Source organism: Clostridium sp. NkU-1, assembly GCA_001312405.1.
The window spans coordinates 1-114,267 of the sequence record BBDR01000012.1; the positions used below are offsets into that span (position 1 = coordinate 1).

Below are 114,267 nucleotides of genomic sequence, written 5' to 3' on the forward strand. Positions count from 1 at the left end.
TTTCCTTTAATTCTTTAAAATATTCCTCTACTCCGGTCAGGTCATCATTGTGAGCCAGAATATTGGCCGTGATATAGACCTTTACCCCTTTTTCGTGGGCAAAGGCAATTCCTTCCCGGATCTCTTCTATTGAAAAATTCTTTGCCTTGGCACGGAGGCCAAAAGCTTCTCCTCCGATGTAGACAGCGTCTGCACCGTAAACTACCGCAGTTTTAAGTACATCCAGGCTGCCTGCCGGAATTAAAAGTTCGGTCTTTCTCATAAAAATCCTTTCTTGTGTCTATATTATGAAAACAAAAAATGTTTTCATAATCGGATGAACGGGCTAAAAAGCAGCCCTTTTATCTTCGCATACATTGCAAGTGAAGATAAGCTATATTAGAATGCTGACGGTTATGCCATCACCAATGGGTATAATGGTCGTTGTAAGCCGCTCAGAGTGCTTCAGCTCATATAAGTATTCCCGCATCCGTCCGTGAATGGTCCGGTTCCGGCGTTCCACCGCATAGCGGGATTCTATGATATCCCCATCCTGAAGGACATTGTCGGAAATCAGCATCCCCCGGGGGCCATAAGCTCTAAAATCCTCGGCAGCCACAAAAGATACTGTCCCTTGGCCGCATCCATGAAAACAAGGTCAAAGGGGCCGGTAAGCCCCTTTAATATCTCCTGCGCATCTCCCTCAAGGAGGGTGATCCGCTCCATCTCCCCGGCCTCTTTAAAATTTTCTTTGGCCTCTGGGATCCTTTTTTCATATTTTTCTATGGTGGTGATATGGCAGTCATGAGGCATGGCCTCTGCCATTAAAAGGGTGGAATAACCGACCGCAGTTCCCACCTCTAAAATAGCCTTTGGCCTCATGGCAGCTATCATAGTCTGAAGGAAGGCAGCGGTCTCTTCCCTGATAACCGGGACGCCTTCCTGCCTTGCCTTTTTTTCCGATTTTTGAAAGGAGCGGGCTTCTGTCTGTTTCCAGAGATTTGATATAATCCGTTATCCTGTCATTTACAATCATTTTTTCTCTTCCTTTTCCCCTGTATTCTCATTCATCATCTGAAGGATTTCCTTGGAGGTCATGGAAGTGTTAAAGGTATATCCTCCCGGATTTACCTTATAATCAAAAAAATTCCGCCTGTATGATAAAGGAATATTCATTGGATATTAAACCATTGTCCTTTAGAAGCTTCGCCGTCTGGACCACAGAAGTTCCTTTGCTGATTGTTATTTCCTTATCCCGTCCCGGCTCTGTATCCACCGCAGAGGCGTAGAAAATATCATGGCCAAACTCATATCCTCTGGTGACTCCCTCATAAAGCAGAAGGATCACCAGGGCAAAGATAATAAGCCTGCTTGAAATCGCGATGACTGCTCCTGTAATTTTATTAATCTCTTTCGTTGCACGGCTCATATCCTGCTTCCTTTCCTTTTTACTGTCCGTTTCACAGGACATAAAGGTATACCCGTAGGGTGTTTCCTTATTATCGCCCGCTTCTCAGGGCATAAAGGTATGCCCGCAAGGTGTCTCGCCTTAAAGGTAGGGTTATCTTCCCCTGTGCTATACTTCCATAATGATCGGCAGAATCATAGGATTCCGTTTCATCCGCTTCCATAAAAAGTCGCTTAAGCTGTCACGTATAACGTTCTTAATTTTCCCCCAGTCATTGACATGGCGTCGAGACAGTCAGAAACAGCTTCATTGACAATGTTTCTGGCTTCCTCCATTAAATCCTCAGACTCACGCACATAAACAAATCCTCTGGACACAATATCCGGCCCAGCCAAAAGCTGATTGGAATATTTCTCCAGGGTCAGAACCACCACGATAATTCCGTTCTGGGCCAGGTTCTGCCTGTCTCTTAAAACAATATTTCCCACATCTCCGACACCAAGGCCGTCTACCAGGATTCCTCCTGCCTGGACATGGTCCACGATCTTCCAGGATTCCTGTCCCAGCTCAACCACATCACCGGAGGACATGACGATCACATTCTCCTTGGGGGTTCCCATCGCCTGAACCAGATTTTTCTGGGCCATGATATGACGGTATTCGCCGTGAACCGGAATGGCGTATTTGGGACGGACCAGGGCATACATCAGCTTAATTTCCTCCTGGCATGCATGTCCGGATACATGGGTATCATCGCTGATTACCTCTGCGCCCTTCATGGAAAGCTCGTTAATGACCTTGGAAACAGCCTTTTCATTGCCAGGAATCGGATGAGAGCTTAAAATAATTACATCACTTGGCTTAATGGAAATCTTCTTATGAGTGCTGCTTGCCATTCGGGAAAGGGCTGCCATGGATTCTCCCTGGCTTCCGGTGGTGATGAGAACGGTCTGCTCATCGGGATAATTTTTTAACTGATCGATTTCAATCAGGGTTCCATCAGGAATATTTATATAGCCAAGCTCACTGGCCGTGCCGATCACATTGACCATGCTGCGGCCCTCTACCACTACCTTGCGTCCATACTTGGCAGCAGAATTGATGACCTGCTGCACCCGGTCCACGTTTGAGGCAAAGGTGGCAACAATGATGCGGTTATTCTTATGGTCTGCAAAAATGTTATCAAAGGTTTTTCCCACGGTCTTTTCCGAGGGAGTGAACCCTGCTCTCGTAGCATTGGTGCTGTCACACATCAGGCCAGAACGCCCTTCTTGCCCAGCTCGGCAAACCGCTCCAAATCAGCCGGTTCCCCGAATACCGGAGTATAATCAATCTTAAAATCGCCTGTATGCAAAATCACGCCGGCCGGAGAAAAAATGGCAAGGGCGGAGGCATCGGCGATGCTGTGGTTTGTCTTAATAAATTCAATACGGAAACATCCTAAGTTTACGGACTGTCCGTGCTTGATCACCTTTCTCTTGGTGTTTTTCAGTAAATTATGTTCTTTCAGTTTGTTCTCGATCAGGGCAATGGTAAGCTTTGTTCCGTATACCGGTACATTAATATCCCTTAAGATATAAGGAAGGGCGCCTATATGGTCCTCGTGGCCATGGGTGATTAAAAATCCCTTTACCTTATCGATGTTCTGTTTCAGATAAGAGACATCCGGTATCACCAGATCGATTCCAAGCATATCATCCGTGGGGAATGCCAGTCCGCAGTCCACTATGATGATGCTGTCTTCACATTCAAAAGCAGTGATATTCATACCGATCTGCTCCATTCCGCCTAAAGGATGATTTTAACTTTCGCGTTGCTGTCTTGTTTTTTTTCAATATTTTACCTCCATCTTATGATTTTCCGTCCTGTTCTTCTTCCATTGCCTCCCGGCATTCCCTGCAATACCCGTGCAGCTTCACTTCATGATCGGTAACAAGAAAACCTGTCCTGTCAAGAAGGGCCTGCTCCAGCGTATCCAGTAAATCGCCTTGAAAGGAAAATACGTTTCCGCATCGGTTGCAAATCGCGTGGTGATGGTGATGTCTGGACTCACGATCCAAGCCCCCTAATTCGTAGCGGGCGAATCCATCGTCAAAACTGACCTTGTCAATTACTGATAAATCCACCAGTACCTGCACGGTCCTGTAAATCGTGGCAAGCCCAATCTCCGGGCACTTCTGCCTGGCCAGATCATAGATCTCTTCCGCAGTCAGATGCTGCCCGGGGCGCTCTGCCATGAGCTCCAGTACCAGCATGCGCTGGTTGGTCACCTTGAGTCCTTTCTCTCGGAGCATATTTTTAAATATTTCCTGTTTCATGCAACAGTCCCTCAATTACTCACCATTAGATTTCAATATCCACATCTGCTCCGTCAAGCAGTTCGGAAAATATCTTAAATAAATAATCTATCTCGTTATCATCCTCTACAAACTCATACAAAGCCTGGATGTCTTCCTGCTTTGACAAATCCTTTAAGATGTAACATTCGCCTTCGTCATCCTCATCTGCCGCATCAGTTACCAGCAGATAATTCATCCCATTAATTCTGGTTTCTTCCAGAACGTAAAACTCCACGGTTTCCCCTGAATCTGTTGTCAGGGTAATTTTCTTTTCTTCACTGTTCATTTCCTGTCTCCTGCCTTAAGCTGTCCAGATAGCCCTGCAGGATCAGTCCTGCCGCCACCTTATCAATGACTGCCTTGCGGTGTTCCCGTCTTACACCGCTTTCCTGTAATATTCTTTCCGACGCCACGGTTGTAAGCCTCTCATCCCAGAGGATGACGGTAAGTCCGGTACGCCTCATGAGCATCTCTTTAAACTGCTCTGTTTTCTCGGCCCGGTCACCGACCGAATTATTCATATTTTTAGGATAACCGAGGACAATGGCTTCAATCTCATATTCCCGGATCAGTTCCTCAATCCGGGCACAGGTCTTTCTCAGTTTATTCTCGTCTTCTCTCGTAATTGTCTCCACTCCCTGGGCTGTTATACCAAGTAAGTCGGAAACTGCAACTCCTACAGTTTTAGAACCGTAATCAAGCCCCATAATCCTCATATTTTCCTCCAAGCTGCTCCTCTTCCAATCTTTATGCAACAAAAGAAAGCTGGTCTAAAGCCAACCGTATAAAAACAAACTGTCAGACTCCGCCTTCGTTCACTTCATCTGACAGCTAGACTTATGATTATTCACAGCCTTATTTCAACATCGTATTAATATATACCCTCATAAGCTCTTCCAAAATCTCATCCCGCTCCACTTTCATGATAAGACTTCTGGCGTTCTTATGGCTGGTAATATAAGTAGGATCTCCTGACATAATATAGCCTACGATCTGGTTGATAGGATTATAGCCCTTCTCAGTAAGGGCTATATAAACCTGCTCCAGTACCTGGCTTACATTTAGTTTATTTTCCTGCACTGCCTTGAAAAATTGCGTATTATGAATATCGCCCATGTTTCTCACGTCCTTTAACTGTTCTACTATATTCTAAACCAAAATATTGGATTCGGCAAGCCAAAAATAAAATTTGTCTCTTAATGCTTTAAAAATGCCACTTCATCATTCATCATTTCTGTTAGAGTTCCCTCTATTATCACGCCCTTTAAGCCCTCTTCAAAGGGAACCACGGCCTTCACATATTCTCTGGTATGGCCGATCATATAACGGACGTCATTTAACCAGTATTCCTCTTCCATGAGCACCTCTGTCCTGGAACCCAGACATGACTTCCGGTACTCAAGGGACATTTCCCTTTCCAGGCAGAGAAGCTCATTGCTGCGTTCCGCCTTTATGGATTCCGGTACCTGATCCGGCATCACCGCTGCCCTTGTACCGTTTCTTTTGGAATATTTAAAAACATGCATCTCATAGAACCGGACATTTTTTTAAATATTCCCTTGTCATCCGGAATTCCTCTTCTGTTTCTCCCGGAAACCCTACGATCACATCAGTGGTAATGGCAGGATTTTTAAATGCCTTCCGCAAAATCCGGCAGCGGTTCAAATAATCCTCTGTGGTATAGTGGCGGTTCATCCTCTTTAAAGTATCATCGCATCCGCTTTGAAGGGATAAATGGAAATGGGGACATATTTTATCAAGTCCTGCAAGCGCCGACGCAAACTCTTCGGTCACAATCCTTGGTTCCAGAGAACCAAGACGGATCCGTTCTAAGCCTTCCACTTCGTGGATGCTCCGGATCAGATCCAGAAGGGTAAGACGCTCTTCCTCTGGAAAATCCTTTCCATAAGAGCTTAAATGGATTCCTGTAAGCACAATCTCCTGGTATCCGGAAGTGGTCAGACGTTTGACCTCTTCTACCACCTCAGCAGGCTTCCGGCTTCTCACCCGTCCTCTGGTATAAGGTATGATGCAATAGCTGCAAAACTGGTTGCAGCCATCCTGAACCTTAATAAATGCCCTGGTATGGTCTGAAATCCTGTCAATGGACAGATTCTCGTATTCCCTGGTATCATTGATGTCAATAATATTTTCCACCCCTTTATCAGGTGTATAAGTATGCTTATCGGGTGCTTCTTCTTCCTCCGTCTTCTTCCTTTGGGCAAAGTAGTCATCCAGAATGGAAACCAGCTCAGTCTTTTTGTTGTTGCCTACGACCAGATCCACCGCTTCATCCTTTTTAAGCTCTTCTCCTGCTGCCTGAACGTAGCATCCGGCCGCCACGACCACTGCCTCCGGATTCATTTTCTTTGCTCTGTGAAGCATCTGTCTGGACTTGCGGTCCGCGATATTTGTTACGGAACACGTATTAATGATATAAACATCGGCCCCTTCCGCAAAGGGAACGATCTCATATCCGGCGCTTTCAAGAAGCTGCTGCATGGCCTCTGTTTCATAGGAATTAACCTTGCATCCAAGATTATGCAGGGCTGCCTTTTTCATCTTGTTTTCTCCTATCTAAATAATCAGTTTATTTTCCGTATTTTCATGTAAAATTACCATTGACTTTTATACAATATATCAGTAGTATTGAAGAGAAAAAGGGGCGGTCCCTCATTTTAATTTAAATAAAAAAGCTCACTTAAGGAGGTTTTTCACATGAAAACAGTTCGTATATCTTTAAATTCCATCGATAAAGTAAAATCTTTTGTAAATGATTTGACAAAATTTGACACTGACTTTGATCTTGTTTCCGGCAGATACGTAATTGACGCAAAATCTATTATGGGCATCTTCAGCCTGGATCTTTCCAAACCCATCGATTTAAATATCCACTCTGAAAATAATGCCGATGAAATCTTAAACGTTTTATCTCCATATATTGTAGATTAATAAGTCACGCATTACGTTTTAAAACGGGGTCCGGCCTTTTCCAGAAGAGAGCCGGACCCCAATTTTATTTTTCCTTTAACACCAAACCTTTTCTACCGTGCTTATGGCCGTTTCTACCAGTTCTTCAATCTTTTCTTCTAACTTTTCCTCTGACCGCTCAATCATCTTCAAACTCGGCTTCGTCACCGGATGCTTTGCTACAAAAATGGTGCAGCAATCCTCAAAAGGAAGCACAGAAGTCTCATAAGTACCGATCTTTTCCGATACATCCACGATTTCCTGTTTATCAAAGCCGATGACAGGGCGGAATACCGGCATGGTGGTGGCTGCATCCGTAGCTGCCAGTGACTGCATGGTCTGGGAAGCCACCTGTCCAATGCTCTCTCCTGTAATAAGGGCCATGGCACCGCTATCTCCTGCCAGCCGCTCTGCAATCCGCATCATATAACGCCTCATGATGATGGTAAGCTCCTCATGGGGGCATTTATCATAAATATACAGCTGGATGTCCGTAAAATTCACAATATGAAGATGTATCGGCCCGGAATATTTAGAAACCAGCTTGGCCAAATCGATGACTTTCTGCTTGGCCCGCTCGCTGGTATATGGCGGCGCATGGAAGTAAACGGCATCGATCTTAACTCCGCGCTTTGCGATCATGTAGCCTGCTACCGGGCTGTCGATACCGCCGGACAAAAGAAGCATGGCTTTTCCATTGGTTCCTACCGGCATGCCGCCCGGACCTGGGATGGTATGGGAGTAAATATTGATCTTATTCCGGACTTCCACACGAAGCATCACCTCCGGCTTATGGACATCAACCTTTGTCTCAGGAAATGCATGAAGTACCAATTCCCCAAGATCCCGGTTGATCTGCTCCGAATTTACCGGATACTTTTTGTTTCCTCTGCGGGCATTGACCTTAAAGGTGAAATTCTTATCTTCATAGAATTCATCCACATAGGACAGCACCTGCTTCTTTAAATCTTCATATCCATTGTCCTCCACCTGGACCATGGGACAGATGGCGGCAATGCCGAAAATGCATTTAAAAGCTTCTATAACCTCATCAAAATCATAGTCCGACTCTGCTGTTACATAGATACGTCCTGATTCCTTGGAAACCACAAAATCACCGTCTACTCTCTTTAAAGAATGGCGGATCTGAGCCACCAGGGCATCCTCAAACAGATAACGGTTTTTTCCTTTTACTCCGATCTCTGCATATTTAATTAAAAATGATTGATATTGCATCTGTTATCCTTTCCTCTTTCCTGCCATGGTTACCCGGCAGGCTTTTTCCTAGCCTCTCTGATACCGCCTTAAAACAGGCATAAGTTCCTTAAGCACATCAATACAGTAATCTATTTCCTCTTTGGTGTTATAAACCCCGAAGCTGAAACGCAGCGTGGAATCCAGAAGCTCAGGCTTTACGCCGATTCCTTTTAGCGTCCCGCTGACAGCCGGATGGTTGGAAGAGCAGGCAGACCCGGAGGACACATAAATGTCCCTTTCTTCCAGGGCATGCAAAAGCACTTCGCTTCGGATACCCAAAAAGCTTGCGCTGACGATTTGAGGCGCCGACAAATCACCGGGAAGGCTGTTTACGGTGACCCCGTCGATTTCTGAAAACCTGTCTATCATGTAATCCTTAAGGGCGATCATGGACTTCATCTTCTCTCCGTGATCCGTATACATGATTTTGGCCGCCACGCCCATGCCTGCGACTCCCGGAACGTTTTCCGTACCGGAACGCATGCCTCTCTGCTGGCCGCTCCATAAATCAGAGGTCTTATTTTCACTCTCTGGTCAATGTATAAAAATCCCACTCCCTTTGGTCCATGTATCTTATGGGCACTGACGGATAAAAGGTCAATTCCCTGGCGCTTTGGCCGGATGACAAATTTTCCGTAAGCCTGAATGGCGTCCACATGAAACAGGATGGAGGGATTCTTCTTTTTTTTATGGCCTTTGAAATGGCTTCAATCGGTTCCACTGCGCCGATTTCATTATTCACATACATAATGGATACCAGAATGGTTTCCGGGCGGATAGCTGCCTCCAGTTCTTCCAGGCGGATATGCCCATGGGCATCCACAGGAAGATAGGTTACGGAAAAGCCCTGTTCCTCTAAAAATGCCAGGGAATTATATACAGAGGCATGTTCAATGCCGGTACTGATGATGTGGTTTCCCGCTCTTTTATTGGCCATGGCAGTCTCGATCAGGGCCATATTGTTGGATTCTGAGCCGCCGGAGGTAAAAACAATCTCCTTTGGCGCGACTTTTAACGTCCCGGCTATGATCTCCGCAGCTTCCTTAATATATCGTTCCGCTTCCATTCCCTTCTTATGCTTGGCGGAAGGATTTCCATAGTCTTCCGTCATGATCTTTACAACAATATCTTTTACCGGCTCCAACACTCTGGTTGTGGCCGAATTATCAAAATAGGCTTCCATATATGGCCCTTCCTTTCCTCTTGCAGCCCCTGTTTCCAGGCAGAGCCCGCCCCGCTTTACAGCATGCCCCGCACCACCGGGCATTAAGGGATACCCCAGGGTGTTTCCCTGGATCCTGTCAGCTTTCCAGCTGGAAGGCCAGCACGGATACAATGGCAAGGCCGGCGGTTTCCGTCCTCAGAATCCGTTTTCCCAGGGTAATGGGTTTTGCTCCAAAACTCTCTGCAAGTTCCATTTCAGAATCTTCAAAGCCGCCCTCCGGTCCGATAAATATCCCTGCGCTCATTCCCGGTTTAATACCGGACAGGATTTCTTTTGTCTCTGCCATATCCTTTGCATGTTCAAATGGAATGACTGTTATATCAAGCTCCTTTGCAAAGGCCAGAGCTTCCTGAAACGTCATGACACCGGACACCTCCGGTATAATAAGCCGCTTAGACTGCTTGGCAGCGCTTTCTGATACTGCCCTCCAACGGCGAAGCTTTGATTCTTCCTTCTTTTTATCCAGCCGCACCACGGCCCGTCTGGTCTCCACCGGGATGATCTGGTATACTCCAAGCTCTGCGGCCTTCTGTATGATCAACTCCATCTTGTCGCCCTTTGGCAGTCCCTGAAACAGATAGAGCCTTGCAGGAAGCTCGGCACCTCCCTCATCTACAGACAGGATTTTAGCCGTCACTTCTAAAGAAGCCACGCAGGTAATCTCACACAGGTAATCTTTATCTACCCCATTGCTGATTAAAATCTGTTCCCCGGCGCCCATGCGCAGGACATTTTTAATATGATTCACATCCGGCCCCATGATCCGGATTACTGAATCTCCGATCTGATCGGGATTAACAAAAAAGTGATACATTCTGTTTCCTCTTTCTTGTCCATGTTCTTTGGACAGTGCCCACCCCGCTTTACCGGGTGTAAAGGTATGCCTGGAAGGCGCCCTCTTCCTATTTCTTTCTGACCGTTATTGAGACCCATTCACCCTGATAAGTGGTTTCCACAAGCTCAAAGGCATCATTTTCCTCAAATGCTTTTTTTCACCGCTTCTTCCTTCATGTTAATGATGCCGGAAGTAATGAAAACAGCGTCTTTTTTCATATGGACAGAAATTTCCTTCTGAAGCAGGATAATGATGTCTGCCAGGATATTGGCTACTACCACATCATATTTTTCAAAGCCTGCCTTCTCCTGTATAGCCCTGTCATCAATAATATTGCCCTGTAATACCTGAAACTTACCCACAGGAATATCATTGGCTTCCATATTCTCCTTAACAGCAACAATGGCATTTTCATCAAGGTCGGTTCCAAATACCTCTTTTGCACCCAGTTTTAAGGCAGTGATCCCAAGAATTCCGCTTCCGGTTCCCACGTCAAGAAGGGTTGTCCCCGGTGTCACGTATTTTTGCAGCTGACGGATACAAAGCTGGGTCGTTTCATGCTGTCCGGTTCCAAAGGCAGTTCCCGGATCGATCTCAATTAAAAGCTTGTCCCCCAGTCCCTCCGGGATTTCTTCCCAGGTAGGTTTGATCAGGATATTATCCACGGTAAATGGCTTAAAATACTGTTTCCAGTTATTGATCCAGTCCTTATCCTCTGTCTCACCGGACTCTATGGTACATTCCCCTAAATCCGTAAACATGGAAAGCTCGGAAAGACCTTCTTCCACACGCTTTAACATGCCCTCGATATCAGAATCCGGCTCCAGATAGAAGCTGACCTTTGCAACGCCCTCATCCGGCGGAAGCTCCGGCAGAATGTCGATAAACATGCCTTTTGTCTCTGCTTCTGTAAGAGGGATATTATCCTCGATTTCAATTCCTTCTATTCCGATTTCATCAAACATGCTGCTGACTAAATCCACAGCCTCTGTCGTGGTGGTCAGCGTAAATTTTTTCCATTTCATAGCAATTCCCTATCCTTTTATAATTTTCACAAATAAACACAAAAGCACCACTAAAACCACCGGGCGCACAATCTTTAATCCATTTTTCACTACAAGTCCTGATCCGATATAATGGCCTGCAATGCAGAAAAGCCCTGACGCCAGTCCTAAGGGAATCAAAACCTTTCCATTTATTAAAAAAAGTTGCCAATGCTGCAATGTTGGAGGATAAGTTGATCACTTTCGTGGTGCCTGATGCACTCCTGACATCCATTTTGGCTAATCCGGTCAGAATAAGCAGTAAGAAGGTTCCCGTCCCTGGTCCGTAAAATCCGTCATAGCCTCCAATGACCAGCGCTGCACATATGCTGATCAAAAACATCTTTTTTTTCAGGCAGGCTGCCTTCCTCCTGATCTCCCAGGTTTTTATTCCTGAGAACATAAAAGGCAACAACCGGAAGCACCACCAGCATCATGCCCTTTAATACCCGCTCACTGGCAAGCATGGATAAGTGCGCTCCGATTACAGAACCGACCACAGCAAAAAGTGCGGCAGCCAAAGACAGCTTTGCTTTAATATAGCCGCTCTTCGCATACCTGGCCGTAGAGATCGCGGTTCCCATGGTGGAACCCAGTTTATTGGTCCCAATGGCCAAATGAGGAGGCACCCCTGCTGCCAGATATGCGGGAAGGGATATAAGTCCTCCGCCTCCTGCTATGGAATCCACAAATCCTGCCAGAAAAACAAGAGGGCATACGATCAAGTATTGGTACATAGGCTGTTTCCTTTCTTTGGCATCCGGCAACCGAATTTTCTCATTATAGTATAGGAACGAATTTCTCTCAGCTTTAAACCACAAGATATCATAACATACAATGAAATCCCTTGCAAGCGTCTAACATCAACGAAATTTGAAGGGTTATTTCATCTTTTACAAAAAAATATTTTTTTAAAAAGAATGCAATAAAAACTGTAGCTGATGCATTAACTAATTGAACGGATGAGAATAACTTTTGTTTCGTTCCGATCGCAAGGGCAAAAAAATATCAAGTAAACGAAATTCCTTGATGCATTACACCCCATCACACCCGCCTGAGCGATTGGAATTGGAACAGGAACTATTTTCACAAATTACAAAGCAAAAAAACATTTGTAATGAAAAACAGGGGACGCACCTCATGGCCGAAGCATTTCAGCCGTCTGGTGCGTCTCCTGTTTTTATGATAAAAGCTTTCTGTTTCACCTTTTATGGTTTTCCATATAATGATCAACAGCTCTTTTTGTCTCTAAAACTGCTTCCTTTCCCACAGCAGAACTCCCTCCATTATTAAATTACGGGAAAACTGGTCCTTCCCAGCCTTCCAGCCGTCTCCATAGACAAACTTTAATTCCACGTCCGGCAGGTTCCAATCCTCCGGCATTGCATGAATCCGCATACTGCATCCAATATCAGCCGTAAATTTCTCGCTGCACTGCACCAAAAGGTCCACATCACTGTCGAATCTTTGATTCCCTCTCCCACAGCTTCCATAAAGATAAACCGCTTCTATATAAGGGCTGTAGGCTTCACTGCAAAGTACCTCTAAAGCACCTTTTATTGACTGCATATGCCGCTCCATAAGACCCCTCCGTTCAACAACTCATCTGATAATTTCTTTGGCGTAATTTACTTAATGAAGGCAAATAAAACACAGTCTGAATTCTGCCATAGAGCACTTAGTAAATTAACCGTTCGATGAGCCTCCAGGCGAACCCAACTTACTTTCCATACTTATTATACAAGAAAACCAAATGAAAGAAAAGGTACAGCAGAAAATTTCCGCCATACCTTTTAAAAACATTCAATCAAGTCTACTGAATCCATGCGCCGTCAGCTCCCACCTTATATCCGTCAGGAGTGGTCGTATTGATAAGCAGCCTTCCCAGACAGCCATCGGACATGGTATTAAAGTAATAAGCTTTTCCGCCAATAATCTGCCAGCCTATCCTCATAGCGCCCATTGTACCGTCATCCACCGGGTTTAAGTAATACTTAAGACCTCCCTCATCTGCATACCAGCCGGTCAGCATATGGCCCTCCCAATTAAACCGGTACCATCTGCCATCAATATACTTCCAGCAGTTAGATGGCCAGCTTCCGTCGCTGTATTGAAACCACCAGCCGGAAGGACTGTAGCGCCAGCCTCTCTGGCAGCTATAGCTGCCTGGCCCGTCGTCGTCATCCCATAAGTCAAAGGATTCACTTCCCTCAATAGGACCTTTGATTTTTGTACCTGAACCGTTCCAGCCGGGAAATTCCCGGACAGTCTGCCCGTCTGCTGCCATGACGGCAGCGGGAAACAGAACTGCCAGCCATATAACAGCAGCTGTCAGGGCCAGATTTTTTGCAAGCCTTCCCATACCTTCCCCTCCATTTAAAGCCATGTATCTTTCGGAATCCCTATTTAAAGATTCCCTTCTTTTTATGTTTGTCGCCTTCTCCTGTGCCGTTCATGGCTTCGTCAAACTTGCGAAGTGCATCTTTTTGAGCTTCTGTCATGCGCTCCGGCACTGAAACCACCAAAGTGACAAAATGGTCCCCGCGAATGGCCCGGTTGCGCAAGGAAGGAACACCCTTTCCTTTTAAGCGTACCTTGGTATCAGTCTGGGTTCCCGCCTTCACTTCGTATTCTACTTCCCCATCCACAGTCTTGATCCGGATGGTTCCGCCTAAGGCAGCTTTGGCAAAGGAAACGGGTACTGTTGAGAAAATGCTGGTATCCTGGCGTTTGAAAATCGGATGGTTGGATACCACAGCCTCTACCAGCAGATCGCCTCTCTCTCCGCCATTGGTTCCCGGCTCTCCTGCACCTGCAAGACGCACGGACTGTCCGTTGTCAATTCCTGCCGGAATGGTGACTTTAAATTTCTTTCTTCTTGTATTGTATCCGCTGCCATAGCAATCCGGGCATTTTTCCTTAATGATTTTCCCGCTGCCTCCGCAGTCCGGACAAGTCTGAACATTCTGTATCTGGCCGAAGAAGGATTGCTGGGTATACATGATCTTTCCTTTTCCATTACATTTTGGACATGTAACCGGTGAGGTTCCCGCTTTTGCGCCGCTTCCATGGCAGGAGGAACACTCTTCCTTAAAATTGATCTCAATATCCTTCTCGCAGCCGAAAATCGCATCCTCAAAGGTGATGCGGATGCTGGTTCTGACATTGGCTCCCCTAGATGGCCCATTGTACTGGGCGCTGCTTCTTCGTCCTCCGCCAAAGATATCTCCAAAAATATCCCCGAAAATATCTCCCATGTCTGCTCCGCTGAAATCGAAGCCGCCAAAGCCGCCTGCTCCTCCGCTTCCGTCAAAGGCAGCAGAACCGAACTGGTCATACTGGCGTCTCTTATCAGGATCGCTAAGGACACTGTAGGCCTCGGAAGCCTGCTTGAACTTCTCAGCAGCAGCTGCATCTCCGGGATTTGTGTCAGGATGGTATTTCTTAGCTAATGCCCTGTAAGCCTTCTTAATGGCTGCATCATCCGCATCCTTTGGAATGCCCAGGGTTTCATAATAATCTTTTTTTACTCTCTGCCATCTTAGGTCTACCTTTCATAGATTAAAGCAACTGGGAAAAAGTGCTGTATCGCTACAACACTTTTCCCAAAGTCCTGTCTACTGACCAGACTAGTTTACACCTCTTTGTAATCTCCGTCAACTACATCGCTGTCCTGATAAGAAGCATTTTCTGCTCCCATGTCAGGGCCTGCGCCCTGGGCTCCGGCTCCGGCCTGGGCCTGCTCATAAACCTTTGCAAATAAAGCCTGTGCACTGTTCATCAGTTTTTCTTTGCCAGCCTTGATGTCTTCGATCTGAGCATCAGTCATATCATCAATCGGAGCTCTGCCTATAGCTTCTTTCAATGCATTTAAGTCCGCTTCCACAGATGCCTTATCATTTGCATCGATCTTATCTCCCACTTCCTGGAGAGCCTTCTCTGTCTGGAATACCATGGAGTCTGCATCGTTTCTTGCGTCAATGCCTTCCTTGCGCTTCTTATCCTGAGCCTCATATTCAGCCGCTTCCTTGACTGCCTTATCAATATCAGAATCAGACATGTTGGAGCCGGAAGTAATGGTAATGTGCTGTTCCTTGCCTGTTCCTAAGTCCTTAGCAGAAACATTTACAATACCGTTGGCATCGATATCAAAGGTAACCTCGATCTGAGGAACGCCTCTTCTTGCAGGCGGAATTCCATCCAGACGGAATTGACCTAAGGTCTTGTTATCTCTTGCAAACTGCCTCTCACCCTGTACCACGTGGATGTCAACCGCTGTCTGGTTGTCAGCCGCTGTGGAGAAGATCTGGCTCTTCTTTGTGGGGATCGTCGTATTTCTTTCAATTAATCTGGTAGCAACGCCGCCCATGGTCTCAATGGATAAGGAAAGGGGAGTTACGTCCAGAAGCAGGATATCGCCTGCACCTGCATCACCTGCAAGCTTTCCGCCCTGGATGCTGGCGCCGATGGCAACACATTCATCCGGGTTCAAGGATTTAGAAGGCTCCTTGCCTGTCAGCTGTTTTACTTTTTCCTGTGCAGCAAGCATACGGGTAGATCCGCCTACTAACAATACTTTTCCTAACTCAGCGGCAGTAATGCCGGCATCTTTTAATGCATTCTGTACCGGGATTGCTGTGCGCTCGATCAGATCTGCTGTCAGCTCATCAAACTTTGCTCTGGTCAGGTTCATATCCAGATGCTTTGGACCTTCAGAGGTAGCAGTGATAAACGGAAGGTTGATGTTGGTTGTGGTAGCGGAGGATAATTCCTTCTTTGCCTTTTCAGCTGCTTCCCTTAATCTCTGCATTGCCATCTTGTCGCCGGATAAATCAACGCCCTCTGCCTTTTTAAATTCATCTACCATCCACTGGGTCACGCGGTTATCAAAATCATCACCGCCCAGACGGGTATCGCCGTTGGTGGAAAGAACTTCGATGACGCCGTCGCCGATTTCAATGATGGAAACATCAAAGGTACCGCCGCCTAAGTCATATACCATGATCTTCTGCTCTTTTTCATTATCAAGTCCATAAGCCAGAGCTGCTGCTGTCGGCTCGTTGATAATACGCTTTACGTCAAGGCCTGCGATCTTACCGGCATCCTTGGTTGCCTGACGCTGTGCGTCGTTAAAATATGCCGGTACGGTAATAACCGCTTCGGTTACTTTTTCTCCTAAATAAGCCTCTGCATCTGCCTTTAATTTCTGAAGAATCATGGCAGAAATTTCCTGAGGACTGTAATTCTTTCCGTCAATGGCCACCTTGTAGTCCGTGCCTATATGTCTTTTGATGGAAGAGATGGTGCGGTCAGAGTTTGTTACTGCCTGGCGCTTTGCAGGCTCACCTACAAGCCTTTCTCCGTTTTTAGTAAATGCAACAACGGACGGTGTGGTTCTTACGCCTTCGCTGTTGGGAATTACAACTGGTTTACCGCCTTCCATAACGGCTACACAGCTATTTGTTGTACCTAAGTCAATACCAATGATCTTGCCCATAGTTTTTTTCCTCCTATTTAATAAACAAAAATAAATGATTACCAATTGTATGTTTCCTGATGCCATATAACTAATTAGCCACCTGCACCATGGAATGCCTTACCACGGTGTCGCGGTAGGTATAACCCTTCTGGAGCTCCTGGGAGACTATATTCTCACCCAGTGATTCATCTTCAATATGCATTACCGCATTATGGAAATCAGGATCAAACGGCTTTCCAACTGCTTCAATCGGCTTTACGCCGGCATCTTCCAGGGTTTTCATAAGCTGTTTGTATATCATTACCATTCCATCAGCAAAAGGAGCTTTTCTTTCCTCCTCAGAAATGGCTGCAAGGCCTCTTTCAAAATTATCAACTACCGGAAGGATCCGCTCAACGATATCCTTTGCTCCGATTTCAAACATGGCTGACTTTTCCTTTTCTGTTCTCTTGCGGTAATTATCAAATTCAGCCATGGACCTCTGCAGACGGTCTGTCAGTTCCTCTATTTTTTCATCCCTTGGATCTTTTTTTCTCTTTCTTTTTTCCGAAAAGGCCCTTTTTCCCGGATTCTTCTTTGGAATCCTCTTCAGCCGTTTCTTCCTCCGGAACATTTTCCTGGGTTCCATCGTCCCCGCAGGCTTCTGCGCCTTCTATTTCTTTTTCAGCGGAAACGGCATCCTCTGTATAAACAGTTTCGTCTGCCAGATTCTCATCTGTTTTCACATCTTCCATGCTCAATGCTCTACCCTTTACCTTTCATCTTTTTTTCAAAATGGTATCCAGCTGCGTCATGAGATTGCGCAATGTGCTGAGTACCTTTTCATAATCCATCCGTTTTGGACCAATGATTCCAATGGTACCTCTTAAGCCTTCGCCCAGTTCATAGTTGGCGGTTACAATGCTGCAGTCCTTCATTGTCTTAACAGGAGCTTCATCGCCAATATATACCTGGATTCCGGATCCGCTCTCCGAGCTGTTCACATCATCGATCAACCCCTGTAAAAGATCCTTTTGTTCCAGCGTACCGATAAGCTTACTGGCCCTTTCTCCATCACTTAACTCCGGATACTTGAAAATGTTCGTAGCACCGCTGGTATAAATCTGAAGGTCTTCATCATCACCCCGGATGGCTGCGGCTACCTCGGTGAGAACCCGGTCCACCACATCGCAGTGGGGCCCTGCCTGAACCTTCATCCTGCTGATCACTTCAAGATTGATCTCCTCTATGGTCAGCCCGTTAAGGCATTGTTAAGAAGAATGTTAAGATTCAGAAGTCCTTCGTCATCTAATTCCGTATGAATAGGTATCATGGTATTCTTAATAATATTGCCTTCCACCACGATTACCACAAGAAGCTTTTCATCATCAACCTTGGAAAGCTGAATAAACTTCAGTTTGTTCTGGTGGTACTGGGGTGCGCTGATCATTGCCGCGTAATTGGTGTTCTGTGCAAGAAGCTTTGCCATCTGCTTTAATAATAGCTCTACCCGATCCACCCGCTTTAATATCATATCCTTGATTTCAGTGACTTCTTCTTCTTTTTCCTGCATGATCTGGTCCACATAAAAGCGGTATCCCCTGTCAGAAGGAATCCTTCCGGCGGAGGTGTGGGGCTGCATAATATATCCCAGCTCCTCCAGATCAGACATCTCATTCCGGATGGTAGCAGAACTTAAGTGCAAATCCGTATACTTTGATATAGTACGGGAACCTACCGGCTCTCCGGTCTCCAGATAAGTTTTGATGATGGCTTTTAATATAGTTACTTTCCGCTCATCCAACTGATCCCTGTCACTCAAACTGCCCCACTTCCTTTCTGAGTCTTTTTTTGTTAGCACTCAACGTTTGGGAGTGCTAACATCTTCTTTTCATAATATATTCTTTTTTTTCTACTTTTGTCAATACATTCCTGTAAAATTTTTTTGGTGAAGTTTTTGCGACCTGCTTGTACATTTTTCCTCAATTATCTATTAAATATTACAAAGCTGTTGACATTTTTTTCTTGACATTTAACACTTTTGTAATATAATGGTAAATAAGACACCATAACAACACGATTAAGAGGCCGGTTGAAAGAAAAACATCTTACAACCTTAAGCTTGTGAACCGTATGCCCCCCTTTACCGGGCATCAGATATGCAGGCATATCCCCTTGATCCATTTGGAGGTAAATTATGAATAGTTTTTCAGGGAAAAAGAGTATCACCGGATTCCTGACACTTCTTTGTATCCTGCTGTTGTCTACAACTGCACTTGCAGCTGAGACTACGGGTAAAGACCAAACTGTGAATCAAGTACAGTCCGAAAGCGCTGGAACGGATCATCAAACCATACAAACCGAAACGGAAAGCCAGACGCCATCTGCCGGTACCGGGACACCTTCTGAGGAAATCGGACCTGGTATTAAGAAAAAAGCTCCTGAACCAGTAAAACCGGAAGAGCCGGCAAAGCCGGTTTATGAAAAAGGAGAATCCCTGGGGCTCTTCTCCGCCACTGCGTATTGTCCGGGCAGCGAAAACTCCGGCAAACAGTGCCGGACCTATTCCGGAACAGTTCCGCAGCCGCAGCATACCATATCCGCAGATATCACGATCCTTCCTCTTGGAACAAAGGTCATGATTGACGGCATCGTCTATACCGTTGAGGACATCGGAAGCAGCGTGAAAGGAAACAAAGTAGATATTTTCTTCGCAACCCGTGCAGAAGCACTGGATTTTGGGAGACAAACGAAAGAATTATTTGCAGTCATTGAACGGTAGGAAATGCCATATAGCACCGCAGAACAGCGAATCACTTCACTGTTCTGCGGCTTTTTTTCGTCTTAACCTTGACAAATTTGGAAAAATGTGTAAAATGATTACTTGTACCTCATTTATTACAAATCTGTTACATATAATTATAAATATATGTAAAATATGTTACAGTTTGTAAGAAAGAAAGGAAGTATTTGTAATATGCAAAGATCAAACCGAATTCACTGGTTCTTCGGAACCTTACTAATGATGGCATTTTTCCTGATAAGTGCATGGAATACCCTGGCAGCCCAGACAGCAGGTATTATTGACAATGCGGACGAAAGCAGCATCAGAGGCTGGGCCATTAACAGCTCTGATCCCAGCTCTGCGGCAGAAGTAAAGATTGTCATTACCAACCAGTCAAACGGGCAGGTCGTGGAGGAGCTTACCACTGCTGCCTCCAAGTACCGGGAGGATCTGGTATCCAACGGGACCGGAAATTATGGTTTTGAAATACAGGTTCCCTGGAATTCCTATGGAGACGGCACTTACCTGGTAGAGGCCTATACGGCCAGCCAGAAGCTCTCCGGCACCAGAGTTCATGGAGTCGGCGCCGCTGCTGCTGCCAGCCTTCAAAACAGCAGCTCTAATCTCCGTTCCCTGGGCGCATTTAAAACAACGGCCTACTGTCCCTGCAGGAAGTGCTCCGGAGGCTGGGGAGGACGTACCAGCACAGGAACCATTGCAGCCGCAAACCATACCATTTCTGTTGATCCAAGGGTCATTCCCTATGGCAGCCGCATCATGATAAACGGAGTGGTCTATACGGCAGAGGATTGCGGAGGCGGGGTCAAGGGAAACCACATTGATATTTTCTTCAACACCCATGGAGAAACCCGTGCCTATGGCACCAGAAGTGTGGAAGCATATCTCGTGCAATAGCACTGAATCCCAGAAGGAAAGGGGTAAACTGTACTCTAATAGTTAAGCACAGCTTCTTTTTCTGTGTCTTACCATTAGAATACAGTTTACCCCTTTCCTTTCCGCTTACGTTAAGAACCGGCTCATGACATAGTTACTGATGTCGATCCCCCTGGACGTCAGGCGGTAATATCCGTTTTTAAACTCCATAAGGCCGTCTTCTTCCATCGCATCCAGTACCATACCGTAAACATTCCGGATATTGTGGCCAAAGCTGCTGACAAATCCCTGGGCCGAGACACCTTTCGTCAGACGCAGTCCCAGAAACATGTACTCTTCCATCTTTTCCTCTATTGTCAGCTGTTCAAACTCCTGTCTAAGCACTTTCTGAAATTCTTCCTCCTGGTCCAGGCGGGCACTGCAATACTCATTGAAATCAGGAGTATTGTGAAAACGGCATCCATTCATATAGGAAGCAGACCCCAGACCTAAGCCCAGATACTCCACACCTGTCCAATAGCCGATGTTGTGCCTGCACTCGCAGCCCTTTTTGGAGTAATTGGATATCTCATACCGTTCATATCCCTGATCAGCCAGAAATTCCCTGGTCAGGTAATACATTTCACGCTCTGTATCCTCATCCGGCAAATCCGGCAGAGACTTAAGGCAAGAGGCTTCTTCCAGTGTCAGAGAGCTGTTTTCCGTCTTACCATCTTCCTTATACCGGACATAATAAGGGGTTCCATGCTCCACGATCAGGCTATAGGCAGATATATGCTCCGGCTTCAGCATGGTCACCTTTTTTTAAGGTGTTCTTCCATGATTCCAATGTCTGCCCGGGAATTGCTGAGATTAAATCCACATTCACATTGTCAAAGCCGGCCATACGGACTCTCTGATAGCTTTTCAGGAATTCATCATAAGTATGGATTCTGCCCAAATAGCGCAGCTCTTTGTCATCTGCAGACTGAAGTCCCATGCTGATCCGGTTTACTCCTGCTTCTCTGTAGCAGAAAAGGGACTCAGCCGTAACCGTACCAGGATTTACCTCCATGGTGATCTCTGCATCAGCCAGGATATCAAATTCCTCCCTGAGAGAATGAAGAACTGCTGTCATGTCCTCTATGCTTAATATAGAAGGAGTGCCTCCCCCTATGAATACGCTGATTACCTGGTATTCTTTGACTTTGGCACTCTGGCATTTAATCTCTTCTATTAACTTTTTTGTATATTCCCGCTGCATCTGCCGGTTTCCGGAAAAAGAGAGAAAATCGCAGTAAGCGCATTTACGCGCACAGAACGGGATATGCACATAAATCTCAAGACTTTTTTTATTCATCATCTAATTTCAGTACGCTCATAAATGCCTTTTGTGGTATCTCTACGTTACCAACCTGGCGCATACGTTTTTTTACCTTCCTTCTGCTTTTCAAGAAGTTTTTTCTTACGGGAAATATCACCGCCATAACATTTGGCAAGAACGTCCTTTCTCATGGCCTTCACTGTCTCACGGGCAATGATCTTGCCGCCGATCGCCGCCTGGATGGGGATTTCAAAAAGCTGTCTGGGAATCTCATCCTTTAGCTTTTCACACATCCTGCGGCCTCTGTCATAAGCGGATAATGCATGGACAATAAAGGAAAGGGCATCCACTTCTTCTTTGTTCACCAGGATGTCCAGCTTCACAAGCTCCGATCTCTGGTAGCCCTTTAATTCATAGTCAAAGGACGCATATCCCTTGGAACGGGATTTTAAGGCATCAAAGAAATCGTAAATGATTTCGTTTAAAGGAAGCTCATATCTTAAAAGTGCCCTGGTAGCTTCCATGTATTCCATGCCCAGATACACGCCCCGCCGCTCCTGGCAAAGGGTCATGATGCACCCACAAATTCCGTGGTCACCATGATCTCAGCGCTGACAATAGGTTCTTCCATATATTCGATTTCCGTTGGATCAGGCAGGTTGGAAGGGTTTGTCAGTTCCAGCTTTTCGCCGTTCTTTTTATAAACACGGTAAACAACGCCTGGTGCCGTTGTCACCAGATCCAGATTGTATTCCCGCTCCAGACGCTCCTGAATGACCTCCAGATGAAGGAGACCTAAAAATCCGCATCGGAAACCAAAGCCAAGGGCAAGGGAGGTCTCTGGCTCAAAGAACAGGGAAGCATCGTTAAGCTGAAGCTTTTCCAAAGCATCCCGCAGATCGTTATAACGGGCTCCATCTGCCGGATACAGGCCGCAGTAAACCATGGAGGTCACCTTCTTATAGCCTGGGAGCGGATTCTTGCAGGGCCGGTCTGCATTGGTAATGGTATCACCTACTGCAGTTTCCTTTACATTCTTTATGCTGGCTGTCAGATATCCTACCATACCGGCGCTTAATGCCTCACACGGGAGGAACTGGCCTGCACCGAAATAGCCTACCTCCACCACCTCTTCTATGGCTCCGGTGGCCATCATGCGCACCCTGTCACCCTTTTTCACTGTTCCCTCCTTTACACGGAAGAACACGATGACACCTTTATAGGAGTCATAAAGAGAGTCAAAAATCAGGGCCTGGAGGGGAGCATCCGGATCTCCCTTTGGAGCCGGGATCTTTTCAACAATGGCATCCAGGACTGCTTCCACATTTTCTCCTGTCTTTGCGGAAATCCTGGGAGCATCCTGGGCTTCAATCCCAATGACATCTTCGATCTCCTCCACCACGCGCTCCGGTTCTGCGCTTGGGAGATCGATTTTATTTAAAACCGGAAATACGTCAAGATCGTGGTCCAGAGCCATATAAACATTAGCCAGTGTCTGTGCCTCGATTCCCTGGGAAGCATCCACCACCAGGATTGCTCCGTCACAGGCAGCAAGGCTTCTGGAAACCTCATAGTTGAAATCCACATGACCCGGGGTGTCAATCATGTTAAAAATGTATTCTTCGCCATTCCCGGCCTTGTAAACGGTCCGGACTGCCTGGGCCTTAATGGTAATTCCCCGTTCCCGCTCCAGATCCATATTATCAAGGACCTGGGACTGCATTTCCCTGCTGGTGAGTAAACCTGTCTTCTCTATAATCCTGTCTGCAAGGTTGATTTTCCATGATCAATATGAGCGATAATACAAAAATTGCGTATCTTGTTCTGCTGGGCAGCTGCCATATATTTAATTCCTCTTTTCTGATGTTTCTGGTGTTTTTCCGGCCAGCCCCCATCCCAAGGCATAATCCGCCAGATTACTATGATATCTTTAAAAATATACCATTAAAATAGAAGATTGTCCACCTTGACAGCGTTGTTTTTCCTCGCTAATCTGTTGGAAAACAAGGGCAATGCTTGTTTTGCTGTCCTTGCTAAAAATAACGGTATCATTTTAGTATCTCAAAAGCCGCTTAGTTTGATCCCTCGTTATTATAAAGGAGGATAACTCTTAATGATCTGCTTCTAAACTAATCCTTGACTAAACTAAGCCTTGAAATAATATGCGCAGTGTGATATATTAAAAGCACAAAAGGAATAACCGCCACACAAGGTGGAAGCTCCCAGAAAACAGTACAATGTCCTAACGGACACCGCCTATCCTGTTCGCAGCAGGGTAGGCTATTTTTTTAACTTATCTATGTAAGTCAGCAAGGCCAGGATAAAAGTTGCAAATAATAGCACATCTGCAAATGAAAACATATCCGGCACCACCTCCCCTCTCATTATGGCATAAAGGCATAAAAGCGGGAAGGTTCCACCCTGTATTCGGTTACTCCTGATAGCATATTACCATTTTTTTAATTTCCCTGCAACACCATATCCAAAATTTCAGACAGAGGTTCCATGGCGTTTAATGCTTCCTGGTATGTATTGGTCTGGGCACCTACTTCGATCAGGGCAGATCTTGCTCTTAAATGCTGGTTATACCGAAGGCCTTTTATGTATATTTTCCGGGTCAGATTAGGAAAATAGGCCGCCGCATCAAGCTGCATCTGAAAGCTGAAGGCAAGATTCTGGTCTCTATAAGGATTGGGAAGATATTCAATAGGCCCCTTTGGCGTCTGGCTGACTCCATTAAAAAACATAATGGGAGCCGTTGGTTTTCCATTGACCTGGTTTACCATATGGAGATTCTCGTTTACCCCATCCCGGTGAACATCCAGTATCACCTCAATAGAGGGGTTCTTCTGAAGGATTCCTGTAATGCCATCCAGGGCATAAGTATATGCTTTGTTTCTGTCCAGCTTACCGTTCTGCAGATCATAGACCGAGGTATCATGGATCACATTGTAGCCCTTTGCAGTCAAAAGCTCCGTAAGATAATTTCCGATTCCCACTACAGTGGCACCGGGATTATCCGGCCCGTGATCTGCAAATTCCTCCTGGGAATGGGTGTGGTAAATGAGAATCTGTGGTTTATCGTTTGCTCCCTCCAGGGTAAAATCCTCAGAAAGAAACTTATCTGACTTCATTAAATCCCTGCCTGCCGTTGTGGAGGTATGGACACTGTAAAAATGCTTTATGAGAAAATCATAATCTGCCAGCTGCTCCTTACGGTATAGGGTCCCTGCTATGGGCCATATGGTGCTGGATGCACAGGTCATGGCAGGTCCTTATCCGCATTCAGGGTATTTCCTTTATCAGACGTTCCCGCCTCGCCAGCCTCTGATGCCTGATTTTGTTCCGGTCCCTGACTGGCTGCAGTATCTCCTCCGGCAGGCGGCTGCTCTGCCGGCTGTGCCTTATGGGTTCCCGCATTAATGCTTCCATCCTCTCCGCTTTCCTCTCCGCCGTCATATAAAAGGAAGCTGTGTTCCTCATAAAATTTTCCGCTTTCTAAATATCCTTCATAAGCCGGATCCACTTCCCCGTAGTCTGTTGACCTTTTGCTGCCTCTGCCGGCATACCGGTAAAGAGGGGACTGACTGAAAAGGAAATCACAGAGAGCATTTATCATGGATTTTTCATGGGTGCCGGACTGGTTGCCCTTCTGGTCCTTTTCTTCCCAAGTTGCGGCCGGATACTGGTGCCTCCAGATATAGGAAGCCCCAAGACCCGCCCCTTCTTTGGCCCAATCTTCCGCTTTATGAAAGTCCGCCTTTTTACTGGCTTCTGAAACCTCTTTTATGCTGAGAAGAACGGCCAGTACCAGGCTTACTGCAATCATCATTTTTTTTATATACCAGTTAATTCCCTTATTTCTCCGCCTCATAACCGCCTTCCCACATAGATTATTCATAATATCCTATGCAGAATGCCTGTCATTTACTACGAATCTTCCTGTCCCAAAAATGCCAGATGGATTCCTTCGGAGATGGTAAAGCTAAGTTCCTTTACTGTTTCATCAATATCCGGAGGCGTCACATACATTGGTCCGAATTCCGGCTCCAGCAATTCCCGGATCAGGTCATACTGTTCATCCGAGTTAAGCTTTCCGATAAAGTCCCCCATTCCCTTTGTTTCCATGCTTTTTGAAAGAGCGCCTATCATGGCGGAAACCGTATCATGGACAATGGCTGCGGCTCCTACAACAGTAGGGACTCCGATGGCCATGACCGGCACGCCAAGGCTATCAAAAGTAAGGCTGTGTCTGTGATTTCCCACTCCGGAACCTGGGTGGATCCCTGTATTCGTCAGCTGAATGGTGGTTCCAAGCCGCTTTACGCTTCTGGCTGCCAGCGCATCAATGGCAATGATGATATCCGGCTTTGTTTCTTTTATAATCCCTTTTAAAATCTCGGCGCTTTCCATTCCTGTCTGGGCCATGACTCCAGGTACGATCCCACTGATTATAGGCATGGTTCTTCCCTTCCAGAAATCATCTCCGTACTGGATTTTCAGATGCCTTGTTACCTGTAGATTTTTAAGGACTCTGGGTCCAAGGGAATCCGGTGTTACGGAGGCATTGCCAAGCCCGGCCACCAGCACATGAAAATCCGGTTTCCGGTAATTTTTCCCGGAAAGGAGGCGTTCGATCTGGTTTGCCAGTTCCTCTGAAACCTCTCTGTGATAATCTTCGTCTTTCATGGAAAGCTCATCGGCCTCCAGGGTAATATAGGTCCCAATGGGTTTTCCCATGGCTTTTGAGCCTTTCTCGTCAAGAATTTTTACCTCGGTCATTTTTATATGGCTGTCTGCCCGATGCCACTCCCGCAGGGACACTCCCGATATTTCGCCGCCGTCACCCGGGAAACTCTCTCTTTCTTCTACCGCAAGGTCTGTACGAACTGTAAATGTGTTTTCCATTTTTTCCACCTTTCCTCTTTACTGCCCATGCTTTTTGAGCATAAAGGTATGCCTGTATGGCTTTCCTCTTTTATTGCCCATGCTATTTGCGCATAAAGGTATGCCTGCAAAGCTTTCCAGCATTTCTTAGGTATTTTCTGCAAAAATGCGGGAATTATGTATTGACATATGCGTCGAAATTCGTTAGAATACAAAGGTATGTTTACATTGAACTGTCCGTGTCCAGGCTTTGATGCAAAACAAAGAATAATCATATATCATTTTATTGGAGGTGTACCGATTGGCTAACATTAAATCTGCAAAAAAAGAGAATTTTAGTAAATGAAACAAAGGCTGCAAGAAACAAAGCGATCAGATCCAAAGTGAAAACATCTATCAAGAAGGTAGAGGCTGCTATCGTTGCCGGTGACAAGGCTGCTGCACAGGCAAGTTTAACAAACGCTATCTCAGAGATCGACAAGGCTACTACTAAGGGCGTATATCATAAGAATACTGCTTCCAGAAAAGTATCCAGAATCTCTAAAGCTGTAAACACAATGGCTTAATTCATAGAACAGACTTTTATCCCATTCAGAATAACCCACTGAATGGGATTTTTTATATGGTTTTAAGGCTTTTGCAAAATAGTTTCATTCAGAATCATTTTGCAAAAGCCTTTTTATTTTACGGTGAAATAAAGCTATTGATAGATCACCCTTGGAATGTTGTAATTTACCGTCCGGCCGCAGAAGCTGCATACCGCCAGAAGCTTCCGGTCTCCATTCCCCGGTTGTCTAAAGCAGAATGCGTAATAGCCGCTGATTCTTGGGATCATCTTTTGATGTATTTTCTGGTTTTTCCGGATTGCCGGACTCCCGTCTTCTTTTCAGATAATGTGCAGGGCACCTTTTTCATCAGTGCTCAGATTCATTTTTCCTTCAAACATACTTCCGTCTTCCGTAACACGGTATAGTTCTTCTTTCCAGATAATCCAATGGTTTTTGGCCATGGCACCGTTGTCATTTAGATAATACCATTTGCCGTCTGAACCGGTTTTCCATGTGTCTTTTACCATATATCCTGCACCATCGAACCAGTACCAGTCTTCCCCATCCTTATACCAGTCGTTTGAAACATATCTTCCGGTATTCCCTAAGTAGAATTTCCATCCGCCCTCTTCTTCAATCCAACCGGATTTATGCTGGGGCTCTTCTTCCAGTGCTGCTTTAAAATCATTCCAGGTATGCTGGGTATGATTGTATACGTAAGGGTTGGGGCAGATTTTTCCCGTTACATCATAGTGGCGGATTACATGATCGGCCGGAATATTGTACTGCTCCATCAATTCTTTTGTCAGCTGGACAGCGTTTTCTACTGTTGCCTCTTCAAAATACCAGTCCCTGCTTGTATCTGTCTGGCTGCCATTGTTCCTGACACAAAGCTCTATTCCCAGGCTGTTGCTGTTGCGGCATTCCGTGGGTATATGTTTTTGATCCGCAATGCCATGCAATATCTTTATCCTCAACGGACTGCCATATTTCTCCGCTGAATCCAACAAAATAATGAGCGCTGGCCCCAATGTATTGGGAGGCGTAATATTTGCAGTTTGCTTCTGCGCCTCCAAGTGCCCCCACATAGTGGATTACTATATATTTTATCCGGTCTGTCTGACCGTTGCTGTAGTTGTAGGGTGTCAATAGTTTGTGAACTTCCATATTAAATTCCTTCCCTTAGGCCCACAAAGCCCATCTCGTCTGCATCAAAGGATTCCCGGAAACGTTCAATTTCTGTGTAATCGGAATTCTTTAGATTTTCTTGTATTCCCAGCAGCTCCATGTTTGGCATATCTTTTGTGGCCTCGCTTTTGACCATAATATCACCTTGTCCTTTTTGATTTATCATATGATGGATGGGGTGGGGATGTACCGGGGGGTAAGATGGGCTTTTAATTGGTATTATGATGTTTGTGATTTTTTGTTTAGTAGGTCTATGGCATTAATTAGAGCTGCTGGGAGAGGCAGGCCCATGAGGCCTGCATTTTCTACGATGGATATTAGCTCATTTGCCATAAAGCCGATGATGACTGTGTCGCGTATGTAGGGGGTGCCTAGAGATAAATCCAGGCGGTGGGCGATTAGTACAAATAGCAGGGTCATGCATTTTCTGCATAGACCTTTCCAGCCGGCTTTGGATTCCAGGGTGCCGGTTTTTGTTTTTTTGGCTGTTGTGAAATATACCGGCTACGGCAAGGCCGGAGAAAAAAATCGATGGCCATGAATAAGATCAAGGTACCGATTGCCGTGTCCCAACCGCCGAAAAGAATTGTAACAAAATTGCCGATGATTCCGATTAGAGAGCATAGTATGTGCTTCATTTTTTTCTCACCTCATTTTTAATAATTACGTTGCAAATGGATCTTATCGTAGTTTTTTTAATATCTATGTTTTTTTATTTTATTGAACCATTTAATAAAAATTGGTTTTTTTACTATTTTTTTATTAATTCTTTTTTTAATTGTCATTTACTTTTACTTAGACAAAGATATGGTAAATTGGGGAAATTATAATGATCACTTAATAATATAGTGATTTAAGTGGTAAAGCCAATGCTAGCGATTTTGTGTATGTTATGGGTTTTACTGGTGACGCAAATACACTTAAACAAAAAGGCCTTGGGCTTTACAGAAATTCTACTGGCTGCACAAATTGTGATGCGGATGCAATGATGGCTACATTTTTTGTCCACCCCGATGTTGGTATGCAAATATTGATTAACAGCATCTATGAGTTTAAATGGCGTAGATATTGGTACGGTACTTGGTCAAATTGGGTCAAATGATCATTTGTTAATATATCTTTTTCCAGGCGCCAGGTGTTGACAATCCCCAGTGAGGCCTTATGTATATTTCGCCACCGGTTACCTTGAACTGTATCAATACCCAATTCATTTTTAAGTTAAAATATGCAGTAGAGTTATCCACTGTCCAACCTCCAATTTTAGAGAGGTTGGCGTCCGAATAATCAACAATCGTATTGATTGGAAGTAATAGCGAATCTTGTTTTAAAGTCATATTGCTATTTGTGTTTGTTAAATCACTATTTAATTGAGTATACAGATCATGCAACGTCTTCCCATACCTTGCATCCAAAGCATACCCCGCAGCCGTGGTTTGTCCATTATTCACCAATTTCCCAACAGTAATTACCCCAGTTTTAAAATCATTAAAATCCTGAATAAACTTTTTTTACCTTCCCAAGAAACGCTTTCGGTGTCTCCCCTTCAGAAGGAACCGGAAATTCAGTCGTTATGTTTTCAAGCGAACCTATCTTCGTACCAGAAATATCACCTCCGGAAGCCGAAACCTTAGCATTCCAACTATTTTTCTCCGTATCCGTCACAAAACGGTGAGCCGCATCCTGAGCAGCGTCCGATGCCAGTCCGGAAAATGCTATATTTTTCATCTCTGAAAACCATTTTTGCACTTTTCCATGAGTAACCGATAATTTTTCTCCTGATTCGATATTATCACGCAAAATTTCCTTGCTGAACTCAGTAACTACATCCGAAGCGTTCCCATTACTGTCTAGCTTTCGCTCATTCACTTCCGTCAGCGTTTCATCTAAAATATCCATAGCCTCATTGTATTCTGATATATCATAAAAATCTTCTTCGCTCGGCTTCGGAAGTTTATAATTCTTTGTTTCATTCCCCATTGATAAGCACCTCATTTCTTATATGCCTGTGGCTCCAGGCTCTTAATTGTTTGTGAGTAAATTTACAAAGCAGACTGTGTTGATTATAAAGGAGGTCCAAATCAATGACCATATTGCAAGGCACAAATTCCTCCAGCATTTCCTTCACTTCATATAAACTCCTTTTACTTTTTAACGCCACCCGAATTGTAATAACCTTTCTCGGATCAATTCCCAGCGTATAACCATCTTCTCCGCACAAAACAGACAGTTTTTGCTTTAACGTAATCTTTGTATACGGAATCATACGGTTCCATTTTGACAACACCTTAAAACGTCTATCAGCCAGCGTATCCTCAGCTAACGGTGAAATATGCAGCATTCTTTCAAACCGCTTGATACTTTTAATATCAGAACTTAAAATGAACTGATTGTCAAATATACTCTCTGTTTCATCTTCCAACCGATGTATCTCCGGTTGGATCACCTCCTGTACGGTCCTCATTTCTTCATATTCCTTAAGAAAGTCAGGAATATATGACAGTAAATTAACTTCTCGAATCAATTTCAATCCCCCCATATATTGGAATCTGGCACTTATTTAATTCCAGATTTTCTATTGATCCATTTATACGTGTATTACTAATATCATAAATGCCCTGAATTTCCAGAATTCTTGCCTCCAGTTGTGAGATTCTTATAATACACCCGTGATCTCCAAGTCCTTCCCATGAGGCTCTTAGTTCTCCTAAATAAGTATCAACCGTATTCCCTATCTGCTCCTGTAAAACCTCATAGGAATAGTTGTTATCAAGCTCCAGAGTACTTTTAATCTGTATCCTCACTTCCTCAACTGTATCCACGGTTACAATATGGTCAATCGGTGCAAGACCATCTCCGCTTCCACTTTGTACCGGATCAATTGTTTCCTGAACTGTTTGTACTAGAAGATCGGAAGCCTTGTTAAAGTTGGAATCCAGTATTGTCAATTTAACGGTAGAACCGCCATTCCATGCCCTAGTGATTTTCGTTGCTCCAACTCCTGGAATACCATTTGTTTTATCCATGTAATCCTTTCGGTTACCGCTAAAAGATTTTTCATGAAAAGAATCAAAATAAGCTTTTCGTAACACTTCCGTTGCCTCATCATCTTCTCCCGGAATTAGCAGCTCCGTCATTTCTATAGTTGTTAGTCCTGGAATATTCAATACCGGAATCAAACGGCCAAGCTGGTGATTCCCACTTGTCCCAGCGGTTTCACATGTAACCTGATAGGCCCCTCCGCCCATGCTGCCCGAAATCGCATAATTGTTAAGCCCTAGACGAAAGCGGTCGCCTATTGAAATCACGGCTGTTTCAGGAGTGGCAACCGCTTTTAAAACCGCCCTGGTCGCCTTTTTAGGCTGCATCCCCCGCTCTGCGGCCCTGCGAATCAGATTTTCCCTGGATGCAGTGTCTGCAAAAGTCTCGTTTAATATTGTATCAAACTCTATGTACATGATCTGCATTTCTGCCGCTGCTGCTGTCAGCGCCGTATAAATTAAGGATCCCTCCCGTCTATCTAATCCCTGGGGAACTCTATCCAACATCCGCCTCAAAATAACTTCATACGTCATATTCTCATACATTAAATACTCACCTCCTTTTCCATCATAATTTCCCCATAAGTGGTATGAACCATAAACCTTACATGAAGGATCTTCCCATTACCTTCAAAGGAAAATGTATCAACACTCTGAATCCTGTCATCCTGCTGCAATGCTTCTTTGATTCTTTTTTTGATCTTTGCTTTTACCAGCCCTGTTGACTTCCCAAATAAGCCATTAAACTCCACACCATAATTCCAGCTATAAATGAGCCAGTCGAACCGTTCTGTATTAAGAATACAAAAAAACTGCTTGCTTTACCGCCTCCAAACCATCTACCGTTCCGATTACCCGCTTTCTTTCCGTATCCAGCCGAAAGGTCTTTGAAGGCATCTGTACCACCTTAAAATCCTGTTCTAAAATATTACCTGTCACCGGAAGCATGGCAACACCCCCTTTCCTACCATGTGCCTATTACCACGTATTGTTGACCGCCCCTCTTCTGAAGCAAAAGAACCTTTTGACCAGTTTTTAATCCATTTTTTACGGTTACAGTCACTTCTCCGACCCCAGGAATATTCATCACTTCCCCATGATCTGTAAACTGCTTCGGCAAAATAACCTGGGATTTGGATAGGATCGTTTTCTGGTCAATTTGTATTTCAACGGGATTTTCCTTTATTACAGTCCCCGGAATCACGTCACATGGATCTCCTGCCTCAACCGCCTGAATAACGATCCGCTTTATATTTTCAATCCATTCTACATCAGCCACTGACTTTCGCCCCCCTCAATGTCAAATCCATAGTATGTACCCCCTCGTCAATTTTATGGGTTGCAGACTCGATTACCAGATAATTTTTTATTCCCTCATCCTTTATATCAAGGAATACCGGAATCAGGCAGCCTGCCCGTACCCGGATATCTCCAAAGGCATCCTTGATGGTCAGAGTCCTGGATGGGCGGTTATACAAAGTCAGATATGTTTCCGCTATGGCCTGGCCGTCTGCTCCTTTATCAATGGACTCGTCTTTCTGGAGAATCCCCCATTTATTGATATTTTCTGTGTGCTTTGTCATATAGATTTCTCTTTGCTTTGTATCACTGTTGTCACAATACAGTTTGATCTGGTTGTAAGTATCGCTGTCAATGCTGACTTATAGTCATAATCCTGCGCTGTCTTGTCATCAATCATGATGTCAAGCTTCATGTTCTCCATATTTTTCAGGGTGAGCTTTCCCGCATCATCATAAAATGTAAACAGGTTTTTCGTATGTATCATTGCAAGATCCAGATTGTTTAAAATAATATCAAACAGCGTTTTATCCTTTTCCTTTCTGGAAATCCTGTCTCCCGTATCCTCTAATTCCCCCGTTTTCAAATGATAATCCCTGGCTATCATCTGGATTACCTCTCCGGCGGTTAAATCCGTGTAATTATAAGTCTCCTTATTTTTTTAAATATCTAAGCTGATCGTAAGCAGTGACCTTCATTTCTCCATCGCTGCTCCAGCTACGCTCAAAAATAAATCCAAAGAAAACAGGTTTCCCAGCCACATCCAGACGGAGGGCATTGCCCTCCTCAATCTGGAGTCGTTTGTCCGGGATCAGGGTAAAAGAACACTTTCCTGGCTGTCCTCTGCGTTGTGTTTCCCAGGTAATAGCTCCTTTCACTACCGGCTCATATACGGTCTGACCGTTCTGGATATATAAATGTGCTTCCATTTTCTACCTCCTATGGCATAGTGAGAACCTGTCCTGGATAAATAACATTGGGATTTGTTATTTTGTCCCGGTTCAGATTATGAATTTCCTGCCACCGGCCCCCGTTGCCAAGCTGTTTTTTTTGCTATGGACCATAGACAGTCTCCTTTTGCAACCGTATAGTTCTTTACTGGCGGCGGTTCCCCCTGGCGTTCCCCATCCTGCTGCCCAGACTCTATTTCCTGCTTCTCCTCAACAATGGTAAAATTCATTATTTTAGTTCCATAACTTTTATATTCCTTCATTGTGAGGGAGACGATAAGATCAAGTCCCTCACTTACGTCATCTGTGACCTTATAATCTTCCAGAGTTACATCCATGCTGGTATCAAAAAGGCTGTTACCTCCCATCCCTTGCCGGATAACCGTAAATTCAAAGGGGCTTTGGCCCTCCTTTAAATCCTGAAGTCTTTCCAGAAAATCCTCCGCACTGTCAATACTTCCATCCCAGACCGTACTGGGGTAATCCATTTGTGGAATAATTACATCAATGCTTATTTCGGCGAGGCCAAAGGATTTGACCAAATTGATCTCTTCTCCGTTTATCAGGTTTGCCGTCTTGTTCTGCCCGTTATACTTGACAGGGATCTTTTCCGGAGGCAGAGGAAGAAGCATATCGTCAATATAAACTTCATATGCCATTAAAAATTCACTCCTTCCGCAGCCGAAGCAAGAATTTCGCTGGTAGCATCACCAAGCCTTCGATTCAGTTCATCATAATCAGTCATATTCTTTATGGTGTTGTTGTTATTTACATCTACCTTCAGTTCCGCCAGTGTAAAGCGGTTAATGATTTCCTGCTCTGCGGCATCCCGCATATATTTCAGCTCCTCATCCATGATATCCATTGAGTCTGCCATAGCTGCCGTATTCATGGCAGTATCACCGGTACTCTGGGCAATGCTGTCGGCCGCATCCGACGGATTAAAACCCGAATTTTGATTATGCCTGCCAAATGTTTCTTTAAAGTCTTCAAATCTTTTCTTTGCAGTATCTTCTGCTCTGTCCGCACCTGCATACGCTTTTTGGGCAGAATCTTTTAACCCAAACCGATTCAGGTCAATCCCGAAATCGGCAAGCGTCTTATCCATATCCAATTTGTCAGCCTTAACTTCATACGTTCCATTTCCATACTTCTCAGCAAGCTCATCGGCAATGCCTGACAAACCATCCCGCCAACCTTTTATAGTGTCTTCCATATGAGAACCAGAAATAAAATCCAAGGCTTTTGCTATTTTTTGTATAATATTAAGTACTCCATCTGCCAGATCTGCAAATAAATATATGATTGATGATACCGGATCGTTAAACAGGTTCCCAAAAAAGTTTGCAAAAGCAATCCAGCCGTTGTAAAAATACTCAATGATACCAAAACCAATTTCTAATATTCCCATTAAGTTATTAGCAATATATGCTCCTGCAACTGCAAACGCTGCGCATATCAACCCAGTAGCACTGTAAGACGTTCCGGCAAATTTATTAACAGCTGCTACACCTGCATAAAAGAGTGCTACTAAAATAATGATCAACATGATAATCCAGGTAAGAGGACATTCCGCAAATGCTGTATTCAGACCTTTTTGTGCTATTGTCATTGCCTTAGTTGCTACTGCACCAGTAAAATCACAAATTGTTTTCAATGTTGAAGTAGAATTATAAACAAGCAAAGCGGCTATAATCCCCCATAAAATAGGTTCAACGATAGACCAATAATCTGTGATGGTACTTCCTACAGCTCCGGCAACAGCGCCGATAGAACCAAAAATCCCATTGGCTTCTCCTATATTCCCCTGTAATCCTGCAGTAAAATCATTTAATTTTTCTGTTATACTTTCTACAAGACCGGACATGGGACCCGCTAGCCCCATATTGACCGTCTTAGCCAAAGAACTCAGCGCGCTGGCTGCATCGTTGTATTTCACATTATTTAATTCTTCCAGGTGTTCCGTTGACAGCGTTACAGATCCATCCAAGTTGGACAATGCCATAATTCCTTTACTGCCAAGCTCTCCCCAAGCGCTGCCAAACAGCTTCATTCCTGCTATATTTCTATTGACAGGATCTTCCATACTGCTTAAAGCGGCGATGGTCTGCTGGAATGCCTGCTTTGCCGTATCACCGCCGCTTCCGAATGCTTCTGTCATCTTAGCAGCGTCAAGCCCTAAAGCAGAAAAACCATCCTGAGCGTCCTTTCCTCCGCCAACAGCCCTTGATGAAAATTCCTTTACAGCCTCACCTAAAGTGCTGACTGAGACTTCTCCATTCTGTGCCCCATTGATCAGCATATTAAACATATCTGCCCCACCAAGGCCCAGGTTTTGAAACTGGGAAGAATATTCATTAATCGTATCCAGCAGTTCCCCGTTTTTATCAAGCCCGGCCTGAGTTGCTTGTACGATTAAGTCCAATGACTGAGCACCAGTTGCTCCAAACTGCTCCTGCAGCTCTCCGGCACTACGGATACTGTCTGTCAGGCTGTAGCCAAAGGTATCTTCAAGGAGTAATCCTGCTCTTGTAAGCTGCTCCAGGCTATTCCCCGTTTGACCAGTCATCTGATGAACCGAAGACAAACTCTTTGCTGCATCATCCAGACTGCCGCTTATGTTATCGACGTATAAATTTTCAGCACTTTGCTTTGTCATATCCAGATCCTGACCTTGCATTCCGGTCCTGGACTGTATGAGATTCCCGCTGCTTTTATATCATTTGCCTGGTTGAATATATCCATAGGGCTGGTGTTGATTCCCATCTTACCTAAACCAGATAATGCCTTATCCCAGAGTTCTTTCATTTTCTGGATTTTTTTCCTTGCCATCATCTATGGTTTTATTTAATTTTTTTCTGCTGTTCCTTGGCCTCCACGATTACTTCCGTAACCTGTTCAAACTGAATACCCATACTATGGATATCCGTTACAGCAGCCTGCATTCCTGGCAAACCGGTAAAATTGCCTGCAGCCATCTGGAATCTTCGAAAGGACTCGCTTGTAATATTGATTGAATGATTGATTCTCGTCAACACGGAGGAGGCTCCATCCTGAAGCTGTATTGAATTTTGTATTGTTGCCATACGCTTTTCCCTCCTTTCCTTTTTGGAAGAACACCCTGAAAGGTGCTCTTCCATTCTTCTATCTTTTCCCTGCAGCCTTCGCCTTTTGCGCCTCTTTCTTATCATTTTCCAGCTTAAGCTGTACCGCTGCCATAACAAACGCCCGTTCATACCGGTCCAGGCTCAAAAACTCATGAGGCCATTTGTGGAGCTTGTGGAGGCAATAGTAAGCAATGTTTGCTTCCATATCACCTCCTTCTATCAGTTTTTTTGCGTCTTCAATCTGCTCTTCCAGAGTGATATCAAACCCATTTACCTGCTGAATGCGCTCCAGATAACCTGCGTATTCACCGGCAGTCAGCATGGCCTTTAAAAGCCCGTCTGCCCCCATGACATGATAGGAATCCTGCAATTCCTTGTCATTTAAATTGGGATAGACAGTACATTCCGCTGCCAGTTTCCCAAGATAAAGGTTATAATCCGTTTCCTGGGTATACTGCCCCTTTTTTCCGGTTACCTGTACCCGTTTCGTACTCTCTTTTCTCAGGGCTTCATCTTCCTTAGAAGTAATAGCTTTAACCTCCCACTCAACCGGCTTTTTGTCCGGACCTAAAAAAACGTTTGGAAGCAACAAACTTTTCATGCTCCGCCTTAACTGCGTTTTGGCTTAAAAAAACAACTTAAATCTCCCATGTCCTTTTATCTCCTTCTTCTTTTACTGCATTCCCGCAAGGTTGCTGAATCTTTCCGGCATTTCCCAGCTTTCAAATGTAAATTCAAATTCATCTTCCAGATATTCCCCTGTTGCATCAAATTTGGTGATAATTCCTCCATTTAAGTTGCAATCTTTTAAAATTACAGTCTGGCGGCCTACCCTGGAAGCAGGATCCTCATTGGTTACCTGGATATCAAAATAAATATCCTTTCCAGTCTGCTGGAACTTGTATAAGATATCCCGGAAAATGCTTGTATTGTAATGGAAAGTAGCTGATCCACTTCCCTTCATTCCCACGGTCTTATTTCCCTTCATGGCCCGTCCCAGAATCGGGATCTCTGATTTCACCTTTTCAATCTTTGCCTCCAGGTTCAGTGCCTGCATAAAATTGTAGCGTTCATTTTCAATTGTGATAAAACACTCTGCTTTTGTGGCGCTGATCGCGTCCCATGCATCCATTGTAATATTACTCATATTTTCTTACCCCTTTCTTATGATACAACCACTGTCATGTATAAAATGCTCATGGAATTAATCGGCTTCACTGGAAAATTCACTACGACAGACCGCTTGCCCTGTCCCTTTTCCACGGTAACTTCTTCTGAATTTACAGCTTCAATGGCCCTTAACACAGCCAGCTGTTTTCCATATGTAACAATGTCATTCCAAAGGCTTACACGTCCCCCATCATCGTTTGAGATTTTGCCCAGATAACGTGTATGGAAGAGAGATGCAATATCATTTCCAATCTGGTCCAGAACGCGGACCGTCTGATTGTTGGAGAAATCTTCTCCTTTTTCCTCTGTATAAGTAACCAATGTGTTACTGTCAGTCAGAACCCGGATTTCACTTCCTACCTTGTGAAGCATGAGCTTGCCGGCCTTGATGGCATCAGTAAGCTGAGCCTGGGTATAGGAAGTCTTAACGGTATACTCGCCGTCGTAAACCTTATTTTCAATGGTCTTGTTGACCGTACAAGCCGCTTCTGCACCGGCAGTCCAATACACAAGCCCTGTAGCTGATTCCTCTGCATCATTCTCCACGGAAATAACTCCCTCGTAATCAGCCTTGGAATACTGGTGTAGTACTGTCTGGAACTTGACGCCAGCCTCATCTCTCATGCGTTTTGTAAATGCTGTAAACAAAGCCTTCACCTTATCGTCTGCAGAAGGGCAGCAAAGAATCTGGAAGGAGGAATTCTCCACCTTTTCCAGGAACTCTGTGTAGTCCTCTCCTGTCACATCAGAGCCATTGGTGCCTCCTGTAAATGGAAGCCCTGCCGTTTCTGCAAGCGCAGCATCCTTTTTAAATGTCACATAGCTGTTGTCCTTCAGTTCTGCTGCCTCTGTGATAGTCTGGCAGTCAACTTCTCTTCCGGCAAACAGTGTTTTTACATCAAATTTTAAAGGATCATCCACGTTTTTAGAAATAACGGTCATCAGACTGTTTCCCCGAATGCCGGAGTACCTTGCCGTACCGTAATCATTGGCCCCATGTGCCCTGTATTTAAGCGGTAAAAAAATACCTTTCGTCATATTTCTGAAAAGCTCTCTTACTGGAAGCATCGCTGCATCATCCATTGCATAGCCAAAAATTTCTTTACACCTTTTTGGAAAATCCTCTGCGGTAACCTCGAACACTTCCTTCTCCGGTCCCCATTCAAGAACCATGGGGATTGCCGCAACTCCCCGGCTTCCCATTGCAGCACCAGTTGAAGCGGTACTGACAAAATTGATATATGCACCAGGAAATACCTTGTTTTGAATTGTAAAATTTCCTCCACCTAACATACTTTCACCCTTCCTTTCATAAATTGATTCATAATTTCTTCTGCTTCTGTTACTGAGTATACTTTTCCATCGTCAAGCAAAGCGCTTAATAAGTCCCTTTGATTGCGACACCTTTCTGAAAGAATCAGCTGATCCTTTGTGTAGCGTGCAACGGAAATCCCGCCCGTTTCTTTCATGCTTTTTTTTGCCACAATAACACCTCTTTCACTTTATTTTTATGTCTTCCATGGACTCCTGCGGCTCTTCAGTTTTTAAAATATGAACCTGGTAATCTACCAGGAAGTTTAAAGCAGCCTCCTCATATTTTCCTTTTCTGCTGCTGCCTCTTATTAAGCAGCCATCTTCCAGAGTAATGTATTCCAGCTTGTCCATAAGAACATCCAGAACAAGATTCCTGTCCTTTAGCCGCTGTTCTGAATCCTGACAGTAATATTTCACATACACGCTCACACTGCGGAAATAACGCTGACCGTTTACAGGTTTTTCTGATGTTTCTAAGAACCCGACCTCAAAATAGGGTTCAGCAATTCCCTCCCCCAAGGGAAATGTACTGATCCTGGCCTCCGGAAAAAGCTCTTTTAGCCTTTTCAGGACCCCCTCCATGATTTCGTTATACATTTAATCCTCCTTTCATATGGCTCCAGCCCTTTCTTTCAGCGACATCCGTTTCTCACACCGGCCATATTGCTTCTGTGTAGGACTCCTCACCTTCCCAATCCCTCCTTTTCATAAAGTACTCCTTTCCCCACCGCACATTGTAGTCATTACGTCTACATCGTCAGCAAAAAAAATTTCGTCCTTCTTCTTCAGTGATGTAATCTTAAGCAACCGGCACAGCTCCTTGATCTCCCCTGCCTTAAACTGGTTCTCATTGTTTATCTTCCGCCAAAAACCATAGCTGGACAGACCTAGTTCTGCTGCGATCCACCTCTTTTTCAGCCCGGACTTTTTGATTACATCATTTAGCCGAACCGTATCCGTCATACTTTGCCCCTTTTTTTGTAGTCATATTGTCTACATTGGTTATCATACTCCAATGTATCATATTTGTCAACAGCATTTTGAATTTTTGTTGAATATTTTTCTACACCGTGATATAATGCTTATATGGAGGTGATCCTATGGAAATTGGGCAGATCATTAAAAGAAGGCGGGAGGAGCTTGGAATCTCCCAGGAAGAGCTGGCGCAGAAGGCAGGCTATAAATCCCGTTCTTCCATTAATAAAATCGAGGTAGACGGAAGAGGGCTTCCCCAGTCAAAGATCATAGCAATCGCCAATGCTCTAAAAACAACGCCAGCTTATCTCATGGGCTGGGAGAGCGATACAGATTCTGCATTTGACTATGTAAGCGGCTGTTTCGGGAAATTTGCCGGAGAAATGCTTGAGAATTTTCATCGTTTAAATGAGAAAGGGCAGAAGGAAGCCTTAAAACGTGTCAGGGAAATGGTTCATATCCCCGAATACGCAAAAGACCACAACCCGGTTAAGATTTTAAATACTGACAGAAAAGCTTACCTGGACCCGGTGGCAGCCCATGAGCGGACCGACATTCAGGTGACAGAAGAAATGAAACAGCATGATGATGCCTTTTTTGATGAATAAAAAGAACTCATTGAGGTGATTTATTTGAACTATGAATCTTTATTAGAAGAAGCGGATTCCCATGGGATCATTATAAAGGAACGGCCGCTGATCGCCAATGACGGAAGGATAAGGGGCACCCAGATACTGATCCGCCAGGATATGACGGACTGCCAGAAAGCATGTGTTCTGGCGGAAGAGCTGGGACATTACCATACCACCACCGGCAACATTCTGGATCAGTCTCAAGTATCAAACCAGAAGCAGGAACGCACTGCCCGTCTATGGGCCTATAATAAAATGATAACCTTAGAAAGGCTGGTGGCGGCAAAGGAAGCCGGCTGCCGGAACGGATACGAGGTCGCCGAGCATTTAAACGTAACCGAGGAATTTTTACTGGAGGCCTTAAACTGCTATCAGGCCAAGTATGGAAAAGGCCTGCAAAAAGATAATTACCTGATCCTTTTTGAACCTTTTAACATTTATAAGCTGGTGGATTAAACTTTTTTGTCCTGTCTTTTATTCTGACACATATACTATCCAGAGGTGATGTATTTATGCAACCCTGTGAACTGGTGATGTTCGTGTCTTCTCTGGCCTGCTGCATTGCTGAGGACCGGTCCTCGGATGAGCTGGCTCTGCTTGGGGCTATTTTCTCCCAGCTTGGAGATTCTCTGGCAACCATTGCGGCGCAGCAGGACTTGTGTTGCGATTTAAATGAGAAAAAAGATACCAGCTAATATAAACAGCTGCGATAAAAGGTAATACTGTAAAATCCGATCCGCAAAGAAAGGAGTGTTGTAAAACAGATGGGCAATCATCTATGGGAGCAACGCTTCTTTTTCATGTTTCAAACAAAAAAGCAGGTTCCGAAGAACCTGCCATCCATGGTATTGCTCACAAAGCATCTGTTCCGGTCATAAGATCACGCAGACCTGCAGGCGTGATCTTTAGCCTTTATTCATTACATTCGGACGAGACCTCCGGAGCAGGATCCACCGTAATTCTCAATGTGCCTGCACAGGCTTCCCTGACCTTCTTTTCTCTGACCGCTATTAAATCCCCGGCAATGACCTTCAATATATGAACAACGGGAACTGCCAAAACCATTCCCCATATCCCGGCGATTGCGCCGCCCAAAGTGATTCCTATGACGATCAAAGCCGGACTTAAGGAAAATGAGGTCCCCATAAGCTTTGGCTGTATCACATTCCCGTCAATCTGCTGGGTAACAAGTAAAACCAGAGCAGCAATTGCCCCCGTATTGATTCCGCTTGTACACGAAATGATGATTACAACACCAATGGAACCAAAAATTGAACCAAAGTAAGGGATGATATTACAGACAGCCAATATGATCCCAAGCGCCATTGAATATCTGGAACCAAGCAAGGCAAATTCGATGGTCGTAATCACACATAAAATCAGGGAATCTAAAAGCTGGCAGACAATAAACTTCTTAAAACTGTCATTGACTATGTTTCCGTACCTTAAAACTGCTTTTCTGATTTTCTCGTTAAGAAACAAATCCATGAGCCGCCTCGCCTGGAATTTAAAATTATGAGTCTCCAGCAGGAAATAAACGGAAGTCACAATCGTAATAAATCCACTGAAAATATGGGAAGTAACTCCCAAAACCGCACTTAATGAACCTAATACCTCTTTCAGGCCAATTCCCTCCAGCATACTTTTCCAGGCGGTACGGGGCGGCATAATATCTTCCAGTATTTCCGATAAGCCCAGCTTTTCAAGCGGCAGATGCTCCAAGGCCATTATGGCATTATTATAATAAGTGTTGAAGTTTAATATAAAATCCAATATGCTTTTTTTGAAGCAGGGGAATTACCTTATTTACGATCAGAACAATGGCAGCGATAAATAAAGCATAAATAATAAAAACACTGATTCCTCTGGAACGTTTTTGAAACGGGCCGAATTTAAGCCTGTTTAAACGCTGTTCCAGGGCAGAACATGGGATATTCAGCAGATATGCTATGACAAATCCATAGAAAAAGGGGATAAGTACCTTAGTAAATGATTTGACCCAAACCATCACATCGGAAAAATTCATAACAATTTTATAAATGATAATGACCAGCATGGCAAGCAGCAGCCTTGATAAAAATACCCTTATCTGCTTTTTTTCAATAAATCTCCCATCCTGACCTCCTTTCCAAATAAAATAAACGGATTTACCGGTTTGATCCTTAAACCTTAATACTTTTGCGTCAGCAGCAATTCCACTGCCATTCGGTCATTTAGCTTTCCGGTCTTCACAGCTTCTTCCGCATCCACACACAAGTTTACATAAGACAAAATCTGTTCCCTGGAAAATGTCCTTGCCTGAGGCATGATCTTTCCTGCCGCAAAGGGAGGAATCTTAAGCTTTGAGGCAATGCCGCCCTTATCCATTCCCTTTCCCATCAGCTCCTTTACCTGCAGAATCTGGTTAAACTGCCTGGCAATAAGAAAGAGGATTCTCATGGGAGGTTCCTTTAAGGTGAGAAGATCTTCATAAAGATCCATGGCTTTTTTTCGTCTGCCGGTTCACAATCGCCGCCACCATATCAAAAATCTTATTGGTTGTCCGGACCGTGCAGATGGTTTCCACATCCTCAGCCGTAATAATCTCTCTTCCCAGAGTATAGCTTATGAGCTTTTCCAGCTCCATGCGGATATTTTCCATATCATCTCCGGTCATGTGAAGAAACAGTTCCATGGTATTTCCTGTGATTTTCTTACCTTCCCTGGAAAGCAAGGTCCCTGCCCATCTGGCAAGCTGGGCCGTATCCTGACGCTCCATTTCAGCCGCATACCCCAGTTCCTTTACTTTTTTAAACATTTTGCTCCGCTTATCGACCTCTGATTCCACAAAGATCAGGCATGTGGTATCCGGCATCTGGGTAGATAAGATACCATTTCATCAGAAGCCGTTTTAAAAAAACCGCTGTTTTCCACCAGGATCAGGCGTTTTTCTGCAAAAAAAGGCATGGTATCTGCAAGACTGATGACCTCGTGCACATCGATCCCCTTTCCTTCAAACTGGTTGAAGTTCATGGTATCGCCTGCCGTAATAGCTGCCTTCATTTGATTTTTATAGCTGTTCTTCAAAAAGGATTCTTCCCCATATAGAAGATAAATCGGCTTGAAGCTGTGATTTTTGATATCCTGGGTCAGCGTATGCATGGCTTCCTTCCTCTCTGGCTTGACTTTCTTAATGAAATCAAACACGTATTTCCTTTTTTACTCTCTCTAATTATACCGGGAGAACTTCTCTCCGTCAACGAAACTTTCAAACCGGATCCTCTCCCCATCGGTCCACATTCTTATGGCCCCTCCTTCTCCTGTTTTAAAAACCTCTGTTCCCCTCTCCTTTAAGCGGTCTAAAACCTCCTGATGAGGGTGTCCGTAAGAATTATCCACCCCATAAGACACCACAGCCCACCGGGGCTTTATTGCGTCGAGAAATGCTTCCCCAGAGGAATATTTAGAGCCATGATGGGCCACCTTTAACACGTTCACCTCTGCCAGCAGCGCCTTTCCCCGGCCCTTTCCAAAAGCTCCTTCTCTCCTTTTTCTTCCATGTCTCCTGTAAACAGCATGCGGCAGTTCCATAGTCTATTTTTAATACTTCTGACTCCTCATTGGCAGTTTCCGGCCTGTCTTCTATTCCTGGATACAGGCATGTAATGCGAATGTCTTCCACCTGGACCCAATCACCTCCTGCCACATACTTCACTTTGGTTCCCCGCCGCCTGGCAAGCTCCGCCAGCTTCTTGATTGCCTCATCCTCCCTTCCATGATAGGGGAGCATGAGATTTTCAATTCTTATATCTTCACTGTTCTCCAAAAGATAGGCCACACCGCTTAAATGATCCTGATCCCCATGGCTGATGAATGCAAAATGAATCACAGGTACCCCTAAACTTTTCAAACAAGGCTCCAGGGAATATTTGCCCAGAGATTTTTTTAGAAGAGCTTCCTCCATCCACTAAAACAGCAGATCTTCCTGCCCGCAGCAGGATGCCATCACCTTGTCCCACATCGAGAAACACGGCTTCCAGCCCATTTACTGGGCCAGGCTTTAAAAGCAGGATGCAAAAGCAATACATCCCTGCCAGAAAAAGAACCTTTAAACCATAGGAAATTCTTTTCTTCTCTTCTTTATTCTCCCCGGCTCTATGCTCCTCATACTCCTTCCATATGTTCAAAGCAGCCATTCCTGCAAACAGAATAAGACCATAAGCCGCCAGCCGTCCAGTCTCCGGCCTGCCAAAGGTCAGGCTGTATCCAGGAAGCCCTTCCATGCTTTTGCAGATCCATTCATAAAAAGCAAGTATATAATGTCCTGTTCCCGCAGCACCGGTCCCAAGAAGGGGACTGAAGCTTCCAAGAAAGATAACGCCGATTCCGGAACAAACCACCCAATCCATTAAGGGGATAAGCAGAAGATTTAAAAACAGACCATAGAAAGGAATCTGATAAAAATGATACAGTGTAATAGGCATGGTGACGATTTGTACCGCTGCTCCTGTGGAAATCGCGCCTGACAGAAAATTCTTCTTTCCAAGCCAGTTTCCAAGGAGGGGACCTGCCCAGCCGATTGCATAAACAGCCCCAAAGGACAACTGAACCCCTCCATTCATAAGGAGCATAGGCGACTTAAGTCCCATAAAAAGCAGCGCCAGGGAAGCGGAGGACAAAAGATCATAGGTTCTTCCAAGATAAGCGGCCAGAAATGCAATTGACATCATAATCACAGCCCTCACCACCGAAGGACCGCTGCCTGTTAAAATCCCATACATAACCACCAGAATGGTTCCTGCCAGACCGGCGCCTCCAAGTCCCATTCCGGTTTTCCTTAAGATCCGGTAAAAAGAAAGGCCGAGGAAGGACATATGCATGCCGCTGATTGCAAGAAGATGGGAAATTCCGTTCTTTTGATATAAAGATTTAATATCCTCCGGAAGCCCGCTTGTATCCCCTAAAACAGCTGCCGTTAAAACGCCGGCATCTTCTTTGGGGGTGTACTTATAAAGGAGGGAACGCCCCCATTCCCTGGCCTGGCGTATCCCGTCTAAAAGAGGGGCTTCTCCTGGATCCAGAATCTCCAGTTCCTTCCCAATAAATTTTCCGTCTATTCCCAGCCCCTGATAATATGCCTTGCTGTCAAACTCCCCCGGGTTCCTGGCCGGTGAAAAGGGTTGTACCTCCCCCTTCACTTTGATGAGCTGCCCAAGGCGCAGCCTTTTATTCCCGTTATCACCTATGCGTTGAAGATCCAAAGGCTTAATAGACACCATCAGATGTGAAACCCGGCAGTAAGCCTCCTGCTTTAGTACCCGGTTTTCCTTTAGAACAATCTGAAGAGACCCATTCTTTTCTTCAAAAGAAGAAACCCTTCCCTCTGCCTCCGCATAACCGGCCGAAAGCTCCTCAATGACCATTTCCCTCTCTTCCCATCTTTTGCAGTCATATCCGGCCCAGGCCGCGCCCAGGTATAAAAAAAGAAGAGGCAAAAGAACCCAAAGCCGGTCCCTGCCTCTCCAATAACCATAAAGAACAACCCCGGCAGCAAAAAAAAGCCGGAATCAAAAGCCAGGATGTCAAAACCAGCAAAGCGGCAGTCTCTCCAAGTACAAATCCCCCTGCGATCAGACATAATGGGCGTTTTATTGTTCTGTTCCTCCTATATCATTTGGTACTTCCTCATTTTCCGCATTGTAATCCAGGTTGCGTTCAAAAAGCTGGTTTAAGGAAATGGAATCCCGAAACATGACTTCCTGAGAACCGCCCACCGTAATCTGCACCTTATTGATGGAAGAGGCTGCAGCCAGGGAATTCACAATAGAATAAATCGGGATATATTCCTTTACCTCCAGGGTGTTATTAAGAAATGCGGAATCAAAATTAATGTAACAGATGTTTTCATTGACCGACACATTAAGAAGCTTTGTATCCTTTGGCAGAGTCGGGTTCATCCCCGGCCTTCCCGGACCGGCGATCAGCTGTTCAATGACCAGCTTTTCCAGGGAAGTGTTTACGTTATGCACCACTTCTCTTGTCTCCTTAACCAGCTTCTCCCCGGTATCATCAGCGAAATACAGGGGCAGCTCCGTCTTCTCATAGGAATTGACGTTACTGATGTTGTCAATAAAATCGGAATTTGCCATAGGGCCTACCGGACTTCCCGAGCTGTCCATCAGGGGCTGTTCCGCTGTATACACAGCAACATAATCCACCCCTTTTACCTGGGTCAGTGTCCTTACCAGGGAAGACCTGCATAAAATCTCTCTGGTTGCATTCATCATGGCATAATTGTTATCAAAATACAGATAAAGAACCGTGTCCTCCAGCTTATACCGCTCAAAGCCCACCTTATCCGGAACCGCAGCCTGACGGTCCAGATCCTTTGGTACAGTCCGAAGCTGTTCCATCAGATTCCTGATCCTCCAGTCCGTCACATCTTCCAAGTCTCCTTCCGGCTTCTGCGGCATGTGATACTCCTGTGGTTCCATCTTTGTCATGGCAGAGTTCAGGTAATAAATCTGGTAAACATCACCGGCGTTTTCTGTTCCATCTCTTTTTCTTCCGTCACAGCCGGTCAGGCACAGAAAGCACGCCAGAAGAAGGAGAACACCCCGTTTTGCCGGGTGAAAAAGTATGCCTGAAAGGCGTTTCATCTAATAGCCTCCTGTTTCTAAGAAATATAAGTGAGTGGAATCCGTACGGTAAATGTGGCTCCCTCGCCCTCTTTGCTCTGAAGTTTCAATGCTCCCTGATGCATCAGCACAATTTTTTTTGTAATGGAAAGACCAAGGCCTGTGCCTCCTGTTTCTCTGGATCTGGCCTTATCTACCCGGTAGAACCGTTCAAACACATGCTCCTGGAACTCTTCCGAGATCCCGATTCCAGAATCCGCCACCTTTACGTAAAAAAACTTATGATCCGCATCCAGGGTAACCCGTACCCAGCCGCCTTCCACATTGTATTTGATGGCATTCTCCACCAGATTGCTTAAAGCCAGGGACAGCTTCATCTCATCCACATCGGCAATGACCTCCCTGATACTTTCAAAGGTAAGCTCCACATTGCGTTTTCCAGCAATGGGGCGCAGCCTTTTTAAGATCAGCTCCATCAGCCGTTGATATTCACCTGGGCAATGTTTAAATTTCCCCCAGCAGTCTTGTCCCATGCGGACCAAAGACAGCAGGTCATCAATGATCTTGTTTTCCCGCTCGATTTCATCGGAGATATCACTTAAAAATTCCCGGTAAAGCTCTGCCGGAACGTCTTCCATTCCCATGAGGGAATCAGCCAGCACCCGAATGGACGTGATCGGGGTTTTCAGCTCATGGGAAACATTTGATACAAATTCTTCCCTGGACTGGTCCACCGCCTTAAGCTTCTTTAACGTCAGGTTAATGGTTTCCGTAATCTGCAGGGTTTCCTTATAAGCATAGGAACTGATATTCCCGTCCATATCTCCCTCTGCCGCCCTGTTTAACATCCGCTGCAGCTCCCGGAAAGGCTTCATTAAAAGTGTGGCCAGAAAAAACACAAATATGGCCAGAACGGAAAAGATCATAAGCTGAAGAAAAGCTCCCTTTTCCGACATAGCGGACACCCGGTTCAGCAGATCCTCCGTGGATGCCGTCACGATCATGACCCCGGCAATTTCCTTTTCCTGGCTGTTGGAATAAATGGGAATCGTCAGCGCCGAATAATGTTTTTCAAAATTATATTTGCTACCGTTTTCTCCGTCAAAACAGCGGATAACCTCCTCAGATACATTGAGCTTACCCGTAGAAAGGGAAAAGGTGTCGCTGATGATCCTGAAATTCCGGTTCACCACCACGATCCGTCCATTGAACATATCTGCCTTTACAGACATTTCATTGTCCAGCAGAGGGTCCCTTGGCTCCATAGTCAAGTATCCGATTCTTGTCATTTTGTTGCTTAATATCCAGCACTGGTTTTGGATATCCTGCATTCTGGACTCAATGAGGTTCTGCCGGTAAGTACCCAGCATGACTGAATTCTGGATAAATACCGGTATGATTCCGACCACAATAAGGGCAATGATCAGAGTGACCCGCAGGCTTATGGCATGTTTCTGATTAAAAAGCCTTATCTGGAACATGATCCTGCACCTCCAACCTTATTCCTGTCATACATCCAGCCTTTTCGTACAAGCGATTGCCAGCGCTCCCGGCCCTATATGGCAGGATACACTTAAAGAAAGATTGTCCACGTGGATTTCTCCCGTCTTTGGAAAAACCTCTTCCAGCTCCTTCTTAAACTCCAAGGCAGCCGCCTCATTATTGGTATGGGCAACGGCAATGCTGGTGCGGATCCCTTCCGGATCGCCGAAGCGCTCCTCTATATCCTTTTTCGCGGCTGTGATCATCATGGTTTTGGCCTGCTTCATGGTTCTTGCCTTCGCAAAGGCGTCCAGCTTCTCTCCCTGAATGGTAAGAACCGGTTTAATCCTTAAAAATGTCCCTAAAAGAGCTGCTGCCGGAGTGATTCTTCCGCCCTTTTTTTTAAATATTCCAACGTATCCAGGGTAATATAAATGGTAGATTCCATCTTTGTCTCTTCCAGTTTTTCCTTAATGGCAGCAGCGGTCATTCCTAAGTCTGCCAGCCTCCTGGCTTCCAGGACTGACTGCCTTTGAGTGACGGAAATTCTCTGGTTATTGACCACAAACACTTTTCCCTCGTAATCTTCCGCCAGCATAAGAGCAGTCTGACATGCACTGCTCAGTCCGCTGGACATGGGAATGTGTACGATTTCCTCATACTCCTCTAAAAGCCTGTTCCATAAATCCATAAGATCGGCCGGAGATGGCTGAGAAGTGGAAATATCCACTCCTTCCTCCAGCTTTTCATAAAAATCCTTCTGTGTCAGGCTGATATCTTCATAAAATGTTTCCCCGGCCATCATAAACGGCATGGGTATTACGTAAACTCCAGCTTCTTCCCCCTGTTTCTGGGTAATTCCGCTGTTGCTGTCTGTTATAATAGCTACTTTCATTTCCATTCTCCTTTATTTCTGCAGGCAATGAACCAGGCGCAGGAATGCTTGCATTTCTGCATCTGGCGAATGCTGCAAGGGTCAAATAGCTCACAGCTTGCTAGGGACTATTTGACTTCCTGCAGGCAATGAGCCAAGGCAGCCTGTTCTCCTTCACCCGCAGATGTATAAAGCTGATAATACATTCCCCGCTTTAAAAGCAGCTCCTCGTGATTTCCCTCTTCCACAATTTTGTTGTCGGACAATACCAATATCCGATCCGCATTCTGGATGGTAGTAAGGCGGTGGGCAATGGTCAGCGTGGTGCGGCCTACTGCCAGGCGGTCCAGGGACTGGGAAACCAGATGCTCGCTTTCGTTATCAAGAGCAGAGGTGGCCTCATCAAGGATCAGCACCTGGGGATTTTTAAGGAATACTCTGGCAATGCTGATGCGCTGCTTTTGTCCTCCTGAAAGCTTCACGCCCCGCTCTCCCACATAGGTTTCATAGCCGTCCTTAAGCCCCGTGATGAATTCATGGGCTCCGGCCAGTTTTGCCGCCTGGATCACTTCAGCCTTGGAAGCCCCTGGATGGCCGTATTCAATATTTTCAAAAACCGTTCCTGAAAACAGATAAACATCCTGCTGCACCACTCCTACAGCGCTTCTTAAGCTCTCCAGGGTTACATTCCTGATATCCTGGCCGTCAATGAGGATCTCTCCCTCCGTCGGATCATAGAAGCGGGGGATCAGGTTGCATAACGTGGTCTTTCCTCCTCCGGAAGGGCCCACAAGAGCTACCTTTTCTCCTGCTTTGATATCAAGGTTGATGCTGCTCAGCACCGGATTGTGGTCATCCGGATATTCAAAGGATACGTGATGGAAGTTGATATTGCCTTTTACATCATGCAGAGGCTTTGCTCCTTCTTCATCAAAGATGTCCACACTGGCATCCATCAGCTCCATAAAACGTTCAACTCCGGTCATTCCTCTCTGGAACTGTTCCGCAAATTCGATAATCCTGCGGATTGTGGCAAGCAGCGTGGTCACATACAAGGTATAAGCCACCAGATCCCCTGGCTCTATCAATCCCTTTACCATGAATATGCCGCCTGCAACGATGACCACCACATACATCAGACCGTCAAACATCCGGATGGTGTTCTGGAAAGCAGCCATGTATTTGTAGGTTTTCCGTTTAATCTCCAAAAACTCCAGATTATCCCGGTTGAATTTTTCAATCTCGATCTTTTCGTTGGCAAACGCCCGGACCACCCGGTTTCCAAGAAGCTGTCCTCGATCCTGGCATTCAGCTCACCGATGTGGTTTCTCTGATGCTTAAAAGCCTTTCTTACCTGCAGGTTAAAGTAGGTACAGGATACCGCCATAACCGGAATCAGCAGGAAAATGATAAGGGTCAGAGGGAGATTGATCCCTGAAAGGATAATAAAGGATACCACTGTCTTTAAGAAGGCAATGAAGAATTCCTCCGGACAGTGGTGGGCAAATTCCGTTACGTCAAATAAATCACTGGTGATCCTTGACATGATCTGCCCGACCTTTGTATTGTTAAAATAGTTATCCGACAGCTTCTGCAAATGTGCAAATGCATCCTGTCTCATATCGGTCTCAATAGCTGCTCCCATGACATGACCTGTGTAAGCCATGTAGAAGCTGGCCATTCCGTCTATGATCCTGAGGCCAAAATAAAGGGCACCGATCCCGATGATCATACGAACCGTAAGGGACGTCATATCTCTTAACCCCTGATTGGTAATATAACGTAAGATCAAAGGCAATACCATCTCACAGATGGTGGTAAGCGACGCACAGAATAAATCCATGACCATGACTTTCGTATATTTTTTTATAGTAGGGCACAAAGCGTTTTAACAATGTGCCCGTTTTCATCTCATTTTGTTTCATATAATCCTCTACTCTGTAATCTTAATATTTTTTATAAGCCCCAAAGCCCAATCCTGTTCTCCCGGCTTTCTGCTCACAACATTAATGTTCATGCGCTGTTCCTTGTAAAGCACCTGCGCGGACATCTTATAAAGGATTTCCTCTTCCTTCTCCTCTGGTTCATAAAAAGCCACCCGTGCTTTGGCCTTTCCTAAGTCAAAATCCTGGATTTCCGGCCCTTTTCCCTGCTCAAACCACTGGTTCTTAAACTCGGCCTTACGCCCTTCAAAAACCGCCGCATAGATGTAATAATCATGACCTCCATACCCTTCACCATCATAGTAATGGTCCATGCTGGCGCTGTTTGCCTCATCATAAAGAAAATTTCCCGGGATCCCAAAGCTCATGTTGCCGATCTTTCGGTAAACAAGATGCTTTCTGCAGCCAATGGAAACCTCCTCCGGAAAGGTTGACACGCCTTCTAAATCCACAGGAACATGGCCGTCAAGGCTGCATACCTCCAAATACTCCTTCTTGGGGAATGGGAGCCTGCGGTCCATGGAAAGCGCGGTTTCAAGGAGCTTGATGATTTCCTGGTTTACCTGCTCATCCTGCTTGCTGCGGACTGACGGCATGAAATAGCAGAATTGGTGAAGCAGAACCATGGCGCTGTTTCTGTAAAAATAAGCATCCTTTTCTAATTCATTCCATACAAAAAAATCCCTGGCAAAAGCAACGCCTATACCAGAATTCATCATCCCTTTTATCTCATTAAAAGAAAATGACCGAATATGGGTGACCAGTTTCCCCTCCTGACGGTCCGGTATATAATAAACCGCAGGCCAGCAAAACATGTATTCCCCATCCCCGCTCCATCCGGACACCAGTTTCATAAGATCAGAAAACCACTGGTAAAAGTACTTCTGTCTCATGGCAAGAAAGTCCCTTTTTATAAAATATCCGGTCCTGTCCTCGAGCCTGAGCCTGAGCTTTTCTTTTTTTGCCAGCCGCTCCAGAAAATCGATGGCCGCTGCATGGAAACCAGGACCGGCAATGTTTGTCTGGCTCTCTCCCTGCAGCTTGCTCCTGCTCCACTTAAGCCAGACATAACCTTCCTGGCATAGCTGTACAAGCAAAAATCCTTCGATCCGAAAACAGCGGTAGCCCATTTCCTTTGCCAGCTTTTTTTGCCATACCCTCCGCTGACTGGTGATTCCAGTCTATACCTGAAAATATTTTTTTTCTTTGGCTCCAAAGAAAATCTGATTCGAATACTCATCTGAAAACCTTCCTAAGATATCTTTCTCTATTCTATCTTATTTTCAATAGAAATGGAAGCATAAAACGAATATGGACGAATTTAATTTTCCGATTTACATATGTTTTCTATGTATTTTGCTTCAGAAAAGCAAAAATCAGGGCTGCCCAGTGCAGCCACTGGAAAGCCCTGATTTTTCTTTGGCATAATTTACTTCATAATGCAGCAGCTCCACAGCCTGGATTTATTTTACAAGTAAAGATTTTCCTGTCATTTCTTTTGGCTGTTTTAATCCCATAAGTTCAATCAGGGTAGGAGCGATGTCTGCCAGACAGCCGCCTTCTCTCAGCTTATAGGCTGGGTCTGCATTTACCAGGATAAACGGAACCGGATTGGTGGTATGAGCGGTAAAGGGGTCTCCTGTCTCATAATCCAAAAGCTGTTCTGCGTTTCCGTGATCAGCACAGATGAACAGAACTCCATTGGTTTCCCTGATGGCTTCCACGGTTCTTCCCACACATGCATCCACAGTTTCAATGGCCTTGATAGCCGCGTCTTCAATTCCTGTATGTCCAACCATATCCGGGTTTGCAAAGTTAATGATGATCACATCATATTTTCCGGATTTGATCGCCTCTACCAGCTTATCGCAAACAATGGGAGCGCTCATCTCTGGCTGCAGGTCATAGGTGGCAACCTTTGGAGATGGAACCAGGATTCTGTCCTCTCCCTTATTGGGCTCTTCCACACCCCCGTTAAAGAAAAATGTTACATGTGCATATTTTTCAGTTTCAGCAATTCTGGCCTGTGTCAGGTTGTTCTGGGCCAAAAATTCGCCGAAGGTATTTAAAATGGATTCCTTTTTGAAAGCAACCAGCTTGTTTTTAATGGTCTCATCGTAATCCGTAAAGCATACATAGGTCAGGTTCATGCGCTTTTCTCTTGAAAATCCTTTAAACTCATCATCACAGAAGGCTCTTGTTATTTCTCTTGCCCGGTCAGGACGGAAGTTAAAGAAGATCACAGAATCTCCGTCTTTCACCGTAGCAACCGGTTCTCCAGCCTCGGTCACAACAAACGGCTCCACAAACTCATCGAAAACCTCTTTATCGTAGGAAGCCTGGATACCGGCAGAAGCCGATTCCACGTGATTTCCTTCTCCCTTTGCCAGAGCATTGTACGCCTTTTCCACACGGTCCCAGCGGTTATCCCTGTCCATTGCATAGTAACGGCCCATAACAGAAGCCACTTTTCCTGTGCCGATCTCCTTCATCTTTGCTTCCAGTGCTTCCACGAAGCTCTTTCCGGATGCAGGAGGCGTATCACGTCCGTCCAGGAAGCAATGAACATAGACCTTATCCAGGCCGTTTCTCTTTGCCAACTCTAAAAGGCCGTAAATATGGGTGTTATGGCTGTGCACTCCGCCGTCGGATACCAGGCCCCACATATGAAGGCAGATCCGGATCTCTTGCAGTTTTCCACTGCCTGTAAAAATTCCGGCACCTCAAAAAAGTCGCCGTCATCGATTGATTTTGTAATCCTGGTAAGCTCCTGATATACAATACGGCCTGCGCCCATATTCAAATGTCCTACCTCTGAGTTGCCCATCTGTCCGTCAGGAAGACCTACTGCCAGCCCGCTGGCATTTCCCTTAACAAAAGGGCACTGGCTCATAAGCTGATCCATGATCGGGGTCTTGCCTTCACAGACAGCGTTATGGTCGCAGTTATCATTTAATCCATAACCATCAAGTATCATTAATACAATCGGTTTTCTGCTCATAACTAGTTCTCCTTTTTTTCTTCTTCATTCTATTGTAATAGAAGCATCTTACTACTATATCGTTATGCCTCAAAAGCGTGGGAAATCGAATGGAAATCATTGTCTCGCCATTTATATTTTACATGATTTGCCCATTTCTTGCAACCGGTGAATGATGAAATAATAACCAGGCTCCGGTACCTGCCTTTTGCCATGAGGAAAAGCTGCCGTCCCCCACCGTTTAAGGAAGGGAGGCAGCAGCTTTTACCCGCTTATTTGTTGTAATTTACGATTTTTCCAAACTCTGGCTTTAAGGATGCTCCGCCAACCAGGCCGCCGTCAATATCAGGCTGTGTAAACAGTTCCGGTGCGCTTGCAGCAGATACGGAACCGCCGTACTGAATGCGGATGGCTTCTGCTGTTGCTTTGTCGTAGATTTCAGCGATGCATGCACGAATGGCACTGCAAACCTCCTGTGCCTGCTCGGTCGTGGCTACCTTTCCGGTACCAATCGCCCAGATCGGCTCATAAGCGATAACCGCATTTGCTGCGTTCTCTGCCGGTACGTTTAAGAAAGCGATCTTAATCTGCTGGCGGATCCAGTCAATGGTGATTCCCTGTTCTCTCTGGGTCAGTGTTTCTCCGCAGCAAACGATAGGAGTGATGCCGTATTCAAAGGCTTAAGAACTTTTTTTGTTCACAGTTTCATCTGTTTCCGCAAAGTATTCCCTTCTTTCGGAATGGCCGATTACCACGTATTTCACGCCTGCATCCTTTAACATGGCAGGAGAAATCTCTCCGGTGTAAGCCCCTTTATCCTCATAATACATGTTTTCAGCACCAATGTTAATATTGGTTCCCTTTGCAGCCTCCATAGCAGGCATAATATCAATAGCAGGAACGCAGAAAACAACGTCTGCTTCATCATTTGCCACCAGAGGCTTTAAGGTATTCACCAGTTCTACCGCTTCGGTGGGAGTCATATTCATTTTCCAGTTTCCTGCAATAATTTTCTTTCTGGACATAGTATTAACCTTCCTTTATGTTCGACATTCAGAAGACCGTGGTCTCCTGTTTGCAAGGCCCGGACGGTTCTCCTTTATCCGGGCCGGTATCGTGAATTGAATTTATTTATTGTCTGCTGCAGCCACGCCCGGCAGCTCCTTGCCTTCCAGGAATTCAAGGGAAGCGCCTCCGCCTGTGGAGATATGGGTCATCTTATCAGCAAAGCCAAGTCTCTTAACCGCATTCACGGAATCACCGCCTCCGATAACCGTAGTAGCGTCGGAAAGCTCTGCAACCGCACGGCATACCTCTAAGGTACCTTCCGCAAAATTAGAGAATTCAAATACACCCATCGGTCCGTTCCAAACAACAGTCTTGGCGCCCTTTAAGGCATCCTTGAAAAGTTCAATGGTTTTTGGTCCGATATCAAATCCTGACCAGCCTGGATCAATAACACTTACTACCTTTCTTTCGGTATCATTGGAAAACTCCCTGCCTTCCACGTTATCTACCGGAAGCAGAAGCTTTACGCCCTTATTCTCAGCCTTTTTAATCATCTCTAATGCATAGTCAAGCTTATCTTCTTCACATAAGGAATTTCCGATTTCCTTGCCCTGAGCCTTTGCAAAGGTATAAGCCATGCCGCCGCCAATGATCAGTGTATCAACCTTATCAAGCAGGTTATTGATCACATTGATCTTATCGGAAACCTTTGCTCCACCCAGGATTGCCACGAAAGGACGTACTGGGTTTTCAACTGCCTGGCCCAGGAATTTGATTTCCTTTTCCATCAGGTAGCCAACCACATTGGTTGTTGTGTATTTTGTAACGCCTACATTGGAGCAGTGAGCTCTGTGAGCGGTGCCGAATGCATCGTTTACGAAAATGCCGTCGCAAAGGGAAGCCAGCTCTTTTGCATACGCTTCTGCGCTCTCATCCTTGCCGTACTTAGTCTCTTCCACTCTGTAACGGGTATTCTGAAGCAGAAGAACTTCCCCATCCTTTAATTCTTCAGCGATCTTTCTGGTCTCAGGACCTGTTACCTTTGGATCGTTTACAAATTTCACTTCTACTCCAAGTCTTTCACTTAAAGCAGGAGCAACGGGCGCTAAAGACATCTCCGGAAGAGGCTCGCCCTTCGGCTTTCCTAAATGGGAACAAAGGATCACTCTCGCGCCCTGGTCTAATAATTTCTTGATCGTAGGAACGGCTCCGTCGATACGGTTGAAGTTCTGAATCACTCCTTCCTTTAACGGTACGTTAAAATCGCATCTCACCAAAACTTTCTTTCCCTGTAATCCGGTTAAATCATCAACTGTTTTCTTATTAAGCATGTTTCAATGCTCCTTTCCTATTTACTGCCCACGTTTTCTGGGCATAAAGGGATACCTGAAAGGTACTTCCCATATTCTTTTCTTCTATATATTTATAAAAATAAAAGGCCCGGTCCATAACGACCGGACCCTTTGTGGATCATTAGCCTAATTCAGCAAAGTACTTAATTGTACGAACCATCTGGCTTGTATAGGAGTTCTCATTGTCATACCATGAAACAACCTGAACCTGGTATAAATCATCGCCGATCTTGGAAACCATGGTCTGAGTTGAATCGAATAAGGAACCAAATCTCATGCCGACAACGTCAGAGGAAACGATCTCATCAGTATTGTATCCGAAGGAATCGCTTGCTGCTGCCTTCATAGCTGCGTTAATGCCTTCCTTGGTTACGTCTGTACCCTTAACAACTGCTGTTAAGATGGTTGTGGAGCCTGTCGGAACCGGAACACGCTGTGCGGAACCGATTAACTTGCCGTTTAATTCCGGAATAACCAGACCGATTGCCTTAGCAGCACCGGTGGAGTTAGGAACGATGTTGGCAGCGCCTGCTCTTGCTCTTCTTAAGTCGCCTTTTCTGTGAGGTCCGTCAAGAATCATCTGATCGCCTGTGTAAGCATGGATTGTGCTCATGATACCAGACTGGATCGGTGCATAATCGTTAAGAGTCTTAGCCATAGGAGCCAGACAGTTTGTTGTACAGGAAGCAGCGGAGATGATCTTGTCATCTGCTGTTAAAACATTCTCATTTACACTGAAAACAACGGTTGGAAGATCATTTCCTGCCGGAGCAGAGATAACAACTTTCTTAGCACCTGCATCAATGTGAGCCTGAGCTTTGTCCTTGGAGCAGTAGAATCCTGTACACTCAAGAACTACATCAACGCCGATCTCTCCCCATGGAAGTTCAGCAGCTTTTGCCTGAGCATAAATTTTAATAGTCTTACCATCTACAGTAATGGAATCCTCGGAAGCTTCTACCGTGTGAATACCCTCACCATAATATCCAGCGTATCCGCCTGTGCAGTGTCATATTTTAATAAATGTGCTAACATCTTTGGATCTGTTAAATCGTTAATAGCTACTACTTCATAGCCTTCTGCGCCAAACATCTGTCTGAATGCAAGACGGCCAATACGGCCGAAACCATTAATCGCCACTTTTACTGCCATAATTCAATTCCTCCTAAGAATAAAATTAATTTGATTGTTAAATATTAATCAACTATCCTTTATTTTACCTAATATTCCACTAAATAGCAAGTCCTTTTTTAATTTTAATCCTGTTCCCCTTAAATCTCTTTCTTAACATAGCTGGCCAGATTATAGGAATGATCGGAAATACGTTCCAGATTACTTATAAGCTCCAGGAACACAACGCCTGACGAGGGAATGCACTCACCTGAGGAAAGCCGTTCGATATGTTTCTCCCTCAGCTCCTCCTCAAGAAGATCCACCTCATCCTCCACTTGCTTACCTTTCGGACATCTTCTAAGTCCCCCTTTCTTCTGGCTTCTATGGAATGGAAAAAGGATTTGTAAGCCGCCTGGCAGATGACTTCCAGATCAGAAGCACCGGTATCGGAGAAACTGATTTCATGCTGAACCATGTATTCCGCCTGCTCCGCCAGGTTTTCCGCGTGGTCTCCTACCCGCTCTATATCATTAATACTGTAAAATAAGTTGTTGACTACCAATTTTTGCTCCTCTGTCAGGGACAGATTGTCGATTTTGACCAGATATTCCATCAGCATCTTTTCCATATTATTGATCGTCTTTTCTGTTTTATACACTTCCTTTACTTTATCCGCATTTTTCGTGAGAACTGCGTCCATGGCACACTTCACATTTTCCAGGGTGATCTGTCCCATATGCACTACCTCCATGGAGGCTGTTTCCACTGCAAAAGCCGGGGACTCAAAGATCCTCTCATCAAGGTGCTTCATGGTAACCGCTTCTTCTCCGGAAAACTCACCGTCATCGCTTCTCCCTTCCGGAATGACGAGTCCTGATAGATTCACCAGCTGTTTCGCAAAGGGGAACAGGAGCAGTGTATTGGTCAGGTTAAAGAAGGTATGGAATATGGAAATCTGAACTGCAGTTATGTTATGTGCCGCCAAAACCGGAGAGACCATAAAAAGGAGGAAAGAACCGATGCCAAATATGACTGCTCCCATCACATTAAAAGACAAATGGATCACCGCTGCACGCTTTGCCGTCCTGGAGCCGCCGATACTGGAAATGAGGGCAGTTACGCAGGAACCGATATTCTGACCGAGAGTGATGAAAATAGCGGCATTGGTCGTAACCACACCGTTCATGGCAAGGGTCTGCAGGATACCTACCGATGCGGATGAACTCTGAAGGAGAGCCGTCACGATGGCTCCGATCAGCATGCCCAGCAAGGGATTTTTTCCTAAAATACGGAATGCCTCAGAAAAAAATAGGGGCATCGGTATAAGGAGAAATTGCTCCTGACATAAAATCCAGGCCGATAAAGAGCATGCCAAGGCAACCAGGATCTCCCCTATGGTTTTCCACCTCTGCCTTTTGCTAAACAGCAGAAGGACCGCTCCGATTCCGATAAAAAGAGGGGCCGAAAAGGAGGGCTGCAATATGGAAAATGCATCTCCTAACTGATTCATGGATACGATCCATGCCGTAATGGTGGTACCGATGTTGGCTCCCATGATAACGCCCACCGCCTGGGTCAGATTAAGCACCCCTGCGCTTACAAAGCCGACCACCATGACCGTGGTCGCTCCGCTGCTCTGGATGATGGCTGTTATGAGCGCTCCCAGGAGCACTCCCAGGAAACGGTTATTTGTAATCATTCCCAAAAACCGGCTCATCCTGCTTCCTGCACTCTTCTGCATTCCATCCGCCATGGTGTTCATGCCATACAGGAACATTCCCAGTCCCCCCATAAAGCCAAACAGACTCGATATGTCATTTATAGACATGTGTTACCTCCTTATAAACACTGATTATGGTTTTATTCCGGTGCATCTCCCTCTTTCCGGAAGGCACACCGTTTAAAATATAGCATAGGCGGAATTGCTTTTTCAATGTTTTTTAAAAATTATGTAAAAATTTGGTGAAATTGAAGTAAAATCAGTGCTCCCAGGAAAGCCAAAAGGCCGCCCTGCTGATCAAAAATCAGCGGGCGGCTTTTGCACGTTCCTTCACCTATAAGATATCGTTTGTTCCTCCAATTTTTATAGTAATAGATTTCACCTTTCCAGCTCTCAGCTTCATGGCATTATCACCAAAAAGCCCTGCTTCCTTTATCTCCGCCCTTTGTCCATCAAGGTATTCCAGTTCCATCTTTTCAATGCGGTAGGAACCCGGTATCATATCCTGCCTTTCAAAAAACTCATAGACGATTTTAGTTTTTCCTAAAAAGTTAGCTTCAACGGTTTTATCCTCCGGGATTAGATACCCGGGAATTGCCGGCTCAAAAAAGCAGCAAAGCTGTCCCTCTTCCATGCGGAAGGGCTTTTCTCCAAACATCATTATCTGCCACATTTGCAGGAATTCAGCCGTAGAACCGCTTAGTCTTGCCACAAAACCTCTTCCATGAAGCTTATCATCAGCATTTGCACTGCTTACAAGAAAAGAGGAATTCTCTAACAAGCTTCTTCCGTATACCTCCTCATCCAAGAACGGAATGCAGGCATTGCGGAAATCCTGGAAGAATTCATCATATAATTTTGATTGAAGCAATTCCAGCAGATACTTATATTCCATGTGGAGCCAAATGGACTCATTTTCCAGCCAGCCGGGAGAAAATGCTTTTGCTCTCCCGATCTCAAAGGAGGCATTGTCCAGGGATTCATTGACTCTGTACATCTTTAATTTGGTATCATATAATCCGGTCTTCTTAACCTGATGATACAAGGATAATTTTTCTTCTCTGGATACCGGCAGCTTCATATACCGGACAAACCCTTCCAGGAACAGAGGAAGCGCAGTGACCTGCAAATTTTCAGGAATGATATGAGTTCCGGCCATTTCATAACTGTCAAGCTGATGGATATAATAGGTGGGAATCCTTCCATCTTTTTTTGCAGGCTGATTGTATGCCTTCTTCCACATAGGAAATCCACTTTAAAAGAATACCACGAAACTCCCGTCCGGACATGGATATCTCATCTCCCCGGACTCCTTTCACCGTGATTGCCCGGTAGCGCTCCTTGTAACCATTGCACTCATTCCATACCCAAAGCCTGCTATTAGCCTTCTTTTCATAAGCAGCAAAGGTTTTATCCAGACCTTTGATAAAATCATACAGCTCGGCCGGTACCGTGACCCCTTCTTCATACCGCACCAAAGCGCTTTCCATAAATTTCAGCAAACGGTACAGTTCAAAGGTTTCCGGCATAGAGGAGCCTAAAAGTCCTGGGAGACCATTTAAGGCGTCATACCAGCCCGGCTTTCCCGCTCCATTTCTATCCCTAAGCCGGACATGTCGAGAGAAGCAGCTTTATTGGCAGCCAACACCACAAGCTTTGTCATCAGGTTTGTGACATAAACGGTTCCTTTTCCATAATCAGTGGATACTGAATCCTTTAATACTTCCATTTTCCGGTCCTCACAAAGTGCGTGGTACTGCCTGATTCCCCGCTCCGTCTGCACATAACGCTCATGGCGCGGCTTCACAACCGCCCTTGATTCATAATAGGTGTAGCTTTTATCAGAAAACAGAAGGTGTTTTTCCATTTCAGGATAAACGGAAAGATAGGTTTCAATCAAGTCAAGATGATAGGTCCAGTGATCAGTCCAATATCCTTCTCCAAAATCTGCGTGGAATTTAAGACTGCTGTGTTCCACCACTGCACTTAAAAATTCCTCCCTGCAGCATTCTAAGGAAATGGAATGCTGCTCCAGACAGGCAAACAGACTTCCCGGCGAAAATTCCTTCTGGAAAAATCCCCTCATAAGGCTCTTGCCGTCCTGTTTCACGTACTCAAGAATCTTATCCGGCCGTACGGCTTTATAAGTGACCTGGCGTACGACCAGGGGATTATACCCATCCAGCTGCAGCAGATTGTAAAACAGCTTGATGTTATGATCCTTTACATAAGGCGCAAATAAAACATCGCTTCGCCGGTTTTGGTTTACATCCCTGAAATTTCCGTTTCCCTGAGTGTAATACTCCGGAACCATGGAAAAATCATTGTAATCCCGCTCCATATCCCCATGCTTCCTGGAATACACATAAAAACAGAATCCTTCCCTGTTTTTATTGGAAATCCCCCCCGCAGAACGTTATCCACATAGGTCTGCTTACAATAGGCATCAAACACCGGATCAGAGGTTTTCGTGTGGATAAAGCTTCCCAGTTCCCGCGTTTTTTCAGCTGCACTGATGTATTTCTCTTCGAAATAGCTCCTGTCTAATTGGCCATCCCCATAATCGGACAGAAGCTTCTTAGAAGAGGCCTGACCTGCACAGTATTCCAGCCTACAGACTCTCCGGCAGACAAGACCCTGGTCAGACAGGAAAAGCCGGAAGGTACAAGATTTTGGGTGATCTGCCTTTTTTTGAAGAAGCTCCTCAAGACTGTGGCGGATCAGACCCAACGGATGTTCCATTGCCGTATCATATTCAAACACAAGCTCAGGATCAGCAATAATGGGAAGCAACTGGCCGGATTCTGATAAGGAGAGAAGGAAATTGCCTTCTTTCACCTTTGAAACAACTGCTGAATCCCCTGTGCTGTACCGCACCCGGTAATAAGGCATCCGCTTCTCCACATCCTCCACCTGCATCCAGGCCTTCATGGTCTGGGCTATTTCCTTCATTTCTTTTAATCCGATTCCATAAGGGATGACTTCTGGCATTCCATCCAGTATCTGAAGGTCCAGCTCCTGTTTGGAGATGTTTTGTATGGTCACCCGTCTCACCAGACCGGCAACCGCTTCATCGGGAAGGGTATAATACAGGACATTGGTTTTTAAGCCTCTTTCTTCGTTGATTTCTTCCAGCTCCAGTTCATTCATGCCCACATACATACGGGTTTTCACAGAGTCCAGGCGAAATGGCTCGTATACCTCACTCCCAACCTTTATAAAGGTGCGAAACCCCATATTCCTCACAAGCTGGTATGCCTGATGGGCCGGATAAAATTCCATAATGGAATGATTCTTGTTTTCCACACCAAAGCTTGCAACTGCCTGGCCCCGGTTCGTATAGAAACACCAGAGAGGAATACCGTAAATTCCGCTGATTCCAGGCAGAAAGCTTGAGAATACCGGTTTCTGATTATAATCTTCTATCGTAAATCTTCCTTTTGAATCAAACATTATTTCATCATCCTTTCACCGCACCTGCAACCAGGCTATCCTGAATCTGATTGCTCAGCATAAAATAAATAACAATGGTGGGCAGGGTGGCAATGACCATGCCCGCTCCGATCAGACCCCAATCAGTGGAATATTGGCCCGCAAAGGACATGATTCCCACGGGCAAGGTACGGTACCGGTCGCTGTCCACAAAGGTATTGGCTAACATCAGCTCATTCCAGGTTCCTAAAAAGGTAAAAATAGAAGCAGTGGCAACCGCCGGCTTGACGATGGGAAGTATAATGGCTGCAAAGCACCGGAAAATCCCGCAGCCGTCAATACAGGCTGCCTCTTCTATTTCTATGGGGATGCTTTTGTAAAATCCGATTAATATCATGATGCTCATGGGAAGAGCTCCCGAAATATAAGGAATAAGCAGCCCTAAGTATCCTCCCTTTAATCCAGTTTTATCAAGTACCTGAAACAGGGGCAGCAGGGCGGCCTGGGCCGGAATCATAATTCCCAATGCGAAAACTCCAAATACCAGGGATTTTAGCTTCCATTTCATTCTGGCTATGGCATAAGCAGCATGGCAGATAAAATCCCTGCAACAGCCACGGTGGCCATGGAATAAAATATGGAGTTTAAAAAGTACCGGATTAAGTTTGTCTGGGTAAACGCATTTCCGTAATTTTCCCATCTCCAGATCTGGGGAAGCCCGATGGGGTTTTCTCCAAATATTTCTCCATTGCTTTTTAAGGAAAAGGTAAAAAGCCAATATAAGGGAAAAAGCTGAGTCAGTGCAATGAGGCACAGCAGCAAAAACTTTATCTTTTTTTTCATCTTCATAGGACCGTCTCCTCATTTATATGGCTGATGCATTTTCTTCCGCTTTTTTTAAACAGCCTGCTCACAATAAAGGTAAGCAGCAGGCATTCTACTACAATGAAAAATGCCTGTGCGCTTCCATACCCGTATAGGCCTCTGCGGAATAAATTGTTGTACATCAGGGTTGCAGGCACTTCACTGGCATGGTTTGGGCCGCCTCCGGTCATGACATAGATTAAGTCAAAGGCTCTTAGGGAACCGGTAATGGAGAATATGACACAGGTCTTGATAACCGGAGCTAAGAGGGGCAGGGTAATCTTTGTATTCACCTGCCACTTGCTGGCGCCATCAATTTGGGCCGCCTCATAATAATCCTGGGAAATGGCCTTGATCCCTGCATAAAAATCAGCATATGATAACCGATGTACTGCCACACCGCAGGAATCAGAGTGGAGAGAAATGCAGTTTTTGGATTGGAAAGCCAGGAATAGGTAAAATCAGAGGCTCCCAGGGCGCGGATCAGCTGGTTTAAAAGTCCATATTCGCTGTTGAACATTTTCATCCAAAGCTGGCCGATTACCATACTGGAAATAACCACCGGTAAAAAGTAAACGGTACGAAAGAACTTTTCTCCTTTTACCCCTCTTGCCAGGACCATAGCCAGAAAAAGGGAGATGGGCAGCTGAATGAGTAAGGATGCGCCCACTAAAAGAAAGGAATTTAAAACGGCCTTTACAAAGTGGCGATCCTCTGCAAACAGCCTTATGTAATTTCCATGTCCGATAAACTTCATTTTCCCCATGCCATCGTACTGGAACAAACTGTAGGCTCCGGAAATAAAGAGGGGAATCATACTAAAGCTGATAAACAGGATGAGCGCAGGCAGCACAAAGCAGGCCACAAATCTCTTTTTTCCCAACATGTTATTCATGATCAATCTCCTTTGGGCAAAAATGGGTATCGCCTGTTTCTGTAAGCGATACCCCCTTTGCTCTTACTTACTTATTAATAGCTGCTTCATGTTCCTTTATAAACTCCCCCGTATCGGCGCCTGGAGCGACAGGGTCTGCACCTGTTCATTGTGAATGGTGGCAGGCTCCGCATCAAGAGAGGTATCCCATGCAAGGACTGAGGTCTTTCCTTGGGAAAGAAGATCCTTGATCTGTACGAAAAGAGGATTTAAGCCCTTTTCATCCACCTCTGTTTTCCAGCCGCTGAAGCCTGTGCCTGACTCATAAGCAGCTTCTCCCATCTTTTCGTTTATGTAGATTGCGAATTTAGCAGCCTCCTCCGGGTTCTTTGTGCTCTTATTTACCCAGAAGGATTCTACGAATCCGCCGCAATAATCGGTTTCATTTCCTTTGCCGGTAATCATGGGAATCTTCATTGCCACCACATCCTCCGGATTGATGGTAACGGCTTTATCTGTATAAATGCCGTTAGCAAACCAGCTTCCAATAAGCCTCATGGCGGCCCTTCCCGTGCCAAAGGCTGCATTGGCATCATCGTTGCCCTGCTCCAGAGGATTGGCTCCAAATGCGCCCATCTTGTATAATTCCTGGACCTTATCAGCTGCTTCCGCATAGCCATCTCCTTCAAAGGGAGCCTGAACGGAGAGCATCTTGTTGATTTCCTCTGCCCCTACAGTTCGCAGTGCCAGCGCCTGATAGATAAATGCCGCATTCCAGCCATCCTTTGCGCCGGAAGCCAAAGGAGTTACCCCTTCAAGGGCCTTCAGCTTTTCAACTGCGGATACCAGTTTGTCATATGTATCAGGAAGCTCTGCTCCTGCCTGTTCGAATAAGGCCTTATTGCAGTATAAGGTCATGTACCAGGAAAAGGAAGGAAGAGAATAGGCTTTTCCATTGTATTCAAAAGCTGCTGTAGAGCCTTCCAGAAGTTTTCCCTTAATCTCATCTGTGATATAGGAATCCAGAGGAAGGAGTTTATCCGCATTGACCATCTTTTTTGCGGTTCCTGCCCCCCAGTAATAGAACACATCAATTCCCTTTGCATCTCCTGCAAACTCCGCGGAGATCTTCGTCTTATAAGCCTCTGTATCCAGAGTCTGGGTGTTGATTTCCACATCGGGATTTTCCGCCAGGTAAGCAGCAACCGCCTCATCATATTTTTTTCTTAAGTTCATTGGTATCATTGGACCACTGGTGCCAGACATTTAACACCGTCTTTTCTGTCTTTCCCTCCCCTGAACTGCCGGCGTTTGTTGGAGCGACACTGCCTTTGCTTCCACAGCCTGTCATGCCTGCTGCCAGGGCTGCCGTAAGTGCCACGGCTGAAACTCTTTTTAATAAACCTTTTTTCATATCAATCTCCTCCTGGGTTTTCTTTGTTTCCTTCTGATACCAGTATACCGAAACTCTTTTTTTAACTCAATTTAATATTTTGACCCAAAAGGTTAGAAATTTTACTACCTTTGCTTAAACTCCTTAACGGTTACTCCCACATGCTTTTTAAAGCAGATGCCAAAGTAATGGGAATCCCGGAATCCCACCTTTTCTGCTATTTCGTATACCTTGAAATCCGTTGTATTAAGAAGGCGGATGCTCTCTTCAATCCTTTTTTTCAGGACATATTCAATCAGGCTCTGACCTGTCTCCTTTTTAAATACCCTGCTTAAGTAGCTTTCATTGGAAAAGACCGCCGAAGCTACAGTTTTAAGAGAAAGCACGGGATCGCAAAAGTTTTCATCGATATATTCCAGGGCCTCGTTTACCACCTTATTTCCCTGCTTTGCTTTCTTGCTGTTATGATAGTTGAGAATCATACGGATGGATTCATCCAAAAACGGACGGCACTCTTCCACCGTTTGTATGGACTGTATGGATTCATACAGACGGTCTTCTCCTATGAGCTGTTCCAGGCTGACCCCATACTTATTAAGGGTACTTCCGGCCTTAGACATTAGATCCATAACCGTAAGCCTTAAATATTCCACTTCTGTTACTCTTGAGTTCCGGACTCCTTCCACATAATCCCCGATTGCAGCAGACACCCTGTCGGAAATTCCATTGGTCAGGGAAAAAAGGAAGTCCCCCCAGTCAAAGGCCAGCTTATCCGGATTTTTTTCCATAATATGCATATATTCTTCGTACGTGATGATCCGGTTATCCCCTAAAAGCACCGATGCGCTTAGGGCATGTTCCGACTCAGCAAAGGACTCTGCAATCCCCCCATAGCCTTCATGGCTTCGGCTGATTCCAATGGTGGAACCAATGCAGTTTTCCCTCAGTCTCTGATGGATCTGCCTCGCAATTTCCCCGCTGTCCTTTAAGCGCCTGGCCGTACAAAACAAGATGATATTTTTCATGTAATGAAGAAAGGATATGGTTCCGTCAATGGGATCCCTGCCAAGGAGTTCCATGGCCCTTTTATGGAGGCTGCCGTCTGCTCCCCCTGACCGTTCCTCTTTTAAGTGGAGATTTAAGCAGCAGCACCCTTCTAGCAGCGCTTCACAGCCATAGGCAAGAAGCTTTTTCTCCGCTTCCTCCTCACTGGTCCGCTTTTCCACCAGCCGCTGAAAGAAGCTTTCCATTAAGATGTCCTGGTCGGCAGAAACACTCTGCTTTAACATCTCCACCTCCTTGCGGCGGGCCTTTTCCTTTAAGATTTTCCCTCTGATCTTAAGTACGATTTCCTTCAGCTCATTCATATCAATGGGTTTTAAAAGAAAATCTTCTACTCCAAGCTTTACCGCACGCCTTGCGTATTCAAATTCCCGGTATCCTGTGATCATAATTACATGAATGCTCTCATCCAAAACGGAAATATGTTCCGCCAGCTCCAGACCATCCATATGGGGCATATTAATATCGGTTAAAACCAACTCCGGTTTTCTGTATTTTATAAATTCCAAGGCTTCCGTACCGGAGGAAGCCTCCCCAATGACTGAAAATCCATGATCTTCCCAAGGAAATCCTCTTTTGATCAGCACCCGTTCCAGTTTTTCATCATCCACAATCAGTACCTTGATCTCCATGTTCCAACCCCTTTGCTTCCATACGCTTTACTCTTACTGCTATTTCTGTCCCATTTCCGATCTCACTGTGGATAAGGACCGGCTGCCTGATTCCATGGTAGAGGGTAATCCGCTGCATCAGGTTATAAAGGCCAAATCCCGACTTACCGGTCACTGTCCTCCCTTCCATGATTTCTTCGATCTTTTCCTCGCTCATGCCTACCCCGTCATCAGACACCAGAAAAATAATTTCATCCTCATCGGAAAAGGTCTTGATGGAAATGGTTCCTTTTCCTTCCCTTGGCTTGATCCCATGGTGGACGGCGTTCTCTACCAAAGGCTGTAAAAGCAGCTTTAATATCCTGCAGTCCTTCACCTCTTCTTCCACGTCCACCTCTACCTTTATTTCATTGTCATAGCGGATATTTAAGATGGTCAAATAGCTTTGTATACAACTTATTTCATCCTTTACCGTAATAAAATCCAATCCGCTGTTTAAGCTGTTCCTGTAAAAACTGCCCAGGGCCTGAGTCATTTTAAAGCAATTATCATAATCCCGCATGAGTGCAAGCGCGGATACCGCATCAAGGGTATTATAAAGGAAATGGGGATTAATCTGAGCCTGAAGCAGATCCAGTTCCACCTTTGCAATGATCTGCTCTTCTTCCTTTACTTTTTGGATCAGGTTTTTAATGGATCTTGCCATATGATTAAATACCCGTTTTAGATTATTGATTTCATTTTTCTGCTGGTCCACCTCCATTTCATCAAACTGGCCCTTTTCCACCAACATCATATGCTTTTCCACCTTTAACAGGGGATGGAAGATAAAACGGGTGAGCATGACCGAACAGACAAAGACAAACGCAACATTCATACACATGATCAGCAGGATAACGGTGGAATAATAGGGCGCCATGGCAGTCATATTATCCAGCTGAAAGGATCCGGCCAGCTTCCAGTTTTCGATGCCAATGTCCTGGGTGATCACCAGCCGGTTCTCACCAGTCCGCTGTCCGGCATTCCCAGGGGCCACAATGTATTCATCTTCATTGCCCAGGATGTAAAAATCACTGTCACTGGAATTGCTGACCCCATTAAAGTAATTGCGTATTGTTTCCTCATTGACCGTAACCAGCAGGATGGCCAGAGGCTTATATGTATTTTCATCCCGGATTTCCCGGATATAGGTAATATAAGGAGTGTCTCCATAAAATTCAATGACCCCCTCGCTGCCTTTCATAAAAAAACCGTTTCCCCTGCGCTCACTTAGATGCCGGTACCACTCGGATTCCAGAATCTTTTCTCCGTATATGCCCTTGGGCGTCTTTTTATAAGAGCTGTACACATTATGATAGGAATCCATAATCAGGACGCTGGAAATATATTCCCCTGACAGGATCATATTCACCAGACTCTGCTTGATGGTTCTCTGGATAGACGGATCAATGGCCCTGTTATCCACATTTCTTAAAGCCTCCTGAACATTTCTATCAAAATAGATCAGGTTTGAGAACTGGGTCACATTATCAAAGATCAGGGATAAATTTCCCTTAAGGGCGCTGACCGTCTGAGTGCCTGCTCCCATAATTTCTCTTTTCGTGTAGGAGCTGTTAATGACAGACAGGACCGAAAAGGTGATTACAAAGGATAATAATACGACCGTTAAATACATAATCAGGATCTTTGTCTTAATCCTCATGTTCTTCCATGCAGCCATCAGACCAGTCATAGCAGCCTCCCATAAATATGATTTTTCACCCTTATTCTAGCGAGTTTGGCATGGGATGTCAAAAGAAAGTTCGGATTGCCTCTATCTGCTCCCTGTTTAAAAACTCAGTCGGGGAATTCTTATCGCAGGTATCCTGATTTTCAATAATCAGGACACTCCCTTCCTCATCCAGGGCATGAGTGTGCCAGACACCTTTCTTCACGTTATAGAGCTGGTTTTTTTTACCATTTTCACACATTCCATCTCTCCTGGCCGTTCTCCATTCCCTCCTGAAATCAGGACGCAGCTGCCTTCCAGCAATACAAATACCTCATCTGTTTCCAGGTGTCTCTGCATGGAATCCAGGTTTTCTGCTCTTACGTCATCGCAAAACTTAAGCACTGCCACTCTCCATGTCTGATAATCCACAAGAGGGTATATCCCTCTTGCGAAATCTTAATGATATCAATCAATTCTCTTTCCATTCTGTCCTCCTAAATAAAGCAAATATTCCTAATCCGTTCCTATACCTGGCGTTAAACACTGACCGCTTATACTGCATTTAAATCAACCGTGATGGTATGAAGCTCCTGATCCGGTAATTTTAATAGTTCTTCTCTTTTAATGTTCCATTCCCCACCAAGGCTTTGGCAGGGAATCCCATTCAATGAAATACCGGTTATTCCATAAGTATCCGGGTCTAAATTCCGGGGATTTTTGTAAATAATCTTTACGTTTTTTCCGGCAAATATTAGAGAAACCGAAGCCTCATGCTGATTGTCAAACTGTTCCTTCAAAAGCTGGGGCTTAAAAACCAGATTCCCATAATACCCTCTGATTCCAAACATCTGAGTGACAACCGTAACCAGATACCAGCTTGCGGCTCCTGTCAGATAGTGATACATTCCTCTTCCCCTGGCATTCACATATTCAGGAATTCCCGGATATATCCTGCTCTTTTCGGAATCGCTGCAATGGTCAAATAAGGATATGAGGGCATGATATCCTTCCTTTGACGCGTTTCGCCTGTACAAGGCATTCCCAAACATGGTGGCCATATGGGAGAATACTGCTCCGTTTTCCTTGTGTCCATAAGCAAAACCAAACATCCTGCCTAAATCCATTTTTACCTCGTGGAAATCCGTATTTAAACGGTATCCTCCGATTTCCTCTCTGTAAAGATAAGCATCGGAAGCCTTCATGATCTCCTTCACCTGCCGGTCCGTTGCAACTCCCGACATGAGGGAAAACACCTGGCTGGTGAGCATCATGCGAACCCCTGCTTCTGTTTCACCCTCCACTTTGTTTCCGGAATTGTCGTAGTATCCGTTGTACCAGCCAAACCCTTCCCTTGAAGTGGTCCATTCCGTTTCCCGTATATGATCGTATATCCAGGAAGCCTTTGTCCGCAAATCCTCCTGAAGTTTCTCTCCTTTTATCATTGCCTTTTTTCCGGAAATGGAGTGGGAGCAGCTTTCGCAATAACGAATCAGCATTTCCTGTTTCTTCCCGATGTCATCATAAACTGTCCTGTCTTCTGCCATAAGCTGCCTCATTTCTTCGGCAACTTCAAATTCTTCCACTCCCTGTTCTTTCAGTTTTTCCAGGAAATCGGCAAGCCCCTTTAAGTTATACCCATACATACAGGTAAAGGCTACGCTCTCCCCTCTCCGGGAAGCTAAGTCCAGGGCATCATTCCAGTCTGCGCCCCTGAGCCTGATGTGGTTATGCTCTCCCACATCGTAAAAGGATGTGAGGTTTTGAACCAGCAGATGTTCCAGGAGGGTTCCTGAATAAACCTGGTCCTTGTCATCCCGCAGCCGTTCCCCGTCTTCTGTCTTCCACTTAAGATCCTTTTCCTCTCCGCGGCAGACCTGCATATCCTTAAAATAGCTGTTGTTTTCCAGCAGGATCCCAAGATCCCCGGTTTGGTGGATGTATAATTCCGTGGTCAAAAAGGGCCATACCCCATGGTCCATCCAGACCCTTGTAATGTTGTTTCTATCTGCAATAAACTCTCCCTGCCCGCTTCCAATGATCGTCGCATTGGTCCCATCCATCCGCACCCCGCCAAAGTTATCAATTAACATCTGGCGGACCCCTGACGAGTCCATCATTAGCAATGCCAGGCAGTCCTGCCATAAGTCTCTCCAGCCCCGTCCGCCTTTTCCATAGTCATGATGGGGCAAAAAAAGAGCAGCCGTAAATTCTCCGCAGCATGGGCTGAAAGCTTACCCACCGCATCCAGCGGTCAAAAATGGAGTTACCTGTGTGAAACCTCACATTGACCTTTTGGTTCCAATATTCTGCTGTTTGTTTCCTGCACCTGTCAAATGCTGTTTCATTAAGAAACTGCTCACAGCTATGTATCAGTTCTTCTTCCGTGTCTCCATATCCCATAGCTACAAGATAAGTTATCTTTTCCTTAGGCCCTATCCGGCATTCCTGGAAACAAAGCCCTCCCAGAGCTTCATAACCGCCTGTCTCAAAATCCAACCCCTGAGGCTTTAAAGGGATTTCATACAAGGCTTTTGGATTTTCAAGATTGCCGCCTTCCCCTGTAAAATCCTCTAAAACCGGGTAATACCCCACAGGATGCTGGGAGTCATTCCCACCGAACACGCCGTAAGCCCGGTGGTTTCTCTTATGGCCCCGTTCATCAAAAGTCATAGTGGGAGTCACAATGACTCCGGAAGACTTCGTCTTAATTCGATGGAGAAGGGAGGTTACATGCCGGTGGTCCCTGATATTATCCGCAGACCGGGCATAGAGAGGAATGGCCGTAACGATCTGAAGACTTTTATATTCTTCCGAGATATTTTCTATCTGGATTTTCATCAGCTCCACCCTCTCCCCGGTGGCCGGAACAAGGCTGCTGATTGACCCTTTGATACCCAGTTGTTTTGAAGTTCTGGTTAGCTTATGATGCATAAAGCCCGCTTCCACAGCCACCTCTTCCTTGTTTTCAGAAAAAAAGCCGGGCCTGCTGCCAGGAAGAACGGCCGGTCAGGGACCACAATACCGCCCCGTCAACCCTGCACCATACATTTCTGGAGGATTTGTCATTATGTAGATTTTCACAGCTGACCGGAGGCATAAAAAAAGGAATTTTGATCCATCTTACTGTCCCCTCCCAGATCAGGAGATACACAGCTCATTACCCCGGACTCATTTGCCAGGGGAAAATACAAATAGCTGGTCAGATCCGGATTTTCCATATAAAAATCGCCCTGATTTCCTATAAACTCATATTTCATCCCAATATCCCATCCTTTCATACCGGTAGTTTTCTTAAAGTATATCCCAGGTGGATGGATTACTGAATTTAATTATTTTGCTGAAAAGGTAATTTTTTTTACTTTATCAAATTTCTTTCGGTAAAACTCCACTCCCCTGCGTTGCTTTTCAGCCTTAGATTGATTATAATGAATTTAATTCTTGAAAGGAGAACCCCATGCTGCCAGATTATCATTTTCACACAAATTTCTCAGGAGATTCCCAAACTCCCATGCGGACCCAGCTGGAACGGGCCATAAGCCTTGGAATGACATCCCTCTGTGTTACGGACCACCATGATTATGACGTGGACTCTGTCATCGATTTTACCCTTCAGACAGACCAGTATTTTGAAGCAATGTCTGCCTTAAGAGAAGAATACAAAGGCCGGATCGACCTTCGCATAGGGATCGAGCTGGGACTTCAGACTCATTTAAAGGAATACTACAGGGAACTGTTATCAGGCTATCCCTTTGATTTCGTCATCGGCTCCACCCATTTTATTAACAGAAAGGATCCTGCTTATCCGGAGTTTTTTTGAAGGAAGAGGAGAACAGAAGGCATATCTTCAGTATTTCCAGGCCACACTGGATAATGTGAAAAATATAGACAACTATGACGTGGCAGCCATATCGACTACATTGTCCGTTATGGCCCAAATAAGGCTCTTTACTACAGCTACGAAGCATACCGGGATATTCTTGATGATATTTTAAGAGAAATTATAGAGCGGGGAAAAGGAATTGAATGCAACACGGCCGGTTTCCGAAAAGGGATCGGACAGCCAAACCCATGTGCTGATGTTTTAAAGCGTTATAAGGAATTAGGCGGGGAGATCATAACCATCGGTTCCGACGCCATATACCGGAAGATTTGGGAGCAGACTTTCAGACAGCCAGAGAACTTCTAAGGCAATGCGGATTTTCTTATTATACGGAATTTCTCGGACGAAATCCGGAATTTAAGCCCCTTTAAACAAATCAGAGAAACAATACCTGGAATTGGAGAATTGCCATGAATGTATTTGATATTATCGGCCCTGTTATGATCGGGCCTTCCAGCTCCCATACGGCTGGTGCTGCCCGTATCGGCAAAACGGCTGCCCTGCTTTAGGTGCTCCTGTGGCAAAGGCAGATATCCTGTTCCACGGATCCTTTGCTAAAACATATAAAGGGCACGGCACAGACAAAGCCATTGTGGGAGGAATCTTAAAGCTGGATCCCTGGGACCCGGGAATCCGCACAAGCCTTGAAACAGCGAAAGAGCAAGGGATATCCGTCACCATCCACAACGGTAACATTGAAAATGCCCATCCAAACACGGCGCTGGTCACCCTTACCTCGGATCAGGCAGCAGCATCTCCGTCCAGGGAGCATCGGTGGGAGGCGGCAACATCGTCATAAACAAGGTAAATGACATGGAGGTTTATTTTACCGGGCAGAATACCACCCTGATCGTCATGCATCAGGATATTCCCGGCATCATCGCCCATGTTACGAACCTGGTGGCCGCGGGCAATGCCAACATCTGCAATTTCCGCTTAAACAGGCAGGAAAAGCGGGGACTTGCCATCATGACCATTGAAATGGATTCTGTTGTTGACCAGTCCCTGGTTTCGCAGATCCAGACCATCCCTCATGTATACAATACGATTTTGTTAAAATTAAACTGATCAGGAGGAACCTATGCAGTTAAAATATAATTCCGTGGAAGAGCTTGTATCAGCTGCTTCATCTTCCAATAAAAAAAATATCGGAAATTGTGCTTAAGCAGCAGGCCGAGGATATGGAAACCCCTGAGGAAGCCGTCTACTCCACCATGGAAAACAGCTTTGAGGTCATGAAAGAGTCTGTCTTAAACGGCATGGATAAGACACTCCGTTCTTCCAGCGGACTTTCCGGAGGGGCTGCTGCCAAATTAAAAAAAGGCGGTGGATGAAGGAAAAAAACCATTACGGCCATCTTCTTGGCAACGCCATTAGCATGGCCCTGGCGGTGACGGAATACAACTCCTGCATGGGACAGATCGTGGCTGCACCTACGGCAGGCTCCTGCGGAGTCATACCGTCAGCACTTATTTCCGTGATGGAAGAATTTGACTTGCCAAAGCATGATATCATCATGTCCCTGTTCACCGCATCGGCCATTGGTATGGTCATTGCCAAATGCGCCAGCATCGCCGGAGCTGAGGGAGGATGCCAGGCAGAGGTTGGATCAGCATCCGCCATGGCAGCGGCGGCTCTTACGGAAATCTTTGGAGGAACGCCCCAGATGGTTTCCGACAGCTGTGCCATTGCCTTAAAAAATACCATGGGCCTGGTCTGCGACCCGGTGGCAGGACTGGTAGAGGTTCCCTGTATCAAGCGCAATGCCATGGGAGTTGCCAATGCCTTTACCGCCTCAGAGCTTGCCTGTGCCGGAATCACAAGCGCCATTCCTGCAGATGAGGTGATCCTGGCTATGAAGCAGGTGGGCGACCTCATGTCTTCCGCCTTAAAGGAAACCTCAGAGGGCGGCCTTGCCGCAACCCCTACCGGCTGCCGCCTGCGCAGGCAGATCTTTGGTTCTGATTCCGGTTCCCTATGAAGCCGTTCTCCTTCCGGCTGTCTTGATCTTTGAGACAACATAGGCATAAAACTCATCTTTTTCTTCTTTTAATACCCTGGTCGTCAGTACAAACCCATGGGTAGAATCGGAAAAAATCAGGATCATATTGGGTTTCCTCGCAATTCTCTTGATTTTTTCCCATCTGATTTCCGAACATTTCTCTCCCATTTTAACATGGATTCCCTGATCATCAAAGCACACCAGGGTGTCCTGACTGATGGCTGCCGCCTGCTTCCACGCCTTCCAGTAAACTAAAACAGGCTGAATCAAAGGGAACAGGCAAAAGGCCAGTATGATACAGATTTTGAAAAAAAAGGCCGTTTGAATTCCATCTGACGGTCCCAAGCACAAAAACCGCGGTGGTGAAAATGATATTGCAAACTCCTACCAGAGAGCCATAAATATAATACATGGATAACTGCCAGATATCCGCCGCTGTGTTCCGATATGTATATTCGAACTTCATTGCGTTCCTCCCTTTCATCATGAAAGCATACCCCAAGGGTATTTCTTTAAAAAAATAGAATCAGGCATTAATCGAAAGAAATGCCTGATTCCATAACCTGTTTATTGGATCAAATTACCGTTGCCCACAGGATAGGCGCAGGATCGTTATTTCATTAACAAAGACGGCAGCCCCAGGCTGATAGCAGGTATAAAGGTGATCAGCAGGAGCGTGATAATCATACAAAGATAAAAAGGAAGCGTCGCCTTAACCACCTTTTCCATCGGAAGTTTGGCTACAGCAGAACCTATAAATAACACGGCGCCTACGGGAGGAGTCAGAAGTCCGATACCGCAGTTCAACACCACAATAATACCGAACTGGACCGGATCAATGCCGATAGAGGTTGCGATAGGCAGTAAAATAGGTGTTGCAATGAGGATAATCGGAGACATATCCATAATACACCCCAATACCAGAAGGATCAGATTCAAAAGCAATGCCAGCAGAATCGGATTGTCGGTTATTCCGGTAATAGCACTTGCAGCCAGATCCGGAACATGCAGGGTGGTCAGGCAATATCCAAATACATTAGAGGTTGCGATCAGGATAAGCACAATGGCAAGGGTATTGACGCAATCCTCCATAACCTTCCATACACCCTTCCAGTCCAGGCCTTTGTAAATGAACACGCTGACGAGCAGGCTGTAGATAACTGCAATGGCTGCAGATTCTGTTGCCGTAAACACGCCGCCTACCACACCAAACACAACGATCAGTACGGCTGCCAGGGCCCAGAAGGAAACTCCAAGCTGTTTCACAAGATTCTTAATGCTGAATTTATCTCCCTTGGGATAGTTTCTCTTGACTGAGATAATATAAGAACCGATCATGAGAGACAGTGCAAGAAGCGCTCCTGGAATATAACCTGCCAGGAACAGGCTTCCAACAGAGATTCCCCCTGCCGTAGTTGCATAAATGACCATGTTATGGCTGGGCGGCACCAGAAGCCCCTCACAGGAGGAGGTAATGGTTACTGCCGTTGAAAAATCATCATCATAGCCCTGTTCCACCATCATAGGGATCAGAATGGATCCTAAAGAAGCCGTATCAGCAGCGGCGGAACCGGAAATTCCTCCAAAGAAATACGAAGCAACAATATTAACCATAGCCATTCCGCCCCGCATCCAGCCGACACAGGCATTAGCTAAAGCAATAAGCTTTTCCGAAATACCTCCGGAGCCCATTAATACTCCCATGGTAATAAAGAACGGTACTGCCATCAGGCTGAAGGAGCTGATTCCCTTTACCATCTGCTGGCAGATAATGGTGAAAGATTTGCCTTGGGAAAGTAGGCAGAATACTGCAGAAAGAGCTACTGCATAAGCAATGGGAAAACGAAGCAGAACCATCAGAAAAAAAGCTTCCCAGTAAGATCAGGATTACCATATTGCTACTCATCACAGATTCCCCTCCTTTACATAAAGACTTTTTATGTGGTTATACAAAGCCTCTGTTTCAAAAATAATCATAGCCGCACCTGCCAGAGGAACCGGAAAATACATCCAGAATCTGGAGAGCCATGGCATGCTGGTATAAAATCCCTTGGCTCCAATACCAGAAGCATATTTCCAGCCTACCGTCAGCATGATGACCGCCAGAGCAAAAATAGCCAAATCCGCCAGGATATCCAGCCCTTTTATCAGATTCTTCGGCAGATAAGCGTCAAAAGCTGTCATACGGATATGGGAGCCCTTTCGGATAGCAAGAGCTGCGGAAAGAACGGCCATATAGCACATAAAGGTCAGAACAATCTCCTCGCTCCATGCAGGATCAGGTATAAATGAAATATATCGGCCCGCAACCGACATACTGGTTATCAGAACATCGCCGATCAAAAGCAGCTTACAGACTAACAGAACAAATTTATAGGTTATGTCATAAGCCGGCTTTATTTTATCAATCGTTTTAAATATTTCTGGCATAAAGATCCCCTTTCTAATGATCAGGCACAGAAGTCCAAGGATTCTGTGCCCTTCTTTTAAAGTTGATTATTTCATATCAAGGATCTGCTGATAAAGGTCTGCGTTCTCCTTTGTGTTTTCAGAAATAACATCCTTGCATGCTTCCTGCCATGGTGCGATGTCGGTAACCTCTACCACATTGACTCCTGCTGCCTTCAGCTCATCCAATACCTCATTTTCTGCATCCTGGGAAAGCTTTTTATTAAAGTCTGATGCGTATTTGGCTGCCTCGGTCATAGCCTTCTGCTGGTTCTCAGTCAGCTTATCCCATGCATCATCAGTGATAATAACCTGAATGGCCCCCAGAGTATGTCCATCCAGAATCAGATTTGGAGCAACTTCCTGGAATGCATTGCCTTTATAGTTTGCGATGGGCTGCTCCGCAGCATCCACAACACCGGTCTGAAGAGCTGAATAAAGCTCATTCATGCTGACTACAGTCGGGTTTGCACCCAAAGCGCTTACCATGCCCGTCATGACCGGATCACTGGAAACGCGGATCTTCATTCCCTTTAAATCTTCCATGCCGTTTACCGGATTCTTTGAGAAGAAATGGCGGAAGCCCTCCTCTCCATAGAAAAGGCCCCTTACCCCCAATTCCAGATCATTAGGTTCCATTAAGAATTCCGGAGCCAGATCACTGTCTACGAATTTCCAGAAATGGTCCCGGCCTGTGAAGGTATAAGGAACGGACAGAAGCTTGGATTTGGTCGCACCGTAGCTGGTCAGCGCAAATGCAGAGATCCGGGACATATCGATGGTACCGCCGCCCCCAAGCATGGTATCAAGAACGTCATTTTCCGCGCCCAGAACACCGCTTGCCTGAAGATCGATCTTAATGGATCCGCCGGACAGTTCTTCCACTTTATCCTTAAATGCCTGGTCGGTCTTTCCTACGATCGTATCCAGGGGATTAACCTCGGCATACACCAATGTGACCTGGGGATCTGCAGAAGCCGCCTCCTTGGATTCCTCCCCTTTTTGGGTTTCTCCAACAGCTGCCCCTGTAGTGGAAGTATCTTTAGCCGAACCACTACATGCCGCCAGAGTTACAGCTGCCATCGCAGCCAACATTAAAATACCTAAACCTCTTCTTTTCATGTATAAACCCTCCTTTTTTTTCATCCTATCATAAGCAGACATTGGGTGCTATCGTAAATTTTTAAGAATCATAGCATTATTTTAACATCTTTTTAACGGAAACAGTGCGTATCTTTACGAAATATTAACACTCTCCCATATTTATTGGTATATAAAAAGAGAAGCACTGCCCGCGACTGTCCTTCAGCCATGGTGCAATGCTCCTCTTCCGGCAATTTTCCGTATTTTATTCTTCAAGCCTTTTCTTATAAATCTCTATGACCTTTTTCATTGCTTCCTGGCCTGGTGCTCCGATTGTCATCCTCTTTTCCACACAGGTCTTTAAGCTGATGGCCTCATAAATATCTTTCTCAAACACCGGACTGATGGCCTTATACTCTTCCAGGCTCATATCATCAAGGGCAATTCCCTTTCCAATACAGAAAAGCACAAGCTGTCCCACGATTCCATGGGCATCCCGAAAAGCCACCCCATGATTTACCAGATAATCAGCCGCATCTGTTGCATTGGTAAAGCCATTTTTTTGCGCTGGCCTCCATCACATCCTTTCGGAAGGTCATGGTGGAAATCATTCCTGTAAACAGGGCAAGGCAGCCTTTTACCGTGTCAATGGCGTCAAAGGCAAGCTCCTTATCCTCCTGCATATCCTTATTATAAGCAAGGGGAATTCCCTTCATGGTGGTCAAAAGCGACACCAGGGCGCCGTAAACCCTGCCGGTCTTTCCCCTGATCAGTTCCGCAATGTCCGGGTTCTTCTTCTGAGGCATGATGCTGCTTCCGGTGCTGTAGGAATCATCAATTTCCACAAAACGGTATTCATTGGTATTCCAGATGATGATCTCTTCGCAGAATCTGCTTAAATGCATGGCAATGGTGGATAAAGCGCTTAAAAGCTCGATTAAGTAATCCCTGTCAGCCACGGAATCCATGCTGTTAAGAGTCGGTCCTGCAAAGCCTAAAAGCTCTGCCGTATATTCTGTCCAGGGGATAAGTAGTTCCGGCCAGGGCGCCGGACCCAAGGGGACAGTAGTTCATCCTTTTTTTGATGTCATAAAGGCGGGAACGGTCCCTGTCAAACATTTCAAAATAAGCACCTAAGTGGTGAGCCAGGGTGATTGGCTGAGCTTTCTGCAAATGGGTAAATCCAGGCATATAGGTGTCAAGATTTTCTTCCATGAGCTTTAAAAGCTCCGAAAGAAGCCCTTCCACCAGAACAGAAAGTTCATCGATCTCATCCCTTGTATACAGCTTCATATCAAGAGCCACCTGGTCATTACGGCTCCGTCCGGTGTGAAGGCGCTTTCCTGCCTCCCCGATCCGTTCCGTTAAAACTGCTTCCACGAAAGAATGAATGTCTTCATGCTCTCCCGTTATTGCCAGGCTCCACTTTCTATATCCTCCCGGATCTCCATAAGGCCCTTTACGATCTTATCCCTGTCTTCCTCTGTAAGAAGCCCTTGTTTCGCAAGCATCTTCACATGAGCAATGCTGCCCTCAATATCCTGATGATAGAATTTTTGGTCAAATGATATGGATGCATTAAAATTGTGAACCAGCTGATTGGTTTCTTTTGTGAAGCGTCCGCCCCATAGTTTCATAATTGAAATCTCCTCTTTCCTTTATTCTCGTGAAGGCAAATTTTTAACCTGTGGAATGAACCCTCATGGGTCTGTGCTTTTTTCCTTTTCCTGCGGATACACCTGCAAGTATCAGCAGAAAGACCACGCTTCCAGCTGTAATGATGCCGCCTGTTTTAAGTCCCTGAGGCATATATTCCAGAGAAATATCATGGGTACCGGCAATCACATGGACGCTTAAAAACGTATCAAATATTTTATAAGGCTCCACTATTTTTCCATCGACCCTGACGGTCCAGCCCTTGTCATAGGGAATGCTTAAAAACAGCAGCCCGGCCTTATCGGCCGTAACCGTTCCCTGTATCTGTGTATCCGTCCATTTTGTAAGTTCCATGGAATTCCTGTTTAAAATGTTATACACAGACTCAAGGCCTTCAGGCAGAAAGCGGTAAGCGGCCGCTACCAGATCCTGATCATTGTCATCGTTGCGCAGGGTGATCTCTTCCCCTGATTTTAAATAGCCCAGTTCCAGCAGGTAGCCGCGGCTCACATTATCAAAGCTTTTGGTCTTTTCTCCCAACTGAGCGTTTACCTTTTCCACCTTTTTATTGCTGACAAACACATAATAGTCTCCATCAGCCTCCGGTGTAAAGCTAAAGCTGGTTCCGGTGATTTCGCTTGGAACCTCAGAAAGCACAGGGCTGGCACCTAATACCACGGAAAGATCATTCTGAACCTCCGCCGGATTTGTCAGTTCCAGCTGCCAGTTATTCTCAAGGTCATAAGGCATCATAAATCCAAGAGACAAGGCATAGGTGTTTTCACGGAGATACATCTCATCCTTTGAAGAAACCGGCACAGATATGCCGTCATCCTCTATTTCCTCAGAGTACAGCCCGTATTTGACCGCAAAAAGGGAATCTACCAGAGGCGTGCTTCCTGTAATGCTGTAAGCATTGGTGGAGCTTTCACAGCCCAGCTTTTTAAAGAAAGCCGTAAGGTCTGAATTGGCTGTGGAAGAAAAGAGAGAGACCGTTGGGAAGTTCATCCAGGCTCCGTCATTCTTGGTTTTGCGGGTGACCTTTTCGATCCTGTAAAAAGAGGTCCCCGGCATCAGGCTGTCTGCCAGTTCAGAAGACGCATTATTATCCTTCACATAACTGGTCCTGCTGGTCGTCGTCACACTGGTGACTGTGGTATTAACCGCGGCTTCCAGGGAAATCACGCCAAGGGTCAGAAGCACCAGCACATTCCGGCTGATCCCTTTCTGGTAAAGGTTTATAAGGCCGGCATAAATGGAAAGGAACAAAATAGCCACGTAAAATACGGAAAAATGGTAAGCCTCATCCGTTATAAGCTTCTGCGCCATCAAAACAAAGATCACCGAAGCAAAAAAAGCCATTACTACATGCTTCCATGGAATTTCGTGCAAGTGGATATAAGCCTGATAGCAGGTAAACAGCATGAGGAAAATATAAATAAAGGACTGTCTGCATGGCAGGCTGTTGGGATAATGAAATCCATGCCAGATAAAATTCAGTGTATTAACGGAAAAGCTGGCAAAGAAAAAGAGCAGCAGGGAGCACATAACAATCTTTTCCTTCTGCCTGATCTGCCTGCAGCCCAGGTAAAGAAGGAAAAACATGAGGACTGCCACACCACAGTATATATTAGGCCAGTGATCCAGTCCGATTTCCGGCTCCACCGCCGGAAGATGTCTGGCAATCATGTCAAATATGGAAAAGTAGGAACTGATTGTCTGGGGAAAATTAAAATCTCCAGAAGCAGTTGACTGCAGCGCGTAAATCTCCGGAAGCAGAACTACTGCTGAAAGACCTCCTGCCAGCAGGGAAAACAGGGCAAACAGCCCCCCGCGGATGAGGATTTCCTTCCAGGATTTTAAACCTTCTAATATAAGAAGAGCAATAAAATAAAATACCATAAAAATACATATCATAATCGATATGTAATAATTAGATAAAATCGACAATCCCAGTGTTAAACAATATAAAAAAACACTTCTTTTCTTTTACCAGCCTCTCAAGGCCCAGCATAATAAGCGGGAAGAGAAGAATGCAATCCAGCCACATGATATTCCAGCTGTAAGCCGCCATATATCCGGACAAAGCATAGAAAATGCCAAAGAAAGCGACTCCAAAATCCATGGTCCTGTTATGCCTGCGCAGATACCAGGAAAAGGAAAGACCGCTTAACCCGATCTTAAATACGATCATATAGGTCATAAACTCTATGACATAATTCTTCGGACAAAGTACCAGCAGCCAGTTTAAAGGACTTGCCAGATAATAGGCATAAAGAGCTGCAAAATTCACGCCCATGCCGATGTCCCAGCTGTACAGAAGGCTTCCTCCATGGGTCAGCTTATAGCGGAACTCAGAAAAGAAGGGAGCATACTGGTGATACATATCAGTCCTTAAAAAGCTTTCTTCGCCAAAAGGAAAAATTCCCCGCTGGGCAAATATGATGATCATGATCACCATCGGCACAAAAAATGCTGCTAAAAGTCCATCGGAAGGCCTTACCAGACTGACCGCTTTCCCTTCTTTCTTACCGGATGCCCTTTCTTTAAAGCTTTCCAACTGCCCTATTTCCAATTCTTCCTCATCTTCATCGTCTTCTGGTTCCTCGGAGATGTCCAGGAAATTCTGATCAGGAACAGTCTCTTTCTCCTGTTCTAAGTCCTCTCCATAATCCATATCCCCGTCAAACAGCTCCTCCAACCCGTCAACCGGAATATCAAGGTGTATACCTGGTGCTGAAGCCAGATCAAATTCCTGCTCCGCTCTCTCCCCCTGAGGATCGAAAGCCACCCTTTCCTCTTCATTTCCTTCTTTCAAGTCTTTTTCCCCTGTTGTATTTTCTTTTTCACCTGATGTCATTTGCAGTATATCCTCTAGTTCTTTCGATATCTTTTCAATCTCGTCATCGTGTTCCATTTCATATACCTCTCTTTACAGGGGTTCTTCCTCTCTCTTCCGGAATATGAAGGCCTTGCTGAATCCATAGTTTGCAATCACAACGACCACGGATACCAGGATTTTACTTACATATTCATCCATTTTGAGCCAGGAAACCATAATCACCATAAGAACCATTTCCATGACGCCTGACGCTGCTCTGCATGCGGTAAACGAAAGAATCTCCTTCATGACAAAGCACAGATGCAGGTCATAGCTTTGAAATACAAAGATTTTATTTACAATAAAAGCAAACAGGACGGAAACCACCCATGCTGCCGCGGTTGCGGCCCGGTAATCGATGCCGGTCCTCACCATTAACCAATAGACAACCCAGTTTACCAGGGTCGTCAGCACTCCAAATATCAAATAGGAAATGACTTCCCGGTTCATGACCTTGTCCCAGATTTTTCTAATCATCCTTTTTCTCCTGTAAAACTACATTTCCTCTTTTATGCCCACGCTTTCTGGGCATATAGGTATACCCGAAGGGTGTTTCCTCTTTTATGCCCACGCTTTCTGGGCATGCAGGTATACCCGCAGGGTATTTCCTCTATTGTATTATAGGGAAAGAAAATTGTAAAGGGATTCTAAGGCTTCCCAGCCAGAAACTCCCTGGCTCCCTGGGAATAGTGAACCTCACCATCCTCTGTAATGAACACGCCGTACACGCCGTCCGTGGAATCTAGAAGCTCCATTCCCTTTTTAAGTCCAAGGGAAAAACAGGTGGTGGAAAGGGCATCCCCGTCAGCAGACAGCTCTGATAAAATGGTTACTGACACCAGCCCGTTATCATATGGATACCCATCCCCTGGGTTTAGAATATGATGGTAGTTCACCCCATCCTTTTCAAAATGCCGCTCATACACCCCGGAGGATACCACTGACATATCATTGATATTCAGGGTTTCTATGGTTTCATTCCGGTCTGCATAAGGCTTTTGAAGGCCGATTTTAAATGGCGTGCCGTCAGGCCTCTGCCCCACACAAAGAACATTTCCGCCCAGATTAATGATAGCGCTCTTTACTCCCTGTTCTAAGAGAAAATCCTTCATCCGGTCCGCAATATACCCCTTGGCTATTGCCCCAAAATCAAGGGAAGTATCTGGGGATAAAAATGTAAGGGAATTTCCCTCAAGCTTTAAATTCCGGTAATCAACCTTTTTCCTGGCCTCCTGGATCTTCTCATCAGGCGGTACAACCGGATCAGGGGATGTGAAATCCCATAGGGAGGACAAAGGTTCCACAGTAATATCAAAAGCCCCATCCGAGATTTGGGAATAATAAAGGCCCTTGGAAAGAAGAGCCTCCACATCCGGGGATACTGTCACAGTCTTTTCACTGGCAGGCCTGTGATTTAACTTGTAAACCTCACTGCCCTCAATGGTTTTGCTGAAAATATTTTCATAGGATTGGCACAAATCCAGACAGTCAGATAAAATTTCAGGATCGTCCATATCATAAAGAGTCACAGTCACAAAGGTATTCAGCATAAAACCGGTCTTGCTTAGAGGCTCTACCCTTCTTTCACAGCCCATGAGCAAGAGCGAAGCCATACCTGTGAGCAAAACAACTGCTCTCCATTTTTTTTCATTCCATAGCCTCCAGCTTCTTATATGCTTCTCTGGCATGATCCAGGAACATGCGGCGGACTCCCTCCAGTTCTCCCATGCCCTTTAACCGGCAGACTACCTGATAGCCTTCCGACTCTAACTGGCTTTTCCAGGACTCTTCCCCTTCTCCTGCCATATCATTGTGAGCATGGTCACCGGAAACGATCATAAGGGGCTGGAGCACCATCCGGCTGGAACCGGTCTTTTTCACCTCTTCTTTTACGGCTTCAAAGGCTGGCTCCGCCTCCACGGTTCCTATATGATACCTGCCGTATCCGTTTTGCTTTAAAACCTCCGCCAGGCGGGGATAACACTCATTGGCTTCATGCTCCGTGCCATGTCCCATGAATATGATCTCCGTTCCCTCCCGGTCATATTCCTTAGTATCCTCTGCCAGCACGCTGCAAAGCCTTTCATAATCCTCTTCTTCTGAAAGCAGCGGCTTTCCCCACAGGATCCGCTTAAACCGGTTCTCATATTGTTTCACTGCAGCCACCATGCAGTCATTTTCTTCCCCTCCCATAACCAAGGTAGGCTGTACGATCACCCGCTGAAATCCTTCCAGCGCCAGCTTTTCCAAAGCCTCCTCCACACTGTCTATATAAATATTGTCCCGTTTTTTCAATATTCCAATAATGATCCGGCTTGTAAATGCCCGTCGAAGCTCATATTCCGGAAATTCATCCTTTATGGCCTGCTCAATGGCTCTATGGTCTTTTTTTCTGCTTTCCTGATAGCTTGTTCCAAAGCTCACTACTAAAATTGCCTGCTTCATTCTGTTATCCCATACTTTCTATTATAGTTCGTCCATACCCTTCATAATTTGGCGGGGGTTTGACTGAATTTTAACCATTTTCCCGATTACCATATCATAGATGAACTTTGCTGTCAAACCTCTTTTCACGCACAGCAGGCGCAAAACCATAAGGTTCTGCGCCTGCTGCACACATTGCATTCATTTGCTGGAGATTACTTAAAAATCTACCTCTTTATCATAGTAACAACAGGTTAACAGTTTCTCCATCTCAGCGGGCGTAATCGTCCTTGGATTGGAGCCGGTGCATGCATCACCTACTGCCAGCTCTGCTACTGTCTTTAGTTTATCATTGAACTCTGCTTCGTCAATGATTCCGCCTTCATAGTCCTTAATACAAGCAGGAATATCCAGCTTTTCGTTCATGGAACGGATCTCTGCGATCAATGCATCAACCAGCTCCTCATCATTATTCCCCTTCAGATCAATAAAGCGGGCAATCTCTGCGTAACGCTTTGCACCCTCAGGATCCTTGGAATTAAACTTAATTACCTTTGGCAGATACATGGCGTTTGCACAGCCATGGACAATATGTCCCCCTGAATAAGCGGCGCCTGTCTTATGTGCCATGGAATGAACAATTCCCAAAAGGGCATTGGAGAATGCCATACCGGCCAGACACTGGGCATTATGCATACGGCACGTGCTTCCTTGTTTCCATTATAAGAATCAATTAAGTCATTATGTATCATCTTGATAGCATGAAGGGCCAGAGGATCGGTGTAATCACAATGAAGCGTGGATACGTAAGCTTCGATCGCATGAGTCATGGCATCCATACCTGTATGGGCGGTCAGCTTCTGAGGCATGGTCTCAGCCAAGTCCGGATCAACGATTGCAATATCCGGTGTGATGTTGAAATCTGCCAGCGGATATTTCACTCCCTTTTTATAGTCCGTAATTACGCTGAATGCCGTTACCTCGGTAGCCGTACCAGAGGTGGACGGAATGGCGCAGAATTTCGCCTTTGTTCTCAGAGTGGGGAAATTAAAGGGAATGCATAAGTCTTCAAATGTGGTATCAGGATACTCATAGAATGCCCACATTGCTTTTGCCGCATCAATAGGAGATCCTCCGCCGATGGCTACAATCCAATCCGGTCCAAACTCCCGCATCATTTCAGCGCCCTTCATCACCGTATCCACACTGGGATCCGGCTCTACGCCTTCAAACAGCTTTACTTCCATTCCGGCTTCCTTTAAACAGGCTACCACCCTGTCAAGAAATCCAAAACGTTTCATGGAACCGCCGCCTACGACCACGATTGCCTTTTTTCCTTTTATATTCTTAAGCTCTTCCAGGGCGCCCTTTCCGTGATATAAGTCTCTCGGTAATGTAAATCTAGCCATCGCATAATCCTCCTTGTAAAATTCCAGTTCTTTGTTATAACTATATTGTAGCTTAACAAGCTGGAAAATACAAAGGTAAAAAGCTATATATCAGTATATAAATACTGATATATATTTAACATTCTTATTTCAAAAAAAATATTCTTCACTGTTTCCAGTTCGTTTAAAAATCCTTTATCCCAGGCCGAAAAAGAATACCCCTTCCTGTAAATCAACACATCCCGGAAGGTGCCTGCCTTTTTCCTGCACTGCCGTTCTACCAGGTCATATCTTTTAAGAAGCTCTTCCGGCATGGGAGAAACCCACATATATGTATGAGGATCTTCCAGCAAAAGATTGAACTGGCTTCCCCTCTCAAACACATAAACACGTTTTGGGGACTCCAAAGGCCTCCCCTTCTTTTCAAAATTCTCCCGGCGGCCTAACGCTCCGTCACCATGGACAATTTCTATATACGGCATCAAATCCTCTCCCGTGATTTCCTCTTTTCCTGCCAATGGATGATCCGCAGACATGAGAAGCCTTAGGGAGTATTCCAAAACCGGTTCCATGAGAAGGCCTTTTGCCGCTGCCGTCTGGGCATAATGCCCTTCCAAAGAAGACTGATACCGGATGATTCCCAGATTATATTCTCTGGTTTCCACATCCTTTAAGGTATCTGCGGAATTCGTCTCCCTCAGCCAGACATTCATTCCCTCTTCCCGGCAAAGGCTTTGGATAAATCTGGAAAAGGCAAGGCTTAAATAGCTTGCCCTTGGCATGGAAAGGGAAAATTCCACCCCGCTTACCTCATCCGGCTTATATAAATGTTCCATCATCTCGATCTGGTCCAGGACATTTCTGGCATGCTCCAGAAAGATCCTTCCCCTTGCCGTAGGAACCACGCCTTTGGAAGTCCGTCTGAAAATCGGCGCTCCAAGCTTTCTTCCAGGGTTTTGATCGCCTTGCTCAAATTAGGCTGGTCCATGTAAAGATTGGCGGCTGCCTGGGTGATGGAGCCTGTTTTTTTCCACCTCAACGGCATATTGTAACAATACGGTATTCAATTATCTTCCTCCTTTGTCTACTGACTGCCTTCCTTGTCCGCCTCATATAGATATTTGGACAAAGCTGCCAGCGACACAGCCATGTTCTCATTCTGTACCAGCACATGGTCGGGCACGGTCAAGTGGGTGGGAGCGAAATTCCATATGGCCTTTACACCTCCGTCTACCAGGCGGTTGCATACCTCCTGGGCACATTCCGCAGGAACCGTGATGATGCCGATGTGTATGTTCATTCTCTGGCAGAGGTTTTCCAGCTTTTCCATGGGAAGAACCGGCTTTCCTCCTGTTTTTGTATTCACCCTTCTTCCATCAGAATCAAATGCCAGGACAATCTCCACTCCATACTGCTCAAACCCTTTATAAGACAGAAGGCTTTGCCCAGGGATCCGACTCCTACCAGAGCCGCCTGATTCGTATTATGAAACCCTAAAAATTCCTCCATGTCTCTGATTAAATCCTTCACCATATACCCCAATTTGGGCTTTCCGGCTGTTTTTGCCACCATTGCCAGATCCTTGCGCACCTGAACCTCATTAAGCTGAAGATCCAGGGCAATGACCGGCGCCGATATTGTCTCTGTTCCTTCCCGGTATTTCCGTTCCAGATAATGATGATACATGGGAAGGCGCTCCAAAGTCTTCCTGGATATTCCTCCCACCATGTTTTTTTTCTCTTCCATAAGCGTGTACCCCCACCTTTTTTTAACAAAAGGATTCTTCATTTCTCTTAACATTCAAAGCTTTTACATTCCAGTTCTTAAGACTTCCCGGCATCATGAAGGTCCGTAAGAAGCATGGCATCACCAAAACTAAAGAAACGGTACTCCTCTTTAATGGCTTCCTCATAGGCATGAAGCACATGATCCCGCCCTGCAAGAGCGGATACCAGCATCACCAGCGTAGATTCCGGCAAGTGAAAATTCGTGATCAGGCAATCCAGGAGCTTAAAACGGTATCCGGGATAAATAAAGATTTCCGTCCACCCGCTTCCTGCCTTTAAAATCCCCTCTTCTGTGGAAGCAGATTCCACTGTACGGCAGCTGGTCGTTCCCACACAGACGATGCGGCCGCCATTTTTCTTCGCGTTATTGACCTTTTTCGCTTCTTCCTCTTCTATAATATAGAACTCAGAGTGCATATGATGGGCTTCGATCTCATCCACCTTTACCGGACGAAAGGTTCCAAGCCCTACGTGGAGAGTCACATGAGCGATGTCTACTCCCATATCTTCAATTTCCTTTAGCAGCTCTTTTGTAAAATGCAGACCCGCTGTAGGTGCAGCCGCTGATCCCTCATGCTTTGCATAAACCGTCTGATAACGGTTCTTGTCCTTTAGCTGGTGGGTAATGTAAGGAGGCAGAGGCATCTGTCCCAAACGGTCCAGTATCTCTTCAAAAATCCCTTCATAGGAGAACTGGATAAGACGGTTTCCTTCTTCCACCACATCGATTACGGTTCCCTTTAACAGGCCCTCCCCAAAGGAGATCACCGTTCCTATTTTTGCCTTTTTCCCAGGCTTTACAAGGGTTTCCCAAATGTCGTTTTCTCTTCTCTTTAATAAGAGAATTTCTATCTTCGCTTCGGTCCCCTCTTTCACTCCAAACAATCTTGCTGGAATGACCTTGGTATCATTGATGACCAGACAATCCCCTTTCCGTAAGTAGGAAAGGATGTCCCTAAAATGTCTGTGCTGAATCTCTCCTGTGTGTTTATCTAATACCAGAAGCCTGGAAGCAGAACGGTCCTCAAGGGGATCCTGTGCAATCAGCTCCTGGGGCAGATCAAAATAAAAGTCCCTAACATTCATAAATCTGTATTCTCCTTTGCCAAAAATGCTCCTCTGCAGGGTGCCACGCAGAGAAGCATCTGTTTTACGTATTGTTTGTTTGGCTGCCTGAATCGGTTGTTTCTTCCGTCTCTTCCTTCTCATCCATCAGAATGTGATAGACAGCCAGAAGATTTTCGTCAGACTTTAAGGCCTTCTCAAGACTGTCGTTTACCTCTTTTGCCTGCTTTTGCACGGCATCAGACTTGTTTGCCCCTTCCATGAACTCAGACTGCTCTGCGCTGGTATCTGAAACCAGATAATAGCTTCCATCTGCTGCTGTTTTTACATAGCATACAACCATGCTGGGAGCTAAGGTTTCCGCCTGACGGAATTTGATATCAAATCTGGCATATACCACGTATTCGTCCTCTTCCAATCCGGTCGCCGTATAGCATACCAGGTTCTCAAAACTCTGGTAGAATTTCACTTCTTCTTCCATTCTGGTTCCCTGTTCTCTCAGTTCCTCTTCCGAATAGGTATTACCATATACCTTTGAAAGAGCCTCTATATCGCAGGTTTTCCTGGCTTTAAAATAAGCTTCCATCAGATCATGAATCGCCGGTATGGCCTCTTCCTGCAGCGTGATCTCTTTCTTTGCTGATGATGCCGTACTTTCATCCTCACCAGCAGATGAATCCACCGTAGATACATGAGCCGGATTATTACCTGTCTGCTGGGGCTTATCCAAAACAACAACGGCAAAAATCAGTATAATCGCTGCCAAGGGAAAAAAACAGAAACTTTAGCAGCCGTCTGCCATCTTCCTTGGAACACTTTTTCCATTTTTCAAATAAGTCCTTCATATGGGCTTGACCTCCTGGAGAATCAATCTCCTTTTTATTCTAACAAAAAAAACAGACAAAAATCAACAAATACTATTGCGCTTTAAAAGAATCTATAGTAGAATATAAAAGATGCATCTGTAGCTCAGTGGATAGAGCAGTGGCCTCCGGAGCCGCGTGCGTAGGTTCGATTCCTATCAGATGCATTTTTTTATTTGTCAATTTTTATTCCTCTAAAGGCCTTATTTTATAAGGACTTTCTCGTATTTATCAGCTTTTCGCGAATCTTCCCATTTCCCGGATTTTACTGGTTTCTACTGGTTTTTGCTGAAAGATAATGGGTCAGATTATGGGTCAAAAAAATCACCATTAAATCTTGGAGATACCGGACATTACATCTGTCATTTGATCATTCAAAACGTGGATATATGTGCTGTATGTAGTATTAATATCAGCGTGTCCTAAGAGTTTGCTGACAACGCTTATCTCTGTTCCTGCTTTTAACAGTATGGAAGCAAACGTATGTCTGAGCACATGAATTGTATAATCCTCCGCTCCTACCACACCAAGAACGCTCTTAAAAGTCCGCAAAATATTCCTCTTAGATATATAGCAACTGTTTTCATCCAAAATTCGGCATAATCTCGGAAAGATGTGGATTCCACTTTTACAGTATATTTTGTCCTGTCCTCATTATATTCCTTAATTTTACGCTTTAGCTCTTTTTCATTTTGTCCCTACCAAAGCCAAAAATTCCCTGTAAATCAGCTTTGTTGTAGCTAGTGTCAAGATTTTTTTCGCAAAATGTATTTCAGCCGTTAGGTAGCCAGTGGTCAGCCGGCTATGATATCAGACTGATTCTGGAGATCCAATTCTTTCAGATGCTCCATATTCATGTAGCGCTTTGTTCCCCATTGGGTTCCAGCTACGTGTCGCAGCTTTTATATTTCTTCTGCCATTCTTTGCAGATTCGTCCTGCACCCAAGTGCCATAACGACCATCACATAATTTTACAATATTAAATCTGTGGGTTTCTTTGACTTTTTGTATTAACCCAATATTAGCCTTTTCTGAAATTTCATTTAAATCAAGCATGCCACTTTCAACGGCATACTTTAAGATTTCTTCTTGAGTCAATCAAACCACTCCTTCAACATTGTATAAATATATTTAATAATAGCCTGAACTAACAATTGTTTGTAAGATTATAGCATAAATGGAAGCATGACGGTATTTCCACATTTTGGATATTCAAAAGTATATTTCGCGTAGCAAAATGTTTCATTTCCTTATAATATAAGACCCCTATTTCGCTTTCGTACAAATCTGAAATATCATAGGCAGTAAAACTTTTAATACCCTTTTCTTCCTATATGAATCTACCAAGGTGACCGTGACAACTGGGTATGGTGAACCTGATGTAATAACATAAAGTGAAAATCATAATACAGATAAATTGTAAGACTTTGTCGTTTCTCGTACAATAATGCGATATTATTTTTCTGTTAATTTAAGTAAATATGATATAATAGCATTAGTATTAGCAACAATTTAAAAAAAGGAGGAGAACAATGCACAAAAAAATACATAAAATTAGCACGATTTTTTTATCTGTAATATTATCTTTATCACTTATGAATGTAGTTTTCGCCAAAGAAGTATCATACTATGGAGAACGTTCAATCACTGCTGAGCCAGAAGGAATAGTATTAGAAGTAGATTCCCAAGATGAGTTTGAAGCGCTAGTACAGGAGATTGAGGAAGGTAATGCACGTGCCAATAAAATGTGGGAGGCAGCTAAATCTAGAGCTGTGTCTCCAAATAATGAATCATTTTTAGAAAATCCTTTAATTGCACCAAGGTCTTATGGATCTACAAACTATACATACAGGTTCGATAGTAACCATAAGATTGGGTTAATCCTTCGTTATGATACATCTTCTAGTGGAGGAGTAAAACATTTTACAGATGTGCATGATTTTTTTAGTTAAGCCACATAATGACTCTACTGGTGTTGATGATGTATATTGGGAGTATAGTTATTTAGACAGCAAACGTACTGTTGCTGTAAATACCTCCTTCATTGTATCGATTCTAAAAGATGATGGCTTATATCATAATTACGATGTTACAAAGTATATAGAATATTATGCTTCTGGTGGTGCTAATGGATATTAAAAAAATACTTACTGCCTATACTTATATCATTATTTTCAGTACCTCTTAGTTATATAGCAACAAGACTTATGATGTCGGCACCATTTTTAGTTAACTACAATACTACAGTGTGTCTGTTTACTTTATCATTTAATGTAACTTCCCTAATTTTAATAATTACTCAGAAAAAATAATTGCTAATACTATTGAGCATCGGACTATCCGGTGCTCTTTTATTCTATTATTGGGGACTGAAATTATTTGATTGAAGTTTCTGATATTAGTTTCTTGGGTGTATCAGTACCTTACCATTTAAGCTACAGATAACAAAATCGCACTCCATTCAACACATTTAAGCGTCCATAAATCCATTTTAATTTCGTACCAAAACAAGTCTGCTCTAATACCATTACAAGCCCATTACGGGTCAAATAATAACGTGCATATTCATTATGGCAGCAGGTAATTCGTTTGGAAGTATTTAATTCTTTTGCGATTTCGTCAAGTGTCATATTCAAGGCGCCGTCTTGGCATCTTGTGCCACCATGTTTATACCCCCTCAAATTTATTAAAAATTTTGCCGTTTTAAGTGTTTATCTCTTTATTTTTAACACATACTACTCTTAATTGGAGGTATCCCATGTTTCCAGATAAGATTTATTACGAACCAGAATCCCTTGAATATGAGTTGGGTAAGTGTCTAAAGGAAAAATACAGCACGATTCCATGGATTCCTATTAAGAGCCACAATAAAATAGACGAGCTGCGAACCCGCCCAAACAGTGATTTTCCGGCCATGAAGCACCATCTCATCATAGGAGTCCGCAAAACCCACAACTACGTTCCCAATCATAAAGTATCGGATTTTCTTGTACCTTATACCTCGTCCGGCTGCACCGCCATGTGCCACTACTGCTATCTGGTATGCAACTACAACAAATGCGCTTATTTGCGTTTGTTTGTAAACCGGGAGCAGATGCTGAAAAAAATCATGGACCACGGGGCCCGCTCTGAAAAAAATTATACCTATGAGATAGGAAGCAACAGTGATCTTGTTCTTGAAAATACTATAACCGGAAATCTGGCCTGGACAATTGAAAATTTCAGTAAGAGCAACTATGGATTTCTCACCTTCCCAACGAAATTCAATAAGGTGGACCCCCTTCTTGGCATCAGCCACGGCGGACGTGTCATCATGCGGATGAGTGTCAACCCCCAGCCCATCATCACCCGGTTTGAACCGGGTACCTCCGGCTTAGATGCCAGAATTACCGCCTTAAACAGTATGTGTGACGCCGGATACCGGGTAGGACTTTTGATTGCTCCCATCATTATGACCGAAGACTGGAAAGATCTGTATTCTCAACTGATTGATACGCTCTCAGACCGGCTTTCCAAAAAGGTAAGGGAACAGGCACCCATTGAAATCATTTTCATGACCTACAGCTATGTTCAAAACGCAATCAACACAGAGGCATTTCCTCAGGCAGAACGCCTTTATGACAAAGAACTCATGACCGGGCGGGGAAGGGGAAAATACTGCTACCGTGATGATTTAAGAAGCGGCGGGGAACAGTTTTTAAGACAGCAAATCGAAGAAAAGCTAAGAGGGATGACGATTTTATATGTAGTTTAAAAACACACCCGACTGTTCTTTCTTCAGAAATTATATTATAATGTGAAGAGTATCAACAGATATACCTATTTGTGAGGCGAGTTGTTCTTGTGTTGTAGACTCCGAATTATTCGTTGTCTTAAATCTATTGTTACCATGCTCAACTCGCTATATAGGATTATAAGCATTTGCATATATATACATAATTATTATATTCATATTCATTCTTTGTTTTATAATAACATTCGAACTCAATAATATATTTTTTTCAATATTATACATTTTTATTCACTATTAAGTATTCTTCCTAAAACCCAACAAATCCTTATAACCTAAGCATTTTTTTCAATATTATATTATATTTTAATTGTATATATAATTATCGATTTATGCAAATATTAGTTCGGCAATGAGTTCGTGGCTTCATAGCATTTACAAGGCTTTTCGAATCATCTGGCAATTCAAAATCGTCACTTATTCACTCTAAATAGCCTATAATAAACTCTCTTAAGTTATGGCACCATCAATACTTTTATTACGGCAACAGGACAAAAGGAAAAGCACCTCCTAAAGATTCCTCTCTGTCTGGTACTCTCTTAATATTACATTAATTAATAAAATCTTCTGGATCAATTTCCAGTCTGTCAAATAACTCTGTCCATTCATTGTCCGAATGTTGAAAATCTATATCTCCGTTGTCACTGCCTCCATGCAGCCTATAGCACATGAATCAACAGTCATGTACATATCCAACATTTACATAAACTCATTATTGATCCATTGCTTGGCTCGACCTTAACTGATGAACGCAAAAAAATCATATTGCCTTCGGTAGTATTTTGGATTATAATCATTGTAATACCCTTGCAGAAAATAATTCAATGTCTGATCGACTCTTTCTGTCATCACGTCAACCATACCTAACATAGTAGGTTTTAAAGCAGCAGCCAATTCATTCATATCACTTACTCTCTTTGCCATAATTCTTTGTTCCTTCCTTTTCCGTTTTTTTACATCAAATGAAACCCTTGTTTCAAGATACACCTTTACAATGCCTCTAGAACGCGCTGGAATCGTCGTATTGACATTTGAAGCTAAGGTATGGGAAAACTGTTTACGTTTACAGTTTAAGGCATTAAAATAAGCCCACATACTCCTATTTCTACAAGCATATGGACTTATTCAGATGCCAAATATGTTAATGGGGCAATAATGGGTCAGATTGATCATTGCCTATGTCTAATCGTTGATTTTACGTTTCCAACCATTTTTCTATCTCTTACTGTATTTATTTGAAAGCGGAATCGCCACAGTTGTTCAATTACCAATTTATCAGCTCCTGAAGTCTCTTCATGTCTCTATGCTCAAATCCCAGCTCTTTTAATGCCTTAAAAATACCTTCTGCGCATCCCCAATGCCTGTCTGATTTTCTCTGATTCCTTTCACATCTGTACATATCATCAATTTTAAAATACTGCCTTACAATTTCAAATTCTTTTCTTGACTGTTCTGCTAGTCTGATAGCCTCGTATAGCAAATTCTCACATATAGAAGTTTCATGTTGTGTCATAGTGCAATCCTCCTTGTGCTAAACTATAATATAATTTTAATAGCATAGGGAATGGTAATAATTTCCAGTTTCAGCACAAGACTTGCTTTTCAGTTACTCAAAATAACCCTGTTTCCCCTATTCAGAGGAAAAAATAATATTGTCTTTTACCTGCACTTCTATTACTACTGTAATTCTGCAACAAGCAGTTTACATAAACAAAACTAAGGAGGTATACATATGCTATACGAAACATTTCTGGAAACTGTAAAACAATCTATGAAAGAAAGGCTGGGGCCGGAATTCACCTTATTGCTCCAACCCATCACCAAGAACAACGCTTATCCTTCATGGGCTTTGCATCAGGAAAGCGGACGAACGGGCAGCCCCCACCATCTATTTAAACCATTTCTATGAGTCATATCAAAAGGGCAGACCTTTTCATGCCATCCTGGATGACATCATGGCTCTTTACCAAAACAGTCCTCTGCCGGATAACCTTCCCATTGAAGAATTCCTGTCACAGGAACAGATCATGGAAAAAGTCATCTTCCGCCTTATCAATGAGCCGGCCAACCGGGAACTACTAAAAGAAATCCCACATATTACCTATCCGGAGCTGGATCTTTCCATTATATTCTACATTTCCTTTCAAAAAGACGAAGACAGTCTCATTACCGCCCTCATCCACAACCGTCATCTAAAAGCCTGGAACCGGTCTGCAGAAGACATACACCTGGCAGCCAGATTAAATACTCCCCGCCTTTTTCCTTCCCGCATCCGCTCTCTTCCCGAAGCCATAAAAGATATTATAACAAGGTCATCCGAGCACGAAATAAATGAAGATGCCATAGAAGAGTTCTTTAATGCTTCCCCCCTGTCTCCTCCCATGTATGTGCTGTCCAATTCCTCTGGAATAAGCGGGGCCGGCTGCCTGCTTTATGAAGGCATATTAAAAGACTTCGCATCATGCAGCGGCAGCGATTTGATCATACTGCCCTCCAGCATTCACGAAGTCCTTATCATTCCATATAGTGAAACTATCTCTTTTGACGAATTAGCAGAAACCGTTTTCTCCATTAACCAGGAAGAAGTACCGGAAGAAGACCGTCTGTCCAATCACATCTATTTCTATTCCAGAAGCAGCGATAAGCTGACCATTGCATTCACTTCTTCTGCCCCAATCGGAACAAAGAATCCATGATAAAAATAGCCATTGCTATGGCACCTGAAATCTGAAGTGTTTCCACCAGATAATGGCTGGAAAGCTCCGGGTTATTTGCAATCACATATGACACGCTCCGGTAAATGGACGCTCCTGGAACCGACGGCAGGATGCCTGCCACCAGAAACACCGTGACCGGAGCTTTAAAAATCCGCGCAAAGATATGGCTGGATAAAGCCACCAGCAGACTGGATAAAAAAGCCGCGGCAATGACAGACCCGGCTGCGGCATGCACCAAAAGATAGACAAGCCAACTGGCCGCGCCGATTCCTCCCGCTAAAACTACATGCTTCTTTGGAAGCTCCAAAATCAGAGAAAAGCTGATAACAGCCAGGAAAGCCCCAATCGTCTGTACTACCATGAAAGCCCTCCTGTCAGCCACTGAAATAAGCCCATGCCCGCTCCCACGCCTGCTGCCACTGCCAGAGCGATCACTACCGCCTCCATGATCCTGGCTGTTCCCGATGCATAGTCTCCATTTAAGGTATCCCTAATCGCCGTTGTGAATATAACACCAGGAACCAGAGGCATGATTGCACCGATGATGATAATGTCACTTTTGATTCCAGGCATAAGCCATTGTTCCATAAACAGGGTGGTAATTGCAATTAAGAACGCGCAGACTCCATTGGCGCAGAAGTCATTGAGCCTGATCCTTACAGAAACCTCCATGGCTGCTGCTAAGGAAAAACCGGTCACAGCCGCTGCCAGGCAGTCCCTTGCTCCTCCGCCCAAAAGCAGAGTAAAAAACACTGCCACACCCATGACTCCAACATCCTTTAGTCTCCTGCCGTACTGAACCGAATTCTGAATCTCCTTCAGCCTGCCATAAGCTTCCTCCACGGTTATGCGGTCCTCACAGAGCATTCTGGAAACATCATTGACCAGATAGACCCTGTTTAAGTTGGTGGATCTTATAGTAACCCTTCTGGCTACGGTTATCGCCTCAATGGCAGGATCGTTAAGGGACGCAAAGATCCCTGTGGAAAAAAACAATGGCTTCCGCAGAATCTCTGCCCGCCTTTCGTAAAATGTGGTCAATGGTATTCTCCACCCGGTAAATTTCCGCTCCGCTCACCAGCATAATCTCACCAGCCAGAACCGCAGTTTCCACAAGCAGCTTATCATTCATAGGCTTATTCCTCTAAATATTAAGTTTAAAAAAATTAAACTTCCAATCTGAAATACCAGTACAGAAGCGGCCCAGGCCACTGCCAGCTGGAAAAACACCATGCCAAGGTCCATTTCATCGAACCCGTTTCCTTTTTAATGGTTGCCACCGCCGCAATACAGGGGGAATACAGGAGACAGAAAATCATAAGGCATAAGCATTCACTCCGCCAAAACCAACCCCCCCAAGAATCGAAGACAGTTCTCCCATTCCTGCTGCAGAATTTATATTGTTGATTCCAAACAGGACGGAAAAACTGGAAACCACCACTTCCTTTGCAGAAAGCCCGGAAATAAGAGCCACTGCGATTCTCCAGTCTCCAAGGCCGGCGGGCTGAGTACAGGAACTAAAACACGCCCAATGGCAGCTGCAAAGCTTTTTGACACATCTGCCACAAATCCCGACGGCCCGGTGTTTAAAACAAACCAAAGCACAATGGTGGCAAGGAAAATAGTGTTCCTGCCTTACCCAGATAATCCTTTACTTTGTCCCATACATAAATCGTTACCGTCCTCCCGTTTGGAGTCTTATATTCGGGAAGCTCAATAAGAAGAGTATCCTCTTCCTCTGCCTTATGCCTTAAGTGAGTCACATAAGCAATGGTAATAGCCACCATTAATCCGATAAGGTACAGGGAATAAGCTACGATCAAAGCATGTTCCGGAAAGAACATCTGGGAAAACAGTACGTAAATAGGGAGTCTGGCTGAGCAGGACATAAAAGGCGTAATTAAAATAGTTCTTTTCCTGTCCTTTTCACTGGGAAGGGACCTGGCAGCCATAACTGCCGGAACCGTACAGCCAAACCCCAGAAGCATGGGAAGGAAAGCCTTTCCGGAAAGCCCTACCCGTCCCATGATCTCATTCATAACATAGGCAACCCTTGCCATATATCCGCTGTCTTCCAAAAAAGCCAGCGCAAGGAACAAAATAAAGATATTGGGCAGGAATGTGAGAATCCCTCCTACTCCGGCTATAATTCCGTCTACCACCAGGGACGTGATCCAGGCAGAGGCATGGATGCTTTCCATAAACTGATTCATATAGACAGAAAGCAGGCTTAAGGCAACTTCAAAATACCCCTTTAAAAAATCACCCACAGTAAAAGTCAAAAAGAACACCAGTGCCATGATACCCAGGAAAAACGGCAGTCCCAAAATTGGATGGGTCAGATATTCATCGATCTTATCTGTAAATGCTGCCTTTTGTTCTTTATTCACCAGGCATTCATGGATGATGCTTTCTATATAATCGTATTTTTGGTTGATGATTTCCTTCTCATAATTATGGTCTATAATATTGCTTAAATCAAGGGGGTGATCCTCCCATACCTCCTCATCATATTCCAGGAACTTGATGGCATGCACCTTAGATTGTCCATGCTTCCGTAATGGGCCTTTAACACGATCTCTATCTTGGAAATTTTATTCTCGATTTTAGGTGTATAATTTACGACCACACCTTGAGGGCCTTCTTCATAATGATGAACTACCGCATGAAGCAGCACATCAAGTCCGGTCCGTTTTCTTGCAGAAACAGGAACCACAGGAATGGAGCCAAGCATCTCAGGAAGGCGGTGCAAGTCAATTTCCATTCCCCTGTCCTCAACAATGTCCATCATGTTAAGGGCTAAAATGACCGGTTTTTTTAGTTCCAGAAGCTGAAGGGTTAAATACAGATTCCGTTCCAGGGATGAAGCGTCCACCACATTGATGATCACATCCACTTCTCCGCTTTCCAAGCATTTCCTGGTTACTTTTTCTTCCAGGGTATAACAGGTCAGGCTGTAAATCCCAGGCGTGTCGATTACCCGGATGGGACGTCCCTTGTAGCTGGTTTCTCCTTCCACTCTCTCCACGGTAACGCCAGGCCAGTTGGCCACCTTAAGCTTTGCTCCTGTAAAAGCATTGAATAAGGTTGTTTTTCCGCAGTTTGGGTTTCCCACAAACCCGACACGAATCGTTCCTTTTTCCTCACTCATGTTCCACAGCCTCCCTGATTTCAATTCCTTCCGATATCCTTCTCCCAAGAGCGAGGCGGGTGCCCCTGACCTTGATAATCACAGTGCCGCTTCCCTTCTTATTCATCAGGGTAACTGGCGTCAGTTCATTAACTCCAAGGGCTTCTAACCGCCTGGTGATGGTATCTTTTACCATCACGCTGTAAACGATGTAGGTTTTTCCGATTTCTCCTTCATGTAGCTTCATAATAATCTCCTCTGGATGCAGCCATTTTATGCCAATGGCGTTCCAAGGCTCCTGCCTTAGATGCGTCCATTGAGATTTTACTCTTATTGAGAATCACTGTCAATACCATTCACCCGTTCCGGGCAACAATTTTTAGTCCCTTAATCATCCATATCCTGAAGCATCTTTTTCACCTGAACCATCCGGTCACGCAGCCTTGCCGCCTCTTCAAAATTAAGCTCTGCCGCTGCCTGGTGCATCTTCTTTGTAAGCTCTTTGGCAAGCTTTTCCAGTTCCTTTGCATCCATGGATTCCGGATCCTTCTTAAAATCCTTCTCCTCTTCAATGGCTGCCTTTGAGATGGCAATGAGGTCACGGACCGACTTCTTGATGGTAGTAGGAGTGATCCCGTGTTCTTCGTTATAGCGCTGCTGAATGGCTCTCCTTCGGTTTGTCTCCTCAATCGCCACGCGCATGGAATCAGTCACCCGATCCGCATACATGATTACATGGCCCTCAGAGTTTCTGGCCGCCCTTCCAATGGTCTGGATCAGAGATGTCTCCGAGCGGAGAAAGCCTTCCTTATCTGCATCCAGAATAGCCACCAGAGTGATCTCCGGAATATCAAGGCCCTCCCGCAGCAGGTTGATTCCCACCAGTACATCAAATACATCCAGACGCATGTCCCGGATAATTTCGGAACGCTCCAGGGTATCGATGTCGGAGTGGAGGTATTTTACCCGGATTCCCACCTCTCTCATATAATCGGTCAGATCCTCGGCCATACGTTTTGTCAGGGTGGTGATCAGAATCTTGTTTTTCTTTTCCACTTCCTTATTTACCTCGGAAACCAGATCATCGATCTGTCCTTCTACTGGTCTGACATCGATTTCAGGATCAAGAAGCCCTGTAGGCCGGATGATCTGCTCCACCCTTAAAAGCTCATGCTCTGCCTCATAAACAGAGGGCGTAGCAGAAACGAACATCATCTGATTGATCTTGGATTCAAATTCCTCAAAATTCAAGGGCCTGTTATCAAGGGCTGATGGAAGGCGGAAGCCAAAATTCACAAGTGTTGTCTTTCTGGAACGGTCTCCTGCAAACATGCCCCGTACCTGAGGCAGGGTAATGTGGGATTCATCCACCATGATAAGAAAATCATCGCGGAAATAATCGATCAGGGTACAGGGAGGCTCTCCCGGCTTGCTTCCGACCAAATGCCTGGAATAGTTTTCAATTCCAGAACAAAAGCCGGTTTCCTTCATCATCTCCACATCAAAATTCGTCCGTTCCGAAATCCTCTGCGCCTCTAACAGCTTGTCCTCGCTCTTAAAATAGGCCACCTGTTCCTTTAATTCCTCCAGAATGGTCTGTGCTGCACGCTCCATCTTCTCCCTGGACACAACATAATGGGAAGCCGGAAAGATTGCCACATGTCCCAGATCCGCCCGGATCTCCCCCGTCAGGGTATCTATCTCCGTAATACGTTCCACTTCATCTCCGAAAAACTCGATCCGGTAAGCCTCGCTGCCGGAATAAGCCGGGAATATCTCTACCACATCTCCTCTTACCCGGAAGGTCCCCCGCCTGAAATCCATATCATTCCGGTCATACTGGATATCAATCAGCTTATGGACCACCTCATCCCGGTCCTTTATCATGCCAGGTCTTAAGGAAATAACCATTTCCTTATAATCAATGGGGCTTCCCAGGCCATAAATACAGGAAACCGATGCCACGATGATCACATCGCTCCGCTCCGAAAGAGCAGCCGTAGCCGAATGCCTGAGCTTATCAATCTCATCATTAATCGCCGAATCCTTCTCAATATAGGTATCCGTAGAAGGCACATAAGCCTCCGGCTGGTAATAATCATAATAGGAAACAAAATACTCCACCGCATTTTCGGGAAAAAAATTCCTTGAACTCGCCGTAAAGCTGGGCTGCAAGCGTCTTATTATGAGCGATGATGAGAGTAGGCCTTTGCAGCTTCTGGATTACATTTGCCATGGTAAAGGTCTTTCCAGAGCCGGTAACTCCCAGTAAAGTCTGGAATTGATTGCCCTCTTTGAATCCTTTCACAAGCTGGTCAATGGCCTCTGGCTGGTCACCGGTAGGGGCATATTCTGAATGTAATATAAAGTCCATGATTATTTCACCTCCAAATCCTTTTTGCATAGGCGGCCGCCAGATGGCAACGCATATCCGCCTGGCGGCTGCCTATGCAAAAATAACAATGTCTGTCACTGCCAATTATAGCATATGGCTGAAAGAAAGTATAGCCAAACAAGGAACATCTGTTCTTTTGTATTGAAATTCTTCTCCTTTTAGTATATCATACATCCTATACTACGAAACAGCAGGAGGACAATTTATGTACAGCTTTAATAATGACTATAGCGAAGGTGCCCATCCAAAGATTTTGGAAGCAATGATCAATGCCAATTTAATCCAAAATAGCGGATACGGGCTGGATGACCATTGCAGCAGGGCCCGGGCTCTCATCAGACAGGAAATCGGCAGAGAGGATGTTGATGTCCATTTTATCGTCGGCGGCACCCAGACCAATCTGATCACCATCGCCACTGCCCTGCGTCCCTGGCAGGCGGTCATCGCAACGGATAAGGGCCATATAAACGTCCATGAGACAGGAGCCATCGAAGCCACCGGGCACAAGGTCTTAGCCATGCCAAGCGAAGACGGAAAGCTGACTCCTGCCCATATCCAGAAAGCCCTGGACCTTCATACCGATGAGCACATGGTGCAGCCAAAGATGGTCTATATTTCCAACTCAACGGAGATCGGCACCCAATACAGCAAAGCAGAGCTGGAAGCCCTTCACCATATCTGCCGTCAAAAGGGACTTTACCTGTTTTTAGACGGAGCCCGCATTGGATCCGCACTTACAAGCTCTGTGAATGATTTAACATTGCAGGATATTGCAAGGCTTACAGATGTATTTTATATCGGGGGAACAAAAGGAGGCGCTTTGTTCGGAGAAGCCCTTGTAATCTGCCATCAGGATTTAAAACCGGATTTCCGGTTTATGGTAAAGCAGAGGGGAGCCATGCTGGCAAAGGGCTGGCTGCTGGGTATCCAGTTTGAAGAGCTGTTTTCCAATAACCTCTTCTATGATTTGGCTTCTCACTCGAATGATATGGCTGCCATTCTGAGAAAAGGAATTGAAACATGCGGATATTCCTTTTACTCGGATTCCACCACAAACCAGCTTTTCCCGATATTTCCTGACCAGGTGATTGCAAAACTGGAAAAGGAATTCCTTTTCTCCATCCAGGAGCGGGTCGATGACAGTCATACTTCCATCCGGCTGGTTACCTCCTGGGCTACCAGTGAAGAAGCGTGCCGCCGGTTTATCAGTCTTCTGGAAACTTGCTGATTAAAAAACTTTAAGGAGACCCTCTAAGTAACATTATGGGGTACTTATTTCTTCTTTCTAGTTGCGCTTCAAGCGAGCGTGCATTTGCCAGCATTGCATTATACAGCAAAATATTATAAAATGTAAATGTGTCCTTACACAAATATAAAAGAAAAAGAGGAAATGAGAATGAAAAAGAAGTTTTACTATGCGTCAGTGTCGCTGCTATGTTATCCCTAACAGCCTGTAGCAATGGCGTGTCACAAAAAGATTATGACAAACTAATTAGCGAAAAAGAAAAAAATTGAATCGGATTATTCCACTCTAGAAAAAGAATACGAAGAATTAAATAAAAAGTATTTGGAAGATAAGGATAATAATTTAAAAACTACAAGTGATAATTTTACTCTCAGTAAAGTAAATGCCTGGGCTCAGACATCTTTTGGAGATTCTGCTTCCTGTTCCTTAGATGATAAAAAAACATCTTACTGTTCATGTACCATCAAATTATACAGCAAGTAATGTTCCAGAAATTTTAAGCGATATAAAAAATTCTTTATCCACATGGGTTGCTATTGACTCTCCCACTAGTAATACTACAGAATTTAATTACATTACTATTACTTTTTATGATAATAGTCAAGATGGAATAATATCTTATACATTTGATAATAGCAATAAAGAATTCGAACTGAAAACTATCATGGGAAATTTACAAAAAGTAGAAGAAATTGTAAATGCAATTCCTAAAAATTAATTATAATCTATCCTGACTGCAATTCCTGCACTTGACCAGCACAATACCAGAGGTTTTACCGGCACCAAAGGAAGGCTGCTGAAACACTGGTCCCTTGCAGGATTGATAAGTAATTACAACATATCGATCCAAATGTATAAAAGCCCTCTATAGCCAGCAGTTAAATCTGCCGGCCATAGAAGGCTTCTTTCTTTTACGATCCAGTTAAAATCTAACGGTTCTCATTCAATGCTTTTATCGCTTCCACAAGCTGGTTATCTTCGCTATGCTCAATCTTGATCTTAGTCTTTAAATCCTCTTTTAAATCAACTGCAACATCCGGCTCCAGGCCCTTTCCATGAAGGTCAAAGCCGCTTGGAGTATAGTAATGGGCCACAGTCATCTTAATAGCCGTACCATGGTCAAGAGGAAACAGTGTCTGGACAATTCCCTTTCCAAAGGTCTTTGTTCCCACCAGCTTCGCCTTGTCATAGGCCTTGAGAGCTCCTGAAAATACTTCGGAGGCACTGGCGGACTGACCATTAACTAATACAGCTATGGGTACGTCTACCTTATGGCCGTCAGAGGCGTAATACTGCTCTCCTTCTCCATACTTATCCGCCATATAAACCAGAAGCGTCTTATTCTTCTTGGTCCTTACCAGATTAGGATCTCCTTCGATTACCAGATCGTCCGGAAGAATGTAGTCCAGCATGGAAACCACTGCATCCACAACCCCTCCAGGATTATTTCTCAAATCCACGATCATCTTCTCCATACCCTGTTTTTCCAGATCATCGATGGCGTTCTTAAACTGACCTGCTGTTACCGTATCAAACTGGCTCACTGATATATATCCGATATTGTCTGCCAGCATTTCATGCTCTACCGTAGGAACCGTGATCTGACGGCGCTCCATTGTCATATCAATGTAGGCTCCCGTATCCGGACGAAGGACTGTAACCGTTACAGACGTTCCTTCCGCCCCTTTGATATGATCCTTTACCACCAGCTCTAAATCCATGCCGGTCACTTCCTGATCGCCTACCTTGTAGATTAAGTCGCCGGGCAGCATTCCTGCCTCAGCACCGGGCGTTCCTTCGAAGACCTTGGTCACTGTGAGGATACCGGTAGCCGCGCTCTGGCTGACCATGACTCCGATTCCGCAGTATTCTCCAGCCGTGTCCTCTACCAGCTTCTCATATTCGTCTGCCGTATAGTAAACCGTATAAGGATCCTCAAGTCCATACAGCATTCCCTTGTATATCCAGTCTTCCACATTTTTCGTATCCTCATCAAAGAGGTAATACTTATCGATCACGCTCTGAATGGTCTGGATTTTGGCTACGATCCGGTTTAAATCCAGATTGCCTTCCTGGTTCTCCGCCTGGGCAGATTCGGCTGCCTGATCTTTTCCATCAATTGCCGCCCTGCCGATCAGAAAAATCCCCAAAGACATACCCACAATAACAAGACCTGCCAATGTGGTCAGAAGCGCTCCTACTAGGCGCCCTTCCAAAATTTATTCTTACTTTCCACTGTTATTCTCCTATCTAGCTCTTTATGGGCTTACGTATTTCACCGGATTTACATGGCGGCCGTTTGCCTGATCCCAAAATGGAGACAAGGCCCTGTGGAATATCCAGTATAACCCACATTTGCAATTACCTGCCCCTGCCATACTTCCCGTTCATATTCAAAACCGGGAGCAGTGCATATAAACGGCATAAACTTCTCCGCCAAAAGAGATCATGATATATGCCGGCAGAATAACTGTATGTAGATGTGGCGGATTCCCAGCGTTAAAACCGAAATGATACAGCTTAACGCGGGCAGAATCATATAAACTTAATATTCCCCATAGAAACCGTATTATACGTTTTTCCGGCCCAGAAAAGCTCTCTGATGGGCCTGATCCGTTTTCTGTAACTGGAAAGCTGAGAATCTTATTCCTGGACCGGATGTCATTCTCCGGCATTTTTTATCATATGCAGCAATGCTGCCAATATATTCCCCGGTTCAAAAACTGGATTTCTTCCCTTATACCTTTAAATGCTTCCGGATGGTAAAGAAGCTTACAAAAAAATCCGATCCCAACGCCAAGAGCCAGCGCCGTTGCCGCCATATAGGGGAATATGGCTTCCACCGGAAGGAACTGAAACAGCCCTGATAAGATGCTGAACTTTGTGACCACATATTCAACTGTGGACCGGTACAGAAAATAAATGGATACCAGAGGAATACAGGCACCTACCAGTCCGATGATAATTCCTTCTACCACAAAGGGAGCCCGGATCATATAATTGGTGGCGCCAATTAATTTCATGATCTGGTTTTCATTCTTCCGGAATGCCGCTGCCACTGAAATAGTATTGCTGATCAGGAATATGGCCACAGCCAATAAAACACCGATGATCAGCATGGAAAGAACTCCGATCACCCTGCTTAAGCTGTTCATTCCTTCTGCTGCTGTTTTAGAATAATTGACCTTCCTGACACCGTCAATGCTCTTTAACCAGTCCACAACCTGGTCCTGATCCACCAGGTCCTTTAAAAATATGGTATAAGAAGCTGAATTGGCCAGCGGATTGTCCTCCTCAAATCCTTCTGCAAGATCCTGCATATCCCCGAAGTATTCCTGCTTCGCTTGCGCCCATGCATCCTCTGCCGAGGTGAATGTCACTTCCTTCACGTCGTCTCTGGCTTTGATCTTATTGCCGATTTCCTTGATCTTGTTCGCGTCCAGCCCTTCATTAAAAAAACACCGTGATTCCCACCGTGCTTTCCGTATTCTTTATTACATATTGCACGTTGATAACAATGGAAAAAAACAGGCAGAACAAAAAAATGCAGGCAGAAACCGTTGCAATGGATGCCAGGGAAAACAAAATGTTCCTGCATATATTATTTACACCTTGTTTCAGGCAATACCAAAACGTACTAATTCTCATATGTATAACCGCCTTTTTTCTCATCGCTTATGATGGTTCCACGATCCATCACAATCACCCGTTTTTTCATCCGGTCTACAATCTCCTGGCTATGGGTGACAACGATCACTGTTGTTCCCAGCTTGTTTACCTCATTCAACAGCTTCATGATCTCCATGGAGTTGTGTCCATCCAGATTTCCGGTGGGCTCGTCTGCCAACAGGATTTCCGGACGGTTAATTAAAGCCCTGGCAATGGCAACACGCTGCTGCTCTCCGCCGGACAACTGCTGAGGAAAAAAACTTGTATTTTGAAGAAAGTCCCACCATCTTTAGCATGGCGGGAACCGATTCTTTTATGCTCCTTGTGGATGCTCCGATTACCCGCTGCGCAAAAGCTACATTTTCGTAGACATTCCGATCTTTTAACAAACGAAAATCCTGGAAAACCATGCCGAGCTTCCGCCGGTATCTGGGAATGAACCTCTGGGCATCTTGCTTAAATTCATATCATTCACAATAATCTTACCGGAGGTGGGTTCCACTTCTTTTAACAGCATTTTCAAGAGTGTGGATTTGCCTGACCCGCTGCGGCCAATGATAAAAACGAATTCCCCATCCTCAATAGTCATGCTGACATTACGCAGCGCCTTATTTCCGGCCTCATATGTTTTGCTTACATTCCATAGTTCAATCATTTCAGTCCTCTAATTTTTGTGCTTTGATTACTTTTGCTTTTGGGGGGGATTGGGAAAAAAGGCAGTTATACAACTGCTTTTGTGCAAGCACAACGCAGCTGCATAGCTGCCTCCTTCCGCACTGCTCTTAGCCAGCATTAATAGTCCTGGTTCTCCATATATTTCATGTATTTTACTACCATCAGGGCAATCTTAAAGGTGATGGCATCTTCAAATACGCGCAGATCCAGACCGGTGCTCTTCTGAAGCTTGTCTAAACGGTAAACAAGTGTATTTCTGTGAATATAAAGCTGTCTGGATGTCTCGGATACATTCAAGCTGTTCTCAAAGAATTTATTAATTGTTGTCAGAGTTTCCTCATCAAAATCATCCGGAGATTTTCCGTCAAAAATTTCTTTGATGAACATACGGCATAAAGGCAGCGGAAGCTGATAGATCAGACGTCCGATTCCCAGTTTGCTGTAGGCAACCACATTTTTATTGCTGTAGAAAATCTTGCCAACATCCATGGCCATTTTGGCTTCCTTATAAGATCTGGAAACCTCTTTAATTTCGCTTACAATCGTACCGAATGCTACATGGACCTGGGTCATTGCCTCGGTATTGAGCATGTCCAAAACAGTGTTGGCTGTCTTTTCCAGATCCTCATAAGTTTCGCCTTCTTTTACTTCTTTTACAAGAATGATGTTCTTCTCATCAACGGCGGTAACAAAATCTTTGGTCTTTGCAGCAAATAAGTTGCGGACTGTCTCCAGTGCATTCACATCTTTTTCATGCTGGGTTTCAATAATGAATACGACCCTCTTGATATTTGTTTCAATATGAAGTTTCTTTGCTCTGTTGTAGATGTCCACCAAAAGCAGATTGTCAAGCAATAAGTTCTTAATGAAATTATCCTTGTCAAATCTTTCTTTATACGCAACCAGCAAGCTCTGAATCTGGAAAGCGGCCAGCTTGCCGACCATATAAACATCATCACTTCCACCCTTTGCGAGAAGAATGTATTCTAACTGGTGCTCATCTAACACTTTAAAAAACTGATATCCCTGGATTACCTGGCTGTCGGCCGGAGAATCCACGAACGCCAGGATTGAACTTTCATAATCTTCCGCATCAGGAAATGTGGTTGCCAGTACCTTTCCTTCTGTATCACAAATACACAGATCAATTCTCGTAATCCCTTTTAATCCTTCAATGGTTGTTTGAAGTATTTGATTCGAAATCATGGCATATTCTCCTTTTTCGTAAATTTACCTTATTATATATTAAAGCAAAAAGAAAAAAAAAGCAAGCGGGTAGAATAACCGCTTGCTTAAAATTTCATAAAATTTAATTTAAAACTACGATTTCTGTATCTTTATCGAATACATGGATCTTTGTTAAGTCAAGAGCCAGCTTAATGCTATCCCCAGGTCTTGCTGTTGTACGAGGATTTACTCTTGCAGTAAAGTTCACATCTTCTACATCAAAGTATAAGTAAACTTCAGCGCCTAACAATTCATAAACTCTGATGGTAGCGTCAATTACGCTTTCCGGAGAAGATGCAAGGAAAGCTTCCTCATCATGTAAATCTTCCGGACGAATGCCTAAGACTACGGTCTTTCCGATGTAACCGGCATCCTCTAACTTTTTTTGCTTTTCCTTGGGGAAGAGCGATTGTATTTCCACCAAATGTTAAAGTAACGTCGCTTCCTCTCTTAGCTACAGTAGCTTCGATTAAGTTCATCTGAGGAGCTCCTATAAATCCTGCAACGAATTTGTTACCTGGCTTATCATATAAATTCTGAGGAGAATCAACCTGCTGGATAACGCCATCCTTCATTACTACGATTCTGGTACCAAGGGTCATAGCCTCTGTCTGGTCATGGGTTACGTAGATAATGGTTGCCTGAAGTCTCTGATGCAGCTTGGAAATCTCAATACGCATCTGGCCTCTCAGCTTGGCATCAAGGTTGGATAACGGCTCATCCATTAAGAATACCTTAGGATTACGTACAATAGCACGTCCCATGGCAACACGCTGTCTTTGTCCACCGGATAAAGCCTTTGGCTTACGGTCTAACAAATGCTCAAGATCAAGGATTCTTGCAGCTTCATGAACCAGCTTATCAATCTCGTCCTTTGGAGTTTTTCTCAATTTCAGACCAAACGCCATGTTATCGTATACTGTCATATGAGGATACAGAGCGTAATTCTGGAATACCATTGCGATATCTCTGTCTTTTGGCTCTACATCATTCATTAATTTCCCGTCAATGTAAAGTTCACCAGAAGAAATGTCTTCCAGACCTGCAATCATACGAAGGGTTGTGGATTTACCGCATCCGGAAGGTCCTACAAAAATGACGAACTCCTTATCAGCAATATCCAGATTAAAGTCCTTAACTGCTTCAAATCCGTTAGGATATCTCTTGACGATGTTTTTCAGTGATAAACTAGCCATTTACTAATCCTCCTAAAATAAAGTGTTTAAACTCTGATCTGGACCGACAGCCCCCACAGCTGCGGCCCTTGTTACTGAAACAATCATACATGAATTATTTTTCTTTTACCATATTGCTATTTACCAAAATACATTTGGGGCTTTTGGCTAATTTGTATAACGGGTTTTAAAAATGATTGAAACGTCAAAATATCAGGAGAAACGCTCAGATATTTCTGTTTATATTCGATAGCCAAAGTGTATTTCCGCCCAGTTTTAGTCACAAATCACAAGACGGCGCCAATAATCTTGGCACCGTCTTGTAAATCTTATCCGTTGTATTATCGCTTTCTCACAAGAACGTTCACCCATTTTACGTCAGAATGACCAGAACGCACATCCTCTGTTTCCCAAAGCTTTACGATATCAAACCGCTCATTATCTCTTAAAAGTTCAGTCATGGAATCCGCCGTAAAGTCACTGAAATACCGCTTTCCTCTAAATCCCTCAAAGTCTCCCAGTTTAAAAGACATGTAAAGGATTCCCTTATCATTTAAGGCCCTTGCTATCTTTGTAAGAATGTCAGACAGTTCCTTTTTCGGAGTGTGAAGTAAGGATGCACAGGCCCAGATTCCATCAAACACATTGTCAAAATCCATTTGTTCAAATGTCATCTGAAGCACTTCCAGACCGGTATGGATTTCTGCCAGCTTACACATCTCTTCCGATGCATCAAGCGGCGTTACATCATATCCCAGCTCATAGAAAGACAGGCTGTCCCTGCCTGATCCACATCCCAAATCCAGAATCGTATCACCTTCTTCCAGAAGATCCAGAAATTCTTTCATAATTCCTGACATATCCTGGTTCACTGTTTCTTCAAATTCCTTTGCTGCATACTTATTATAATAGTCTATCGAGTCCAAAATAATCCTCCTGTTATCCTTTTACCCGTTATTTGATTCTTTCGATTTTACTTTCCGTTATTCTGACTTTTCCTTCTTTCAGAAGATGTCCGATTGCCCGCTTAAATGCATTCTTACTCATAGAAAATTCCCGCTTGATAATCTCCGGTTCTGCCTTATCGGTAAATGGCAGGCTGCCGTCAAACTGTGTTTCTATGATCTCTAGAACCTTGTCGGAATCTGTATCCATCTGAATATAAGCCTTCTGTCTGGGACTTAAATCCAGCTTTCCATCTTCTCTTACCTTAGTTACCCGTGCCGTTACCTCATCACCTTCCCGATAATTTTCAAACACTTCTTTCCGGGGAATCAGCCCGTAATATTTATGATCTACTGCCACAAAGGCTCCCAGGCTTTCATTGATTTCATAAATAATCCCGGTCACCTGATCATCCTTTTTATAAGGTGACTGGTTGCTCATATAGGAATATACCTCATGGTAGCAGCCAATCGTTTGCTTTTGTCAATGTAAAGGGCCACCAGCACCTTCTCTCCCTGCCTTACCTTATGGGTCTGCTCCTTAAAAGGAAGAAGCAGATCCTTTTCTAGTCCCATATCGAGAAATGCGCCGATCTTACCCACTTCCTTCACGTCAAGCACAGCCGTTTCACCTGCCTGAAGCTTCGGTGCTGCCGTGGTGGCTATCAGCCGGTCCTCTGAATCCTTATAGATAAATACAGGGATACTGTCTCCAGGCCCAGCTCCCTCCGGTACCTGCTTTTTGGGCAGAAGCACAGAAACTTCACTGCCTGCTTCCTCTCCCAAATATACGCCGAACTCCTTGACCCTCTGTACGACCAGGGTCTGCATCTTTCCTAATTCAATCATGTTACATCCTCTCTGCTGTTCCCCGCAGCCAGATGACTGCGTAAGCTGCTCCCCGTTCATCACACAGAGAAACCGTATACCCTTCCTCTGTCCGGCTTAAGCGGGGATAAACTGTATCTCCAAAGACTGCCGCTTTTTTATATTCCACTCTCAGTTCAGAGACCTCCACTTCATCCGGAAGCACCTCCCTGGCAATCTCTACATATTGAGCGTTATTGACATGATGGTTCGTATCAATATGATGTTTTCCAATGATGACCGGCTCTGTATCTTCATATTCCTCCGGCAATTGGATCTTACGGGAAGCATAGTCCATGGAAAGCCTTTTCTCACTGCCGCTTCCATATCCCCGGATGTCTTCCGGCTCAATTTTAACTGGGCGTCCCTTTTCCGTATCAAATAAAAACCATACGGAATTGGCTCTTACCAGATAGTTTCCATTCTGATCGCATATGGTAAAATTCCGGTATCCGTAAAACCCCTTAAAGTCATAGGGCCAGGTACCCACCACGATCTCCTCTCCCAGCACGGGATAACGGTCCACCACAATCTGCCAGGAGGAAAGCCACCATGCTTTATGACGGTCTGTTAAATAGGAAATCCCAAGGCCGATATCCTCAGACTGAAACGTAGAGCAATCCTGCAGATAATTCATAATACCTGTTAATGTCAGTCTGCCGCACTCATCTGTTTCACTGTAACGGACCCTGCTACCGAATGTATACATTTCACACCTCTCATCAAAATTATATAACATTATAAAGCATTTTCATGCTCTTGTCCAGATAAACCCGAAAGAAGCCTGCCCTGGTTACCAGAGAAATTCTATCAAAAAAGAAAGTCTTAACAATTACTTAACAACCTGTAATACAAAAAACGGAACCTTATAGGGTTCCGTTTTTCAGACTGGGCTACAAGGATTCGAACCTTGAAAATGACGGAGTCAGAGTCCGTTGCCTTACCATTTGGCGATAGCCATCAATACAACGAGGTTAATTATATCCGATGATTGAAAGACTGTCAAGTATTTTTTTTCCATTATTTTTATTTTTTTAAATCCCTGAAAAACGTTCCTTCTCCTGTAAAAAAAGGTGATTTGAAAAGTGGCCGCTAAAAGAAAAAAAGCCTCGACCTTCCTGCTGCCGCTGGAAGATCAAAACTCATCAGAAAACTGGGCTACAAGGATTCGAACCTTGAAATGACGGAGTCAGAGTCCGTTGCCTTACCATTTGGCGATAGCCATCAATGCAACGAATGTATTATACTATAGCTTTTCATTCTGGTCAAGCATTTCTTTTATCTTTTTAAAGATCTTTTAAGAAACAGCCCGTCA

General features: G+C 44.7%; 121 protein-coding genes, 3 tRNA genes and 27 pseudogenes (1 of these 151 only partly in view). 18 read left to right on the plus strand and 133 right to left on the minus strand.

Annotated features, from left to right (window positions below):
* From JCM10519_RS16775 to mtaB, 10 genes and pseudogenes are all read right to left on the minus strand, one after another.
* Positions 1-262: pseudogene (locus JCM10519_RS16775) on the minus strand (U32 family peptidase); the annotation flags it as partial.
* Positions 263-373: 111 nt separating this feature from the next.
* Positions 374-559 carry a hypothetical protein gene (locus JCM10519_RS31075; protein WP_347844539.1) on the minus strand — a complete coding sequence of 62 codons (186 nt, stop codon included), beginning with the start codon at positions 557-559 and terminating at the stop codon, positions 374-376.
* Positions 553-873 carry a class I SAM-dependent methyltransferase gene (locus tag JCM10519_RS31080; RefSeq protein ID WP_347844540.1) on the minus strand — a complete coding sequence of 107 codons (321 nt, stop codon included), beginning with the start codon at positions 871-873 and terminating at the stop codon, positions 553-555. The genes JCM10519_RS31075 and JCM10519_RS31080 overlap by 7 nt, the downstream gene beginning before the upstream one ends.
* Positions 874-1,117: 244 nt before the next feature.
* Positions 1,118-1,408, minus strand: a complete 291-nt coding sequence (locus JCM10519_RS16785; RefSeq protein WP_347844541.1) for an aminodeoxychorismate lyase — start codon at positions 1,406-1,408, stop codon at positions 1,118-1,120.
* 147 nt (positions 1,409-1,555) lie between these two features.
* Positions 1,556-3,223: pseudogene (locus JCM10519_RS16790) on the minus strand (ribonuclease J).
* 14 nt (positions 3,224-3,237) lie between these two features.
* Positions 3,238-3,705: a Fur family transcriptional regulator gene (locus JCM10519_RS16795; protein WP_054740585.1), complete on the minus strand. Its 468-nt coding sequence runs from the start codon at positions 3,703-3,705 to the stop codon at positions 3,238-3,240.
* A gap of 25 nt (positions 3,706-3,730) precedes the next feature.
* Positions 3,731-4,012 carry a DUF1292 domain-containing protein gene (locus JCM10519_RS16800; protein WP_054740588.1) on the minus strand — a complete coding sequence of 94 codons (282 nt, stop codon included), beginning with the start codon at positions 4,010-4,012 and terminating at the stop codon, positions 3,731-3,733.
* On the minus strand, positions 4,002-4,442 hold the full coding sequence (ruvX, locus tag JCM10519_RS16805) for a Holliday junction resolvase RuvX (RefSeq protein ID WP_054740589.1): 441 nt from the start codon (positions 4,440-4,442) through the stop codon (positions 4,002-4,004). The genes JCM10519_RS16800 and ruvX overlap by 11 nt, the downstream gene beginning before the upstream one ends.
* A gap of 139 nt (positions 4,443-4,581) precedes the next feature.
* Positions 4,582-4,842, minus strand: a complete 261-nt coding sequence (locus tag JCM10519_RS16810) for an IreB family regulatory phosphoprotein (protein ID WP_054740595.1) — start codon at positions 4,840-4,842, stop codon at positions 4,582-4,584.
* A gap of 80 nt (positions 4,843-4,922) precedes the next feature.
* Positions 4,923-6,288: pseudogene (gene mtaB, locus JCM10519_RS16815) on the minus strand (tRNA (N(6)-L-threonylcarbamoyladenosine(37)-C(2))-methylthiotransferase MtaB).
* Positions 6,289-6,444: 156 nt separating this feature from the next.
* On the opposite strand from mtaB, the gene JCM10519_RS16820 reads away from it, so the two are divergent.
* A complete protein-coding gene (locus JCM10519_RS16820; protein WP_013271604.1) occupies positions 6,445-6,678 on the plus strand; it encodes a PTS sugar transporter in 234 nt (77 codons plus the stop codon).
* A 75-nt stretch (positions 6,679-6,753) separates the two neighbouring features.
* On the opposite strand, the gene thiI is transcribed toward JCM10519_RS16820, so the two are convergent.
* From thiI to hrcA, 12 genes and pseudogenes are all read right to left on the minus strand, one after another.
* The gene (gene thiI, locus JCM10519_RS16825; RefSeq protein WP_054740597.1) at positions 6,754-7,932 is read right to left on the minus strand and encodes a tRNA uracil 4-sulfurtransferase ThiI; all 1,179 of its coding nucleotides are present in this window, start codon (positions 7,930-7,932) and stop codon (positions 6,754-6,756) included.
* A 48-nt stretch (positions 7,933-7,980) separates the two neighbouring features.
* A pseudogene (locus JCM10519_RS16830) lies at positions 7,981-9,136 on the minus strand (cysteine desulfurase family protein).
* A gap of 118 nt (positions 9,137-9,254) precedes the next feature.
* The gene (locus tag JCM10519_RS16835) at positions 9,255-9,992 is read right to left on the minus strand and encodes an RsmE family RNA methyltransferase (protein WP_054740599.1); all 738 of its coding nucleotides are present in this window, start codon (positions 9,990-9,992) and stop codon (positions 9,255-9,257) included.
* 88 nt (positions 9,993-10,080) lie between these two features.
* Positions 10,081-11,038, minus strand: a pseudogene (prmA, locus tag JCM10519_RS16840) (50S ribosomal protein L11 methyltransferase).
* On the minus strand, positions 10,971-11,459 hold the full coding sequence (locus JCM10519_RS31085; protein WP_347844542.1) for a sulfite exporter TauE/SafE family protein: 489 nt from the start codon (positions 11,457-11,459) through the stop codon (positions 10,971-10,973). Before JCM10519_RS31085 ends, prmA begins: the two are co-directional and overlap by 68 nt.
* Positions 11,353-11,793 (minus strand): sulfite exporter TauE/SafE family protein, encoded by a 441-nt coding sequence (locus tag JCM10519_RS16850; protein WP_347844543.1) that lies wholly within the window; start codon positions 11,791-11,793, stop codon positions 11,353-11,355. Before JCM10519_RS16850 ends, JCM10519_RS31085 begins: the two co-directional genes overlap by 107 nt.
* Positions 11,794-12,304: 511 nt before the next feature.
* Entirely contained in the window at positions 12,305-12,637 is a 333-nt protein-coding gene (locus tag JCM10519_RS16855; protein WP_054740604.1) for a nucleotidyltransferase domain-containing protein, read from the minus strand.
* Positions 12,638-12,869: 232 nt separating this feature from the next.
* A complete protein-coding gene (locus tag JCM10519_RS16860; RefSeq protein WP_054740606.1) occupies positions 12,870-13,418 on the minus strand; it encodes a hypothetical protein in 549 nt (182 codons plus the stop codon).
* Between the two features lie 40 nt (positions 13,419-13,458).
* Positions 13,459-14,583, minus strand: a pseudogene (gene dnaJ / locus JCM10519_RS16865) (molecular chaperone DnaJ); the annotation flags it as partial.
* Between the two features lie 107 nt (positions 14,584-14,690).
* Entirely contained in the window at positions 14,691-16,553 is a 1,863-nt protein-coding gene (dnaK, locus tag JCM10519_RS16870; protein ID WP_054740608.1) for a molecular chaperone DnaK, read from the minus strand.
* A 70-nt stretch (positions 16,554-16,623) separates the two neighbouring features.
* Positions 16,624-17,269: pseudogene (gene grpE / locus JCM10519_RS16875) on the minus strand (nucleotide exchange factor GrpE).
* A 24-nt stretch (positions 17,270-17,293) separates the two neighbouring features.
* A pseudogene (gene hrcA / locus JCM10519_RS16880) lies at positions 17,294-18,336 on the minus strand (heat-inducible transcriptional repressor HrcA).
* Between the two features lie 375 nt (positions 18,337-18,711).
* Between hrcA and JCM10519_RS16885 the strand changes: the two are divergent.
* Both JCM10519_RS16885 and JCM10519_RS16890 read left to right on the plus strand, forming a co-directional pair.
* Entirely contained in the window at positions 18,712-19,296 is a 585-nt protein-coding gene (locus tag JCM10519_RS16885) for a 3D domain-containing protein (RefSeq protein ID WP_054740610.1), read from the plus strand.
* Between the two features lie 195 nt (positions 19,297-19,491).
* Complete coding sequence (locus tag JCM10519_RS16890; protein ID WP_054740612.1) at positions 19,492-20,214, plus strand: 3D domain-containing protein; 723 nt, start codon at positions 19,492-19,494, stop codon at positions 20,212-20,214.
* A gap of 105 nt (positions 20,215-20,319) precedes the next feature.
* On the opposite strand, the gene JCM10519_RS31090 is transcribed toward JCM10519_RS16890, so the two are convergent.
* The 6 genes and pseudogenes from JCM10519_RS31090 to gpr all read right to left on the minus strand — a co-directional run bounded on the left by JCM10519_RS31090 (position 20,320) and on the right by gpr (position 26,404).
* Positions 20,320-20,985 carry a hypothetical protein gene (locus JCM10519_RS31090; RefSeq protein ID WP_347844544.1) on the minus strand — a complete coding sequence of 222 codons (666 nt, stop codon included), beginning with the start codon at positions 20,983-20,985 and terminating at the stop codon, positions 20,320-20,322.
* The gene (locus tag JCM10519_RS31095) at positions 20,954-21,535 is read right to left on the minus strand and encodes a radical SAM protein (RefSeq protein WP_347844545.1); all 582 of its coding nucleotides are present in this window, start codon (positions 21,533-21,535) and stop codon (positions 20,954-20,956) included. Before JCM10519_RS31095 ends, JCM10519_RS31090 begins: the two co-directional genes overlap by 32 nt.
* Positions 21,525-23,338 (minus strand): annotated as a pseudogene (gene lepA, locus JCM10519_RS16900) (translation elongation factor 4). Before lepA ends, JCM10519_RS31095 begins: the two are co-directional and overlap by 11 nt.
* 617 nt (positions 23,339-23,955) lie before the next feature.
* On the minus strand, positions 23,956-24,762 hold the full coding sequence (locus JCM10519_RS16905; RefSeq protein ID WP_347844546.1) for a stage II sporulation protein P: 807 nt from the start codon (positions 24,760-24,762) through the stop codon (positions 23,956-23,958).
* Positions 24,759-25,370 carry a hypothetical protein gene (locus JCM10519_RS31100; protein WP_347844547.1) on the minus strand — a complete coding sequence of 204 codons (612 nt, stop codon included), beginning with the start codon at positions 25,368-25,370 and terminating at the stop codon, positions 24,759-24,761. Before JCM10519_RS31100 ends, JCM10519_RS16905 begins: the two co-directional genes overlap by 4 nt.
* Before the next feature lie 56 nt (positions 25,371-25,426).
* Complete coding sequence (gene gpr, locus JCM10519_RS16910; protein WP_054740766.1) at positions 25,427-26,404, minus strand: GPR endopeptidase; 978 nt, start codon at positions 26,402-26,404, stop codon at positions 25,427-25,429.
* Between the two features lie 280 nt (positions 26,405-26,684).
* Between gpr and rpsT the strand changes: the two are divergent.
* Positions 26,685-26,949 (plus strand): annotated as a pseudogene (rpsT, locus tag JCM10519_RS16915) (30S ribosomal protein S20).
* A gap of 320 nt (positions 26,950-27,269) precedes the next feature.
* Here the strand turns inward: rpsT and JCM10519_RS16920 are convergent.
* The 24 genes and pseudogenes from JCM10519_RS16920 to JCM10519_RS17010 all read right to left on the minus strand — a co-directional run bounded on the left by JCM10519_RS16920 (position 27,270) and on the right by JCM10519_RS17010 (position 39,960).
* On the minus strand, positions 27,270-27,908 hold the full coding sequence (locus JCM10519_RS16920) for an N-acetylmuramoyl-L-alanine amidase (RefSeq protein WP_347844548.1): 639 nt from the start codon (positions 27,906-27,908) through the stop codon (positions 27,270-27,272).
* Positions 27,909-27,930: 22 nt separating this feature from the next.
* Positions 27,931-28,098 (minus strand): annotated as a pseudogene (locus JCM10519_RS31105) (hypothetical protein); the annotation flags it as partial.
* Position 28,099: 1 nt separating this feature from the next.
* On the minus strand, positions 28,100-28,255 hold the full coding sequence (locus JCM10519_RS31110; protein WP_347844549.1) for a hypothetical protein: 156 nt from the start codon (positions 28,253-28,255) through the stop codon (positions 28,100-28,102).
* Between the two features lie 83 nt (positions 28,256-28,338).
* Positions 28,339-28,581, minus strand: coding sequence for a phage holin family protein (locus JCM10519_RS31115; RefSeq protein ID WP_347844613.1), 243 nt, complete (start codon positions 28,579-28,581; stop codon positions 28,339-28,341).
* A gap of 647 nt (positions 28,582-29,228) precedes the next feature.
* A complete protein-coding gene (locus JCM10519_RS16930; RefSeq protein WP_054740616.1) occupies positions 29,229-29,567 on the minus strand; it encodes a hypothetical protein in 339 nt (112 codons plus the stop codon).
* Between the two features lie 37 nt (positions 29,568-29,604).
* Entirely contained in the window at positions 29,605-30,096 is a 492-nt protein-coding gene (locus tag JCM10519_RS16935) for a hypothetical protein (RefSeq protein ID WP_054740618.1), read from the minus strand.
* A complete protein-coding gene (locus tag JCM10519_RS16940; RefSeq protein ID WP_054740620.1) occupies positions 30,086-30,640 on the minus strand; it encodes a putative phage tail protein in 555 nt (184 codons plus the stop codon). The genes JCM10519_RS16935 and JCM10519_RS16940 overlap by 11 nt, the downstream gene beginning before the upstream one ends.
* A complete protein-coding gene (locus JCM10519_RS16945) occupies positions 30,624-31,703 on the minus strand; it encodes a baseplate J/gp47 family protein (protein ID WP_054740622.1) in 1,080 nt (359 codons plus the stop codon). Before JCM10519_RS16945 ends, JCM10519_RS16940 begins: the two co-directional genes overlap by 17 nt.
* Positions 31,703-31,909, minus strand: coding sequence for a DUF2634 domain-containing protein (locus JCM10519_RS31120; protein ID WP_347844550.1), 207 nt, complete (start codon positions 31,907-31,909; stop codon positions 31,703-31,705). Before JCM10519_RS31120 ends, JCM10519_RS16945 begins: the two co-directional genes overlap by 1 nt.
* Positions 31,910-31,952: 43 nt before the next feature.
* Positions 31,953-32,105 (minus strand): hypothetical protein, encoded by a 153-nt coding sequence (locus JCM10519_RS31125; RefSeq protein WP_347844551.1) that lies wholly within the window; start codon positions 32,103-32,105, stop codon positions 31,953-31,955.
* A 16-nt stretch (positions 32,106-32,121) separates the two neighbouring features.
* Positions 32,122-32,436, minus strand: coding sequence for a DUF2577 family protein (locus JCM10519_RS16955; protein ID WP_054740625.1), 315 nt, complete (start codon positions 32,434-32,436; stop codon positions 32,122-32,124).
* Entirely contained in the window at positions 32,429-32,740 is a 312-nt protein-coding gene (locus JCM10519_RS31130) for a hypothetical protein (RefSeq protein ID WP_347844552.1), read from the minus strand. Before JCM10519_RS31130 ends, JCM10519_RS16955 begins: the two co-directional genes overlap by 8 nt.
* Positions 32,737-33,063, minus strand: a complete 327-nt coding sequence (locus tag JCM10519_RS31135; protein WP_347844553.1) for a hypothetical protein — start codon at positions 33,061-33,063, stop codon at positions 32,737-32,739. Before JCM10519_RS31135 ends, JCM10519_RS31130 begins: the two co-directional genes overlap by 4 nt.
* A 46-nt stretch (positions 33,064-33,109) precedes the next feature.
* A complete protein-coding gene (locus JCM10519_RS31140) occupies positions 33,110-33,385 on the minus strand; it encodes a hypothetical protein (protein ID WP_347844554.1) in 276 nt (91 codons plus the stop codon).
* Positions 33,386-33,462: 77 nt separating this feature from the next.
* Positions 33,463-34,065: a hypothetical protein gene (locus tag JCM10519_RS16965; RefSeq protein WP_347844555.1), complete on the minus strand. Its 603-nt coding sequence runs from the start codon at positions 34,063-34,065 to the stop codon at positions 33,463-33,465.
* Positions 34,065-36,065, minus strand: coding sequence for a phage tail tape measure protein (locus JCM10519_RS16970; protein WP_054740627.1), 2,001 nt, complete (start codon positions 36,063-36,065; stop codon positions 34,065-34,067). Before JCM10519_RS16970 ends, JCM10519_RS16965 begins: the two co-directional genes overlap by 1 nt.
* Positions 36,062-36,214 carry a hypothetical protein gene (locus tag JCM10519_RS16975; protein ID WP_347844556.1) on the minus strand — a complete coding sequence of 51 codons (153 nt, stop codon included), beginning with the start codon at positions 36,212-36,214 and terminating at the stop codon, positions 36,062-36,064. Before JCM10519_RS16975 ends, JCM10519_RS16970 begins: the two co-directional genes overlap by 4 nt.
* 35 nt (positions 36,215-36,249) lie before the next feature.
* Complete coding sequence (locus tag JCM10519_RS16980) at positions 36,250-36,492, minus strand: hypothetical protein (protein WP_347844557.1); 243 nt, start codon at positions 36,490-36,492, stop codon at positions 36,250-36,252.
* A 58-nt stretch (positions 36,493-36,550) separates the two neighbouring features.
* Positions 36,551-37,114 carry a hypothetical protein gene (locus JCM10519_RS16985; RefSeq protein ID WP_347844558.1) on the minus strand — a complete coding sequence of 188 codons (564 nt, stop codon included), beginning with the start codon at positions 37,112-37,114 and terminating at the stop codon, positions 36,551-36,553.
* A gap of 72 nt (positions 37,115-37,186) precedes the next feature.
* A complete protein-coding gene (locus tag JCM10519_RS16990; RefSeq protein WP_024291640.1) occupies positions 37,187-37,660 on the minus strand; it encodes a phage tail tube protein in 474 nt (157 codons plus the stop codon).
* A 17-nt stretch (positions 37,661-37,677) separates the two neighbouring features.
* Positions 37,678-38,976, minus strand: coding sequence for a phage tail sheath subtilisin-like domain-containing protein (locus tag JCM10519_RS16995; RefSeq protein WP_054740633.1), 1,299 nt, complete (start codon positions 38,974-38,976; stop codon positions 37,678-37,680).
* Complete coding sequence (locus JCM10519_RS17000) at positions 38,970-39,167, minus strand: hypothetical protein (RefSeq protein WP_054740635.1); 198 nt, start codon at positions 39,165-39,167, stop codon at positions 38,970-38,972. Before JCM10519_RS17000 ends, JCM10519_RS16995 begins: the two co-directional genes overlap by 7 nt.
* A 13-nt stretch (positions 39,168-39,180) precedes the next feature.
* Positions 39,181-39,594 (minus strand): DUF6838 family protein, encoded by a 414-nt coding sequence (locus tag JCM10519_RS17005; protein ID WP_054740638.1) that lies wholly within the window; start codon positions 39,592-39,594, stop codon positions 39,181-39,183.
* 108 nt (positions 39,595-39,702) lie between these two features.
* Positions 39,703-39,960: a hypothetical protein gene (locus JCM10519_RS17010; RefSeq protein ID WP_054740640.1), complete on the minus strand. Its 258-nt coding sequence runs from the start codon at positions 39,958-39,960 to the stop codon at positions 39,703-39,705.
* A 137-nt stretch (positions 39,961-40,097) separates the two neighbouring features.
* Here JCM10519_RS17010 and JCM10519_RS17015 point away from each other — a divergent pair, with 137 nt between their 5' ends.
* The 3 genes from JCM10519_RS17015 to JCM10519_RS17025 are packed head-to-tail and all read left to right on the plus strand — an operon-like array spanning position 40,098 to position 41,299.
* The gene (locus JCM10519_RS17015) at positions 40,098-40,580 is read left to right on the plus strand and encodes a helix-turn-helix domain-containing protein (RefSeq protein WP_054740641.1); all 483 of its coding nucleotides are present in this window, start codon (positions 40,098-40,100) and stop codon (positions 40,578-40,580) included.
* 24 nt (positions 40,581-40,604) lie between these two features.
* A complete protein-coding gene (locus tag JCM10519_RS17020; protein WP_054740643.1) occupies positions 40,605-41,060 on the plus strand; it encodes an ImmA/IrrE family metallo-endopeptidase in 456 nt (151 codons plus the stop codon).
* Between the two features lie 56 nt (positions 41,061-41,116).
* A complete protein-coding gene (locus tag JCM10519_RS17025) occupies positions 41,117-41,299 on the plus strand; it encodes a DUF6774 domain-containing protein (protein ID WP_054740645.1) in 183 nt (60 codons plus the stop codon).
* A gap of 217 nt (positions 41,300-41,516) precedes the next feature.
* On the opposite strand, the gene JCM10519_RS17030 is transcribed toward JCM10519_RS17025, so the two are convergent.
* The 38 genes and pseudogenes from JCM10519_RS17030 to JCM10519_RS31225 all read right to left on the minus strand — a co-directional run bounded on the left by JCM10519_RS17030 (position 41,517) and on the right by JCM10519_RS31225 (position 72,897).
* Positions 41,517-42,326: an AI-2E family transporter gene (locus JCM10519_RS17030; protein ID WP_347844559.1), complete on the minus strand. Its 810-nt coding sequence runs from the start codon at positions 42,324-42,326 to the stop codon at positions 41,517-41,519.
* Between the two features lie 16 nt (positions 42,327-42,342).
* Positions 42,343-42,660, minus strand: a complete 318-nt coding sequence (locus JCM10519_RS17035) for a hypothetical protein (RefSeq protein ID WP_054740649.1) — start codon at positions 42,658-42,660, stop codon at positions 42,343-42,345.
* A 113-nt stretch (positions 42,661-42,773) separates the two neighbouring features.
* The gene (holA, locus tag JCM10519_RS31145; protein ID WP_347844560.1) at positions 42,774-43,085 is read right to left on the minus strand and encodes a DNA polymerase III subunit delta; all 312 of its coding nucleotides are present in this window, start codon (positions 43,083-43,085) and stop codon (positions 42,774-42,776) included.
* Entirely contained in the window at positions 43,072-43,401 is a 330-nt protein-coding gene (gene holA / locus JCM10519_RS31150; RefSeq protein ID WP_347844561.1) for a DNA polymerase III subunit delta, read from the minus strand. The genes holA (JCM10519_RS31145) and holA (JCM10519_RS31150) overlap by 14 nt, the downstream gene beginning before the upstream one ends.
* A gap of 35 nt (positions 43,402-43,436) precedes the next feature.
* On the minus strand, positions 43,437-43,745 hold the full coding sequence (locus JCM10519_RS31155) for a hypothetical protein (protein WP_347844562.1): 309 nt from the start codon (positions 43,743-43,745) through the stop codon (positions 43,437-43,439).
* Between the two features lie 66 nt (positions 43,746-43,811).
* Positions 43,812-44,081, minus strand: a complete 270-nt coding sequence (locus tag JCM10519_RS17045) for a hypothetical protein (protein ID WP_347844563.1) — start codon at positions 44,079-44,081, stop codon at positions 43,812-43,814.
* The gene (locus JCM10519_RS17050) at positions 44,047-44,472 is read right to left on the minus strand and encodes a hypothetical protein (protein WP_347844564.1); all 426 of its coding nucleotides are present in this window, start codon (positions 44,470-44,472) and stop codon (positions 44,047-44,049) included. The genes JCM10519_RS17045 and JCM10519_RS17050 overlap by 35 nt, the downstream gene beginning before the upstream one ends.
* Positions 44,396-45,706 (minus strand): ComEC/Rec2 family competence protein, encoded by a 1,311-nt coding sequence (locus JCM10519_RS17055; RefSeq protein WP_347844614.1) that lies wholly within the window; start codon positions 45,704-45,706, stop codon positions 44,396-44,398. Before JCM10519_RS17055 ends, JCM10519_RS17050 begins: the two co-directional genes overlap by 77 nt.
* 27 nt (positions 45,707-45,733) lie before the next feature.
* Positions 45,734-46,081, minus strand: a pseudogene (locus JCM10519_RS31160) (DUF4131 domain-containing protein); the annotation flags it as partial.
* Between the two features lie 150 nt (positions 46,082-46,231).
* On the minus strand, positions 46,232-47,242 hold the full coding sequence (locus tag JCM10519_RS17060) for a GerMN domain-containing protein (RefSeq protein WP_054740658.1): 1,011 nt from the start codon (positions 47,240-47,242) through the stop codon (positions 46,232-46,234).
* Positions 47,243-47,259: 17 nt separating this feature from the next.
* Positions 47,260-48,702 (minus strand): ATP-binding protein, encoded by a 1,443-nt coding sequence (locus JCM10519_RS17065; RefSeq protein WP_054740659.1) that lies wholly within the window; start codon positions 48,700-48,702, stop codon positions 47,260-47,262.
* Between the two features lie 27 nt (positions 48,703-48,729).
* Positions 48,730-49,598: pseudogene (locus JCM10519_RS17070) on the minus strand (DegV family protein).
* Between the two features lie 107 nt (positions 49,599-49,705).
* A complete protein-coding gene (locus JCM10519_RS31165) occupies positions 49,706-50,563 on the minus strand; it encodes an ATP-binding cassette domain-containing protein (protein ID WP_347844615.1) in 858 nt (285 codons plus the stop codon).
* Positions 50,564-50,661: 98 nt separating this feature from the next.
* Positions 50,662-51,426: pseudogene (locus JCM10519_RS31170) on the minus strand (ABC transporter ATP-binding protein).
* A gap of 84 nt (positions 51,427-51,510) precedes the next feature.
* Positions 51,511-52,650, minus strand: coding sequence for a hypothetical protein (locus JCM10519_RS17080; protein WP_054740662.1), 1,140 nt, complete (start codon positions 52,648-52,650; stop codon positions 51,511-51,513).
* Between the two features lie 333 nt (positions 52,651-52,983).
* Positions 52,984-54,521 (minus strand): annotated as a pseudogene (gene gpmI, locus JCM10519_RS17085) (2,3-bisphosphoglycerate-independent phosphoglycerate mutase).
* A 251-nt stretch (positions 54,522-54,772) separates the two neighbouring features.
* Positions 54,773-55,525: pseudogene (gene tpiA / locus JCM10519_RS17090) on the minus strand (triose-phosphate isomerase).
* A gap of 102 nt (positions 55,526-55,627) precedes the next feature.
* Positions 55,628-56,839: a phosphoglycerate kinase gene (locus JCM10519_RS17095; RefSeq protein ID WP_054740664.1), complete on the minus strand. Its 1,212-nt coding sequence runs from the start codon at positions 56,837-56,839 to the stop codon at positions 55,628-55,630.
* A 142-nt stretch (positions 56,840-56,981) separates the two neighbouring features.
* Positions 56,982-58,012 (minus strand): annotated as a pseudogene (gene gap, locus JCM10519_RS17100) (type I glyceraldehyde-3-phosphate dehydrogenase).
* Positions 58,013-58,131: 119 nt separating this feature from the next.
* Entirely contained in the window at positions 58,132-58,296 is a 165-nt protein-coding gene (locus JCM10519_RS31175) for a PhoU domain-containing protein (RefSeq protein WP_347844565.1), read from the minus strand.
* A complete protein-coding gene (locus tag JCM10519_RS17105) occupies positions 58,272-59,801 on the minus strand; it encodes a Na/Pi cotransporter family protein (RefSeq protein ID WP_347844566.1) in 1,530 nt (509 codons plus the stop codon). Before JCM10519_RS17105 ends, JCM10519_RS31175 begins: the two co-directional genes overlap by 25 nt.
* Positions 59,802-60,027: 226 nt before the next feature.
* Positions 60,028-60,936 (minus strand): hypothetical protein, encoded by a 909-nt coding sequence (locus JCM10519_RS31180; RefSeq protein WP_347844567.1) that lies wholly within the window; start codon positions 60,934-60,936, stop codon positions 60,028-60,030.
* On the minus strand, positions 60,863-61,222 hold the full coding sequence (locus tag JCM10519_RS31185) for a hypothetical protein (RefSeq protein ID WP_347844568.1): 360 nt from the start codon (positions 61,220-61,222) through the stop codon (positions 60,863-60,865). The genes JCM10519_RS31180 and JCM10519_RS31185 overlap by 74 nt, the downstream gene beginning before the upstream one ends.
* A gap of 29 nt (positions 61,223-61,251) precedes the next feature.
* Positions 61,252-62,034 carry a hypothetical protein gene (locus tag JCM10519_RS31190; RefSeq protein ID WP_347844569.1) on the minus strand — a complete coding sequence of 261 codons (783 nt, stop codon included), beginning with the start codon at positions 62,032-62,034 and terminating at the stop codon, positions 61,252-61,254.
* Positions 61,959-63,146 carry a hypothetical protein gene (locus JCM10519_RS31195; protein ID WP_347844570.1) on the minus strand — a complete coding sequence of 396 codons (1,188 nt, stop codon included), beginning with the start codon at positions 63,144-63,146 and terminating at the stop codon, positions 61,959-61,961. The genes JCM10519_RS31190 and JCM10519_RS31195 overlap by 76 nt, the downstream gene beginning before the upstream one ends.
* Positions 63,147-63,153: 7 nt before the next feature.
* Positions 63,154-63,693: a carbohydrate ABC transporter permease gene (locus tag JCM10519_RS17115; protein ID WP_347844571.1), complete on the minus strand. Its 540-nt coding sequence runs from the start codon at positions 63,691-63,693 to the stop codon at positions 63,154-63,156.
* 5 nt (positions 63,694-63,698) lie between these two features.
* Positions 63,699-63,974, minus strand: a complete 276-nt coding sequence (locus JCM10519_RS31200; protein WP_347844572.1) for a hypothetical protein — start codon at positions 63,972-63,974, stop codon at positions 63,699-63,701.
* Complete coding sequence (locus JCM10519_RS31205; protein WP_347844573.1) at positions 63,971-64,387, minus strand: sugar ABC transporter permease; 417 nt, start codon at positions 64,385-64,387, stop codon at positions 63,971-63,973. The genes JCM10519_RS31200 and JCM10519_RS31205 overlap by 4 nt, the downstream gene beginning before the upstream one ends.
* Positions 64,279-64,884: a sugar ABC transporter permease gene (locus JCM10519_RS17120; RefSeq protein ID WP_347844574.1), complete on the minus strand. Its 606-nt coding sequence runs from the start codon at positions 64,882-64,884 to the stop codon at positions 64,279-64,281. The genes JCM10519_RS31205 and JCM10519_RS17120 overlap by 109 nt, the downstream gene beginning before the upstream one ends.
* A 96-nt stretch (positions 64,885-64,980) precedes the next feature.
* Entirely contained in the window at positions 64,981-66,099 is a 1,119-nt protein-coding gene (locus JCM10519_RS17125; protein ID WP_347844575.1) for an extracellular solute-binding protein, read from the minus strand.
* Complete coding sequence (locus JCM10519_RS31210) at positions 66,077-66,277, minus strand: hypothetical protein (protein ID WP_347844576.1); 201 nt, start codon at positions 66,275-66,277, stop codon at positions 66,077-66,079. Before JCM10519_RS31210 ends, JCM10519_RS17125 begins: the two co-directional genes overlap by 23 nt.
* A gap of 104 nt (positions 66,278-66,381) precedes the next feature.
* Positions 66,382-67,950 carry a response regulator gene (locus JCM10519_RS17130; RefSeq protein WP_054740666.1) on the minus strand — a complete coding sequence of 523 codons (1,569 nt, stop codon included), beginning with the start codon at positions 67,948-67,950 and terminating at the stop codon, positions 66,382-66,384.
* A complete protein-coding gene (locus tag JCM10519_RS17135) occupies positions 67,922-69,661 on the minus strand; it encodes a histidine kinase (protein ID WP_054740669.1) in 1,740 nt (579 codons plus the stop codon). The genes JCM10519_RS17130 and JCM10519_RS17135 overlap by 29 nt, the downstream gene beginning before the upstream one ends.
* 58 nt (positions 69,662-69,719) lie before the next feature.
* A complete protein-coding gene (locus JCM10519_RS17140) occupies positions 69,720-69,863 on the minus strand; it encodes a hypothetical protein (protein ID WP_347844577.1) in 144 nt (47 codons plus the stop codon).
* Positions 69,860-70,069 (minus strand): hypothetical protein, encoded by a 210-nt coding sequence (locus JCM10519_RS17145; RefSeq protein ID WP_054740673.1) that lies wholly within the window; start codon positions 70,067-70,069, stop codon positions 69,860-69,862. Before JCM10519_RS17145 ends, JCM10519_RS17140 begins: the two co-directional genes overlap by 4 nt.
* 122 nt (positions 70,070-70,191) lie before the next feature.
* A complete protein-coding gene (locus JCM10519_RS31215; RefSeq protein WP_347844578.1) occupies positions 70,192-71,829 on the minus strand; it encodes a hypothetical protein in 1,638 nt (545 codons plus the stop codon).
* A complete protein-coding gene (locus JCM10519_RS31220) occupies positions 71,816-72,586 on the minus strand; it encodes a hypothetical protein (RefSeq protein WP_347844579.1) in 771 nt (256 codons plus the stop codon). The genes JCM10519_RS31215 and JCM10519_RS31220 overlap by 14 nt, the downstream gene beginning before the upstream one ends.
* A 131-nt stretch (positions 72,587-72,717) precedes the next feature.
* Positions 72,718-72,897 carry a hypothetical protein gene (locus JCM10519_RS31225; RefSeq protein WP_347844580.1) on the minus strand — a complete coding sequence of 60 codons (180 nt, stop codon included), beginning with the start codon at positions 72,895-72,897 and terminating at the stop codon, positions 72,718-72,720.
* Positions 72,898-73,094: 197 nt separating this feature from the next.
* Between JCM10519_RS31225 and JCM10519_RS31230 the strand changes: the two genes are divergently transcribed.
* The 4 genes and pseudogenes from JCM10519_RS31230 (at position 73,095) to sdaAA (ending at position 75,501) form a co-directional block, all read left to right on the plus strand.
* Entirely contained in the window at positions 73,095-73,457 is a 363-nt protein-coding gene (locus tag JCM10519_RS31230; RefSeq protein ID WP_347844581.1) for a histidinol-phosphatase HisJ family protein, read from the plus strand.
* Between the two features lie 473 nt (positions 73,458-73,930).
* Positions 73,931-74,588, plus strand: a pseudogene (gene sdaAB / locus JCM10519_RS17160) (L-serine ammonia-lyase, iron-sulfur-dependent subunit beta).
* A 113-nt stretch (positions 74,589-74,701) separates the two neighbouring features.
* Positions 74,702-74,854 (plus strand): hypothetical protein, encoded by a 153-nt coding sequence (locus JCM10519_RS31235; RefSeq protein WP_347844582.1) that lies wholly within the window; start codon positions 74,702-74,704, stop codon positions 74,852-74,854.
* Positions 74,851-75,501, plus strand: a complete 651-nt coding sequence (gene sdaAA / locus JCM10519_RS17165; RefSeq protein WP_347844583.1) for an L-serine ammonia-lyase, iron-sulfur-dependent, subunit alpha — start codon at positions 74,851-74,853, stop codon at positions 75,499-75,501. Before JCM10519_RS31235 ends, sdaAA begins: the two co-directional genes overlap by 4 nt.
* Here the strand turns inward: sdaAA and JCM10519_RS31240 are convergent.
* The 19 genes and pseudogenes from JCM10519_RS31240 to JCM10519_RS31270 form a co-directional block, all read right to left on the minus strand.
* Positions 75,496-75,723: a YcxB family protein gene (locus JCM10519_RS31240; protein ID WP_347844584.1), complete on the minus strand. Its 228-nt coding sequence runs from the start codon at positions 75,721-75,723 to the stop codon at positions 75,496-75,498. The two genes, sdaAA and JCM10519_RS31240, sit on opposite strands and share 6 nt — an antisense overlap.
* Positions 75,713-75,988: a hypothetical protein gene (locus JCM10519_RS31245; RefSeq protein ID WP_347844585.1), complete on the minus strand. Its 276-nt coding sequence runs from the start codon at positions 75,986-75,988 to the stop codon at positions 75,713-75,715. The genes JCM10519_RS31240 and JCM10519_RS31245 overlap by 11 nt, the downstream gene beginning before the upstream one ends.
* Before the next feature lie 146 nt (positions 75,989-76,134).
* Positions 76,135-77,428, minus strand: a pseudogene (locus JCM10519_RS17175) (TRAP transporter large permease).
* The gene (locus tag JCM10519_RS17180) at positions 77,428-77,952 is read right to left on the minus strand and encodes a TRAP transporter small permease subunit (RefSeq protein WP_054740675.1); all 525 of its coding nucleotides are present in this window, start codon (positions 77,950-77,952) and stop codon (positions 77,428-77,430) included. The pseudogene JCM10519_RS17175 and the gene JCM10519_RS17180 overlap by 1 nt, the downstream one beginning before the upstream one ends.
* A gap of 66 nt (positions 77,953-78,018) precedes the next feature.
* Complete coding sequence (locus JCM10519_RS17185) at positions 78,019-79,092, minus strand: TRAP transporter substrate-binding protein DctP (RefSeq protein ID WP_054740677.1); 1,074 nt, start codon at positions 79,090-79,092, stop codon at positions 78,019-78,021.
* 226 nt (positions 79,093-79,318) lie between these two features.
* A pseudogene (argH, locus tag JCM10519_RS17190) lies at positions 79,319-80,690 on the minus strand (argininosuccinate lyase).
* Between the two features lie 43 nt (positions 80,691-80,733).
* On the minus strand, positions 80,734-82,659 hold the full coding sequence (locus JCM10519_RS17195) for a YfhO family protein (RefSeq protein ID WP_347844586.1): 1,926 nt from the start codon (positions 82,657-82,659) through the stop codon (positions 80,734-80,736).
* Positions 82,643-83,626 carry a YfhO family protein gene (locus tag JCM10519_RS31250; RefSeq protein ID WP_347844587.1) on the minus strand — a complete coding sequence of 328 codons (984 nt, stop codon included), beginning with the start codon at positions 83,624-83,626 and terminating at the stop codon, positions 82,643-82,645. The genes JCM10519_RS17195 and JCM10519_RS31250 overlap by 17 nt, the downstream gene beginning before the upstream one ends.
* 15 nt (positions 83,627-83,641) lie before the next feature.
* Positions 83,642-84,067, minus strand: coding sequence for a GtrA family protein (locus JCM10519_RS17200; RefSeq protein WP_054740680.1), 426 nt, complete (start codon positions 84,065-84,067; stop codon positions 83,642-83,644).
* 170 nt (positions 84,068-84,237) lie between these two features.
* The gene (locus tag JCM10519_RS17205; RefSeq protein WP_347844588.1) at positions 84,238-85,215 is read right to left on the minus strand and encodes an FAD:protein FMN transferase; all 978 of its coding nucleotides are present in this window, start codon (positions 85,213-85,215) and stop codon (positions 84,238-84,240) included.
* Positions 85,216-85,237: 22 nt separating this feature from the next.
* On the minus strand, positions 85,238-86,035 hold the full coding sequence (locus JCM10519_RS17210) for a sirohydrochlorin cobaltochelatase (protein WP_054740682.1): 798 nt from the start codon (positions 86,033-86,035) through the stop codon (positions 85,238-85,240).
* A gap of 198 nt (positions 86,036-86,233) precedes the next feature.
* A pseudogene (locus tag JCM10519_RS17215) lies at positions 86,234-87,423 on the minus strand (iron-containing alcohol dehydrogenase).
* 83 nt (positions 87,424-87,506) lie between these two features.
* Positions 87,507-88,307 (minus strand): LysR family transcriptional regulator, encoded by an 801-nt coding sequence (locus JCM10519_RS17220; RefSeq protein WP_347844589.1) that lies wholly within the window; start codon positions 88,305-88,307, stop codon positions 87,507-87,509.
* On the minus strand, positions 88,238-88,447 hold the full coding sequence (locus tag JCM10519_RS31255) for a LysR family transcriptional regulator (RefSeq protein ID WP_347844590.1): 210 nt from the start codon (positions 88,445-88,447) through the stop codon (positions 88,238-88,240). Before JCM10519_RS31255 ends, JCM10519_RS17220 begins: the two co-directional genes overlap by 70 nt.
* Before the next feature lie 39 nt (positions 88,448-88,486).
* Positions 88,487-88,807, minus strand: coding sequence for a redox-sensing transcriptional repressor Rex (locus JCM10519_RS31260; protein WP_347844591.1), 321 nt, complete (start codon positions 88,805-88,807; stop codon positions 88,487-88,489).
* Positions 88,765-89,148 carry a winged-helix domain-containing protein gene (locus JCM10519_RS31265; protein ID WP_347844592.1) on the minus strand — a complete coding sequence of 128 codons (384 nt, stop codon included), beginning with the start codon at positions 89,146-89,148 and terminating at the stop codon, positions 88,765-88,767. The genes JCM10519_RS31260 and JCM10519_RS31265 overlap by 43 nt, the downstream gene beginning before the upstream one ends.
* Before the next feature lie 77 nt (positions 89,149-89,225).
* Positions 89,226-90,275: a tRNA preQ1(34) S-adenosylmethionine ribosyltransferase-isomerase QueA gene (gene queA / locus JCM10519_RS17230; protein ID WP_054740684.1), complete on the minus strand. Its 1,050-nt coding sequence runs from the start codon at positions 90,273-90,275 to the stop codon at positions 89,226-89,228.
* A gap of 64 nt (positions 90,276-90,339) precedes the next feature.
* Positions 90,340-90,984, minus strand: coding sequence for a hypothetical protein (locus tag JCM10519_RS17235; RefSeq protein WP_054740685.1), 645 nt, complete (start codon positions 90,982-90,984; stop codon positions 90,340-90,342).
* Entirely contained in the window at positions 90,977-91,099 is a 123-nt protein-coding gene (locus JCM10519_RS31270; RefSeq protein WP_347844593.1) for a hypothetical protein, read from the minus strand. The genes JCM10519_RS17235 and JCM10519_RS31270 overlap by 8 nt, the downstream gene beginning before the upstream one ends.
* Positions 91,100-91,212: 113 nt before the next feature.
* On the opposite strand from JCM10519_RS31270, the gene JCM10519_RS17240 reads away from it, so the two are divergent.
* Positions 91,213-91,284 (plus strand) — tRNA-Arg (locus JCM10519_RS17240).
* A 163-nt stretch (positions 91,285-91,447) separates the two neighbouring features.
* Here the strand turns inward: JCM10519_RS17240 and JCM10519_RS17245 are convergent.
* Both JCM10519_RS17245 and JCM10519_RS17250 read right to left on the minus strand, forming a co-directional pair.
* On the minus strand, positions 91,448-91,708 hold the full coding sequence (locus tag JCM10519_RS17245) for a tyrosine-type recombinase/integrase (protein WP_347844594.1): 261 nt from the start codon (positions 91,706-91,708) through the stop codon (positions 91,448-91,450).
* A gap of 219 nt (positions 91,709-91,927) precedes the next feature.
* A complete protein-coding gene (locus JCM10519_RS17250; RefSeq protein WP_054740689.1) occupies positions 91,928-92,215 on the minus strand; it encodes a hypothetical protein in 288 nt (95 codons plus the stop codon).
* A 434-nt stretch (positions 92,216-92,649) separates the two neighbouring features.
* Here JCM10519_RS17250 and JCM10519_RS17255 point away from each other — a divergent pair, with 434 nt between their 5' ends.
* Entirely contained in the window at positions 92,650-93,069 is a 420-nt protein-coding gene (locus JCM10519_RS17255) for a hypothetical protein (protein ID WP_054740690.1), read from the plus strand.
* 483 nt (positions 93,070-93,552) lie between these two features.
* On the opposite strand, the gene JCM10519_RS31275 is transcribed toward JCM10519_RS17255, so the two are convergent.
* Positions 93,553-93,747, minus strand: coding sequence for a hypothetical protein (locus JCM10519_RS31275; RefSeq protein ID WP_347844595.1), 195 nt, complete (start codon positions 93,745-93,747; stop codon positions 93,553-93,555).
* Between the two features lie 128 nt (positions 93,748-93,875).
* Here JCM10519_RS31275 and JCM10519_RS17265 point away from each other — a divergent pair, with 128 nt between their 5' ends.
* Positions 93,876-94,871, plus strand: coding sequence for a spore photoproduct lyase family protein (locus tag JCM10519_RS17265; RefSeq protein ID WP_054740694.1), 996 nt, complete (start codon positions 93,876-93,878; stop codon positions 94,869-94,871).
* Between the two features lie 774 nt (positions 94,872-95,645).
* Here JCM10519_RS17265 and JCM10519_RS17270 read toward each other — a convergent pair.
* Both JCM10519_RS17270 and JCM10519_RS17275 read right to left on the minus strand, forming a co-directional pair.
* Positions 95,646-96,002 (minus strand): hypothetical protein, encoded by a 357-nt coding sequence (locus JCM10519_RS17270; protein WP_054740696.1) that lies wholly within the window; start codon positions 96,000-96,002, stop codon positions 95,646-95,648.
* 169 nt (positions 96,003-96,171) lie between these two features.
* A complete protein-coding gene (locus JCM10519_RS17275) occupies positions 96,172-96,420 on the minus strand; it encodes a hypothetical protein (protein WP_054740698.1) in 249 nt (82 codons plus the stop codon).
* A 219-nt stretch (positions 96,421-96,639) separates the two neighbouring features.
* Between JCM10519_RS17275 and JCM10519_RS31280 the strand changes: the two genes are divergently transcribed.
* Both JCM10519_RS31280 and JCM10519_RS17280 read left to right on the plus strand, forming a co-directional pair.
* Positions 96,640-96,816 carry a hypothetical protein gene (locus JCM10519_RS31280; protein ID WP_347844596.1) on the plus strand — a complete coding sequence of 59 codons (177 nt, stop codon included), beginning with the start codon at positions 96,640-96,642 and terminating at the stop codon, positions 96,814-96,816.
* A complete protein-coding gene (locus tag JCM10519_RS17280) occupies positions 96,794-97,603 on the plus strand; it encodes a DUF5688 family protein (RefSeq protein ID WP_347844616.1) in 810 nt (269 codons plus the stop codon). The genes JCM10519_RS31280 and JCM10519_RS17280 overlap by 23 nt, the downstream gene beginning before the upstream one ends.
* On the opposite strand, the gene JCM10519_RS17285 is transcribed toward JCM10519_RS17280, so the two are convergent.
* From JCM10519_RS17285 to uvrB, 6 genes and pseudogenes are all read right to left on the minus strand, one after another.
* The gene (locus JCM10519_RS17285) at positions 97,566-97,985 is read right to left on the minus strand and encodes a threonine/serine exporter family protein (RefSeq protein ID WP_054740702.1); all 420 of its coding nucleotides are present in this window, start codon (positions 97,983-97,985) and stop codon (positions 97,566-97,568) included. The two genes, JCM10519_RS17280 and JCM10519_RS17285, sit on opposite strands and share 38 nt — an antisense overlap.
* Positions 97,979-98,620, minus strand: a complete 642-nt coding sequence (locus JCM10519_RS17290) for a threonine/serine exporter family protein (RefSeq protein WP_347844597.1) — start codon at positions 98,618-98,620, stop codon at positions 97,979-97,981. The genes JCM10519_RS17285 and JCM10519_RS17290 overlap by 7 nt, the downstream gene beginning before the upstream one ends.
* A complete protein-coding gene (locus JCM10519_RS31285) occupies positions 98,586-98,756 on the minus strand; it encodes a threonine/serine exporter family protein (protein ID WP_347844598.1) in 171 nt (56 codons plus the stop codon). The genes JCM10519_RS17290 and JCM10519_RS31285 overlap by 35 nt, the downstream gene beginning before the upstream one ends.
* Positions 98,753-100,775 (minus strand): annotated as a pseudogene (gene feoB, locus JCM10519_RS17295) (ferrous iron transport protein B). Before feoB ends, JCM10519_RS31285 begins: the two are co-directional and overlap by 4 nt.
* Positions 100,768-101,001, minus strand: a complete 234-nt coding sequence (locus JCM10519_RS17300; RefSeq protein WP_054740704.1) for a FeoA domain-containing protein — start codon at positions 100,999-101,001, stop codon at positions 100,768-100,770. Before JCM10519_RS17300 ends, feoB begins: the two are co-directional and overlap by 8 nt.
* A 140-nt stretch (positions 101,002-101,141) precedes the next feature.
* A pseudogene (gene uvrB / locus JCM10519_RS17305) lies at positions 101,142-103,128 on the minus strand (excinuclease ABC subunit UvrB).
* Positions 103,129-103,354: 226 nt separating this feature from the next.
* On the opposite strand from uvrB, the gene JCM10519_RS17310 reads away from it, so the two are divergent.
* Entirely contained in the window at positions 103,355-104,377 is a 1,023-nt protein-coding gene (locus tag JCM10519_RS17310; RefSeq protein WP_054740706.1) for an aminotransferase class I/II-fold pyridoxal phosphate-dependent enzyme, read from the plus strand.
* 448 nt (positions 104,378-104,825) lie between these two features.
* Positions 104,826-105,113, plus strand: coding sequence for a hypothetical protein (locus JCM10519_RS17315; RefSeq protein ID WP_054740708.1), 288 nt, complete (start codon positions 104,826-104,828; stop codon positions 105,111-105,113).
* A gap of 211 nt (positions 105,114-105,324) precedes the next feature.
* Here JCM10519_RS17315 and JCM10519_RS17320 read toward each other — a convergent pair whose 3' ends face one another.
* The 13 genes and pseudogenes from JCM10519_RS17320 to JCM10519_RS17375 all read right to left on the minus strand — a co-directional run.
* Positions 105,325-106,611 carry a S41 family peptidase gene (locus JCM10519_RS17320; RefSeq protein WP_347844599.1) on the minus strand — a complete coding sequence of 429 codons (1,287 nt, stop codon included), beginning with the start codon at positions 106,609-106,611 and terminating at the stop codon, positions 105,325-105,327.
* 42 nt (positions 106,612-106,653) lie between these two features.
* Positions 106,654-106,775 (minus strand): annotated as a pseudogene (locus tag JCM10519_RS31290) (M23 family metallopeptidase); the annotation flags it as partial.
* A gap of 301 nt (positions 106,776-107,076) precedes the next feature.
* Positions 107,077-107,883 carry a permease-like cell division protein FtsX gene (locus tag JCM10519_RS17330; protein ID WP_347844617.1) on the minus strand — a complete coding sequence of 269 codons (807 nt, stop codon included), beginning with the start codon at positions 107,881-107,883 and terminating at the stop codon, positions 107,077-107,079.
* Positions 107,846-108,043, minus strand: coding sequence for a hypothetical protein (locus JCM10519_RS31295; protein ID WP_347844620.1), 198 nt, complete (start codon positions 108,041-108,043; stop codon positions 107,846-107,848). Before JCM10519_RS31295 ends, JCM10519_RS17330 begins: the two co-directional genes overlap by 38 nt.
* Positions 108,033-108,719 (minus strand): annotated as a pseudogene (ftsE, locus tag JCM10519_RS17335) (cell division ATP-binding protein FtsE). The gene JCM10519_RS31295 and the pseudogene ftsE overlap by 11 nt, the downstream one beginning before the upstream one ends.
* Before the next feature lie 137 nt (positions 108,720-108,856).
* Positions 108,857-109,945: a helix-turn-helix domain-containing protein gene (locus tag JCM10519_RS17340; protein ID WP_013271513.1), complete on the minus strand. Its 1,089-nt coding sequence runs from the start codon at positions 109,943-109,945 to the stop codon at positions 108,857-108,859.
* A gap of 103 nt (positions 109,946-110,048) precedes the next feature.
* Positions 110,049-111,162: pseudogene (ugpC, locus tag JCM10519_RS17345) on the minus strand (sn-glycerol-3-phosphate ABC transporter ATP-binding protein UgpC).
* A 320-nt stretch (positions 111,163-111,482) separates the two neighbouring features.
* Positions 111,483-112,067 (minus strand): methyltransferase domain-containing protein, encoded by a 585-nt coding sequence (locus tag JCM10519_RS17350; RefSeq protein ID WP_054740713.1) that lies wholly within the window; start codon positions 112,065-112,067, stop codon positions 111,483-111,485.
* A 28-nt stretch (positions 112,068-112,095) separates the two neighbouring features.
* Positions 112,096-112,934 (minus strand): annotated as a pseudogene (locus JCM10519_RS17355) (S1-like domain-containing RNA-binding protein).
* A gap of 1 nt (position 112,935) precedes the next feature.
* Complete coding sequence (locus JCM10519_RS17360; protein WP_054740715.1) at positions 112,936-113,661, minus strand: acyl-ACP thioesterase domain-containing protein; 726 nt, start codon at positions 113,659-113,661, stop codon at positions 112,936-112,938.
* A gap of 182 nt (positions 113,662-113,843) precedes the next feature.
* A tRNA-Gln gene (locus JCM10519_RS17365) sits at positions 113,844-113,913 on the minus strand.
* Positions 113,914-114,108: 195 nt separating this feature from the next.
* Positions 114,109-114,177 (minus strand) — tRNA-Gln (locus JCM10519_RS17370).
* Between the two features lie 87 nt (positions 114,178-114,264).
* Positions 114,265-114,267: the 3' portion of a hypothetical protein gene (locus tag JCM10519_RS17375; protein ID WP_054740717.1), read on the minus strand. 1,464 nt of this gene lie beyond the right edge of the window; only the last 3 of its 1,467 coding nucleotides appear in the window; the start codon falls outside the window, past its right edge; its stop codon occupies positions 114,265-114,267.

Bases quoted from the DNA above. Each gene is read 5' to 3' on its own strand.
- JCM10519_RS31075 (WP_347844539.1), bottom strand. From the start codon at position 559: ATGCTGATTTCCGACAATGTCCTTCAGGATGGGGATATCATAGAATCC.
- JCM10519_RS31080 (WP_347844540.1), bottom strand. From the start codon at position 873: ATGATAGCTGCCATGAGGCCAAAGGCTATTTTAGAGGTGGGAACTGCG.
- JCM10519_RS16785 (WP_347844541.1), bottom strand. From the start codon at position 1,408: ATGAGCCGTGCAACGAAAGAGATTAATAAAATTACAGGAGCAGTCATC.
- JCM10519_RS16795 (WP_054740585.1), bottom strand. From the start codon at position 3,705: ATGAAACAGGAAATATTTAAAAATATGCTCCGAGAGAAAGGACTCAAG.
- JCM10519_RS16800 (WP_054740588.1), bottom strand. From the start codon at position 4,012: ATGAACAGTGAAGAAAAGAAAATTACCCTGACAACAGATTCAGGGGAA.
- ruvX (WP_054740589.1), bottom strand. From the start codon at position 4,442: ATGAGGATTATGGGGCTTGATTACGGTTCTAAAACTGTAGGAGTTGCA.
- JCM10519_RS16810 (WP_054740595.1), bottom strand. From the start codon at position 4,842: ATGGGCGATATTCATAATACGCAATTTTTCAAGGCAGTGCAGGAAAAT.
- JCM10519_RS16820 (WP_013271604.1), top strand. From the start codon at position 6,445: ATGAAAACAGTTCGTATATCTTTAAATTCCATCGATAAAGTAAAATCT.
- thiI (WP_054740597.1), bottom strand. From the start codon at position 7,932: ATGCAATATCAATCATTTTTAATTAAATATGCAGAGATCGGAGTAAAA.
- JCM10519_RS16835 (WP_054740599.1), bottom strand. From the start codon at position 9,992: ATGTATCACTTTTTTGTTAATCCCGATCAGATCGGAGATTCAGTAATC.
- JCM10519_RS31085 (WP_347844542.1), bottom strand. From the start codon at position 11,459: ATGTTCTCAGGAATAAAAACCTGGGAGATCAGGAGGAAGGCAGCCTGC.
- JCM10519_RS16850 (WP_347844543.1), bottom strand. From the start codon at position 11,793: ATGTACCAATACTTGATCGTATGCCCTCTTGTTTTTCTGGCAGGATTT.
- JCM10519_RS16855 (WP_054740604.1), bottom strand. From the start codon at position 12,637: ATGGAGCGGCATATGCAGTCAATAAAAGGTGCTTTAGAGGTACTTTGC.
- JCM10519_RS16860 (WP_054740606.1), bottom strand. From the start codon at position 13,418: ATGGGAAGGCTTGCAAAAAATCTGGCCCTGACAGCTGCTGTTATATGG.
- dnaK (WP_054740608.1), bottom strand. From the start codon at position 16,553: ATGGGCAAGATCATTGGTATTGACTTAGGTACAACAAATAGCTGTGTA.
- JCM10519_RS16885 (WP_054740610.1), top strand. From the start codon at position 18,712: ATGAATAGTTTTTCAGGGAAAAAGAGTATCACCGGATTCCTGACACTT.
- JCM10519_RS16890 (WP_054740612.1), top strand. From the start codon at position 19,492: ATGCAAAGATCAAACCGAATTCACTGGTTCTTCGGAACCTTACTAATG.
- JCM10519_RS31090 (WP_347844544.1), bottom strand. From the start codon at position 20,985: ATGCTGAAGCCGGAGCATATATCTGCCTATAGCCTGATCGTGGAGCAT.
- JCM10519_RS31095 (WP_347844545.1), bottom strand. From the start codon at position 21,535: ATGATGAATAAAAAAAGTCTTGAGATTTATGTGCATATCCCGTTCTGT.
- JCM10519_RS16905 (WP_347844546.1), bottom strand. From the start codon at position 24,762: ATGACCTGTGCATCCAGCACCATATGGCCCATAGCAGGGACCCTATAC.
- JCM10519_RS31100 (WP_347844547.1), bottom strand. From the start codon at position 25,370: ATGAGGCGGAGAAATAAGGGAATTAACTGGTATATAAAAAAAATGATG.
- gpr (WP_054740766.1), bottom strand. From the start codon at position 26,404: ATGGAAAACACATTTACAGTTCGTACAGACCTTGCGGTAGAAGAAAGA.
- JCM10519_RS31110 (WP_347844549.1), bottom strand. From the start codon at position 28,255: ATGGTCAAAAGCGAGGCCACAAAAGATATGCCAAACATGGAGCTGCTG.
- JCM10519_RS16935 (WP_054740618.1), bottom strand. From the start codon at position 30,096: ATGGGGAATGAAACAAAGAATTATAAACTTCCGAAGCCGAGCGAAGAA.
- JCM10519_RS16945 (WP_054740622.1), bottom strand. From the start codon at position 31,703: ATGTATGAGAATATGACGTATGAAGTTATTTTGAGGCGGATGTTGGAT.
- JCM10519_RS31125 (WP_347844551.1), bottom strand. From the start codon at position 32,105: ATGCTTCCGGTGACAGGTAATATTTTAGAACAGGATTTTAAGGTGGTA.
- JCM10519_RS31130 (WP_347844552.1), bottom strand. From the start codon at position 32,740: ATGACAAAGCACACAGAAAATATCAATAAATGGGGGATTCTCCAGAAA.
- JCM10519_RS31135 (WP_347844553.1), bottom strand. From the start codon at position 33,063: ATGATAGCCAGGGATTATCATTTGAAAACGGGGGAATTAGAGGATACG.
- JCM10519_RS31140 (WP_347844554.1), bottom strand. From the start codon at position 33,385: ATGGAAGCACATTTATATATCCAGAACGGTCAGACCGTATATGAGCCG.
- JCM10519_RS16965 (WP_347844555.1), bottom strand. From the start codon at position 34,065: ATGGCATATGAAGTTTATATTGACGATATGCTTCTTCCTCTGCCTCCG.
- JCM10519_RS16970 (WP_054740627.1), bottom strand. From the start codon at position 36,065: ATGACAAAGCAAAGTGCTGAAAATTTATACGTCGATAACATAAGCGGC.
- JCM10519_RS16975 (WP_347844556.1), bottom strand. From the start codon at position 36,214: ATGAAAGAACTCTGGGATAAGGCATTATCTGGTTTAGGTAAGATGGGA.
- JCM10519_RS16980 (WP_347844557.1), bottom strand. From the start codon at position 36,492: ATGGCAACAATACAAAATTCAATACAGCTTCAGGATGGAGCCTCCTCC.
- JCM10519_RS16985 (WP_347844558.1), bottom strand. From the start codon at position 37,114: ATGAAAAGTTTGTTGCTTCCAAACGTTTTTTTAGGTCCGGACAAAAAG.
- JCM10519_RS16990 (WP_024291640.1), bottom strand. From the start codon at position 37,660: ATGAGTAATATTACAATGGATGCATGGGACGCGATCAGCGCCACAAAA.
- JCM10519_RS16995 (WP_054740633.1), bottom strand. From the start codon at position 38,976: ATGTTAGGTGGAGGAAATTTTACAATTCAAAACAAGGTATTTCCTGGT.
- JCM10519_RS17005 (WP_054740638.1), bottom strand. From the start codon at position 39,594: ATGTATAACGAAATCATGGAGGGGGTCCTGAAAAGGCTAAAAGAGCTT.
- JCM10519_RS17010 (WP_054740640.1), bottom strand. From the start codon at position 39,960: ATGACGGATACGGTTCGGCTAAATGATGTAATCAAAAAGTCCGGGCTG.
- JCM10519_RS17015 (WP_054740641.1), top strand. From the start codon at position 40,098: ATGGAAATTGGGCAGATCATTAAAAGAAGGCGGGAGGAGCTTGGAATC.
- JCM10519_RS17025 (WP_054740645.1), top strand. From the start codon at position 41,117: ATGCAACCCTGTGAACTGGTGATGTTCGTGTCTTCTCTGGCCTGCTGC.
- JCM10519_RS17035 (WP_054740649.1), bottom strand. From the start codon at position 42,660: ATGCTGGTCATTATCATTTATAAAATTGTTATGAATTTTTCCGATGTG.
- holA (WP_347844560.1), bottom strand. From the start codon at position 43,085: ATGGATCTTTATGAAGATCTTCTCACCTTAAAGGAACCTCCCATGAGA.
- holA (WP_347844561.1), bottom strand. From the start codon at position 43,401: ATGTTTAAAAAAGTAAAGGAACTGGGGTATGCGGCTGAAATGGAGCGT.
- JCM10519_RS31155 (WP_347844562.1), bottom strand. From the start codon at position 43,745: ATGCATACGCTGACCCAGGATATCAAAAATCACAGCTTCAAGCCGATT.
- JCM10519_RS17060 (WP_054740658.1), bottom strand. From the start codon at position 47,242: ATGAAACGCCTTTCAGGCATACTTTTTCACCCGGCAAAACGGGGTGTT.
- JCM10519_RS17065 (WP_054740659.1), bottom strand. From the start codon at position 48,702: ATGTTCCAGATAAGGCTTTTTAATCAGAAACATGCCATAAGCCTGCGG.
- JCM10519_RS31165 (WP_347844615.1), bottom strand. From the start codon at position 50,563: ATGACCGGAGTTGAACGTTTTATGGAGCTGATGGATGCCAGTGTGGAC.
- JCM10519_RS17080 (WP_054740662.1), bottom strand. From the start codon at position 52,650: ATGGGCTACCGCTGTTTTCGGATCGAAGGATTTTTGCTTGTACAGCTA.
- JCM10519_RS17095 (WP_054740664.1), bottom strand. From the start codon at position 56,839: ATGCTTAATAAGAAAACAGTTGATGATTTAACCGGATTACAGGGAAAG.
- JCM10519_RS17105 (WP_347844566.1), bottom strand. From the start codon at position 59,801: ATGTCTATAAATGACATATCGAGTCTGTTTGGCTTTATGGGGGGACTG.
- JCM10519_RS31180 (WP_347844567.1), bottom strand. From the start codon at position 60,936: ATGTGGAAGAAGGCATACAATCAGCCTGCAAAAAAAGATGGAAGGATT.
- JCM10519_RS31185 (WP_347844568.1), bottom strand. From the start codon at position 61,222: ATGCCGGAAACCTTTGAACTGTACCGTTTGCTGAAATTTATGGAAAGC.
- JCM10519_RS31190 (WP_347844569.1), bottom strand. From the start codon at position 62,034: ATGGAGCGGGATTACAATGATTTTTCCATGGTTCCGGAGTATTACACT.
- JCM10519_RS31195 (WP_347844570.1), bottom strand. From the start codon at position 63,146: ATGTTTGATTCAAAAGGAAGATTTACGATAGAAGATTATAATCAGAAA.
- JCM10519_RS17115 (WP_347844571.1), bottom strand. From the start codon at position 63,693: ATGAAATGGAAGCTAAAATCCCTGGTATTTGGAGTTTTCGCATTGGGA.
- JCM10519_RS31200 (WP_347844572.1), bottom strand. From the start codon at position 63,974: ATGAAGATGAAAAAAAAGATAAAGTTTTTGCTGCTGTGCCTCATTGCA.
- JCM10519_RS17120 (WP_347844574.1), bottom strand. From the start codon at position 64,884: ATGAATAACATGTTGGGAAAAAAGAGATTTGTGGCCTGCTTTGTGCTG.
- JCM10519_RS17125 (WP_347844575.1), bottom strand. From the start codon at position 66,099: ATGAACTTAAGAAAAAAATATGATGAGGCGGTTGCTGCTTACCTGGCG.
- JCM10519_RS31210 (WP_347844576.1), bottom strand. From the start codon at position 66,277: ATGAAAAAAGGTTTATTAAAAAGAGTTTCAGCCGTGGCACTTACGGCA.
- JCM10519_RS17130 (WP_054740666.1), bottom strand. From the start codon at position 67,950: ATGGAGATCAAGGTACTGATTGTGGATGATGAAAAACTGGAACGGGTG.
- JCM10519_RS17135 (WP_054740669.1), bottom strand. From the start codon at position 69,661: ATGACTGGTCTGATGGCTGCATGGAAGAACATGAGGATTAAGACAAAG.
- JCM10519_RS31225 (WP_347844580.1), bottom strand. From the start codon at position 72,897: ATGAAATATGAGTTTATAGGAAATCAGGGCGATTTTTATATGGAAAAT.
- JCM10519_RS31230 (WP_347844581.1), top strand. From the start codon at position 73,095: ATGCTGCCAGATTATCATTTTCACACAAATTTCTCAGGAGATTCCCAA.
- JCM10519_RS31235 (WP_347844582.1), top strand. From the start codon at position 74,702: ATGGAAACCCCTGAGGAAGCCGTCTACTCCACCATGGAAAACAGCTTT.
- sdaAA (WP_347844583.1), top strand. From the start codon at position 74,851: ATGAAGGAAAAAAACCATTACGGCCATCTTCTTGGCAACGCCATTAGC.
- JCM10519_RS31245 (WP_347844585.1), bottom strand. From the start codon at position 75,988: ATGAAGTTCGAATATACATATCGGAACACAGCGGCGGATATCTGGCAG.
- JCM10519_RS17180 (WP_054740675.1), bottom strand. From the start codon at position 77,952: ATGCCAGAAATATTTAAAACGATTGATAAAATAAAGCCGGCTTATGAC.
- JCM10519_RS17185 (WP_054740677.1), bottom strand. From the start codon at position 79,092: ATGAAAAGAAGAGGTTTAGGTATTTTAATGTTGGCTGCGATGGCAGCT.
- JCM10519_RS31250 (WP_347844587.1), bottom strand. From the start codon at position 83,626: ATGGAACACGATGACGAGATTGAAAAGATATCGAAAGAACTAGAGGAT.
- JCM10519_RS17200 (WP_054740680.1), bottom strand. From the start codon at position 84,067: ATGATTAGAAAAATCTGGGACAAGGTCATGAACCGGGAAGTCATTTCC.
- JCM10519_RS17210 (WP_054740682.1), bottom strand. From the start codon at position 86,035: ATGAAGCAGGCAATTTTAGTAGTGAGCTTTGGAACAAGCTATCAGGAA.
- JCM10519_RS31255 (WP_347844590.1), bottom strand. From the start codon at position 88,447: ATGCCGTTGAGGTGGAAAAAAACAGGCTCCATCACCCAGGCAGCCGCC.
- JCM10519_RS31265 (WP_347844592.1), bottom strand. From the start codon at position 89,148: ATGGAAGAGAAAAAAAACATGGTGGGAGGAATATCCAGGAAGACTTTG.
- queA (WP_054740684.1), bottom strand. From the start codon at position 90,275: ATGAATGTTAGGGACTTTTATTTTGATCTGCCCCAGGAGCTGATTGCA.
- JCM10519_RS31270 (WP_347844593.1), bottom strand. From the start codon at position 91,099: ATGAAGGACTTATTTGAAAAATGGAAAAAGTGTTCCAAGGAAGATGGC.
- JCM10519_RS17255 (WP_054740690.1), top strand. From the start codon at position 92,650: ATGCACAAAAAAATACATAAAATTAGCACGATTTTTTTATCTGTAATA.
- JCM10519_RS31275 (WP_347844595.1), bottom strand. From the start codon at position 93,747: ATGACACTTGACGAAATCGCAAAAGAATTAAATACTTCCAAACGAATT.
- JCM10519_RS17265 (WP_054740694.1), top strand. From the start codon at position 93,876: ATGTTTCCAGATAAGATTTATTACGAACCAGAATCCCTTGAATATGAG.
- JCM10519_RS17270 (WP_054740696.1), bottom strand. From the start codon at position 96,002: ATGTGGGCTTATTTTAATGCCTTAAACTGTAAACGTAAACAGTTTTCC.
- JCM10519_RS17275 (WP_054740698.1), bottom strand. From the start codon at position 96,420: ATGACACAACATGAAACTTCTATATGTGAGAATTTGCTATACGAGGCT.
- JCM10519_RS31280 (WP_347844596.1), top strand. From the start codon at position 96,640: ATGCTATACGAAACATTTCTGGAAACTGTAAAACAATCTATGAAAGAA.
- JCM10519_RS17285 (WP_054740702.1), bottom strand. From the start codon at position 97,985: ATGGTAGTACAGACGATTGGGGCTTTCCTGGCTGTTATCAGCTTTTCT.
- JCM10519_RS31285 (WP_347844598.1), bottom strand. From the start codon at position 98,756: ATGAATGATAAGCTGCTTGTGGAAACTGCGGTTCTGGCTGGTGAGATT.
- JCM10519_RS17300 (WP_054740704.1), bottom strand. From the start codon at position 101,001: ATGAAGCTACATGAAGGAGAAATCGGAAAAACCTACATCGTTTACAGC.
- JCM10519_RS17310 (WP_054740706.1), top strand. From the start codon at position 103,355: ATGTACAGCTTTAATAATGACTATAGCGAAGGTGCCCATCCAAAGATT.
- JCM10519_RS17315 (WP_054740708.1), top strand. From the start codon at position 104,826: ATGATAAAAAAACATCTTACTGTTCATGTACCATCAAATTATACAGCA.
- JCM10519_RS31295 (WP_347844620.1), bottom strand. From the start codon at position 108,043: ATGAGAATTAGTACGTTTTGGTATTGCCTGAAACAAGGTGTAAATAAT.
- JCM10519_RS17340 (WP_013271513.1), bottom strand. From the start codon at position 109,945: ATGATTTCGAATCAAATACTTCAAACAACCATTGAAGGATTAAAAGGG.
- JCM10519_RS17360 (WP_054740715.1), bottom strand. From the start codon at position 113,661: ATGTATACATTCGGTAGCAGGGTCCGTTACAGTGAAACAGATGAGTGC.